The following is a 115,343-nucleotide window of genomic DNA, read 5'->3' as shown; positions in this document are numbered from 1 at the left end:
CTTGGAGTACAAGGTTTGGCAGATACTTTTATCATGCTTCGTTTGCCCTTTACCAGTGATGAGGCAAAAAAATTGAACCAAGAGATTTTCGAAACCCTCTATTTCGCAGCGGTAACCGCCTCTATGGAATTGGCCAAAGCGGAAGGAACCTATTCTTCATACGAGGGATCGCCAATTGCACAAGGCGAGTTTCAGCATAACTTGTGGAACATCAAGGACGAGGAATTATCCGGTCGTTGGGACTGGGCCAAACTTCGTAAGGATGTAAAGAAAAATGGGGTGCGCAATTCATTATTGGTGGCACCTATGCCAACCGCCTCCACTTCACAAATTCTAGGGAACAACGAATGTTTCGAGCCCTACACCTCAAACATCTATACGCGTCGCGTACTGTCTGGTGAGTTTATCGTGGTAAATAAGCACCTATTGGAAGATTTGGTTTCCCTAGGCCTTTGGAACGAGAATATGAAACAGGAATTGATGCGTGCCAACGGATCTATCCAACATATCGAAACCATTCCACATGAAATCAGGGAACTTTATAAAACGGTTTGGGAATTGAGCATGAAAGACATCATCGATATGTCGAGACAAAGGGGATACTTTATCGACCAGAGCCAGTCATTAAACCTTTTCATGGAAAACGCCAACTTCGCCAAATTGACCTCTATGCACTTTTATGCCTGGAAGAGCGGTTTAAAAACCGGGATGTACTACTTACGCACCAAGGCAGCGGTAGACGCCATTAAATTTACGTTGGACAATACGAAGAAAAAAGAAGTTCCTACAAGCGTAGCGGCAGAAGCAGAGGTAGCTGCAGCGACTCCGCCACCGTCCGCGGAAGCCGCAGCCGCCCTTCAGGTACAGACCACACCGGTTGCGCCACAAGCAGAACTGGACATACAGCCCATGACACCAGAGGAAATGAAGGCCATGATCGCCAAGGCCAAGGAAGGTCAGGCCGATGATGATTGCTTGATGTGCGGGTCCTAACCCTTACATTCATTCCTGTTCGAACAGCAACAGGAAAAAAGTTAAAAGCTCTGACAATTTTTGTTGGAGCTTTTTTTTGGAGTCAACCCACGATAAACGTTTAGTGGAGATTATTAAAATGCCCGTCTCGATAGAATTGATTCGATTTAAACGGTGTATTCCTACAAAGTCAGGGGGTATTTAGGCATATGTTCCTAAGATGTTTGAAACACCTTTTGATACGGCGGAGAACGTTTTTGCCCAAATGAAATGAAGTCCTATTTGTTAATGTAGGGTCTCAAAGCCAATGCAAAAGCGAACGCAGCAATATAAATCATCAAAATGACAAGATGCTTGTCCATGTATATGCCCCTTTTGTAAAGTAATCTTTAATAGATACGGATGAAAAGCAAAAAAAGATTATCCGAATAACAATTATATAACGTTAAATCAATCAATTACGTATGATTCCCTTAATAAATTATGCTTTCATTAAGAATTGAAACGATTCTTTGAGGAGAATAGTCGGAAAGAAGGAATTCCGACTCTTTCCAACAGCGAAGCCCAAAAATTATAGTCTATTGTTCGAAAACTTCAAGTGCTTTCGACATCTGTACGCCTTTTTTGATAAAAACGATACGACGCCTTGGAAATGAACAGTAACGCCAAATAGCCAATAAGTAGATAGAAATAGGGAACCATACACAAAGAACGATAAACGTAAGCGATATCTTACATTCGTATTGTGCAGTACATCGAAAAGTGTCAAAAAAATCGATGAATGGTACCTCTACAACAAAATTTTGGACGAATGACCCATTCTATAACCAATAAAAGGCACCTATGTTTATATGCATTGCTTATATTTAAACAGCATGGTGGTTGACACTTCTGCTAAAAAATGATTTATGCGACAACGGAAATTTACCCTTGAAGAAAATGAGATACCGAAAGACTGGTATAATATCGTGGCGGATATGCCCAACAAACCCCTACCGCCTTTACACCCGGGAACCTTACAGCCGATAGGTCCCGAAACCCTGGCACCTTTATTTCCAATGGCACTGATAGAACAAGAGGTCAGCATGTACAAATGGATTGCAATTCCCGAAGAGGTTCGGGACATCTATTCCATTTGGCGACCTACCCCCCTGTACCGCGCCTACGGCTTGGAAAAGACATTGGACACCCCGGCAAAAATCTATTACAAATATGAAGGGGTTAGTCCGTCTGGGTCACATAAACCAAATACCGCCGTTCCACAGGCGTATTATAGCAAACGGGAAGGTGTCAAGAAGATTACGACAGAGACCGGTGCCGGACAGTGGGGTAGCGCCTTGAGCTTTGCATGTCAACACTTCGGTATTGATTGCGACGTGTATATGGTAAAGCTGTCTTACAATCACAAACCTTACCGGAAGTCGATGATGAACTCGTGGGGCGCCAACGTCTTCGCTTCTCCCACCGACTTGACCGAGGCCGGAAGAAAAATATTGGCCAAGGAGCCCAATAGCCCAGGTTCGTTGGGCATCGCGATTTCCGAGGCTGTGGAAATGGCGGCCCAAAGGGAAGATACCAAATATGCCTTGGGCAGTGTGCTGAACCATGTAAAACTACACCAAACGGTCATTGGGCAGGAAGCCATCAAACAAATGGAAAAAGCGGGCGATATGCCCGATATCGTCATCGCCCCCTTTGGAGGCGGTTCCAATTTTGCCGGACTCGCCTTTCCGTTCCTGCGATTGAATTTTGACGAAGGGCGTAACATTAGATGTATCGCCAGTGAACCGACCTCTTGTCCCAAATTGACCAGAGGGGTGTTCCGATACGATTTTGGAGATACCGGGGGAATGACCCCTTTACTGCCGATGTACACCTTGGGACACGACTTCGTTCCCGCTCCTATTCATGCGGGCGGACTCCGGTATCACGGTGCGGGGGTAATTGTGAGTCAATTGCTGAAAGATGAGCTCATCGAAGCGGTAGCCCACAACAATCTTGAGGTTTTTGAAGCCGGAGTGTTGTTCGCCAAGACCGAAGGGATTATCCCGGCTCCCGAAGCGACCCACGGTATTGCCACGGTAATCGACGAAGCCAAAAAATGTAAGGAGGAAGGGGTTTCCAAGACCATATTGTTCAACCTATGCGGACATGGCAATTTCGATATGAAGGCTTATGATGATTACTTCGATGGAAAAATAGTGAAACATGAGCTGTCCCAGGAAGACATCAATGCCTCAATCGCAAAGCTGAATACCCCGGAAATTCCGTTTTAGAAGTACTTTTCGACGAAATAGAAAACCACGGCGATTGACCGTGGTTTTTCTGTTAAAATGCGTCTTTGTCTTGATTATAAAAAACGATCCACTTCCTTGTAGGCATCGATTACCGCTTGTTCCCCTTCCCTATCCGGTCTGGAATTTCCATGTTCCATCCCGAGAATGCCATCATATCCCTTGCCATGGATAAATTTAAAGACATTGCGGTAGTTGATTTCTCCCGTTGTGGGTTCTTTCCTGCCTGGGTTATCCCCGATTTGGATATAGCCGATTTCGTCCCAGCAGGCCTCCATATTAGGTATCAAGTTACCCTCTTGGATTTGTTGGTGGTAGATATCGAATAAAATCTTGCAGGAAGGCGAATCAACGGCCTTACAAATCTCATAGGCCTGGGGCGAACCGGTCAAGAAGAGGCCCGGATGATTGAAAAAATTTAAGGGTTCAAGCACCATCGTTAAATTATGAGGCTCCAAGATAGCCGAAGCCTGTTTGAGCGATTCCACTACATGTGCGGTTTGATAGCCCATGGATTGCCTCAAGTCTACATGTCCGGGTACCACGGTCATCCATCTTGCGTTGACCCGTTTCGCTACATCGACAGCTTTCTTTATATACTCCAAAAACTCGGACCGTTTGTCCTTGTCTCCCGAAGCCAGGTTCGGCTCTTTCCAATAAATCTCATGTGCCACAAAAACACCCATTTCAAGACCGCGATCCTGCATGGTCTTGGCCATCTTTTCCTGTAAGGTAATTTCCCTGGTGCGCATGCCATTATCCTCAAAGGCGGTAAAACCCTGGTCTGCCATAAAGTTGAGTTGGGCAATTGGGTCTTCGCCAGCATGATGTTTGAACATCCCTAAATGGGGGGCATATTTCAAATTGAATTGGTGCTTCGCACTGTTCGTATTTGAATGGGCGTTCGAGAGAACGCCTCCCAGGGAAATGGCTCCGCTGGTCAGGGCCGTTTTTTGTATAAAAATTCTTCGCTTCATCATTGGGCCGTTAGAGTGACCAGGCTTTTCCTCCCGTAAGTTCCTGAAGGTCACCACAACCTATATATTCTCCCGGTACGGGGAGATACTCCATCACTTCCTCCCCCACATACTCGGAGGTCTTATAGCCCCAGATGGTCAGGTCCCTAAGATTGTTTGCAAAAGCGAAGGCCGATACGCCATCGTCCAACATACTATCCGTATCCCCGGAGGCGACCGCTTCATTATACTTTTGAAGTGCCTCCATGTTTTTCACTTGGTCCTCTTTTGTGATTTTGAGCAACGACGCCAGTGCCTTTTCGAGCTGTTCCGAAGTCAAATCGCCCAGCTTTTCCTGACCGGCATCCTTCAGCGCCTTCTCCATGAATTTACCGGTTACCATTTTTACAAACTCCTGTTGCTCAGGCTCCATGGCCTGATCGGCAAAACGATCGATGAACAAATGTACTTGCATTTCCGAAGCTGAGGGCGTATCGGTTTTTGGCAAAATAATATCTACCAATTGAATCAATATCGCGCCTTGTTCCTTTGAAAAGAAATCGGGGGTCCATTCTGCTACGCTTTCGGTCTTGCAACCTTGCATGATACTGATCAAGGTTGGGGCGGCCACGGTGTATCCCATGGCAAGTCCCATATTCTTTAGTGCTTTTCTTCTATCCATTATATAGTTCCTTTTTTAAGTTCATTGGCCGCATGGTTGGCAGCCCTTGCGGTAAATGCCATATATGTCAACGACGGATTTACGCAACTTGCCGAGGTCATAAACGAGCCGTCGGTCACGTATACGTTAGGCACATCATGTAGTGCATTGTTTCCATTCAGGACAGAGGTCTTTCTATTCCTCCCCATTCGAGCGGTACCCATTTCATGGATTCCCAAGCCCAATGCGCCCGGATTGTCAAATGGTTCTACATCCCTCAATCCCGCTTTTTCAAGCATCTCGACCGCCGATTCCTTCATGTCTTTTCTCATATTCCACTCGTTCTCATGAAACTCGGCATCAAACGTTACCGTGGGCAGTCCCCACTGGTCTTTCTTATCATAGTCAAGGGTAAACCGATTGTCTTGATAGGGTAGTACTTCCCCGAAGCCTCCCATACCGAAGGTCCACCCTCCTGGTTTCAGCAAAGCATCCTTTAAATCCTTTCCGTGGGACAATTCGGCAACGGCATCTTCCCAATTGCCTCTTCTGGCTCCCCCCTGGTAACCAAAACCACGTTTGTAATCTTGACGATCACTAGTTCCTCCGAGATTTCTAAACCGGGGAACATAGATTCCGTTGGGTTTTCGCCCCTTGTAGTACCTGTCCTCAAAACCGTCAAATTTTCCGGAGGCACCGACCCCTAGATGATGGTCCATGATATTTCTCCCCAACTGATCGGAATCGTTCCCCATACCGTTCGGAAAACGATCGGACTTGGATTGCATTAAAATGGAGGTCGATGCAATGGCCGAAGCGCATAAGAAAATCACCTTCGCCTTGAACTCAAAGGTTTCTTTGGTAACCCTATCGATTACCTTCACCCCCGCAGCTCTTTTGGTATTCGGGTCGTACATGACTTCATGCACGATTGAATCTGGACGTAAGGTCATATTCCCGGTGCGTTCGGCGGCCGGCAAGGTAGACGATAAGCTGCTGAAATAGGCTCCGAACGGGCATCCTCTAATGCATCGGTTTCGAAACTGGCAGTGGTTTCGACCCTCAAATTCCTTGGTTCCCGTCAAATGTGCCACACGGCCAGCGGTAATTACGCGACCATCAAAATTCTCGGCTACTTTTTCGCGTACGTGCTGCTCCACGCAATTCAGCTCCATCATGGGAAGAAAATTGCTATCGGGCAACTGCGGAAGCCCAAGTGGCTCCCCACTTACACCAATAAAAGTCTCGACCTTATCATACCACGGCGCGATGTCCTTATAACGCACAGGCCAATCAACCGCAATTCCCTCGCGTTGGTTGGCCGTGAAATCAATGTCGCTCCAACGATAACTATGACGACCCCATTGTAAAGACCGACCCCCAACATGATAACCACGCATCCAGTCGAACCGCTTGGTTTCATTATAGGGATGCTCCAAATCGTTGACGAACCACATATGGCTCGCGGCCTTGGTGGTATATCCCGTCCGGGACTGTTTTAATTGTTTTTTCTTTTCCTCATAAGGGAGCTCTCCCCGCAGTGGAAAATCCCAATCGTCCTTATTGGCCGTTTCATAATCCTCAATATGCTTCACCATCCTACCCCGCTCCAAAACCAAGGTTTTAAGTCCGTTCTCGCAAAGTTCCTTTGCAGCCCAGCCACCACTGATTCCGGTTCCTACTACGATAGCGTCATACGATTCTTGTTCTTCATTGTAATAAAATTTGCCCATGTACCTGAATTGTTTAGTTGCTAAATTTATTAAATATTAATTTAATTTTCTACATTTAAAGACTGGTGCTCTTGCCAAAAAACCAAGTTTTGAGGAGATTGCTTTCGGTATTGGAAAATAGGATATCGTTTTATTTCCGTCAGAAAAATCATAAAGTACTGATAAATAAGCATTAGTAATCCCCTTGAGAATATTTTACCTAAACAATAAACAACATACCTTACCAAGATGAAACGACGAAATTTTATTCAAAGTAGTTCTAAGGCAGGCCTAGGGATTTCCATTATGGGCGTTTATGCCTGCAAAGAGCAGAAAAAGACAGGAGGTGAGGCAGAGGAATCTGCCGAAACGGTCGACGATGTATCCGAACCTTTTTTTAAGTTATCCTTGGCACAGTGGAGTATTCATAAAATGATTATGCAAGATGGAGTGGATCCTTACACGTTTGCGGAGAAAGCGAAAGAATGGGGATTTACCGGTCTAGAGTACGTAAGCCAATTGTACAATCCTGAGTTGGAAGAGGCCGGCTATTCCGAAGAGGCTATGGCAGCCTTTGTGGAGAAATCGAATGCCGAGGCAAAGAAGCACGGTTTGGAAAATGTCCTGATTATGATCGATCGCCAAGGTGATTTGGCCGTGAACGACGAGAAGGAAAGGAATGAAACCGTAGAAAAACATAAAAAATGGGTCGATGCGGCCGCTGCTATGGGCTGTCATTCCATTCGAGTGAACCTCAACGGAAGCCCGGTGCCCGAGGAATGGAAGAAGAACTCCGTTGACGGACTCACCAAATTAGCTACCTACGCAAAAGACAAAAACATCAACATTTTGGTCGAAAACCATGGGGGCCTTTCCTCCAATGGGGCCCTATTGGCCGATGTAATGGAAAGTGTAAACATGGATAATTGTGGTACCTTACCCGATTTCGGTAATTTCTGTATAAGACGCAATGATCCGACGGACTGGCGTTCCGGTTGCGCTGAAATGTACGACATCTATAAAGGGGTGCGTGAACTAATGCCCCACGCAAAGGCGGTGAGTGCCAAATCACACAATTTTGATACTGCAGGAAACGAAACCGAAATCGACTACGTAAAAATGCTCAAAATTGTAAAGGACGCTGGCTATACGGGCTATATTGGAGTGGAATATGAAGGAAGCGAAATGAGCGAAAAAGAAGGTATCATCGCTACAAGGGAGCTTTTGCTCAAGGCTGCCAATACATTGAGTTAAACAACATCCCGATATCAACCTATCAATTAGCACCATCAGTGAAAGTCTTTTTTGACCAACTATTCGATTATAATTTTCATTGCAACAAGAAACTGATATCCGCTTGCAGTGATATGAAGGAAGTACCTCAAAAAGTGTTGGAGCGCTTTAGCCATATTCTCAACGCGCACCATATCTGGAATGCAAGGGTGATGCAAAAGGCCCCGGAATATGCAGTTTTTCAAATACACGATATCCAGCATTGGGGCGACCTCCATTATGAAAATCAACGCGCCTCTTTCGAAATCACCTCCAATGCCGATGATTTTGATAAACGCATCGACTATGAGAATACGGAGGGCAGGTTGTTCACCAACACCTTACAGGATATACTTTTTCACATCATCAACCATTCAACACATCACCGGGGACAAATTGCAGTTGATTTTAGGGCCAATGGTTTGGAGCCGCTATCTTTGGACTATATCTTTTACAAACGATAAAACCGCATGAACACCAAGGTACGTACACAGCTATCGGTGATGATGTTCTTGGAGTTTTTTATATGGGGTAGCTGGTATGTGACCATGAGTATTTATCTGGCCAATACCCTCAATAGTAGCGATCCGGAAATCGCCATGGCATATTCCACTCAATCCTGGGGGGCCATCCTGGCTCCTTTTATCATAGGCTTAATCGCGGACCGATACTTCAACGCAGAACGTATTTTAGGGGTATTGCATTTGTTAGGGGCCTTGTTGATGTACCTTTTGTACGCGACCGAAGATTTTGCCTTTTTCTACCCCTATTTATTGGTCTATATGATCCTTTACATGTCTACCCTTGCCTTGGTTAATTCTGTCTCCTTCGGCCAAATGAAAGATCCGGCCAAGGAGTTCTCCTTTGTTCGGGTATTTGGCACTTTGGGCTGGATCGCCGCCGGTTTGTTGATCAGTTTTTTTAACTGGGATTCACAAAATGGCATCTCAGAGGGTGTTTTAAGAAATACCTTTTTGATGTCGGCCATTTCCTCGGTGATATTAGGTATCTTCAGTTTCTCCTTGCCAAAGACCCCTCCAAGGGTCGATCGTTCCAAAAAAGTAACGCTATCCCAAATTTTAGGATTGGAGGCCCTGGGGCTTTTAAGGGACAGAAACTTTTTGATATTTTTTCTGGCGTCGGTTCTAATCTGCATTCCGTTGGCTTTTTATTACCAGCAGGCAGGTCAGTTTTTGGGCGAAGTGGGAATGGCCAATCCTGCCGGGAAGATGACCATCGGCCAGGTCTCCGAGATTTTGTTTATGCTGTTGCTACCCTATTTCTTCAAAAGATTCGGGTTCAAGAATACCATTCTTATCGCCATGTTCGCCTGGGGGCTACGCTATGCGTTGTTCGCCTATGGAAATCCCAATGAACTCGTAATTATGCTGCTAATAGGCATCGCGCTGCACGGAATTTGCTATGATTTCTTTTTTGTATCGGGTCAAATCTATACCGATAGTAAAGCAGGTAATACCTACAAAAGTGCCGCTCAGGGGCTCATTACATTGGCCACCTACGGTATCGGGATGCTCATCGGTTTTTGGTTCGCCGGAAGAATTAGTGACGCCTATCTATTGGGTGACGGCGGACATGATTGGAGGACCATTTGGCACTATCCGGCCGCTTTTGCAATAGTCGTTCTTCTTTTGTTTGCATTCTTTTTCAAAAACGAAAAAATTGCCTATAAGTCTTAGCTATTTTTTATAAATTGAAATTCATAAATTCGGTAAAACACAAAACTTAATATTACATGCCAAAGAAAATCAGATTAGGAATCTTGGGCGGGGGAGGAGACTCGCTAATAGGAGTGCTTCACCGCGTAGCCTCACAGATCAATGATAACTATGAAATCGTCGGAGCGGTCTTCAATCCCGATTTTAAGTCCAATATGGCTTTTGCGAAGGAAATCGATATCCCTACAAACCGGGTCTATCCCGATTTCGACACAATGGTCGAAGAAGAAATGAAACTGCCCGTAAGCAGACGTATTCAGGTATTTTCTGTACTTACACCCAATTTTCTACATTTTCCAATGGCATTAAAGCTGTTGGAAAACGGCTTTCATGTCATTTGCGAAAAACCGATGACCACAAGCTTGGAAGAGGCCAAAATATTACAGAAAGCCCATAAAAAGGCAGGGACGGTTTTCGCTCTTACCCATACGTACACCGGATACCCGATGGTACGGCAAATGCGCGAAATGATCAAGAAAGGAGCGTTGGGAAAAATCCATAAAGTAGATGCGGTTTATTATCAGGGATGGATCAATACGATCATTCACGACAAGAAGAAGCGTTCCTCGGTTTGGCGTTTAGACCCCAAAAAAGCTGGCATCAGTTCCTGTATAGGGGATATTGGGGTACACGCTTTCAACATGGTAGAATATACGACGGGATTAAAAGTGAAGTCGATATTAAGTGACTTCAATTATCTCTATAAGGATAATAAAATGGATATCGATGGCACAGTGCTTATTCGTATGAGTGATACCGTCAAGGGAGTCATCCGCAGTAGCCAAGTGGCCACTGGCGAAGAAAACGGGCTTGCCATTTCGATTTATGGTGAGAAAGCGGCTTTCAAGTGGGAGCAGGAGAACCCCAACTTCCTTTATGTCTTGAGCGACACCAAGCCTACCCAGGTTTACAAACCGGGACATGCATACAATACGAAGCTGTCTTTGGACGGCACCAAACTACCTCCAGGGCATCCAGAGGGTATCTTTGATTCAATGGCCAATATTTATTTGGGAGCGGCTAAAGCGATTCGCGGTAGAAAGTATAACGACGGGGAATTTCCAACCATGACCGACGGCGTTCGCGGCATGAACTTTATCGAAGCCACGGTAGAATCCCATAAGGGTGGAAATATTTGGGTAGATTTGGAAAAATAAATCAGTACCTTCCGCCAAGACTTGAACAGGCCCTAATGTATTTTTGGGCCTTTTTCTTTTGGTTTAGCCTCGGTCAAAAACCTTTTCGAACTCTTGGCACACTACGATCATACTCTCCCGTGGTACTCGTCCGAAGGGCTCCAGCTCTTGGGTATAGTAATCCCAATGGGTGCGCTTCCAATACGCAAGGCTTTTATCACCCTCTCCCTCCAAACGGGCATACTCCTCGTCGATGCTGAAGAAAGGTCTTAATCGAACCCTGGTAGTACGAACGATACATTGCGCTTTCCCTTCCCAGTCGGTTACGACCATAAAGTCTCCAATTCTAGGCAAGCGTTCGTTCCGATATTGGAGACCCAATAACGAAGGGGAAGTAGCCCGTTTGATTCCTTGCTTCACCAAAGCGGCACACTCATTGGCATCAAGTTCATTATTGCAGAAGTGAACCACTTTAGGGGCCTCCTCAAAGGCATGCTCCAGATGTTTGTCCAGATAATCTCCCCACATGTTCCGGGCTGACGCGTTTTCCATAAGTAGCAAACGTTTTGGGTCGGTTTTATATTGTTGGAATGGGTTTCGCTATGAAAACTTTCCGGCCTTGAATTCCTTCACTGCATGGTTTGCGGCCCTCGCGGTAAAAGCCATGTAGGTCAACGACGGGTTCACACAGGCGGAGGAGCTCATAAACGCGCCATCGGTCACATAAACGTTCGGCACCAAGTGCACTTGGTTGTATTTATTGACGATAGAGGTTTTTGCGCTATGCCCCATTCGGGCGCCTCCCATTTCATGAATGCCCAAACCCGGCCCTGTTTCTTCGTCATACGGCTGTATGTCCTTGAATCCTGCCGCCTTGAACATGGCAACGATTTCCTTTTTGATGTCTTCCCGCATACGGTATTCATTTTCTTTGAATTCTACATCAAAGGCAAGCTGTGGCAGGCCCCACTTATCCTTCTCCGTGGGGCTCAGCGTCACCCTGTTATCATCATAGGGTAAGAACTCCCCGAAACCGGTCACGCCGATTTGCCATTGCCCAGGCCGTAAAATGGCATCTTTCAATCCAGTACCGTAACCAAGCTCCGCCACCGAGGCCGACCAGTCCTGTCTACTTGCGGTTCCTTGGTACCCAAAACCTCGAAGATACCCATCCCGTTTCGTTTTTTCGTCAAGGTTCACAAAACGGGGAATATAAAAACCATTGGCCCGTCGCCCTTTGTAATACCTATCCAGATAGCCCTCTACTTTTGCCGTTGCACCCAGCTTGTAATGATGATCCATAATTCCACGGCCGAGGGCATCCGAATCGTTGCCCAAGCCGTTCGGGAATCGATCCGATTTGGACTGTAGCAATATTCCTACCGACGCCATGGCCGAAGCGCATAGGAAGATGACCTTGGCCCTGAATTCCAATTTCTCGTTGGTCTCGGCGTCGATGACCTTTACTCCTATCGCTTTTTTAGTGATATCGTCATATATCACCTCATAAACAATGCTATGGGGTCGCAAGGTCATGTTTCCGGTCCTATCGGCTGCGGGTAGCGTCGACGAATTACTAGAGAAATAACCCCCGAAAGGACATCCTCGCCAGCATCTGTCTCGATTCTGACAGGCCCCACGCCCTTCAAAGGTGGCATCCGGATCGGTGATATGGGCGGTACGACCAATCGTCATTACCCGACCATCTTCAAAGTTCTCCGAAATCGATTTTTGAAGTTCCTGCTCTACACAGTTTAAATCCATAGGAGGTAAAAACTTGCCGTCGGGCAACTGTTTCAGTCCCAAATTTTGTCCACTTACCCCAATATACTCTTCTACCGTATCATACCAAGGGGCGATATCCTTATATCGAACGGGCCAATCGACCCCGATTCCCTCTTTCTTGTTCGCATCGAAATCGATATCACTCCAACGGTAACTCTGTCGTCCCCACGTCAGCGAACGTCCTCCTACCTGATAGCCCCGTATCCAGTCAAAACGTTTGGTCTCGACATACGGATGCTCCAAATCGTTTACGAAAAAGTGTTTTACATCTTCTTTAGGCGCCCAATTCACACGGAGTTGTTTATGGTACTTTTTTTGGTCTTCACTTGAAAGCTCCCCCTTGAGCGGATAATCCCATGGGTCGTCGTTCATGGTGGGATAATCCTGTATGTGTTTCACCATGCGCCCTCTTTCCAACACCAAGGTCTTTAAACCATTTTCGGTAAGCTCTTTGGCGGCCCACCCGCCACTAATTCCGGTGCCGACAACAATGGCATCAAATTCCACTTCCTGATTCATATATATTTCCGATGTTAATTCTGATGGTTTTCCTATATTTATAACTTCCCGAAGAACAAGGTAGTTGAGAGGATTTTTTTAAAAACTAAATATAGCGTTTATTCTTAAAACTGCCTTGCGGTAGACCATATACAAGAATTAATAGATATAATACAATATGAAGACAATCAAAGGACCCGCCGTATTTCTGGCGCAATTCGTAGACAGCAAAGCCCCGTTTAACAGCCTGGATGGTATGTGTAAATGGGCGGCCGATCTTGGATATAAAGGTATTCAAATACCAACTTGGGAACACTTTTTAATCGATTTGGATACCGCGGCCGAAAGTCAGACCTATTGCGATGAGTTAAAAGGAAAAATAAATTCGTACGGTCTTGAGATTACCGAACTCTCGACCCATCTTCAGGGTCAACTGGTAGCAGTACATCCTGCCTATGACCTTATGTTCGATAATTTTGCCCCCGACGCCGTCAAAAACAACCCCAAGGCACGAACCGAATGGGCGGTCGACGTGGTAAAAAAGGCAGCTACTGCGAGCAGACGACTTGGAATCAAGGCACACGCTACGTTTTCGGGAGCCCTGCTTTGGCATACTTGGCACCCCTGGCCGCAACGCCCGGCCGGATTGGTCGAAATGGGCTTTGAGGAACTCGCCAAGAGATGGATGCCCATACTGAACCATTTCGACGAAGAGGGGGTAGACGTCTGCTATGAAATACATCCCGGTGAAGATCTTCACGACGGGGATACCTTTGAACGTTTTCTAGAGGCTACAGGCAACCATAAACGTGTGAACATTTTATACGATCCTAGCCACTTTGTATTACAACAATTGGATTACATTCAATATATAGACCATTACCATGAATTCATTCGATCTTTTCACGTGAAGGATTCGGAATTCAACCCCACCGGAAAAAAAGGTGCTTTTGGGGGTTATAACGACTGGGGAGACCGTGCGGGCCGTTACCGTTCGTTGGGCGATGGCCAAATCGATTTTAAGACCATTTTCTCCAAACTAACACAATACGGTTGCGACGTTTGGGCCGTCATGGAATGGGAATGCTGTATCAAAAGTCCGGAACAAGGTGCTCGGGAAGGGGCTATCTTTATTCAAGACCATATCATAGAAGCCACCGAGAAAACGTTCGATGATTTTGCAGGTGCCGAAGTGGATAAGAAAATGTTGAAAAAGATTTTAGGAACTTAACGAAAGGCTGAATTAAAATAACTACAATGAAAAAAGTGGGAATCATGGTTTTCTGCACCATCCTGAGTTTAGGTTGTAAGGAAAAACCCCAGGAGGCAGCTTCGGAAACCGAATCTGAACCGGTTGCCGAAACGAACGTGGAAATGACCAGTGAAACAGAATGGACGGTATTGTTCGATGGTACGTCCTTCGACGGTTGGAAGGAATATTTAAAAGATGGCGTTTCAGAGCATTGGAAGCTGGAAGATGGTGCCATGGTATTTTATCCTCCTGAAAATCGAGAACAGGGTGAAAGTTATAATTTGGTGACGGATAAGGATTATACCAATTTTATTTTGTCGTTGGACTGGAAAATATCGGAAGGCGGTAACAGCGGTGTTTTTTGGGGGGTGAAGGAAGATGAAAAATACAATCAGCCTTACGAGACCGGTCCGGAAATACAGGTGCTTGACAATGAAAGACATCCCGATGCGAAGGCGGGCCTCACGCATCAAGCGGGTGCATTGTACGACATGGAAGCTCCTTCAGCGGATGTTGCCCGACCGGCCGGGGAATGGAATACGATGGTCATTACCGTAGACCATGAAAGGAAAAGGGGCGAAGTGGTTTTGAATGGAGAAAAAATAGTAGCCTTTCCCGTTGGAAACGAACTTTGGAATGTAATGGTGTCGAAATCCAAATTTGCCGATTGGGAAGGTTTTGGGAAATTTATCACCGGGAAAATAGGGCTGCAAGACCACGGAGATCGGGTAGCCTATCGGAATATTAAGATCAAGGAATTATAAGTAGTATAACAAGAATAACATAAAAACCTTTCAATACATGAAGAGTTCACTAGCTTCTGCCCTATTACTCGCAATTTTAACGGTTTCTTGCCAAGAACGAACAAAGGAGGAACCGGCTACCCAAACATCGGATACTTCCCCGAAAGTCATAGTTCATGAGGAATATACGGGTAACGAACCCACCAAACCAGAGGAAACGGAGTTCTATGAACCAAAAGTTCCTGTGGTAGGTCCGGCTACAAACGGAAGGATTCCCAAGGACGCCATCGTACTTTTTGATGGAAGTAGTCTCGATGGATGGGTGCATTCACAAGATAGCACGGCGGCCAAATGGCATTTGAACGACGACGGAAGCATGACCGTTGCCGACAAGACCGGAAATATCCAGACCAAACAAAACTTCGGCGATGTTCAGCTACACATTGAATGGCGTTCCCCTGCCGAGGTGCAACGCGATGGTCAGAACCGTGGTAATAGTGGGGTGTTCTTGAACGGACTTTATGAAGTGCAGGTGCTGGACAACAATGACAACGATACCTATGTAAACGGTCAGGTCGGCTCTCTTTACAAACAGCACACCCCCTTGGCGATGGCCTCGGTACCTACCGGGGAATGGAATACCTACGACATCATTTACCATGCACCGGAATTCAATGAAGAGGGCGGTAAAATTAAATCCGGAACCATGACCGTCATACATAACGGAGTGCTCATCCAGGACCATGTGGAAATCAAGGGCACCACTCCTTACATTGGTTGGCCAAAAAATCCGCCACATGGCAAGGGACCCTTACTGCTGCAAGACCATGGGGATAATAGTCGGGTGAGCTATCGAAATATCTGGGTTAGGGAGTTATAAGATATAGAGTAAGGTTCTTTCGCTTATTCCCTACCCGTGTGATTGTTTTTGCCAGTAGGGATTTGCCCACAAAGAATTTTTCAAGAAACCCGATCACTTTGGCGTTTGCCGTTTTCATTATACCATAGAACTTCAACAGATGTGAAACCATCCCGATGCCAAACGTCCGTTCGCCATAGGTGAATCGCTTGACTTGTAAACCTATCATTTCCGTGTTGACAAAAAAGAAATGCCCAAAAGGAACCTGTGAAATTTGGTTACCTTTGCCTCAATCCTAAAATTAACCTATGATCCAATCCATGACAGGATTCGGGAAGCACGTGATCCAACTTCCCACAAAAAAAATTACGATAGAATTAAAATCCCTCAACAGTAAAAGTCTGGATTTGAACGCCCGTATGCCTCCCGCCTATCGCGAAAAAGAATTGGAGCTTCGGAAGATTATTGCTAGTTCGCTCAAAAGGGGAAAGGTCGATTTTGGACTGTATGTCGAGCTCACCGGTGATGAGACCAGTGCCCAAGTGAATGAAGCCGTCGTTCGCCAATATATGAACCAGCTAAGATCGATTGCCGAGGGCGATGATTTGAGATTGCTGGAGATGGCATTGCGTATGCCCGATGCTATGAAGACCGAACGGGAGGATATCGATCCCGAAGAATATAAAGACATACAAACCGCTCTAGAGGAAGCCCTTAAAGAAATCAACAGGTTCCGCTCGGAGGAAGGCAAGGTTTTGGAGACCGATTTTTTAAGTCGTTTGGCTACCCTTAAGAAATTACTGAAACAGGTAGCCAAAATAGATCCTGAGCGTTTAGCGACGGTCAGGGAGCGTTTGGAGAAGGCGGTGGCCGACCTAAAGACCGAAGTCGATGCGAATCGATTCGAGCAAGAACTCATTTACTATCTAGAGAAATATGATATCACCGAGGAGAAGGTGCGTTTAGGGAATCATTTAGACTACTTTACGAGCACACTTGGTTCGGATGATTCGAACGGAAAGAAATTGGGCTTCATCACCCAAGAAATTGGGCGCGAAATCAATACGATAGGTTCCAAGGCCAATTATGCGCCAATGCAACAATTGGTGGTACAAATGAAAGACGAGTTGGAAAAGATAAAGGAACAAATGCTGAACGTTTTATAATGGAAGGGGGTAAGTTGATTATATTTTCGGCACCCTCCGGAAGTGGTAAGACTACCATCGTGCGGTACCTTTTGGAACAACCCGAATTAAATCTGGCCTTCTCTGTCTCGGCGACTTCCAGACCCCGGCGTGGAAAGGAAAAGCATGGGGAACACTACTATTTTATGTCAGTTTCGGAATTCAAAAAACATATTAAAAACGATGATTTTTTAGAGTGGGAAGAGGTCTATCGCGATAATTTCTACGGAACCTTGAAAAGCGAGGTAGAGCGCTTATGGGCCGAGGGCAAAAACGTAATTTTTGATATCGATGTGGTAGGTGGTCTCCGAATCAAAAAGAAATTTCCCAAAGAAACGTTGGCCGTATTTGTAAAGCCCCCAAGTGTCGACGAGCTTAAGATCCGGCTCAAAAAGCGGAGTACCGAAAGCGAGGATAAAATAAACATGCGAATTGCCAAGGCCTCCGTAGAACTGGCCACAGCGCCACAATTTGATAAGATTATCAAGAATTATGACTTGGATACGGCCTTGAAAGAGGCCCACGAACTGGTGCGGGAATTTGTAGGGACCCCTCGGTTGGAAAAGGGTGAAGAAAAAGTATCGAAAAAGTGAAACGTATCGGTCTATTCTTTGGAACCTTTAACCCGATCCATGTAGGGCATATGGTCATCGCCAACTATCTGGTCGAATTCTCGGATCTTGATGAGGTATGGTTCGTGGTGACCCCCCGAAGTCCTTTTAAGACCAAACAAACACTATTGGAAGACCATCATCGCTATCAAATGGTTTACGAGGCCACAAAGGACTATCCCAAATTAAAACCAAGCAACATTGAATTCGACTTGCCACAACCCAACTATACCATCAACACGCTAGTGTACTTGGAGGAGAAGTATGGGGAAGAACATCGTTTCTGCCTGATCATGGGCGAGGACAATCTGAAGAGTTTTCACAAATGGAAAAATTACCAGGTGATCCTGGAACGGTACGATCTATATGTATATCCAAGAATTTCGGAGGCCAAGGTGCCTGAACAGTTCAAATCACATTCAAAAATCAACAGGGTCGATGCCCCCATTATGGAAATATCATCGACCTTCATCAGAACACAGCACAAAGCGGGCAAAAATATTCGGCCCATGCTTCCCCATGAAGTTTGGAATTATTTGGATGAGATGAATTTTTACCGTTCTTAAACAGGATTCTTCCGCGGACACCTTGATTCTACATTGCAAGTCGATGCGTACAACAACCCTTGGAAGGATTTCATAGTGTTAACAAGAGCTCGGACACTATCATCTAAGAAGGAAACAGCATTTAACGTGGGGCCTCAAAAAATCAATGCTTTCCTAATCCTTTACAATCAACGATTCTGCCCACTCAATGGCTTTCTCCAAACTATGGAAATTTTTTGCTGGCTTGTTCATGAACGACTGTTCCATTTGGGCGATATCATGATTCATTGGGTCATAAGTAACCACGGCATATCCCTTTAAATTAGGGAACATGGCAGTAGTCTTAAAATGAACCGTAGGGTTAAATGAGTACGAATTGATGCGATTCGTAATATAAACAAACGGAGTGGTATTACCGTAATAGTTTTTCGCCAATGCGAGCATTTCCTGAGCATTTTCAAAGCCAACGGCGACGCCCTCCTTGACTTCGGATATCATGAAATTAGGATAAAAGTAAAAAGATCCGATCTCCAAGTCATGCTTCTTAATAAGTTTTTTATCTGCTTTCGAGTCCATGCCATTCCTCTTTTGACCTATTAAAAGATACGAAATAGATTCAAAGAAACACAGCACCGTGAAATGAAATTGATAATTCTGGATAATTGGGATAATCGCTCTGGAAAGAAGGCACCCCAAGGTCGACGATTAATGGGTACGATATTATTCAGAAATGTGTAGCACTGTGTTTTTCCAACAGTCCTTCAGCCCATAAAAAGGCGCTGTCCAAATCATGAAAAACTCCTATCGGTTTTTTGATGAACAATTTCTCCAAAGATGCCAGCATGCGACGGTACCTGTTTTGGGAAACAATAGCGAAACCAATAAAATTGGGAAACATTTTTACGGTCTTACCATACCCTACGGGGTCCATTGAATAGGAATTCAACCGATGCGAGATATATACGATGGGTTCGGTTGCACCATAAAGCTGTTGGGCTATCCTGATAGGTTCCGAGGCATTTTCATGGGTGACGTGAACACCTTCGTAAAACTCGCCCACTACCATGTTCGAAAAAAACTTGAATTTTCCGATATCCAACGCGTGTTCAATAATGAACTTTTGTTTTGTGCCCCCCGTAATCTGCATGCGTGTGTATTAGTATAACAAGATACAATTTTACTTGAAAGATGATAAGATTTCAGGGAAGAAAATTAGGATTGTAAACTAACGGGATGCGACCCGCCTCTCAAAAATAAAAGTCGAAGACACCTAAAAAATCGTTTACCCGTTGACATCAAAAAGAATCACTTCATATTCAAAGTCTTTCATTGAACCAGAGACCTCTACATTCGTAAGGGTTACCGTATACAACGTATCCTCACTAACATTTGGCTGTATTCCGTTTGGCACCCAGACAATCGTAGGGTCTCCATAAGCGGGATCAAGTTCTTCCAAAGCCAGGGAAATGGGGTTTCCCATAGCATCTTTCATGCCTACCTGCGTATTACTAAAGTCCGCTCCTGCAATCGAAAAAGACCATCTTGCATAGGCAAACTGCCCGGGAGAATAGCCCTGTGGGGGCCATGAAATGAATTCTGGTGCATCTGAAGGGGGGCTCCCTGCATTACCGATAACCCAAATCGCATTGGCCTGGGATGTATTTCCGATTCCAATTTCCTGAAGCCGTGGCCAAAGAAGCCATCTTCGATGTCCTACCGGACCGTTGCTGCTTCCCGCATCACGCATATAGGAATCGATAGACTCGGCGTTTCGAGCGGTAGTCAATAATGATTTGCCCGCTGCCTCCTTTCCCTCAGGAGAGAAGCATTTCCAGGAATTTGGAGGAAAATGATCGAGCTCATTGTTGGCGTGCATCATTAAAGCGGCCGCTTGTGCCTTATCACTTTTGGTAGCATTCTCAGCAACCGTATTGTTGAGTCCTACCGCTTTTCTAAAGTATTCGAGGCGGGCAAAAATCTTATTCTTGGTAGCTTGCGGAACATCACCGGTAGCGCACGAGGGTTCATCACCGGTCCATGCCACGTCACCACTTTCCGTTTTGGAACTGGCATAGTAATCCTCGTACAATTGCTTGGCGGCCAAACGGGCCGTATTTTCCACAGGGTCGCCCGGCGTATTACCCTCCTCGGGAATTTCCTCCTCCTGCGAAATCACTTCTTCATCCACTGCCGTGTCGGATTCACAGGCTACTATGAATAACAAAAGGGTCAAGAATGTCGACTTGAAAAGACTACGTACTATATGTTCGGTTTTCATCGGACTTAATTTGGGCTTTAGTAATAGAACGGAAGTTGCTTTAAAAACTTGTATTTATTCGATGAGTTGCATCCCTATTCATCATATAATTAAGCCCTAGGTTTCCTGAGACCCAATAGAAGATTGCACAAAAAGGTAAGGTGCCCGTCACTGCCGTCAAAGAGGGTCTTCGAAGGGCACCTTACCCGCTGGCAAACCGATTAAAAAAGCTTATTGATAGGTTTGCTTTTCTTCCCTGGAATTAATCAGTTTGATATCCCTGGTGTTCTTCTGTACGGCGACGGCTGCGAAAAGGCTCAGGGTAAACGACATACCGTAGAACCCTTTTTCACTCAGGTCAATATCGGCATTCCACAATCCGATAATCAATAGGACAATCGAAGCCAATGTCGTAAACCAGCTAATTCCATAATACATATCCGTTACCTGAATCCCTTCTTGGCGGTCACGTACGCTTTTTTGTACCGATACCACGGAAAAAAGCCCGAATAGCAGAATAGTAAAGTAGTATCCTTTTTCATTCAACCACATATCGGCATTCCATAGGCCCACACAGTACGAGACCATGCCGATCAACAAAGCGATCCAAGAAGCCGAAACAAAGGCATCGGTTGGTCTAAAATCAAAGTCCTCAACTTTTTTGGGTTCCTTTTTTTCGTTAAGCATTGCATTTTCCATAATACGCTATTTTAAGGTTTCAATTCGGGGACAAAGTTGTTCTACAATCTGGGAACAGCATAATCAAAATAATTCAAAAACTTACGATTTAAAATGGTCATTATTGCTTAAATCTCTATTTTTTAGTAGCTTCAATCAGTAAAATACCCATGATTTAATGAAGGAAACATCGGCTTTAATCGAAATGCTGACCAAGGAAGAACGGAAAGAGTTCATCCTTCATCTAAAAAGAAAAAACCGTAGGAGCGATACCAAGAATATCCTGCTTTTTAAGCTTTTGGCTGCTGGCCAAACGGAAGCGTTGGATGTAAAGGTCTACGATAAACCGGCAAGGAACGCCTACCATGCACTTAGTAAAAGATTGCGTGACTGTTTGATCGATTTTATCGCTGCCAAAAGTTTTTCAAACGAGACATCGGAAGAACAGGAGCTTTTAAAGCTACTTCTGGCTGCTCGTATTCTTTTTGAACGCAAGCAATACAAAATTGCCTTTAAAACTCTTGAAAAGGCCGAGAAAAATGCCCATAGGATAGATGCATACTCCATTCTTAATGAAATCTACCACACCAAAATACAATATGCCCATTTGAACGCGAATTGGAATCTATCGGATGTCATGGCAGCGTCGGAAGCCAATAGTAAACTATTTCAAAAGGACTTTCAGCTGAACATAACCTATGCCAGCATCAAAAGGGATTTGAAGAACGATGAGGACAAGGCTATCAATGAAATTATCAAGGATGCATTTTCGGAATTTCGCATTGAAATCGACGAAACACTTACTTATAAGTCGCTTTTCCAGCTCATGGAAATCACTTCGACCGTCGCCAAACTACAGACTGATTACCACACGATTTCACCCTATATGAAAGAAATGTACCAAATCATCCGAAAGAAAGGTACACTGGGCGATAAACACCGCTACTATCATATCAAGATCCTTAACCTTATGGCGATTGCAAGTTTCAGAAACAAACAATTTGAGGAAGCGAATGATTTCGCCCTACAGATGGAAAAAGAGATGATCAAGGGGCCCCAGACCTATTATAACAGGTTCTTGGAACAACTTACCATCATTCAAGCTTTGAACCTGAACTATACGGAGCAGCCCGATGAGGCCCTCTCCCTGCTCCAAGAATTTCCGGGAGACTCTTTGGATATAAAACTTGTTCAACTCATGTGCCTTTTTCAGCAGGAACGATTTAAGGAAGCTTATACCCAATTTCTTGAACTACATCACAGCGATGATTGGTATGAGAAAAAAAAGGGTTGGCAATGGGTACTGAAAAAAAATTTGATTGAAATTCTACTACTGATCGAAATCGATAAGTTGGACCTTGTGCTTTTGAGAATACAACGATTCAAAAGGCGGTTTCCAAAAAAACTGCGAGACCAAGGGGAGGAACGGGTTTTAATCTTTCTCGATTTCGTTGGGCGCTATTATGAAAATCCAATGATAGTGTCCACCGCTGCTTTTCGAGCAAAGGTCGAGAACGCCTTTGAATGGTTGGCTCCTGAACAAGAGGACATTTTTGTGATGAGTTTTTATGCATGGCTCAAAGCCAAAATGGAAGGGAAAAACCTGTACCGCACTACCCTCGAGCTGGTAAGGCGAACTGTCGATTGAATTTTGAATCAGCTTCAAAGGGAAGTACCCTTAGTGAGTACATCGGTACCCAAATAGGTGTTATCTTTATTGAAATACCATGCTCGTGTCTTGGGCATTTTAATAGTTGAGACTTCCTCGATGCCATCCAATACTATGTATTCCCCGTCGTTTTTTGATTCGTCATGGAAAAATTGATAGCCCTCCATGGCATAGGTCCCAGGGTCGAAATAAAAATACCAGGTGTCTTTCCCAACCTCTTCATCATAGCTTACTTTCAGTACTAGGTATTCTTTATCCTTAAATATTTTGGTCTGTACGTTTGGGTCAATGATGGTTCCAGGATCTTTAAGTTTCATAGGAAGGCCATAGAGATAGGTATAATAGTCTTTCATCATATTCGCCCGTTCACAGGTCAAACGATGTGTTTTTGCATCCTCATCGGAAAATGTGCTACTACCGTTAAGAGCCAACGTGCACTTCCCTTTATCTAAGGTTTGGTCCAATCGCACCCCCTCTTTGATAGCAGTAAGTTTGAAATATTGTTTGGGAAGGTCGATGACGATATCACTGATCCTTTCTTTTTGGTCAGGCGTTTTCATCGTAATTGATAGGATTCCTTGAAACGAAATCCACTCATTGTTCGGGTCGTGATACTGGATGGCCCTCTCCAAAAGTTCAGTACCGGAGATTTGCTGGGCTGATGTCTTAACGAAATAAAGAGCCCATAAGATGATAATTATATATTTCATTATTTGTAATCTATTTTTTCAAAAGATACTCCTTATTGTCTAATTTACTTTAAATTGAACAACTGTTAACACTATTTATAAAGAACGGCCAATCCTAAAATGGAATACGGTTTTACCGACATACTTCGCTTACTTGGTTCTTTAGGGTTATTTCTATTTGGAATGAAGGTGATGAGCGACGCACTTATGAGCCTAGCGGGGAAAAAAATGCGATCCATATTGGCCACCATGACCTCCAACCGATTCCTTGGGGTTACCACCGGATTTTTGATCACCGCTATCATTCAATCTTCTTCGGCCACTACTTTGATGGTCGTGAGTTTTTCAAATGCCTCACTTTTGACACTAACCGAATCGATTAGTGTAATTATGGGAGCCAATATTGGTACTACTATCACGGCATGGTTGATCACTATCCTTGGCTTCAAAGTAAGTATGAGTGCCATCGCGCTGCCCCTTGTTGGTTTTGGTTTCGCCTTTACATTCGCCAAAAAAGAGCACCTTAAAAACTGGGGTGGGTTTATTATCGGATTCGCCATACTCTTTATCGGATTACAGTTCTTGAAGGAAGCGATGCCCAATATCAATGATAATCCGGAAATACTTGAGTTTTTGAGGCGGTATACCGATTTAGGGTTTTGGTCCGTACTCCTTTTTTTATTGATAGGCACCGTTTTAACATTGGTCATTCAATCCTCAAGTGCGACCATGGCATTGACACTGATTATGACCGCTCAAGGGTGGATACCGTTCGAAATGGCTGCCGCCATGGTGTTGGGGGAAAATATTGGCACCACGATTACGGCCAATATTGCGGCACTCGTCGCCAATTACCACGCCAAAAGGACAGCCAGGGCACATCTTGTCTTCAATGTAATCGGCGTACTTTGGATGCTGATTCTTTTTTATCCATTTTTAAGAATGGTCAATTGGTTGGTACTTAGCTTGGGATCGGAATCTCCTTTCACGAATGCAGCCGCTATCCCTGTTGCCATCTCACTTTTCCACACTATTTTTAATGTTTTGAACACTTTTTTATTGCTGTGGTTTATCAAACCAATAGCAAAGCTCGTTGAAAAAATGGTGGCGGTAAAACTGGTTGACCAAAAGCCTGTAGAAGAACCAAAATTTCTGAACGAGAAAATTCTTCGTTATCCTGAGACCGCCATAGCATCACTCCTGAAAGAATCAAAGTATTTGTACGAACACGCGGTTTTTGAAATCGTAACCCATGCATTGAATATTCATAGGGCCGATATCTTGTCCGATATCAAGCCGAAAATGGTGGTCGCAAAATCAAAAGAGCCACTAGAAATAGATGTACGACAACTCTATTTGACCAAGGTAAAAACGATTTATGGCGAAATCATACGTTACGCCTCTACGGCGCAAAGTACGCTCCCAATTAGTAAAGAACAGAATGACCGTATTTTGGAACTAAAGGTCGCCAATCGAAAAATGGTACAAATCATAAAGGATGTGGGGGATTTAAGCCGAAATATTTCCAAATACTTAGCGTCTGACAATAGGCATATCAGCAAGGAATATGATCGCTTTCGCAAGAAGGTGGTTAGAATACTTCGAATAATCCATCTTTTCAGAACTTCGGATGACAGTGAAAAACACTATCAAAAAATAATGGGCATTAAGGAGGATATCGAGAATAAAAAGGTCAGGGGAAACCTGCGCATCGATAAACTGATCAGGGGAAATCTGATTACCGTAGACATGGCTTCTTCCCTAGTAAATGACAATGATCACGTAAACGACATTATTGACAACCTCATCACGGTAGCGGAACTTTTATATCTCAAGAAAGATTTGCTTTTAGAAAGTGAAAACGAAACGAAGACTACCGTTACCACGGCTTAATAATACTATGCCTCGGCATATTCGTTATAGATTTCCAACAGATTCATGATGGCTACCAAAAGATCTTTGGTTTCCAATAACAGGCTAAAATACAGCGCCGTATTTTTTGGGCTCGACTCATCAGATCGGGTACGTTCTACCTGTTTCTGAATTTTCTGCTCTACCTTTCCGAAAAGGTCTTGGTTATCGGTTATCAATTGTGTTAGACGCGAAAAGTCTTTCTCGCCGAAGAGCACTTCGATCTCACCAAAAAATTCCCCTATAAACCCATCGGTCTCTTTGAGGTCTTTTATTTGATTGAATCGAAGTTTTTTATGATTGTTGTTCACGTGCTTATAACTAGCCTTTGAAATATATTCCAAAGACTGCGTCATATCTTGCAAATAACTAAGTGCCTTAATATAGAAGTTACTCGTGCCCACACTGGAATCGTCGAGGTTCTTGATGAAATAGAAAATATTATCGCGAAGTTCTTCGACTTCGTTGTTTAATTTTTGAATGCCTCTTCGACTCTTTTTTAAACGATCTGCATCGTGTTTTGCAAGTCCGTCAATGGTTTGGGTATATATTTTATTGGCTCTTCGAATCGCCATTGAAATGTTGGAGGAGCTTTCCTCCATGACACCGATAATCGAATTGCTCTCCGCCTTCTGCAATCTTTCCTCCAGTTTGGTTTCCTTTACTTTTTTGTTATGGGACAAGTAGTTTTTGCCAATCAGTAGAAAGGCTACCACCAATAAAAGAACGATGGCCACAAAACCACCCAGGTGAATGATGTAGGCAATAACCGCTGCAGCGGTGAATGCACTAAGTGCCGTAAAAAACCATCCGCCAATGACATTCAACACCCCAGCCACTCTGTATACGGCACTTTCAGGACCCCATGCCCTATCGGCTAGGGAGGTTCCCATGGCAACCATAAAAGTGACGTAGGTGGTAGACAAAGGCAACTTCATGCTGGTTGCCAAGGAAATAAGTACGCTAGCTACCATCAAATTTACCGAGGCCCTTACCAAATCGAACGCCGGTAGGTCCTGTACCTGACTTTTAGGAACGTACACATATGGTTTTTCGAACTGTGCATCTATTTTCCGAGCTAGGGATATTGGGATAATTCCTGCCAAATTCTCCGAGGCCTTAATGGTGTATTTTACAATTTGCCGAGACAGAAAATTTGGGCTAAAGCGCTCCTCCCCCTCATCTTGACGGGAAAGATCCACACTAGTTTTGACCACTGCCTTAGCCTTGGAGGAAAACCAAAGGGTTACGACCATAACGACACCGGAAGCCAGCAGAAGGTAGGTAGGGGTCTGTACCGCTTGGGAAAGGCCTTCCATGGTGAAGTCGGCCGCCGATGTGCCAGAGGCATTCCATGAATTAAATGCTTCCAAGGCCGCCAACGGTACCCCGATAAAATTGACCAAATCATTCCCGGCAAATGCCATCGCCAACGCAAAAGTGCCTAATACAATGATTATCTTATATATATTACTATTAAGTAATGTTGTTACGGCCCAAGAGAGTACGGTCCAAACCAGAAAATTACCTGCCAAGAATAGCAGCTGGTTTTGTGCAATAAACTCATTCATCCCTCCAGTTAAAATCAACGCACTTTTCAGACCTTTTACCAAAATGAAATAGATGATCGCCGTAATCGCAAAACCTCCGAATATCGCACCGATCCATTTGGGTTTTTGTTCAAATTTGAAAGAAATCAATACGCGGCTAACATACTGTACCAGCGCACCCACACTAAAGGCCACGACTACCGATAACAATATTCCAAGTATAATCTCGGTCGCTTTTTCGGTATTGATGTATTGGGATAATTCGGTGAAACCTCCTCCCAAATCGAAAATCTTGACAAGCGATATGGCCACCGCGGCACCCAACAACTCGAATACAATCGATACCGTAGTTGAAGTGGGCATTCCGAGGGTATTAAAAAAATCCAGGAGCAGAATATCGGTAATCATAACGGCCATAAAGACAATCATAATCTCTGCAAACACGAATTCACCCGGATTAAAAATACCTTTTCTTGCAACTTCCATCATGCCGCTGGAAGATATTGCCCCAAAAGCGATGCCCACGCTGGCAACTATCATGATTGTTCGAAACGAAATTGCCTTGGAGCCGATTGCGGAGTTGAGAAAGTTGACGGCATCATTACTAACCCCTACCACTAAGTCGGTAATAGCTAAAACCGCCAATGCGACGATCATAAACAAGTAAAGGTTTTCGCCCATTCAAATCCAAATAAGCACAAAAGTGCCATTATAATTTATCAAATATGTTAAGTTAAGGTTATGAAAAGTACATGGGTAAAATGTTTCTTAATTATCCTTCATTGGCCCAAACACCCTGTTTTTCAAAGGTTAGGGATTTCTTTTCCAGCAACTGTACGACGTTTAGTTATGCTAAACGCAATTTTTGGCATCAACGAAGCAAAACCTATCCGTCCAATCTCCGTTTTCTTCGAAAAAATAAGGTTTATGATACAATAAAAATACAATCGGAGCGTTTCTAATGTAAATTTAATGTAAACAAATAGTTTTTTTAGTGTAAATTTTATTATCTTTACACCAGTTAAAAATAATTCCTCATGAAAAATACAGTATTACTTTTGGTCTTTTTATTCGCCACTATCGTAGGCTATGCACAGAAAGAAAAGAAAGCAACCTTGAACAAGGACACCAATTTGATAGAGGTTGTCTATTATCACGACAATGGTGAGGTGAGTCAGGAAGGGACTTTTGATTTAGCAGGAAAACTTCATGGTGAATGGATCAGCTATAATGAGGCAGGGGAGAAAACTTCATTAGGCACCTATTATAAAGGACAGCGAACCGGAAAATGGTTCTTCTGGGCCGATGGAAATATGAAGGAAGTAGAATTTAAGGATAATGCCATTGCCAGCGTAGTAGACACCAAGAATAAGTCGGGAGTGGTAGTCAAGGATTAATGTAAAAAGCATTTATACCTTAAAAAAGGGGGCCATGTCAAGCACGGCCCCCTTTTTTCATTAATTGCGGTTTCGTTACGTAGCTATTCCTCTTTTTCGATACTGGCCACAGCCGTTGTTACTGCTTTTGAATTCTTTTGGGTGAGTTCCACCATACTGAGTGTTTTCGCCGTCATTCCCTTGTCTACCCTTGTAATTTGGTCTTCGGTCACGTTTACAGGTACTTCCAATGTTTCGTAGCCCAAAAAGTTAACCTCTAAAACATATTCCCCTACCTCTATACCACTCAGCTCAAAGTTTCCATTAAAATTAGTTTGTGTAGCCCAATCGGTGTTTTTAATTTGGACATTTGCGAACAACATGGGCTCTCCGTTCGCCTCCAAATCGATAATGTTGCCTTTGATTACTCCTTTATTCTGGGAGTAAAGCGAAAGTGAAAAAACCAGTACTACTAAAAGGAAAATATTTTGCATTCAATGTTCGTTTTCTTTTGCAAAGAAAAATGTCAGAGGTTAAGTTATGGTTACGCCGAGATTAACAGTCGGTATTTTTAAGGTTATTTAATGGTTACTGATCAAGGGCAATACCAAGTGTCAATATCGAAAATAATGTATCTTGCCCCCTTTTAAGAATACTCTATGGACTGGGAACAATTACTTTCCTTAAAACGACATGGCGACTCCCGCAAACGCCTAAGAAAAGAACAGGACGAGACCCGTTTGGGTTTTGAAGTCGATTATGATCGTATCATTTTTTCATCGGCCTTCCGCAGCTTGCAAGACAAGACCCAGGTGATTCCGCTTTCCAAGACCGATTTCGTGCATACCCGATTGACCCACAGCCTTGAGGTTTCCGTAGTAGGCCGCAGTCTCGGCCGTAGTGCAGGAAAAAAACTGCTTGAAAAACACCCCCATCTTAAGGAGGTGCACAGGTATCGATTCAATGATTTCGGAGCCATTGTGGCCGCTGCCGCCCTCGCACATGACATTGGCAACCCACCCTTTGGGCATAGTGGTGAAAAGGCTATCGGAGAATACTTTAAAACAGGTATGGGACAACAATACCAATCGGTCTTATCCCAAAAAGAGTATCAAGATATTATTGATTTTGAGGGGAATGCCAACGGTTTTAAGCTTTTGACAGAATCCCGGGAAGGGGTAGATGGCGGACTTAGATTAAGCTTTGCCACTTTAGGGGCTTTCATGAAATATCCCAAGGAATCACTGCCTAAAAAGCCTACAAAGCAGGTTTCCGAAAAGAAGTTCGGGTTTTTTCAGTCAGAGAAAAAAGCCTTCATAGAAGTGGCCGAAGAATTGGGACTGCGTCAAACCAGAACGGGCAACGACATTTCATTTTCCCGACATCCCCTTACTTTTTTAGTAGAGGCAGCCGACGATATCTGCTATACAATTATCGACTTCGAAGATGGTATCAATCTCGGCCTCATCCCGGAGGATTTTGCGTTGGAATATTTGATTAAACTGGTGAAAGACCGCATCAATACCAAAAAATACAACTCACTTGCCTACAAAGAAGATCGCCTGAGCTATTTACGGGCCTTGGCCATTAATACCTTGATCAACGATGCCATCGAAATCTTCGTTGACAACGAAGAAACGATTCTGAAAGGAACTTTTGATGTTCCGCTATTGGGCCTCAGCAGCTACAAGGCCCAAATAGAGGATATTATTTCGTTAAGTGCAAAAGAAATCTACCAGTCACAGGAGGTCATCGAAAAAGAGATTGCCGGGTATAAAATCATTTCTGATATTTTGGACGTCTATACCGGTGCATTGATCCGCAAAAAGGAGGGTAAGGCCTCGAATTACGACGTACTCCTAATCAAGACCCTCCCCGACTTCTATCAAAGAACCGAGGTCTCAAATTACGTCATCCTCTTAAATACTTGTTGTTATGTTGCTAGTTTATCGGATAGTGCAGCCGTACATATTCACAACAAAATTATGGGGAAACAACTCTAGACTTTCCTCTTGGCTTTTGACTATCTTGATTTTTATCCTATAATCTATACTTGTATTAGAAATTATAGGACACTCCTACCCCTAATAACTGTTTGAACTGTAAGCGCGGTTCTCCGGGATCGATGACAATTCCCTCTTCGTTCTTAACTTCATTGAAAAGAATATCATCGTCATAGATCAAGTGCGTTCCTATCTGGGTGACGATAAATTCATTCACCCGAAGTTCCACGTTCAATTCCCAGTCAATGTCGATATTTCCAAAGCTGCGCAAATAATCGGTGTACAAGTTTAAACGGTGTTTCACTCCCATATTTTTGTACAATTGGGATTCCCAACTATTCGTAATAAGAAAACCAAGCTCCAAAAAAACATTTTCTCCTTCCTGCAATACATTGCCATCGGCGTCCAACACCGCTTTTTGAACACCAAAGGCCCCCCTGTCGGCCAAGTCTTGGTCTAGCACCAAGGTTGCTTTTTGGGTAATGGGAGAAATATACAGATTAAATCTCCTTTCCTTGGAAATATAGCTCGCCCCTGCACCTAGAAAGAAATAGCCGGGTGATAGCGGTCTTGAAATCGGCGTATCCCTGTCGGGGTATTTGAATCCATCGGAAAACTGGGAGTTGAAGTTGGCCTTGGCCGAATAGTACCAATTGCTTATGGTGTCACGGCGGTACCCAAAGGTGGAACTTATACGGATCGCATCATCCGATTTTCGTAGTCTTTGATTGTCCTGTAAGTTGATGCCGTATCGCATCTCTAGAATATTCTCCCATTGAATGTTCCGAAACTTGTAGTTGCGTTCGAAACGGGCATTGGCCAAAGCGGAAATGGAGTTGGTGCCCCCGGCGTTCCAATTTACAAAGGCCGCTTCGCTAAAATTGAGTCCCACTAGGTTGATCTTCTGCCAGAAACTGGGTATTTGAGATCTGCTATAGGTAATATCGGTAGGTTGGGTCTTTTTTAGCGAGATAACCGTTGTATTCAAGGTCACTATATCCTTTTGAAAATTCTTGATACGTTCTTGTTTTCTTCTGATCACCAATGTATCAACGATCATCGTATCAATGGCCATGGTATCGATGATTACCGAATCAACCTTCCGTTTTGGGGGAATAGTGGGAATCACTATCGAGTCGACCTTTTTTTTGGGCGGAATGGTATCCTGCGCAACCGTTGGCACCACAAATACTATCCATAGAAATGCTGAGGCCGCTTGTTTAAGAATGCTTTTTGGCATCGAGTAGATGTGTTAAGAGATTTTTGATCGATCGATCGTCAAGCTTGGCCAATTCGTAGAGTTCGTGGGTACTGCCATGTTCTATAAACACATCATCGACCCCAAACAGCTCTACCTTATTGGAAGCTCCCAATTCATTTGCAAACTCGAGTATTGCACTGCCAAAACCTCCAAGCCTGCATCCGTCCTCTACGGTAACTACGTGTTCGTAGCGTTCAAAGACGTCGTAAAGCCTCTTTTTGTCCAAGGGTTTGACGAAACGCATATCGTAATGTCCTATTTTAGCATTTTCATCGATTTCTGAAATAATTCTTGCCACCCTATTCCCAATATGCCCGATGGTCAGTACCGCTATCCTGGAACCTTTTTTTAATTCTTGGGAAGAACCGATAGGCAGTTTCTCAAACGGGGTCTTCCATGCCCTTTGTACGCCTCTCCCTCTTGGATATCGAATCGCAATAGGATGGTCAAGCCCCAACTGGGCAGTGTACATGATGTTGCGAAGTTCACTTTCATTCATGGGTGCAAAAATCGTTAAGTTGGGAATACAGCGCAAATAGGCCATATCGAACATGCCGTGATGTGTCGCCCCATCCTCACCGACAATTCCAGCCCGGTCGAGGCAAAAAATTACCGGTAGGTCTTGCAACGCTACATCATGAATCACTTGATCATAGGCCCGTTGCAAAAAGGTAGAGTAGATATTACAGAAGGGCACCATCCTCTCGGCGGCCAATCCTGCTGCCATGGTTACTGCATGTTGTTCGGCGATACCTACGTCGAAGGCACGATCGGGAATCTGTTCCATCATGTATTTTAAAGAGCTTCCGGTCGGCATCGCCGGAGTAATCCCTATTATTCGATCGTTCTTACGGGCAAGCTCCACAAGGGTATGTCCAAAAACATCTTGATATTTGGGCGGACCAACCTCCTCGGACTCATTGGGCAAATCACCTGTGAATCTATCGAATTTGCCGGGAGCATGATACCTTACCTGGTACTCTTCGGCCTGTCGAAGTCCCTTTCCCTTCGTGGTGATTACATGCAGTAAACGCGGCCCTTGAAGCGATTTTAACCGCTGTAGTTCAGAAAAAAGCGCACGAAAATCGTGCCCATCAATGGGGCCGGAATAGTCGAAATTAAGACACTCGAAGATGTTCTCGTCTTTGGCGGTGCCCTTCTTTACATTTGTCAGATACTTCTTTAAGGCCCCGACGCTGGGATCGATTCCAATAGCGTTGTCGTTCAAAATGATTAGCGTATTCGCATCGGAGACACCAGCGTGGTTAAGGCCTTCGAAAGCCATTCCGCTAGCAATCGAAGCATCCCCTATCACGGCGATATGCTGTCTTTCGTTCTGCCCCTTTAGTTTAGAAGCAATGGCCATTCCCAACACTGCTGAAATCGAAGTAGAACTATGCCCTGTTCCGAAGGCATCATACTCGCTTTCTGCCCTTTTTGGAAAACCGCTGATACCCCCCAATTGTCGATTGGTATCAAAAACATCTTTTCGCCCGGTCAAGATTTTATGTCCGTACGCTTGGTGGCCCACATCCCAGATCAATCGATCGTTCGGGGTGTCAAAAACGTAATGAAGCGCAATCGTCAGTTCCACAACCCCCAAGCTGGCCCCCAAATGCCCTGCCTTGGTGGCAACCACATCGATGATGAATTCCCGTAGTTCCCTGGCGAGCTCGGGAAGGTCTCCAAACGAAAGTTGGCGAAGATCCTCCGGTGAGTTGATTCGGTTTAGAATACTGGTGGACACATTGGCGTTTTTGGAGGTACAAAGCTACACTTTTTCACAGTTTGATATTGTTTATCACGGTATTCAAGACAATAGGCAATCCTTAAGCCATTATCCTGACCCCTTCGACACCCTGTAGCCAGTTAGGGTCCAGGGATTGCAAACTATTCGGACAGAACAAATTTTTAAGTTTCTAGATGAACCCTCTAGCTAATCAAAGGTTTTTTGTGTCCAAAAATAATATTTGGTACTATTGCTTATCAAAACCAAATGATGGTCTTACCTTTCGACGACTCCTATTTCATGAAAAAGGCCCTGCAAGAGGCAGAGGCCGCTTATGAAAAAGGCGAAGTGCCCATTGGGGCCATTATCGTAATACAAGACCGTATTATTGCGAGGGCGCACAATCTTACCGAACGGCTAAACGATGTCACCGCCCATGCAGAAATGCAAGCGATTACCGCTGCATCCAATTTTTTGGGAGGCAAATACCTAAAAGGCTGTACCCTCTATGTGACCTTGGAACCCTGCCAAATGTGTGCCGGAGCCTTGTATTGGAGCCAGATTTCAAAAATAGTCTATGCGGCCGCAGATGTCGAACGTGGATGTAGGGCCATGGGCACCAAACTACATCCGAAAACCAAAATAGTGGGAGGGGTATTGGAACATGAAGCTGCTGACCTACTGAAACGCTTCTTCATCCAAAAAAGAAACCTGAACTAAGGCCTGTAAGTCTGTATCAGAAGCTACGAAGATATTTTTTAACCCCCAAAGGTCTGCTCCATGCCTTTGAGGGTTGTGTTTTTGTAACACTTCCGTATCAGACGCTTTCCCCTTTTCCAAGGTATCAAAACCAAAAAACCCCGACGCTTCGGTCAGGGTTGGTTCATTCAAGGTTACAATATGGTTATCCGACCACTTGCACTTGTGCGGCAACAATTCCTTTTCTTCCTTCCTCTTCTTCATACTCTACCTTGTCGCCTTCGTTCAACTGAGTGCCGTTCAGTGCGGTCGCGTGAACAAAGATGTCTTTGCCGGTCTCGTCGTTGGTAATGAACCCGTACCCTTTGGATTCATTGAAAAATTTTACTGTTCCAGTCATGGCAATAAAGATTAAATGATAAAAAGTTTGCCTTACTAATTTATGATTTTTTACGATTGCATCCTCAAAATCCGATTACTTTCTATCGAAAATTATTGATTATCAGTATTCTCCCGTTCCTTGTTCTGCATTTTTCGAATATTTTCCTCTGTCAACATATAGTCTTTCATCTTCTTCCCCTTGCTTTCCTTGAATAAAAAAAGGGGCATTGCCACAAGAAAAAGGCCGACGACCCCCCCTCCAATGAATCTATGGGAAAGTGTCTCTTGTGATTCGTCCAACGAATATCCATAAATGATAGCCCCGAAGGAAGCTAATACGATAAGCGTTATGATATACTTCATGCCCACAAAATTAGGCAATAATTTGCCACCGGGATGTAGGGGCCGAGTTGGGATACTTTACGGTATGCAATCGGGGTTAAATTCAAAGCCGTTATAGGTAATCGATAGACTTGGAAGGTTTGACATTCATGGTGCACCATCGGAAACCGGTCGCTATTCCGTCACGTTGATCAACTCCTTGCGATAGGCCGTCAACAGTTTTGATTTTGAAACAAAACCAACATATTCGCCATTTTTCACAACAGGCAAGTTCCACGCTCCGCTTTCCTGGAATTTTTCCATTACCTTTTTCATGTTGTCCTTTCCGTAAAAAATATGTTCGGGGGCATTATGCATCAAGGTTTCTACTTTTGTACTCTCATAAAGGGTCGTATCGAACATAAATTCCCTAATATCATCCAACAAAACGATACCCACCAGGGCTTTTTTCTCGTCGACCACGGGGAAAATGTTTCGGGTAGACTTTGCCACCGCTCCATGAAGCATTTCGCCCAAGCTCATCCCGGGATGCACTATCTTAAAATTATCCTCAATGACATCGTCCAATTGCATTAGGGTAAGTACGGACTGATCTTTATTATGGGTCAATAGGGCATCCCTTTCGGCCAATTCACGTGTATAGATGGTATGGTCCATGGCATTTTTCATGATCAAATAAGAAATAGTGGCCGTAATCATCAAAGGGACAAAAAGAGCGTAGCCTCCTGTAATTTCAGCTATCAAAAATATGGCCGTCAAAGGGGCATGCAATACTCCGGATATTAGGCCTGCCATACCAATCAGCGTGAAATTACTTTCGGATACCGCAAAACCAAGACCCGAATTATTGATTATCTTTGCCACTGCATTACCCAACGCACTCCCCATCACCATTGTTGGTATAAAAGTTCCTCCTGCACCGCCTGAAGCCAAGGTAGTTGTCATCGCCACCGCCTTAAAAATAGTAATACCCACAAGCAAGGCAATCACCACCCAAATATTGTCGGTAAAGTCGTCGAAAGGTGTAATCCCCAAGGCCGCCACATGATTTCCATCCAATAAACTATTGATAAAACCAAAACCTTCCCCGTAGAGCGGGGGAATAAAATAAAGCATCGTTCCAATGGCCAAGCCACCAAACAACAGTCTGTATTTTGGACTTTTCAAAGGTTTGAAAAGACGGATGATGCCAAAATACATCCTTGTAAAATAAATAGAAGCAACACCAGTGCCTACTCCCAAAACAATATAGAACAAGGTGTCTTTTACCTCAAAATTCTCGGTAATCGTAAAATTAAATAGCACTTCGTTGCCCAAGAAAAAGTATGAGGTCAACACGCCGGAAATCGAGGCCAGCAACAGCGGAAGTACCGACAACAATGTTAAATCCATACTAAATACCTCTACGGCAAAAATGATTGCGGCAATAGGCGACTGAAAGATAGAGGAGATGGCACCGGCCGAAGCACAGGCAATTAGCAGGGAGCGGGTCTTGGCGTTGATATGAAATAGTCTTCCTAAGTTGGAACTGATGGCGGAACCCGCCGCAACGGCCGGACCTAATAGCCCTACCGAACCCCCAAAGCCGACCGTTAAAGGCGCTGCGATCAATTGGGTATAAATCTGTTTTGGAGGGATCATTCCTTTTTTCTTCGAAAGTGCGAACAATATCGATGATATAGCATGATCCAGTTTTTCCTTATGTACGAACTTTACATACAAATAAACGAGTGTCAACCCGAGGATAGGAAGGATGAAATAAAGGCCATTGGATATCAGGATGCCCTTTTCCAAGAACGCTTCGATGAAATAGGTAATGTTCTTGAGGGTAACCGATGCCAGGCCTGCCAAAAAACCTACCGCAACGCTTAAAATCTGAGTGAAGGTCTTGTTGGAGATGTTTTTGTATCTCCACTTTAAAAACCGTGTTAAAAGCGTGTGAATTCGGTTTGGCATGTACTTCGCGAATTAAGCGAGGTAAAGGTATTTATTTCTAGTGAAGAATGGCTTGTTTTAGTTTTTCAGGACTCGGGAGGTGAATCTGTCAATACCAGTAGCGTGGTCATAGTTGTTGCCTATCATACACTCTCTAGTTCGGAGGTATATCGAGCTTTAAATGCAATTCCTTCAACTGTTCCCCATCAATAGGAGCCGGAGCATCGATCATGACGTCGCGGCCGCTGTTGTTTTTAGGGAAGGCGATAAAATCCCGAATAGTTTCCTGACCACCCAAAATTGCTACCAGGCGGTCTAACCCAAAGGCAATCCCTCCATGCGGCGGGGCGCCGTATTGAAAGGCATCCATTAGAAACCCGAACTGGGCTTTGGCTTCTTCCGGCGTGAAACCAAGATGCCTGAACATTATGCCTTGCGTTTCTTTGTCATGAATACGGATAGACCCCCCACCAATTTCGTTCCCGTTCAATACCAAATCATAGGCATTGGCACGTACGGCCCCAGGGTCGGTTTCCAACAATTCGAGCTGTCCTGGTTTGGGCGAGGTAAACGGGTGGTGCATCGCATGGTAATGCCCGGTTTCCTCTTCCAATTCCAATAAGGGAAAATCGATGACCCAAAGCGGTGCAAACTCATCAGGCTTTCGAAGGCCCAACCGTTCGGCCAACTCCATCCGAAGGGCACTTAATTGGGTCCTGGTTTTATTGGCTTCCCCTGAAAGCACACAAATAAGGTCTCCTTTATTCGCGCCGGTCGTTTCGGCCCATTTCGCCAAGTCTTCCTGATTGTAAAATTTATCGACCGATGATTTATAGCTACCATCTTCGTTACAACGCACGTATACCATTCCCTTGGCACCTATCTGTGGTCTTCGAACCCAGTCGATCAGTTGGTCGATTTCTTTTCTGGTGTAGGAGTTTGCTCCAGGAACGGCCATCCCGACCACCAACTCCGCCGAGTTAAAAACGTTGAAATCTTTGTGTTGTGCCACTGCGTTCAGTTCTCCAAATTCCATCCCGAATCGGATATCGGGTTTGTCATTCCCATATTTTTCCATGGCCTCGTCGTAGGTCATTCGAGGGAATTTTTCAATCTCGACCCCGTTGATTTCCCGTAAAAGATGTTTGGTCAATCCTTCAAAGGCATCGAGGATATCCTCTTGCTCCACAAAGGCCATCTCACAATCGATTTGGGTAAACTCCGGTTGACGATCGGCTCTTAAATCCTCGTCCCGAAAACATTTGACGATCTGAAAGTATTTGTCCAGGCCACCCACCATTAGCAACTGTTTAAAGGTCTGGGGTGATTGCGGCAAGGCGTAAAACTGTCCTTCGTTCATACGACTCGGTACTACAAAATCCCGTGCGCCTTCTGGAGTCGACTTGATTAAATAGGGGGTCTCTACCTCTATGAAACCTTCACTTGAAAGATACTTACGGACTTCCATCGTAACCTTGCTCCTAAAAATGAGGTTGTTCTTCACGGGGTTTCTACGGATGTCAAGATACCGGTATTTCATTCGAAGGTCCTCCCCACCATCGGTCTCATCTTCTATGGTAAATGGAGGTGTTTTGGATTTGTTCAAAACGGTGAGTTCCTCCACTAAAACCTCGATATTTCCGGTGGGCATCTTGGGATTCTTCGAGGCCCTTTCAATGACCATGCCTTTCACCTGCACTACGAATTCACGCCCCAAATCCCGGGCTTGGGCAATAAGTTTACTCGACGTACGATCTTCGTCAAATACCAGTTGCGTGATCCCGTAACGGTCCCTTAAATCGACCCAGTTGACAAAACCCTTATCCCTGGTTTTTTGCACCCATCCCGATAAAGTAACTTTTTGATCGATATGGGTTTCCCGTAATTCCCCGCAGTTGTGGCTTCTATACATGGTAGGATATTTTTTAGGCCGCAAATTTAAGAAGTATTCAGCAGTAGCTGCCACGGAAAGCCATTGATTTTGTGAAAATCACACAAAAAAACCTAGGCGCGCAACGTGCCCCTAGGAATTCCTTTTTATCAATTACAATCAAGCGGCCTTTTCCAGTAATTTTTCCTCTTCGATAAATTCTTTCTTTACACCTCTTAATCGCGTCTTTATCCTGTAGGTGATATTAAAGAGCACCGGTACGATGATCAGGGTCAAAAAGGTGGCTACGATCAAGCCGAAAATGACCGTCCAGGCCAACGGCCCCCAAAAGATGACGTTATCCCCACCAATATATATCTTGGGATCAAATTGGGTAAAGAGCGAAAAGAAATCGATATTGAGTCCGATTGCCAATGGGATTAATCCCAGTACCGTAGTGATAGCCGTTAAAATTACCGGACGCAACCTGGCTTTCCCCGCTTGGGTAATGATTGTAGTCACCTGTTTCATACTCAAAAGTTCCTTATCATTCATATTAAGCTTTACTTTTTCACGGTCTATCAATATTTGAGTATAGTCGAGCAACACCACCCCGTTGTTCACTACGATACCCGCGAGCGATATAATACCCATCATGGTCATCATGATCACGAAAGGCCATCCCGTCAACATCAGCCCTCCAAAGACACCAATAAAGCTTAAAAAGATGGCAATCATAATAATTAGAGGCTTTGAAATACCACCGAATTGAAAAATCAAAATCAATAGAATCAGACCCAGTCCAGAGAAAAAAGCACCGACCAAAAACTGCATTTGCTTGTTCTGCTCTTCAATCTGACCTGTAAAATCAATTTTTATATCGGCAGGAAGACCCTCATACTCCTCCATTTCCCGTTGAATCTCAGCCACTATTGCCCCGGCATCACTAAAACCAGGTTTTAATTGAGAATAAACGGTAACGACCCTTTTGTTATCCCGATGTTTTATGGCGCTAAAACCAGAGGAATTTCTTTGCGAAGCAACGGCTGACACTGGCACCTCCTTAATCTGCCCAGAGGCTTGATCTCGAAAAATGATATTCTGGTTGAACAGTGCACTCCTGTTGTAGCGAATATCCTCTTCGAAGCGAACGTTGATATCGTAATCCTCCCCATCGACTTTGTAAACACCGGCTTTTTCTCCAAATAAGGACCTTCTTAATTGTTGACCGACCTGGCCGACCGAAACTCCAAGCTCTCCTGCTTTTTCACGGTCGACCACTACTTGCATCGAGGGCTTTCCTTTGTTCACATCGATTTTCAGTTCTTCGATTCCTGCTATGTTCTTTGTGTTGATAAAATTCCGAATGTCTTCTGCGGTGTTTATCAATTCGGTATAGTCGTTCCCTTCCAATTCGATATTGATGGGGTACCCTGCAGGAGGACCGTTGGCCTCTTTTTCAACAGAGATGGCCACCCCTGGATAAATACCGGTAAGTGCCTCTTGGATTTCTCCCCTTAACACTTCGGTATCCAGGCCATTTCTATACTTGTATTCGCGCATCGACAACGTTACTTTACCTCTATGTGGCATCTCAGCTGCGGAACCACCATCGGTCTGAGGGTTTCCGGCGCCTTCACCGACTTGGGATACAGCGGATTCTACGAGATAGTTAAAATCGCCGTTGGTGTATTTATCCTGATTCGCGACCTCGTAGACTCTTTTTTCTATGGCTTTGGTGAGCTCATTGGTTTTTTCAATGGAGGTTCCCTGGGGATATTCAATGTAGGCGTATATTTCGTTGGGTTTATTATCGGGAAAGAATTCAACCTTAGTTCGCCCGCTGCCCAACGACAATCCAAAAAGCATAAAAACCGCGATCAACATGAAAGCAGTGATGCCGAAATACCAATAAACATTGCCACCTCTGAGAGCGTGCTTGATACGTCTTTCGTACCAATTCTCAAAACGCACCATGGCATTGTTTTGGAAATTGACCGCCCACTTTTTAAGTACATATTTATAAAGCCAGAACATGACGGCCGTTAACAACATGACGCTACCCAAGCCTCGCATGGGTCCACCAAAAATAAGTATGAAAAGACCAAAGCCACCTAAAATGCCACTTATTCGTATCAATTGCTTCAGTGATAGTTCCTTTTCACCGATTTCCATAAACTGGGAAACCAACATGGAATTCATAAAGATGGCTACGAAGAGCGATGAACCCAACACCACGGATAGGGTGATTGGGAAATAAATCATGAACTGGCCGAAAATTCCGGGCCAAAGGCCTAAGGGTACAAAAGCGGCCACGGTGGTCACGGTAGAGATGATAATGGGATATGCGATTTCCCCGATTCCTTTTTTTGCCGCTTCCGTTCGGGACATTCCTTCACTCATTAGACGATATACATTTTCCACCACCACGATACCATTATCGACCATCATTCCCAGCCCCATGATCATTCCAAAAAGAATCATGGTATTCAGCGTGTACCCCAAATTGTTCAATATCATAAACGACATAAACATCGACATCGGGATGGCAAATCCGACAAAAAGTGCATTACGGAACCCTAAAAAGAACATTAATACGGTCACCACCAAGATGATTCCGAATATGATATTGTTGACCAGGTCGTCTACTTGGTTTAAGGTTCTTCCGGAAGAATCGTTCGCAATGGTTATGTTCAAATCAGCAGGATAATAATTCTCTTGGGCCTCTTTTACCAGTTCACGTACTTTGGTGGTAGCCTCTATCATATTCTTGCCCGAACGTTTCTTGATATCAAGCATGACCACACTTTCCCCAAATTCACGGGCATAGGTGGTCTTTTCCTCCTCACTGAATGTGACCTCGGCGATATCTTTTAAATATACGGCCCCATTCTCCGATTTTACCACGAAATCGTTTAACTGCTCGGGGTCTGTTATTTCGCCGAGAATTCGGATGGTACGTCGTTGCCCGCCCGATTTAATGTTACCTGCCGACATGGTGGTATTCCCATTACCGATGGAACTAATAATATCTTGAAAACTTACTTTAGCCGCCATCATTTTATATACATCTACGGCCACCTCAACCTCTTTTTCCTGGGCTCCACGAATGTTTACCTCCTTTATCTGCGGCAAGTCTTCCACTTCGTCTTGCATATATTCCGCAAACTCCTTTAATTTTTCTACCGGATAATCTCCTGTAAAATTGACATTCATGATCGGAAATGATTCCGAAAGGTTCAAATCGAAAACATTCGGTTCTACTTTGGCATTATTAAACGTGGGCCAATCTTCACTAGCCTTTTCCCCATCGACTTCGTCCTTTACCTTCTGTTTGGCCTGCTCCACGGTTATATCCTCATCAAATTCGACAGTGATGATGGAATAGTCCTCTTGGGACGTAGAAGTAATTTCGACCACATTACTCATATTTTTTAAACGGTCTTCCAATGGGTCGGTAATTAAGCGCTCTACATCCTCTGCAGTGTTTCCCGGATAAGGAGTACTGATGTACACTTTCGTCTCAACGATCTCGGGAAAGTCTTCCCGCGGCATTGATTGATAACCCTGAAAACCAATCCATAGGAAAATAGCGATCATTACATAGATCACCGACGGGTTATCTATCGCCCAAGAGGATAATCGAAACTCTTTGTCAGCGTTTTTCTTTTGTCTACTCATCGGTTTTCTCATTTAAGATTTCAACAATCTGCCCATCCTTTACACTTCTTGCCCCCTCCTTCACTAGCAGATCACCATTGGAAACACCGGATAGCACCTCTACCATGCTTCCTTGGTTCCTGCCTGTAGTGATAATATGCTTGGTTACCTCGGCTTTGTTTTCATTCTCGGTTTTACCTGCAATGTACACATATTGTTGCCCTTCTGCATTTTCGGAAATAATACTTTGAGGAATTACAATGGCCTTGTTGTTGGTGTAGTCGTTAATACTTACCTTGGCCGTCAGGTTTGGTTTTATATTTCCCTTTTCGTTAGGAATTGGAATTTCAACCGTAAAGGCCCGATTACTAGGATTTATGAAATTCCCCGTTTGCCTGACTTTGGTCATAATGGTATCACCCAATACCGGAAAATAAACCTTGGCCTCTTTTCCTTCTTGGATGTCTCCTAAATAACTCTCGGGAACATCCACTTCGATATACATGTCGGAAAGGTTTACGATTCTGAAGACTTCCGAACCAGGCCCAGGAGCGACCACGGTTCCCTGATCTTTGATAATATCATCGATAATCCCCGAAAAAGGGGCTCTTATAATAGATTTACCCAATTGGCTTTCTGCCTGTTTAACAGCATTCTCATTGGCTTCATAGGTTGTTTTAGCCTGCAAATATTGTATTTCGGAACCTATATTTTGTTCCCACAGACGCTTTTGCCGTTCATAGGTTGTTTTGGCCAGTTCTGCCTGTGTCTTCAATTGCGCCAACTGGCTTCCCATTCCGCCGTCATCTATGGAAGCTAAAATTTGTCCCTTCCCGACTCGTTGACCCTTTTTTACATAGACACGTTGTAGCGTACCCTGCATCTCTGGATAAATCAACACGTTCTGTTTGGTTTTAACATCTCCCTGAAGTTCCAGAAAGTGGTCGAATTTCTGTTCATTGGCGGCAAAAATGGTTACTAGTGGCAGCTTCTCGTTTCCTGCAAAAGTGGCAATCGCCGAGTCCAATTTTTGCAGTTGTTCTTCCAATGATTTTTGCTGATTCGAAATTTCGCTTTTCTTGGCACGGAGAGCTTCCAAATCGCCTTGGTCGATCAAATCGCTTACGGAAGATTCGGGGTTTCCGCCGCAGGAGGAAAGTAGTAGGGCGGTTAAGGTGGTCGCTAGTATTTTATTCATTTCGATCGTTTTATTTTGATATGTTGATGAATTCGTATTAAGGGTTATTGTTCATGACCGTTTCCAATTCGGTCTTTTTATTGATGACATCTACCATGGATTGTAGATACTCTTGCTGGGCATCGTACAACTGGGTCTGTGCTTGGCGGAGTTCAAAACTCGTTGCGACCCCTTCCGAATATTTGATTTGATTCTTTTGTTCAATTCGTTCGGCCAATGCCAGATTTTCCTTTGATGTATCGTACTGTTCGATGGCCAGGGTATAGTCACTTTTTGCGCGTTCTACCTGTAATCGAATCTGGGCTTCCGCCTCCTCAAGCTGGGTCTTGGCCTTTTCGAGGGCGATTTTGGCACGGGCAGTACCAGCGCTCCTCAAACCAGAACTAAAAATAGGGATGCTCAAATCGACACCAAAGGTCGAGAAATCGAACCACCTTTGATCACTATCAAGAAAGCCGGACCGCTCCCCGAAAGCGGAACTTCCATAGTTGATGAATGCATCCAGACTGGGAAGTGCCCTACTCTTGGCTTGTTTCCATTCATAGAAACGCTGTTCGTTCAGGTTAATGGCCAATTTATAGTCAACGTTGTTTTCGATATTGAAGGGATCGTTTACGATGGCAAGGTCTATCTGTTGCCTTGTGAGATCATCCAATTGTTCTTCCAGTTGTGTGGGTGCGTCGATATCGATACCCATCATCAAATTCAACATTTGTAGCGTAATCTCCTCTAAGCGGATGGCGTTGCGCAGTTGGTTCTCCACATTGGCCAGGGTAATCTGTAACTGTTCCACGCTTTCCTCGTCCCCGAGTCCGTTTTCGTAAATCTTGGTGGTTTCAAACAGGTTCTTCTCCAAATTGTCCTTGTTCTTTTCGGAAATCGCCACACTTTCGCGTGCCAGCAGCACATTACCATAAGCTTCCGTGACCGCTTTGCGTACGTCTAGTTTTGTTTTCTCCTTATTGTTGGCGCTATAGCTCAAAAACGACTTGGTGGCCTGGACCCCAACAATATAGGTGCCATCAAACAGCTTTTGCCGTAAGGTCGCCGTGGCGGTAAGGGTTTGAGGCACTCCAAAAACAACCTCTAGGAATTCACCAGGTTCTCCACCAAAGTTCCCTGCCGGAATAAGCGACACAGGTAATTTTAGTTGATTTTGATAGTTGACCGCACCGGAAAGCTGAGGTAATCCAGAGGCAATCACCTCCCATTTCTGTTTTTGCGCATCGATAATATCACGATCGGCGTTTATGGCACTGTAGTTGTTCTCCAAAGCGAAGGCGATGGCCTGCTCCAGAGTGAAGCTGTAGGTCTTTTCTTGGGAAAAGCCGACTGTAGTTGAAACCAAAAGTATTATGAATAAAAAATAACTACGCATTTATTCCTGATTTGAATTGATGATTTTGTTCAATATGCTTCTTCCTTTCGGGGTAACGATTCCCCTAAGATGATACTCCAAAAAATGGTCTTCCAGTTCGGAGGCTTTGAATTTTGTAGCCGGGAACAACTTATGGTCCTTAATGGCAAACGCTCCGGAGTAGTAGATTCGGGACACGAAGTCAATATCCAGATTGTCCCTGTAAATGCCTAAATCCATCCCTCTTTTGATGTTGTCGACCACACAATCGAACATCACCTCGTACTCCTTATTTCGTAGCGTGCCATAAATCTTGGGGTAATACTTTTGCAATTGGTACTGTGGGGATGACTTTTCATCCTTTAGATGCATCATGACGAATTTTTTGATTTCATACAGTTCCTCGATCGGATTTTTTTTCAATGCGATGATATCATCGATTCCTGCCGAAATTTTCCAAAACAGGGTCATGGTGCTTTCATCCACTAGGTGTGTCTTGTTCTCAAAATGGGCGTAGATGGTTTTTTTCGATATCCCCATTTCGTTGGCTATGTCATCCATCGTAACACTCTTGAACCCAAAGTTCAAAAACATATCGGTCGCTTTTTCAAGAATCTTTTCTTTCATAACAGGCGACAAATATATTTTAGGAAACTTTAAAAACATAAAAAGTTTCCGAAGTTTTACATTTATTTAACATTCCCATAAGATTTGGATTTGGCACTGTTTCAATGGAAACTAGTCCGAAAATAGTACCGGGGCCTTGATACGACAAGGCGAAATTCCTGAACTGTGCCCATAAGAGGATGAAGTGTGCCATCCAAAGCTGAACCGTTTTCGAACCAATATTCTTCTAGTTTTCCGTACGCTGCTCATTTTCACTGGTATTTTCCTGTTGCAGTCGATTTACGTATGCGTCGAACGCTTCTTCCCCTTCTTCTTTCCAAAACTGGTCGTATAACTTCCACTTCGAGTAGTCGTCGTTGCACCTGCTTCGTAACCTGCCTTCAAAAGTTTCACCGTTTCTTTTCTTTGGTCCTTTTTTGGATTTTCCCTCGAATCCGCCAAAGATTATTTTTGCCAAGACCAGCAAACCAAGTGCCTGCCAATAGGTAATGATGCCCAGGCCAAAGATTTCGGGTACGAGCCAGTTCCACAGTTTCATAAATACGTAGGCAAACAAGAATATGAATACGATTGCCGCCAAAATGAAGAACAGTATTTTAAACGCCTTTTTAACGAATTTTTCTGTCTTGTTCCTTACCTGATGTTTCACATAATCTTCCATATTTTCCAAAAATTTAAATTATATCTTCGTTTTTTGTGTTTCCAGTTCTTTGAGCAATAACGACAATGCCCTATGCCTTCTTGACATTAAAGTGCCTGCAGGAACTCCTGTTTCTTCCGATAATTCCTTGTAGCTGTAGCCCTCAAAATCGATGGCCACTATGATATCCCGATATACCGGTTTTAGATTTGCGATGGCTCTTTTTAACGCTACTTTCAGGTCTTCGGGGTATGGGTCATCGGTTGTTCCGTAAACCAATTCACTAAAGTCCATTAATCGTTGTTCCATCTCGTCTTCGAAGGGAACGTTTGGCTTCTTTTTTCGCAACAGGTCTATTACCTTGTTTCTTATAGCGTGGTACACATACCCGGTAATGTTATCTATCGGCGATAAACTATCAGCCTTGGAAAACAGTTTGAAAGCCACATCCTGAATCACATCCTCAGCGTCCCGGTGCGCCGCATTGTCGATTCTTGCGTTCACGTACGCCTTTAGGGAATGGTATTCTTCCTTGAAAAAAGAATTCAGTATTTTATGATTTTCGTTTTCCGAAACCATTCGCACTATTTTTATCAGCGTCTTCATTCTTAAAGACGTAAGATTTTAAATCTATTGCATTTTCACCCATAAAAATTTCACAAGCCATGAAAATAGCCCTTGATACGGTGGTATATCAAAATAGGGTGTATTTTTGAAAAAAACGGCTTCAATGCATTCTATTGACCATTACCGGGAAGCATTCATTGCATATCTCCATTCGAAAATCAAAACCAAGGAACCCGTTAACCTCTACGAACCCATCACCTATATATTGGAACTGGGAGGAAAGCGACTAAGACCTGTATTGACTTTGATGGCCGCTGAGGTTTTTGGAACGGACTATCGTAAAGCCCTGGATGCCGCATTGGCTGTTGAGGTATTCCATAATTTTTCCTTGGTACACGATGATATTATGGATGATGCCCCGTTGCGCAGGGGAAAAGCGACGGTACATGAGAAATGGGATGTCAACACAGGTATCCTCTCAGGTGACGCAATGCTCATCAATGCCTATCAACTGTTCGAAAATTACCAAGGGGAATTGTTTCGACGTTTGGCGCAGCTGTTTAGCAAAACCGCCATCGAAGTCTGTGAAGGTCAACAATATGATGTGGATTTTGAAACCCGCGATGATGTGACCATACCGGAGTATCTGAAAATGATCGAATATAAGACGGCGGTACTTGTAGGGGCAGCCCTTAAAATGGGAGCCTTAATTGCCGATGCTTCAGCTACCTGCCAGGAAGGTATTTATCAGTTCGGGCGAAATCTGGGCATCGCGTTTCAATTAAAGGATGATTATCTGGATGCCTTCGGAGATCCCGACACTTTTGGAAAACAAGTTGGAGGAGACATTATTGAAAACAAAAAAACCTATTTATATCTAAGGGCCATGGAGATGGGAACCGACAGTCAACGAAAAGAACTGGAGGCACTATTTTCGATACAACCCAATGACCCATCGGATAAGATTCAGTCAATAAAGGAAATTTTTGAGACCAGCGGCGGCGCCGAAAGTACCCAAACTGCGATAGCCGATTACACCGAAAAAGCCTTCGAAGTGCTGGGTTATCTGGAAATTTCCGAAGATAAAAAGGCCGTATTAAAAGCTTTTGGCAAAAACCTGATGCGCAGAAAAGTCTAGAACAACCTTCCCAACATGGCCTTTATGAAAGGCATACTGGGGGGGGCCGAGATAAACCTAAGATCTCCCACAAGATTGGTCTGTTCATCCAAGAACTTGAATATTAATTGGGGAGAACGGTTTTTGAACAAACTTTCGAAAATTGGTTGGCCTTTACTGTTATCATCGTCTAGGATATCCAATAACAGTAGGTCGTAGTACCAAAATTTATTTTTGAAGCGGAGCTTTCGTAGGTCTTTCCCCGTTTTGATATACTCCAAGAGCTTCGGCACTTTTTTTATGGTACTCATAAAAGTGTACCCTGTACTCGGCTTCGCCCACCCACCAGCCGTTCCGATATATCGCATGTTCTGGGTATGATGCTCCTGAAAATCATAGCATGTCATAGGAATACTCCCCTTTTCCTCCTCCAAGATTTGATAGTCCTCGCAGCCCAAATCTCTTATCAAGTACGTTTCAAGCGCAGTTTCATACTGCTTTAGCGGAAGCAGCTCTTTTGAAAACAGGGTATATTCGACCAGGGCTTCCGTTGGTGACAAAGGCAATACGTACATAAAACGGGTATTTCCCTTTTGCGGAATGGAAAAGTCCATATAAGTGGCCTGCTCCACATCAAAAACTTCTTTTGTGGTTTTCACGAACCATCCCACAAAATGCTGTTGCAATACCGGGTATTTTGTCTGTTGCGTAGCCATTTGATAGGTAAAGATGCTATTAAAACATCGCTGGGCGCTAAAGGTTTCCGATGAAGTGGTTACGGTGACCGAGCTGCCATCATCATGTACGTTCAAGACTTCCCTTTGCAAGAAATCGACATTCGCGTAGTTCTCAATACGCTTCATATGCAAGGTATAGAAGTCGATACCCCGAATCATTTTGTAGTGGTAGGGGGCGATTTCAAACCTTTTGGAGAACTGTTTACCCCCAAAATAAATCGCAGGCCATCTTTTATGGACAATCGATTCGAACGGCCCTTGCTCCTTTTCCCAAAAACACCAAGTTCGATCGTTCGTTCTTTTGGCATCCTTGTCTAAAAGAAGAATTGATTTATTCTTAAAAAAAGAGTCCTTTCCGATGGCATCGGCCAACATCAGTCCAGCTGCCCCCGCCCCTATAATAATATAATCAAATTTCGTCTTGATGCAGGCTGTTATTTAGATTGATAATCCAAGGTAGCACAAAGATACGGATTGGAGATGGTGTTTTCTTTCTAATTCAAGCGATAACGCAATCCAAAAAATCCACGGACCCCTTGATTGGGGCCATACACATAGGATGGATCAAAGGTGAGCCCGAACGGGTTGTCGGGCGTTGCGACTACGTTTCCATTGCCATCAAAGCTGACGTCTTTATCGAAGGGATCTTTCGCCCGGGCAATGATAAACGGGTTGCCTCGATTGGGCGTCCAGTCGAGCAAATTTTTAATGCCCCCGTACACTTCAAAATCCTTTAGGCCCTTGTAGGTAAATTGTACATTTTGGATACTCCATATGGGTGAGAAATCCCGGCGCGGGTCGTTTTCCCCTAAAGTGGGTAACCGCATTGGGCCATAGAGGTTGCCGGTATAGTCTATCAAAAGTTGAAGGTTTCTGAAATGATACGATAGATTCCAGGTCCCGGTAAAGCTTTCCGTGAGTATTTGCTGTGTAGTGATTCCGTTTTCTGTTTGACTCACATCTTGAAAGGTGCCCCCAAGCAAGAACTTGAACCCATTGGGAAAAACAACATCCAAATTAACACTCACACCTTGGGAAACCGACCTACCGTTTAGATTGTCATAAATAATCTGATTGGGATTTGTGTCATAGTCCGGCAAAATGGCATTGCTAAAATGCGTATAAAAAGCCGATACGTCCAGACTGGCGAATACTCCATTATCGGCATAAACCTTTTTAAGATAATTGAGGTTCAGGTTATACGAACGTTCAGGTTTCAATTCCTCCGTGACGATCACATCGCGCGCTCCGGTCAATGCCGCATGTTCTTCGGTAAATAAATTAACTACCCGAAAGCCCGTACCCGCGTTGAATCGTAGGATGTCGTTATCGGATATTTTCCACCGATAGGCGGTTCGTGGGGTAAAAATATGCCCATGTCGGTTGTCATAATCGTACCGTGCTCCCAACAAAAGGGAGTGTTTTTTGGCTAGGGCCATTTCATCCTGTACGAATAAACTGGGAATAACGACCTCATCGGCAAAAGTGGTAGCTGTGGTATTGTCATCATAGTAATTGTAGCGCAGAGCACTACCGATCAGCAAATCGTGCTTGCCAAGGGTCTTGTCCCAAGTCAATTGCCCGAACCCGATGCGCTGATCGGCTAGGTAAGGTACGATGCCATAAACGGAATTTTGACTATGATCGTTATAGGAAAACGAAAGCAGCATCTTTTCGTCAGTAGGTAGTTGATATTTTCCCAATACCTCCCATCGACGGGTATAAATACTCTCACCGTAAATCTCATCGCCACCTCTGAACTTGGGAGTCCATTGCAGTTCACCACCCCACCGATCTTCATAAAAGAAACGACCTGCCAAAGAAAAAATACGGTCGTTTTTCCGTTTAAAATTCCATTTTTGAAAGACGGAGATACGGTCCTGTAGTGTTAGGTCTGTAAAATTGTCGCCATTATTGTCAATGGGTGTATCATAGTTAAAATAATTGATGCCCAGCAACATATCGGTCTTTTTGCCGATACTGATTTTGGCTCCCACATCCAAATTGTATTCCCCCCAACCGGTCGCAAAGGCATCGGCAAAAAAATCAGGTGCTTCCAAAGTGTTCTTGGTAATGATATTGATGAGCCCCCCAACCGCTTCGCTGCCATAAAGGCTGGATGCCGGTCCTTTCACGATTTCGATTTGATCAATCAATGAATTGGGTATTCCAGTAAGCCCGTAAACCGTTCCAAGCCCGCTCACAATGGGCATGCCATCGATCAATACCAGGGTGTAAGGCCCTTCCAAGCCATTAATATGGATATCTCCCGTATTACAAACATTACAGTTAATTTGTGGGCGTACCCCGTTGACGTTTTGCAGGGCCTCAAAAATACTGGCAGTCGGATTTTTTTTCAAAAAGGTAGGACTATAGACTTCCACAGGAACGGGACTTTCCGAACGATTCACCGCTTTCAAGGTACCGGTAACCACCATTTCATTCAACTGTTCCAAAGCCGGCTGCAGTTCGATGGAAACCGATTTAGTCTCGGTCGGACCCAACCGAATTTTCTCCGAATAGGGAAGATACCCGAGTATCGTCACCTTTAGTTCATAGATGTCCGCGGGGATATGCCTCAAATGAAAATCTCCCTTCCTACCCGTAACGGTACCAAGCGATGTGCCTTCTAGGTACACGTTCGCATAGGGTATGGGAATACCCTTTTCGGTAACCTTTCCATGAAGTTCGGCTTTCTGACCAGAAACAGGCAAAGAGGCTACGCAAAAAAGGGTGGTAATCCAAAAGGACCTATTATTTATTCTAAAACTTTTGATTTAAGTGTTTCTTAAATTATATTTTAGACAAATCTAAATATTTGTTTTTAGATATAAAAATGTAAATTCGCATAAATAAAAAAGTCGATGACGCTTTCGGAAGAGGATTATGTCAAGGTAATTTATCATTTGGGCAAAGGCGATAATGCCACGGTGTCGACAAACGCCGTTGCGCGACAGATGCAGACCAAGCCCTCTTCTGTAACCGATATGGTCAAAAAACTTTCGGAAAAAGGTGTCGTGAACTATCGCCCTTACAAGGGGGTAAGCCTTACCGAATACGGAAAGAAAGTGGCCCTTTCCTTGGTTCGTAAACACCGTCTTTGGGAGGTTTTTTTAGTAGATAAGCTCGATTTTTCATGGGATGAAGTACATGAGGTGGCCGAACAGTTGGAACATATTAAAAGTGAAAAATTAGTCGATCAACTCGACAAACATTTGGGCTATCCTACCATTGACCCCCATGGCGACCCCATCCCATCCAAGAACGGGGAGTTTAAGAGGGCCATCAAAAAGACGTTGAACGAGGTGCCTGTGGGAACAAATGGCATCTGCGTAGGGGTCAAGGATTCGTCGGCTCCTTTTCTCAAATTTCTGGACAAGAACAACATCGCCTTGGGAGATACCATCCTTGTAATTGATAAGGAAGAATTTGATGGGTCGTTACACATTCAAATCAAAGGGAACGACCTTCATATCTCTGACCAGATAGCTACCAACCTTTATCTTAAAATAACCGAATAGCCATGCAACAAGTAATCGATTACTTCGAATCTATCAACCCTATTTTGGCGGCCTTTTATGCCACGCTCTTTACGTGGGGACTCACGGCGGCCGGCGCGGCCTTGGTCTTTCTGTTCAAAGGGATGAATCGCGCGTTACTCGATGGCATGCTCGGGTTTACGGGAGGGGTCATGGTGGCAGCCAGTTTTTGGAGTCTTTTGGCTCCCGGTATTGAAATGAGTGAAGGTGAGGGATTCGTTAAGGTTATTCCCGCAGCCGTAGGCTTTCTGCTAGGTGCAGCATTTATCTTCGGATTGGACAAAATCCTACCACACTTGCACATCAATTTTAAGGAAAGTGAGCGTGAGGGCATCAAGACCCCTTGGCACCGTACCACCCTGTTAACCTTGGCGATTACCCTTCATAACATTCCCGAAGGTTTGGCCGTAGGGGTTTTGTTCGGTGGCGTTGCGGCCGGATTCGAGGGCGCGAGTATCGGGGGAGCCGTGGCGTTGGCCTTGGGCATCGGACTCCAAAATTTTCCGGAAGGTTTTGCCGTGGCCATGCCCTTACGCAGGCAGGGCTTAAGTCGATGGAAAAGCTTCCTTTACGGACAGGCTTCGGCCTCGGTAGAACCAATTGCCGCTGTGCTGGGCGCTTGGGCAGTACTTACCTTTGAACCTATCTTGCCGTACGCACTTTCTTTCGCCGCCGGTGCCATGATTTTTGTGGTCGTGGAGGAAGTCATCCCGGAAACCCAACAGGATAAATACACCGATATTGCGACCATGGGCTTTATCGGAGGATTCATTATCATGATGACCTTGGATGTGGGGCTAGGCTAAAATTGAACCTATCAAAGAAAACGACACCCTTATGAAAGGACTGCTAATTTTAATGTCTCTATTCTTTTTACCTCACGCAAGGGCTCAGACGGATGTTACACAAATTCAGCAGGAAATCAACACATCGGTTTGGAAACCGTTTCAAGAAGCATTTGAAACCTTGGACGCCAAAGCGTTAAATGAACTATATGCCAATCAAGTATTGCGGGTAACCCCAAATGGAATCGATACCGAAAATTCGTTTAAAGCTGCCAACGTGAAACGCTTTAACAGCTTCCTGGAGGAAGGTACTTCCATCTTCTTGGATTTTTGGTTCGATAGTAGGCATACCAACGAAACCACTTCCTATGAGGTCGGGTTTTATAGAATACGTGCCGCAAAGGATAACAGTACTACTAATAGCTATGGGCAATTTCATATTGTACTGAAAAGGATAAAAGGCCAGTGGAAAATCACACAAGACTGGGACACCACCACTATTAAAGGAAGTCCTATCAGTGCCGAGGATTTTGCAAAACGACAGCCAATGGCGTTTTAGCTTTTTCACTAACAAGACCTGCTCCATCACTCTCCCAAAATATCAAAAACGCCTTTTGTTAAAAATCGGTCTTCCGTGGAAAATTGGTTGGCATTCAAAATCGGGATAAATCCGTTTGTAGTGCTTCCGGTTTGTACCTGCAGTTGTTCAAAGGTATAGCCCGTATCCGTCTGGTCGGTAACCCGAAACACATACGACCTCCCGCCTTGTTCTGCAACCGCCGTCGAGGGTAACGCCAAGAAAATACCGGTCTCTATTACAATTCCCGCTTCCACGAACATTCCTGTCAAAAAATTATTTTCCGCTGTTTCATGTAAATGCCCATGCACTTTTATAGTTCGGTTTTCGCTTATTGAAGTTCCTATCAGATATACTTCCGCTTCAAAAATTTTCTCGGAAGCCTCAGGGATCGTAAACTGAATGGGCTGCCCCTTCTTCACCTTCATAATGTCTTTTTCGAATACAGAAAGTTCTAAATGAATGTGCGTATTGTCGATGATTTCCAAAATAGGGGATGCAGGCGAAACATAGGTACCCTTGGTGACGTTCATTTTTGTAATACTTCCATTAATGGGAGCATAAATCGACGAGACCGCGCTGATATTCCCTTTCTCAACCTCTGATAACGAAATATGAAGCATCGTCAATTGTTTGCGTAACCCCTGATACTTGGCGTTGGCCATTTTATAATCGCTCTCAGCCTTTAAAAAGCTTTTTTTCGAGCTTATATTCTCGTCCATTAGGATTTTTTGTCGCTCATACTCCGATCGCAAGTATGTGAGCTGTTGTTTGACTTCCAAATATTCCTGTTGGAGCGATACAAATTTCGGGTTTTCTATGGTCACCAAAAGCTGTCCTTTCTTCACCACATCCCCGATGAGCAAAGGCGTCTTTTTAATGTATCCTCCCATGATGGCGCTTACTACGGCCTTATTTTCAGGTGGCACATCGATTATACCATTCGTTTTAATAACTACTGGGAAGCTTTTTTCTTCCAGACCGCCTAAGGCCATGCCGCTATTCCCGAACTGTTCTTGGGTGAGTGTGATGGTTCCGATAGTTGTTTCGGCGACATCCGAGGGAACCTCGTTGGATTTTTTGTCTCCTTTGCCGCAGCCTGTGGTCATTGCCGTCAATAAGGCAATCAAGAGTAGGATGATCAATTTTTGCATGATGATGGATTTTTTATCATTGAGGCGTGGTTATGTTCTCTGTCCAAACCCTTGGAATATGTTATTCCAGGGTTAAATAGTTCAACTGTATGACTGTTTGGTTGTATCGATTCAAATTGTCGAGCCGATCAAGCTGTATTTCGTAGGAGTTCTCCAAGCTCTGTATGTATTGGAAAAAGTCGATTTCCCCGTTTTGAAAGCTACCATTGGCTGTTTTCAGAATTTCCTCCGATAAGGTCATACCTTCTTCCTCGTAGTATTCAAGCGTTTTAGCGTGTTTCTCATAGCGTACCTGAAGTTCCGCATACCGGGCATTCAATCGAAGTTCATACTCCTTTGATTGTTCGATAGCAATTTGTTCGGCAATCCTTGCCGCCTTGATACGCGCGCCATTCCCACCAAATAGTAACGGGATTTTGAGTCCGGCCTGATAGCCGTATAGGTTCCCGTCCACTGCGCTATTGGTTCCTTGGAAATAGTTGAAGCTAATATCGGGGAGCAGTTGTTGGGTCTCGTATTTTCGTTCGGCATTCGCCAAGTCTATGGTGTTCAGATAGTAGGCCATTTCCACGGTTTCGGCGATATTTATGACGTCTAGCGGGATTTTGCCCAAAGGCACCTGTTTGATCCTTGTACCGTCCGGTATCTGAGTTTTCGTCCGAAGTTGGTTGTAGGCAATAACGACATCTTGCCGTGACTGCTCGAAAGCAATCTGTAGTTGTCTTTGTTTGGACGATGCCGTAATTTTCTCCAAATAGTTCGTTTCACCCAATTCAAAACGCCGCTGCGCCCGATAGGCAAAATTTTGGTACAGACTATCGAGCCGTTGATAAATAGCTTCTTTCTCCCTAGTATATAAATAATGATGGTAGGCGGCGCTCACCTCCCGCCGTAACGCTTTCTCCTGGATGTCATAGCCACTGGAAGCAAGCGCATGATTCGCCTTGCCCACTTTTCTTTTTGAAAAATATACCGTAGGAAATAAAAAGTCCTGTTGCACCCCCAAAACATTCAGCGGCAGATTGCCGATGGTCAGATTATTCTGATCATACTCGTAATACAGTTGTGTCTTATCAAAATCAAAGGCATTCCCGATCAGCGCATCAGATCGGTTCACGTTGAGCTTCGCCGCCTTTAGACCGGCATTGTTCTCCAATGCATAGGACATCAACCCATCAAGATTCAATGGTTGTTCCTGCGCATTTCCCGAGGACGAAAAACCGAGTGCCACCAATGCCAAGAGTATAATTACTTTTCCGGGGGAAGGCTTCCAACCCTCTTTTCTATGCGTTTCAAACAGGGCGTACAGCACCGGTAGTACCACCAAAGTCAACAGGGTCGCCGTAATGAGTCCTCCAATGACCACGGTTGCCAGCGGCCGTTGCACTTCGGCGCCCGCGCTGGTCGAAATGGCCATTGGCAGAAATCCCAGGGCCGCCGCGGAGGCGGTCAGCAGTACGGCACGCAAACGATCTTGGGTACCTTTTTTGATCAGTGTTTCCATGTCTTCGAACTGTTGTTTTTTAAGTTCCTTAAAATGTTCTATCAAAACAATACCGTTCAGTACAGCAATCCCAAAAAGTGCGATAAAACCAACACCCGCAGAAATACTAAAGGGCATATCGCGTATCCACAATAATAAAACCCCACCTACTGCGGCCAATGGAATGGCAGAGTAAACAAGCAAGGCTTCCTTAACGGATTTAAATGCGAAGAAGAGCAAAATAAAAATCAGGAGTAGGGCAATAGGAACTGCGACCAACAAGCGTGATTGTGCACTTTGCAGGTTTTCGAACTGCCCTCCGTAGGTAATGCTATAGCCCACAGGAAGTTGAATGTTTTCGTTGATCAATTGTTGTACATCGTCCACTACCGATTGCAGGTCCCGGTTGCGTACATTGATGCCCACGACTATTCTTCGACGGGTATCATCCCGTGAAATCTTCGCCGCACCCTTTTGATAGGTGATGCTGGCCAGTTCGCTTAACGGTATCTTTTCACCGGCGGGCGTGTCAACGTAGAGGTTTTTGAGGTTGTCGATGTCTTTTCGGTTGCTAGCATCCAAACGCACGACCAAATCAAATCGTTTTTCCCCCTCGAAAACACTGCCGACGGTTCGCCCGGCAAATCCCATCGAGACCATGTCATTAAGGTCTTGGATATTGTGCCCGAATCGGGCTATCTTCGCCCGGTCGTATCGGACATTCATTTGTGGAAGTCCCACAATTTTCTCCACCGTAATATCCGCTGCCCCATCTACCTCTTTAATAAGATTTTTGATTTCATTTCCTTTTTTGCTTAAAACATCGAGGTCTTCCCCGAAAATCTTGATCGCGATATCGGCACGAACGCCCGTAATGAGTTCGTTAAATCGCATTTCGATGGGTTGGGTAAACTCCACCTCCATACCGGGGATAATCGCCAAGGCTTCCTTAAACTTGCCGGCCAGTTCATCCTTGCTCTTGGCCGAAACCCATTCGTTTTTGGGCTTAAGTACGATGATGACATCACTTTCTTCCATTGACATGGGGTCGGTAGGCACCTCCGCAGCACCGATACGGGTTACGACTTGTTTGACCTCCGGAAAGCTATCCAATAGGATTTTTTCGATCTGGGTGGTCGTTTCAATGGTCTTTCCTAGCGAAGTTCCGGTCTTTAGTACGGGCTGTACTACAAAATCGCCTTCGTCCAAGGTGGGAACAAACTCCCCGCCCATTCTGGAAAACAGAAAAACGGTGAACAGCAACAGTAGGGTCGCCAAGCCCAAAACCATTTTTTTATGCCGTAGCGCCCAATCGATAGTCGGTTCGTATCGGGTATGTAGCCACCGCATTAATCGTACGGATATGTTCTTGTCCGAGGGTTGTGATGCCCGCAGTATCAAGGAGGCCACCACGGGCACGTATGTAAGGCAAAAGATCATCGCCCCGATCAATGCAAAGCTAAAGGTAAGTGCCATGGGTTTGAACATCTTGCCCTCGACCCCGCTCAAGGAAAGAATAGGGATAAATACGATCAGGATAATCAGCTGTCCAAAAATAGCGGAATTCATCATCTTGGAAGCGCTGTTGAACGTTATGATATCTTTTTCATGCTGTAATTCCGATTTCCCCAATTCTTTAAATTCTGAACTTTTGAACGAAATCTGAAAGGCAACAAATTCTACGATGATTACGGCCCCGTCTATGATAATACCGAAGTCAATGGCCCCCAGGCTCATCAAATTTGCATCTACCCCAAAAACGTACATCATCGAAAGCGCAAACAGCAAACATAGGGGAATCACCGAGGCCACTATAAGTCCGGACCTGAAATTTCCCAATAACAAGACCACTACGAAAATGACTATCAAGCAACCCAAAACAAGGTTCTCCGTAACGGTAAAGGTCGTTTTTGCAATGAGCTCGCTACGATTCAAAAAAGCATTGATATAGACCCCTTCGGGCAACGACTGCGAAATTTCCGCTACCCGTTCGTTGACCGCATCGATGACCTGTTTGGAGTTGGCATTCTTGAGCATCATCACCTGTCCTAAAACCTTTTCACCTTCTCCGTTCCCGGTAATCGCCCCAAAACGTGTGGCGCTGCCGTAGCCTACCTTTGCCACATCCTTTATATAGATTGGAATACCCTCTTTCGTTGTGATGACGATGTTCCTAATATCTTCCAAGTCTTCGACCAGACCCTCCCCCCGAATAAAATATGCTTGGTTTATTTTTTCAATATAACCACTACCGGCGACACTGTTGTTGTTTTCCAAGGCATTAAAAACCTCTTTTGCCGTGATGTCCATGGCATTGAGTTTTTCCGTCTTGATGGCAACTTCATATTGTTTTAAGTACCCTCCCCACGTATTGACTTCCACCACACCTGGAATTCCCGACAGTTGCCTTTTAACAATCCAATCCTGTATCGTCCGCAGCTCCATGGCATCGTAGCGGTCTTCATAACCAGGCTTCACATCCAAAATATATTGATAGATTTCGCCCAAGCCGGTAGTAACCGGACCCATGGTCGGTGTTCCGAAACCCTCCGGGATTTTCTCCGAGGCCGATTTAATTTTTTCGGCTATCAATTGCCTCGGTAGATACGTGCCCAAGTCATCCTCAAATACGATGGTAACCACCGATAATCCAAACTTTGTGACCGAACGGATTTCGATCACACCTGGAAGGTTGGCCATTTCGAGCTCCACGGGATAGGTGATGAACTGCTCCATGTCTTGGGTCGACAGGTTCCGTGAAGTGGTGATTACCTGTACCTGATTGTTGGTTACGTCCGGTACGGCACCAATTGGAATCTGGGTCAACGAATATATCCCGAAACCCATCACAAAAATGGTAAACAAGAGTATAATGAACTTGTTACGTATACTGAAATTGATAATGTGTGAAAGCATAATCCATAAATGAAAATACATCAAACCAATCAAGACTAGTTTGACAAAAAAATAGTACGACAACCTGGATTACGCCTGCTGGGGCGGTTGAAAAAGGCCCTCTTGGGCCAAGAAACGGTAAGAAGCTTGATAAAAATAGTTGGAATCTTCGTCGGACTTGATTTCAAGAGCGGCGGAATACTCCGTTGGCTGATTCAACACAAAAGCGGAAAGCGAAGCTGTTTGGCACTGGTGTTGAAAGGGCAGTTGCTCATGATCCTTCTTCTCCTCTTGATGTTTTTGGCTGTGTTCTGCCTCGAGTTCACCATAGTGTTTGGAGATAAAGACAACGAAATTGTCCCCATATTCCTCGGCGTGAAATTGGGCATGCTCGATTAACTCGTCCAATTCGACAATATCTTTCCAATGGATATTGAAGCTTTGAAAGAGGATGAGCGTGGAAACTACTATGCTAACAAATTTTATCATACGACGACTATCATAAAGATAGCCTTTTTTCAGGGCAAACCCTAGTAGATAAAGAAAAACATCCAACAGGCCCATTTGTAAGAATTGGGTATTCCCGGAAGATTGCGTTGAAGAAACCAAGAAAGGAAACGCCGTTTCATCATACTGTTTTCACTGATTGCACTTGACTCCAAAAGACCTCGTTATTACTTCTCAGGCAACACCTTGTCAAAACCAAGGCTAATGCGTAAGTTTAACTTCTAAATCAACGTGGCATGCATTGTAAAAACTATCTTCTAGTTTTCCTATTTGGAATACTCACCTCGGCCGCTATCTCCCAAAAATCCCATTTTTCCTATCTCGATGTCTTTGATCTGGAATATGTATCGGATCCCCAAATTTCTCCAAACGGTGATTGGGTGGTCTATCGCAGAATGGTATTTGACGTGATGAAAGACGTCACCGTGGGCAATCTCTGGATGATACGGTCCGATGGTTCGCAACATCGAAAGCTGACTTCCAGGGAGGTTTCCGAATCAAGTCCTAGATGGTCCCCGACCGGTGACCGCCTAGCGTTTTTAAGCAATACGGACGAAGGTTCCGAAATCTATATGTACTGGATAGGTTCAGGAAGCATCGCAAAAATCACGCAACTGCCTTTTAGTCCCAGTTCCATTACCTGGTCTCCCGATGGGAGTCAACTTGCCTTTTCGATGAATGTCGAAAAGGCGGCTCCGGTATTGGCCAAAATGCCCAAAAAGCCTAAAGGTGCCAAATGGGCCGATGCCCCTAGGATTACAGACCGGGTCTATCATGAGGCCGATGGGCGAGGGTATATAAAGCCGGGGTTCAATCATATTTTTACGATTCCGGCACTAGGGGGTGCCCCTCGACAGCTTACTTCGGGAGACTATCATCACAGAGGAACTTTATCCTGGTCCAGTGATGGTCGTAAACTCTATTTTTCCGGGAACAGAACACCGGATTGGGAGTATGATTTCAGAAATAGTGAAATCTATTCGGTCGACGTGCGTACGGGAGAAATCGAGTCGCTGACCGATCGAAACGGACCTGACCGGAACCCGATCGTATCGCCCAATGGCCGATATATCGCCTATATCGGTTTTGAAGATAAGGTACAGGCGTATCAAGTTCGAAAACTTCATATCATGAATGCCGACGGAAGCAACAAAAGAGTACTTTCCAGCGATTTGGACCGAAGTGTTTCAAACTTGGTATGGGATGCCAAAAGTGAAGGCCTTTTCTTTTCGTACGACGATAAGGGAAATAGCAAAATCGCGCACATCCCGCTTAACGGGAAGGTCAGGAAATTAGCGGATAATATGGGAGGTACTTCCATCGGGAGACCCTACGCAGGCGGCTCTTTCAGTGTTTCCAATAATGGTACCATCGCCTTCACCCAAACGAGGCCGGAATACCCGTCCGAATTGGCCGTGGTCAATAGCAAGACCAAAAAAGCATCCAAAATAACCACACTCAACCGGGCTTTGTTGGATTTTAGACAGTTGGGAGAGGTGACCGAGGTATGGTACAAATCGAGCGTTGACCAACGTGATATTCAAGGGTGGGTGGTCTTTCCACCGCACTACGATGCCAATAAAAAATATCCTTTTTTGGTAGAAAACCACGGCGGACCCATCTTGAACTATGGAGACCGATTTTCTGCCGAGATGCAGCTGTATGCCGCCGCTGGATATATCGTTTTCTATCCAAATGCCCGAGGCAGTACCAGTTACGGGGAGGAGTTTGGCAACCAGTTGTACAACAACTACCCCGGGGAAGACTATAACGATGTGATGGATGGGGTGGATCATTGTATTGAAAAGGGTTGGGCCCATGAAGATCAACTCTTCGTCACGGGTGGAAGTGCCGGGGGCATCATGTCGGCCTGGATAATCGGCAAGAACAACCGCTTCGAAGCGGCCGTGGTCGCCAAGCCCGTCATGAATTGGATCAGTAAAACCTTGGTGGCCGACAACTATTTTGGCTATGCCAATAGCCGTTATCCCGGCCAACCCTGGGAAAATTTTGAGGGTTATTGGAAATTTTCCCCGCTTTCGCTCGTTGGTACTATAGAAACACCGACCATGGTGATGGTAGGCATGAACGATTTACGCACCCCTCCCAGCGAGGCCAAACAATTGTATCATGCGCTCAAGTTGCGGAAGATTCCCACGGTACTGGTCGAGATTCCGGGAGCAAGCCATGGTATAGCCAACAGGCCCAGTAATTTGATCACAAAAATCGCCCATACCTTGGCCTGGCTCGAAAAATACGGTGGGGCATCACTTGAGCAAGAGGAGTAACCAAGTGGTCACCGACGGACGAAATGCTAGCAATAAAGACGAAACAGCGATTATGAAGAAAAAACGGCTTTGGCTTTGGAACCTTCTCATTGTGCTTACCGTTATCGTATGCCTGTTGGCATTTCTGGCCCACTCGAAGAACTGGACCAAAATCAAACCGGATAAAATGCAGCTACTGTCCGGATTTTATTATAAAGAGCTGCAGTTTTCCGATATTGACAGCGTGCAATGGGTTGAGAAAATACCACCGATGGAACGGCTAACGGGGTTTTCGGCCTTTGATAAGGGAAAAGGCATTTATAGGGAGTTCAAGGATTCCCTTACCGATGAGAAGGTATACGTATACGTGGATAATTTCTCGTCGCAGAAAATTAGGTTGGTCTACAAAGACTCTTTACAACTTTATGTAAACATGAAAGACTCGACCGACACCGAGGCCCTGTTTCAACTGTTACAAAGTAAAATCGCAATGGAAGAACCCAAATAACAGTAGTCAGGTTTTTGTTCTAAAAATTCTAATAACGAGTTCGCTATGGCTAAATCGATTTTTTTATTGGTACTATTCCCGGTACTTGTTTGCTCCCAAAATACGCTTACAGTATCTGTCAAAGGGGTAAAGTCTTCAGAAGGGAATATCAGTATCGGCCTCTATACAGATGCGGAAGGCTTCCTCAAGGCCGATAAAATATATAAAGGCTTGTTCCAAAAAGCACAAGAAGGAACCACCACTGCCGTTATTGAGAATTTGCCCAAAGGCACTTATGCCATAGCAGTGTACCATGATGAGAATGCCAATGAAGAGTTGGACACCAACCTCCTCGGCATTCCCAAGGAACCGCTGGGTTTTTCAAAAGGTAAACTCAAGACGTTCGGCCCTCCCGATTTCGAGGAATGCGCCTTTCGGCTTGATACAGATCAAGAGATTCTTGTTACAATCAAGTAAGTATCCATTAAATTTCAAGATTTTGTTAATTCGTTGTACGGCATATCATTATGTTGTATTTTGAAATACTAATCGATAAAACAAAAATCATGGAAACAAAGGAAATTGCGAGCAAACTGGTAGCATGGTGCAAAAAGGGAGATTTTGAATCGCCCTATCAGGAACTCTATAGCCCCAAAATCGTAAGTATCGAAAACGACGGAAAAGGAGAGGGTGCTTATGTGGAAGGCTTTGAAGGTATTCAAAAGAAAGGGGAATGGTGGCAAGAAAATTTTGAAGTACATAATACAAGTGTTTCCGAACCGATTGTGGCAGATAATTGGTTTTCAGTAAAATTCGAGATGGACACTACCCACAAACCGTCGGGACAACGTTCGACCACATCGGAAATAGCGGTCTATGAGGTAAAGGAAGGTAAAATTGTGAAAGAGCAATTCTTCTATGACGAACAGGGGTAATACCCTAGTTTGTAAAAAGGATAAAATTAAAATAGAGGGTGTCTAAAAAGCAAGCCTGAATGTCATATTGAGCCTGTCGAAATATAGAAGGTTTTGATAATCAAAAATCGGTTTCGACATGCTCAACCTAACAACAAGACCAAATGGATTTTTTAGACACCCTCTTTGTTTTCGTTTCAATGTAATTTGTGCCAAACTAGTGTTAAATCCTTTTCTGAAACGATTGTTTCATTATATTTGTACTATATTTTTTGATAAATGCCAAGAATAGAGGAATTTGATAGGGAATCGGTGCTCAAGAATGCCATGAACGTTTTTTGGGAGAAGGGCTATAATGGCACTTCCATGCAGGATTTGGTCGATGCAACCGGATTGAACCGCTCTAGCCTCTACAATTCCTTTGGTTCCAAGCTGGAACTGTATCAAGACACCTTGAAACATTATCAGAAAGAAACCGGTGGAATGTTCCAAAAAGCATTGGTCAAGGCTAAAAACCCCCTAGAGGCAATTCGTTTAATTTTTGAGAGTTTCCTACCGGAGATTATCTCCGATGAAAAAAGCAAGGGCTGTTACTCGATGAACTGTAAAGCGGAAATGGGCAATCAGGACAAGAATATACGACAGTGGCTCCTGAACACACAGGAACAGTCCTTACAGCTTTTTCAGAATTTGATAAAGAGTGGTCAAGAACAGGGCATCATCAATAAAAGACTCGATTGTAGAACGTATGCATACTATGTGTTCAATACCTTTCAAGGGTTTCGAATGACCGGGATATTGGTAAAGGATAGGACTGTTCTTAAAGGTATTATCGAGCAGACAATCGATTTGTTGAAGTAATTTTTTTATCAATTTTTGAAACGTTCGTTTCATAAAAGCAGTTTTATCAAATAAGTAATATGTATAATCTCCCCGTTTCAGGGGAAGTAAAATCAGTGTAAAATGAGCAATTTTAGTGGAAAAACAGTAGTAATTACCGGAGGAACAAGTGGCATCGGCCTTGCCACCGCCGAAGAATTTGTTAAAAGGGGAGCCCATGTAATCATCACCAGTCGCAAACAAGAAAATATCGACAGCACTTTGTCCAAGCTGGGGGCCAACGCCAAGGGAATCGTAAGCGACGCCGGGAAAACCTCCGATTTGTGGAAACTTCGCGAAGAAGTGGAAAAGCATGTCGACGCCATTGATATTCTTTTCGTCAATGCGGGCTTTGGTAAATTCAATTCCCTGGCAGAAACCAGCGAAGAAGCATTCGACAGTCAATTCAACGCCTTGGTCAAGGGTGGATATTTCACGGTTCAACAACTGGCTCCGATACTTGCGGATGGAGGTTCCATTATTTTCAATACCAGTGTCGTAACCGATATCGCCATGCCCGGAGCCAGTGTTTACGGGGCGGCCAAAAGTGCCGTTCAGTACCTGAACAAAAGTTTCGCCAACGAATTAAAGGAACGGAATATTCGTGTGAATGCCGTGAGCCCCGGACCCATCGGGACCAATTTTTTCAATGAAGCCGGGGTTCCCCAAGAGCAGCAAGAGCAAATGGCGGGGGCCATCCTGTCGCAAGTACCAATGAATCGTTTTGGGGAACCTTCGGAGATTGCAAAAACCGTATTATTTTTAGCTAGCGAAGACGCCAGTTTTATCACAGGTCATGAAATACAGGTAGATGGCGGAATGGTACAGGTATAGCTTTTGCCGAACATATGAAAAACCCACTAAATGTGAAGCATCTGGTGGGTTTTTCCTTTTGATCCCTTTTTAGTCAAATCGTCCTATAGATTGAAAATAGCACTGAGGTTGTACCCATTCCCCATGCAATAGGTATCTTTGGGCCAAACAGTTTTCCATGGTTCTTTTAGCGCAGTTCGTAGGAGCATTATATGGCTTGTTGGCCATCATCTTTGGGGCATTTGGTGCCCATGCCCTGAAAAAATCTTTTTCCTCCGAGCAACTCAAAAGTTTCGAGACCGGGGTCAAGTATCAGATGTACCATGCCATTTTACTGCTGGTGTTAAGTTTTAACCTCAACCTGGAAACCACCTTGGAGCGCAGTATGATCTACTGTTTTGTACTCGGTACTTTTTTGTTTTCCTTTAGCATCTACGCATTGACTTTCAGTGCCTCAAAAGGGAAAAAACTTCGAATAATGGGTCCCGTTACACCCTTGGGAGGGCTTTTTCTCGCATTAGGTTGGGCTCTGTTGCTCTACTATTTTATCGAGGAATTCATATAGTTTTGGACTATTCCTCCGAACACTATGCTTTACCTATGTATACCACACTCCCCTCGCGTCACAGTCTCAAATACATGTTCCCGTTAATGGTATTCAAGCGCAAGCTACTTGTGGCGTTTTCCGTGCTCCCCGCAATTTTTTGTCCTATATGCCGGTTTGAGAATTTGAACGTCAGTTTTTCATCCGCATATATGTTCCCGTGAATGGTTTCCGCAGTAAGGCTCGTATTCACCATTCGTAGATCGATCTCCCCGTTAATGGTCGAAAGGTCCAAGGTACCCGAATACTTGGCGATTTCGATATCACCGTTGATCAGGTCAGCGGTAAATTCGCCTTCAATGATCTCTGATGTTAAATCCCCGTTGATACTGCTCACTTTAAAACGCGCATTTTTTGGAACGTAGAGGGCATAGTTGAATTCGGTCAAATCGCCTGTATTGTAACAGTTTCGTTTCTTGGATGGGTTTTTGGCGAGACAGTCTTTGCGATAGGCCTCAAAAACCGGCTCTGCTTTGGAGGTAATTCGCATTTTTGTCGGGTTTACGTCAAAAATCAACTGATATAGTTCTTGAAATTCAGGGTCTTCGGTGTAAATATCCGCCTTGAGATACACTTGGTTCCTTTCCCAGGTCTTGACCTTGATATCGGAGGCAAACTTTACATCGAGTTCAATATACTGATTGGTATAATCAATGTTCTTTTCAATTATTTTTTGTGCTGAAAGTGCTAGGCTGATGAGGCCTAGGAATAGTGTAATACTAATTCTCATGACTGTTCGTTTTTTCTTTTACTAAATTGTTTTAGTTATTCCCTACTGTTTTCTCAGATAAATATTTCCATTGGTCGACTTTAGCCTGATGGCCACGCCGCCGTTGTTCAGTTGTCCTTTCACCTTTCTCCCGGAAATGGACTTCAGTCCATCTTTCTCGGGCCTGCTCAGGTCAAAATTCGTATAAATATCCCCGTTCCAAGAGCTTAACTCCATATTGGCCGAGGTATTCCCGGGCAAGGTCACATCGATTTCTCCGTTGGTGGTGGTGATGATAATTGGCGAGTCCTGCATAATTTTGTCAAACACCACCTTGATTCCCTGATTTAAGGAATAGGCGGTTATGGGACCTGATACATTCTCCAAAATAAGGCCGCCATTCAAATTCGCATTTGCCTCTACTTCCCCGGTAAAGCCTTCGATACGGATATCCCCATCCCACGTATTGGTGACCGATACGTTTTGGGATTTTGGCAGATAAATCTCCGCTCCCTTTGACTTCATCAGGTTTGTGACGATCATGTTGTTACCCGCCTGTACTACGTTGAAACCTATGTCGGTATTATCGGTACCGCCCGCGCCGACCAATTTGAGTCCTTTTGCCCTCTCCGGAATCGGTTCGCTTTGGGACACCTTAATCAAAAGTTCCTCTTTGTCATGGGTCTTTAATGTAATTTCGGATTTGGTTTCGATTTTTACCCATTCGACTCCGTTCAGCGGTTTGCTGAAATCCGATTGTGCCGAAAGGTTTTGGGAAGCGACTACTATCGCAATGGATACAAGGATTTTTTTCATGATTTTCGTTTTTTGATCGTTATATGATTTCTGGTAATACTTGTTTTATTTCCGCTTTGACAAACGGTTGGGTCCCTTCCTGTTCCAATAATTCCTTAAGGGCGCCTGCTGCCTTCTTTTCCTGGACTTTTACCAAGTTTTGAATCAATGCTATCTGTATACTTGGGTTTTTCTCGGTCGACAACGCTTTTATAAACGCCTCCTTTACAATTTCGGACTTGGTAAATTCGGATAATGCCTCCAATGCGGCCAAGCGAACATTTGCATTTTCATCGTGATGCATGCGATCCACCAAGGCTTCTACAATGGCATCATCGGGATCGGTGAATCCGTTGATATAACCGACTCCTTGGATTCGTTTGCTGGCCGATTGGTTCTCCATCAGCGACAGCATAGCGGTCTGCTTGGCCTCGAGGCCTTCGGTCTTTAGCGCCACAATCTCAATCTCGGATTCCGTTTCTTGCTGATACTTTCCGAACATGAAAGCCCCTACCAATAGAACGATGCTGGCCGCTACCTTCAATATGTTTGCCCATGGGAACCTGGTGGCCTCGTCTTTCGGGGATAAGGCGACTGTTTCACGTTCTTGACGTTTCTCCTGCTCCAAGTGTTCCAGAAAAGTGCTGCGCACCCGCTCTGTCGGCACTAGAGTTTCCTCCTTGGCCATTGCTTCGAAAAGAAGCTTGAACTCTTCCAACTCGGAGGCACAGGCCGAACATTCCCGCAAGTGGGCTTCCACCTGTTGTTTTTGTTCGTTATCCAAGGTTTGGTCCAGGTAATCGGGGAGCAAATCGGTGATATGTTTCTTTTCGGTCATCATACATTTTCAAAATAAATCGTTTTTAATTTTTTTAAGGCCCTGTTCACCTTTGTTTTTACGGCGCCTTCGGTACTTCCTACGATGTGCGCAAGCTCTGCGTATCGAATCCCTTGAAAGCGGTTCATGATCACTAGTTCCCTATCGGAAGCTTCCAACTTTTCCAGTGCCATGTGCAAATGTGAATACGCCTCTTCTTTCTCCTCGGGCATATTCGCCAAACGAAATTCAACGGTATCGATATTCTCATTGTTTTCCTTGTTCCGTCTGAAATGGGTATTCAAACTATTTCTAGCAATTGTAAACATCCAGGAGACAAAGTTGCCGTTATTATACGATTTGCGGTACCTCATCAACTTGTAAAAAACATCCTGCGTTAGGTCTTCGCTCAACATCCTGTCCCTCGACATCTTATACAGAAAGTTGTATACATGCACATGATGGCGTTCAAATAGCACCTTTAGCATATCAAGATTGCCATTTGCAACTTGCTGCATCACTAATTCGTTCGAAGGCTCTTTCAACGGTTTCCTAGTTGGTGTTCATTGGTATATAGTCTGGAAATTACAAAAGGTTACAGCAGGAAGCGAAAAAATTTGGAAAGTGGACCCCTATAAGGGAATCGAACCCTTGGGGCTATCTTTGAGCATCGGTTTAAAATGCCCACCGCGCTCCTTGATTGGCAATCAATGGTCTGTTGATGATCCCAAGACCTTGGTCTTAGTCGCCCAATTCGACTTGTGACGTAAATTCCTTGATGGCCTTGTTCGGCTCGATGATATCGTAGCCCGCCCAGAAAGTAGGGTCATAATTTGGCATGTAGGTAGGCAGTAAGTTATTATTCTCCTTAAACGCCTCATACGTGCCCGAATTAATAGGGTCAAGATCAAAAACCACCAGCTCGTATCGATTGGTGCTTCCAAAAGCGGCGTCAACCTTGAGCGACAGCTCGTTTTGCTTTCGGCGCCCTTTTACATTCTTGTTCTTCTCGATAATCTTTACAGGTCTTTTAAAACCTATACGGTTGCCTTTCTCTATATTGTAATAACGTAGGTGGTACTTTTCATTATCCCCTTTGGAAAAAATAATGCTTCCCCTAGCCAAGTATTCATTAAGGGAAACCCCCAATAATTTGAACTTACGCAGGGGCTCAACATTCTCAAAATCCATTCGGATAACGGCAAAATCATCGGAATTCACAAAAATTCTACCCTGAAATTCCTCGGACCTTTTGGGCTTGAAACCGATAACGTAGACGGCATCATCCCCTACATACGTGAAATTCTCCAGTATCAAGTCGTACCTTCCCGGTTTAAAAAGTACATTGTAATCGGTGTCCTCAAAAATAGGCAGGTTGCCATATAGGTTGCCCAAGGTCTCCCGCTGGTATTTTGAAAAGAATTTCTTCCTATTTTCCTCGTTCTTCTTTTTTTTCTCCAATTCTTTTTGAAGGGCAACGGCATCGGTAGAATCCACTTCCGTGATGCCCAATTCGAGCGAATCGATCTTTGTGCCGAAGATTCCGGATTTTATTTTAAAATAGGAATCGGTCTTCACGTTTGCCTTGATGATCTTGTTGAATTTCTCTTCCAATTTGTCATAATCCAACTCCCTGCTCTTATCGTACAGCTCCGAAGCCTTGATCAGGTCCAGTTTTTGCTCCTCACTATCACTTGCACCGTACAGATCTCCGAGGATTTCGGTATAGAACGTACTGCTTTTGGGTACCGTTCTGATGACACTGTCCAAGAACTTTTTGTTAAAGGCATCGATGGTTGATTTTTTCAGGGTGTAATCTGTCTTTATGATGTTGTTCCGGAATGTTTGTCGTAAAAACAACCGCTTTTTGGAGTACCCTTGATGGTAATTCTTGACGAGATTTTTTTCAACCTCCTCGATAATCTCCTTAGGGGTATACTTTTTATTGGTAACGATGACCGGGTTAAGCTCAATAGCTTTCGCGGGCAGATAAATAACGTTCTCAGTGAATTCGTTAATGGGTTTTCCCAGGGATGCATAACCGATACAGGAAAGAAATAAGGAATCGGTTTCTTTGATGGAACCATCCAAGCGAAATGTAAAACGTCCTTCTTCGTTGGTAATCATCCCTTTGTTGTTCAGGCGAACGGTCACATAGGGAATCGGCTTTTTGGTAGCCGAATCCAGTACTACCGAGCTAAGCTGTTGCGCATAGCCCTGGAAGCCCAGGATCAGCGCCAAGAGGGATAGGTGTTTTATGGTCATCGTTGGCATTATATCTATCGTGAAAACAAAAGAAGGAATACCCTTTTAACTTACCGACCCCTTTTTGATTTCCTTAATACGGATTTATCCTTTTTTTAACGAATCGAAAAACGAACTATAACGAGGAAGACGTGTCTTGGGAAGAATTGTGACAACGCACTCAAGACGGCACCGATAGTTCCTTGAAATCAGTGGCACCCACAATCATCCTGTCCACAACCCTTTTCTTTACGCTTGTGGGCACCTTTCGAAACGAACAGTGATTTGGGCAAAAAGAATTTCCTGACGATAAAGCCCACTGCTATCGCAAGTGTAATGTATACCAATATAGGTTGCAGCATACCCATTTTATTATTTTAATACTTGATAGGCAATCAATGCTACAAGATACGCAAAAGTGCTCATAAAAACCAGTTGCGCCGTGGGCCATTTCCAAGAATTGGTCTCCCTTTTTACTACTGCCAGGGTACTCATGCATTGCATGGCAAAGGCGTAGAAAAGCAACAGGGATATTCCCGAGGCAAGGTTAAATATCGGCTTTTTGGTGGTCGGGTCCACTTCGGCCGCCATTCGCTGGGTAATGGTATCCGTATTTTCCTCATCGCTACCCACACTATAGATGGTCGCCAAGGTGCCTACGAATACTTCCCGGGCGGCAAAAGAAGTCAGTACCGCAATTCCTATCTTCCAATCGTACCCCAAAGGCTTTACAATGGGTTCAATGGCTTTGCCCATATACCCCATATAAGAGTTCTCCAATTTAAAGCTGGATATCTCCTGGTTCTTTGCCGTCTCAAACAGCGCTTCTTTTCGCTGTTGCAACGAGTCTGCAATGGCAGCGGCATCAATCCGGTACACTTCATTTTGAACACTGTCGCGCAAGGCTTCGTTGTAGGCAACTAGACCGGACTCGATGTTGGACCGATTAAAATCCGACAGCCCTTCCGACGCAATACGCTTTTCCACGATTTCCTCGGCATTCTTGAAATTATCGGAAATCCCGTTGGAACCTAGGAACCAAAGAATGATAGCAATCGCCAGGATTATCTTTCCGGCCCCGACCACAAAACTCTTGGTCTTTTCCCAGACCGTAAACACGACGTTTTTAAAAAGGGGCAACTTATAATTGGGCATCTCGACCACAAAGAACGAGCGACTCTTTATTTTCAGAATCCTGTTCAACACCATAGCTGCCAAAATAGCGGCACCAAAGCCAATAAGATAGAGCAGCATCAAGGTGAGGCCTTGATAGTTGAGGCCCAAAAATCGCCCTTTCGGGATGACCAGAGCGATAATAATCAAATACACTGGCAAACGGGCCGAGCAAGTAGTGAACGGGGTCACTAAAATGGTAATCAGACGTTCTTTCCAGTTTTCGATGGTACGGGTCGCCATAACGGCAGGAATAGCGCAGGCCGTTCCCGAAATAAGGGGTACGACACTCTTACCACTGAGGCCAAAGGGACGCATTAATTTGTCCATAAGGAATACCACCCGGCTCATATATCCCGTTTCCTCCAATAGGGAAATAAACAAGAACAAAAAGGCGATTTGGGGCACAAATACCACAATGCCACCGATACCCGACAAGACGCCTTCCGCTATTAAGTTTGTAAATACGCCAGGGGGTAGGGTATTCTTCACCCATTCACTGGCCGAGGCAAAAAACGTTTCGATGATGGCTTGCGGATACCCGCTCCAATCGTAAATAGCCTGGAAAATAGAAAGCAGGATCACAAAAAAAATAAGATACCCAAATATCTTGTGCGTGAGTATCTTATCGAGACTGGCTCGAAATCCTTTGGCTGCAGCAATGTCAATTTTGTAGGTCTCCTTTAGAATTCCGTTGATAAACTGATAGCGCAGAATGGTCTCCTTTTGCTGCAATCGCTTCAGCTCCGACTTGGATTTGGTGGTAAAGGAAGAAGAGTCCTTGATCAGCATTTTTTCAATCGGCATGAAGTTGACATCCTGGGTAATCACCAACCACAACTTGTAGAGATCTTGATTGGGAAAGGTTTCCTTGAGCCGTTCGAAATAGCTGGGTTCGATGACCGTAGTGTCGACATTGGGATTTCTGGAGAGTGTCTTATATTCGGATATCAACTCTTTCAACCGGTCGATACCGGTGCCTTTTCGGGTGCTGACTAGGGCAATCTTGGTATCGAGCTTTTCCTCTAAAAGCGGAATATCCAATGATATCCCCGTACGGGTCATTCTATCGGCCATATTGATCACCAAAATAGCCGGAATCCTGAGGTCTTTGATTTGGGTAAAAAGCAGGAGATTGCGCTTTAAATTCTCCACATCACTGATAACCACCGCCACATCGGGGTGGTCCTTATCGTTTTTGTTCAACAGCAATTCTACCGCGACACTCTCATCCAAAGAGGTCGTATTCAAACTGTAGGTACCGGGAAGATCTAAGATATGGGCCTTGACACCCCGTGGAAGCTTGCAGACACCTTCCTTTTTTTCAACGGTAATCCCGGGATAATTACCCACCTTTTGTTTGAGTCCCGTGAGTTGGTTGAAAACTGAGGTCTTTCCGGTGTTGGGATTGCCGATAAGCGCTACATTGATCTGTTTGCTCATCGCACCGTGTCTTCTTCGATAATCTCCAATTGGATCAAGGCTGCCATCGATCGCCTTATCGCGATGTGGGAGCCGTTGACGTTAATGTAGATCGGGTCTTTCAAGGGCGCTACCTGTACCAATTCTACCTGGTTCCCCGGCAGGCAGCCCAGTTCCAACAACTTGATGGGAAGGATGTCATCGGCAAACTCTTTGATGATTCCTTTCTGTCCACGTTTTAGCTGAGCGACCGTAATCTCCAATTCTTATTTAGATTGATTATAAGTAAGGGCAAATGTAAAAGAAAAAACCCGAAATGTTTGCTAAAACAACAAAAAAGAAAATTTCGAAGTAAACGGATTGGATTGAGCTGCGGAAGGCCCCTTTATTTCGTGTAAGATTCCTGCAACACCTTTAAATCACGCATCAAGCGTTCTATTTCCTCTTTATTGGTCCCATCATAAAATCCCCGCACCTGTCGTTCTTTGTCGACCAGAATAAAGTTCTCGGTATGGATCATGTCGAAGGGTCCTCCGTCGCCATCGGTCTTAACGGCCAAATACGATTTACGCGCCAGTTCGTAAATCTGTTTTTTATCCCCAGTGACCAAATTCCATTTCGCATCGTTCACGCCTTTTTCCCGGGCGTATTTCTTTAGTTGCCCCACTGAATCGATCTCTGGGGTTACCGAATGGGAAAGCAACAACACCTCGGTTTCGTTCTCGATCCGATCCTGAATATCGGCCATATTCTTGGTCATGATCGGGCAGATCGTTGGGCAGGTGGTAAAGAAAAAGTCGGCGATGTAAATCTTGTCTTTATAATCATCTTGGGTAACCGTTTCCCCATTTTGATTGATCAGCGAAAAGTCGGCAATGGTATGGTACTTGCGTTTGTATTGCAACGTACTATCCACCAGTTCCGGGTTGACCATACTGGGCTGGTACACCGGAAGCTTTTTTGGTGGCTGCAACGCATTATAGAAAAGATAAATGATTACCGATGATAGTACCAAAAGTACGATTCCGAAAAATTTATACTTGCCGAAGAACGTCAGCATACTCTTTTTGGCAAAGATACGTTATGCCTTGGGGGCATTCAAGCGATCGGTGGAATCCGGGTACTAAAAGTTTCTTAAATACCGCCGTGGAAAAATGGTTTCTTTTTTTAAGAATGCCTAAAGCCGTACTTTTGTGCGTTTTAAAAGTTAAAAATAGCAAATGACGCTTACGTTACAGATCATACAATTTGTCGTTATCATCTCCATTTTGGTGATTCTTCACGAATTCGGACATTTTCTTCCCGCCCGATGGTTCAAAACCAAAGTAGAGAAGTTTTACCTCTTTTTCGATTGGAAGTTTTCGCTTTTCAAAAAGAAAATCGGGGAGACCGAGTACGGGATCGGCTGGCTACCCTTGGGCGGCTATGTGAAGATTGCCGGTATGATCGATGAAAGTATGGATACCGAGCAAATGCAGCAAGAGCCCCAACCTTGGGAGTTTCGAAGCAAACCGGCCTGGCAACGACTCATCATAATGTTGGGCGGGGTCACCGTCAACTTTTTTCTTGCCTGGATCATTTATTCGATGCTGCTTTTTAGCAATGGGGACACCTACATCCCGGCAGATAGTTTAAAATACGGTATTTTGGTAGATTCGGTCGGGGAACAACTGGGGCTACGCACCGGGGATAAGATACTGGCCGTAGACGGCAAGGAAACCAAAAAATTCAACGATGCCGTACTTCAAATCATATTAGGGGATGAAGTGACCGTGGAGCGCGACGGGCAACAACTAACGGTTCCCCTCTCCGATGAGGGAAAGGCCACCGTATTCCAACAACAGGGGAGAAACTTTCTATCGTACCGCTCAAAACCTATTATCGAGGTAGTCGCCGACAGTTCGGTAGCGAAAGACGCCGGTATTCTACCAGGGGACGAAATCACCATGGTAGGGAATCAAAAAATCGAGTACTGGGACCAGTTTAGGGAGATTATTGGGACGTCGAAGGGGGAAGACATCAATATCAAAGTCTTGCGTGATGGAAGAACCGAAAATCTATCGCTCCGGGTGCCGGACGAAGGAATGATCGGGGTACAGCTCGATTTCAAGGATCTGCGGGTGACCGACGACTACGATTTTCTGGCGTCCATCCCTGCAGGTTTTAATAGAACCATCAAGGTGTTGACCGATCAGGTACGGCAATTTAAGGTGATTTTTAATTCAAAGACCGGGGCCTATAAACAGGTAAAAGGGCCTATCGGTATTGTAGAGATGATGTCCCCGACCTGGGATTGGGACTTCTTTTGGAATTTCCTGGCCATGTTTTCGGTGTGGTTGGCGTTTGTAAACCTGTTGCCTATCCCTGCATTGGATGGGGGTCATGTGATGTTTTTGTTGTATGAAATCGTTTCGGGACGGCCACCCAGCCAGAAGGTGTTGGAAACCGGACAGATCATCGGTTTTGTAATTATCATGGGACTGATGGCCGTGATTTTCGGGAACGATATTTGGAATATCGTCAAGCGGTTTATCGAATAGGCTTGGAAGGAAAGCAGCCAACGATCTAAAACCCTATTTTTTGTTTGGGGTAATTGAAAAAACGATTATATTTGCACCCGCCAAATCGTTATTTGGCGGACGATTATTCCTCCTTAGCTCAGTTGGTTAGAGCATCTGACTGTTAATCAGAGGGTCCTTGGTTCGAGCCCAAGAGGGGGAGCAATATTAACGGGGCTTCAGAGAATTTAATTCTCTGAGGCTTTTTTATTTGCACATAATTTGCACATAAAATCCATTTTTTCTCCCGGATTTCCATTGGTCCTGTTTGACATCATACTACATCAAATAATCAGCTATTTGAACTTTATTTTTTTGTAAAAGACTTCTTTGATTGTGCCATCCTCGAACTAAACCATTCCATATGTCTGTTGTGGTCCTTTAATAATATAATGACTTAGAATACCTCTCTGCCCCGCTACTTTAACCGGCTTGTCAATTCCCATTTTTATTTAGACTTTATCTGTTTGGAAAAATCATCTTCTGTCATTCCAACAGGCATAAGAACGCGAGACCAAATACAGTTCAAATTGTATCTGATTATCCTGACCCATCTTGGGATTTTCCTTTTTTTATAACCTAATTAAATTGTGGCCGGGACATTGCTGTACCGGTTCAAACTATAGCCTTCTACAAAGCTTGAAATTCCAAAAATTTTGTTGCTAGGGAGTCAAAAGTAATCTCCACCCAAAAAATATGATAGCGGATAACGTACGTATTTAACCTTTCCTTCAGAAACTTTACGGAGGAACTGGCCTTCAATAAAGACCTTATCATATTTATCGTGTTCTACCAGCACATTGAATTCCTAGATGCCCATTTATCGTTTATTTGAACTTTCACTAATCAGATAACAAGGTAAGCGGAAATCAAACAGTGTCGAAAAAGGTTGGTTTTACGGGATTATGCTTTTTTTGCCTTCGCCTTAAAAAAAGTATAGCAGAACGTACCGCCACCCTCCGCGGTTCTATATAAATCCTGTATCCCGGCATCCAATTCGTTTTTGTCCACTACTTTTTGTGCCAGGGCTTCCTCGGAAATACCTTTGATCATTGCAGTGAAGGTGTTTTTTATAAAGCCTTCGACCAATTCAGGTTTGGAATCATCGACATATACCTGTCTGGGGGATACCGTTATATCGCAAAATCCGGAATCGTACAATATGGGATATAGTTCCCTCCCAATATTGGCGTTGCCCCCTTTTTTCCTTTGTAAGGTTACTTGGGCCTCTACTAATTTCTTGGCATTCTCACTATCCGGATGAAAATAGGTGGAACCATGATCGCCCTCGATAAGGGTTATAGTCCCTTCGGGTTTTAGCACTCTCTTTAATTCTTTGACAGCATCCATAGGCCGGGAGAGGTGTTCTAGAACGAAACATAGAAAAACATGGTCGAAATGTGCATCCTTAAAGGGCAACTGGAAAATATCGGCCTTTTTAAAGGTTACGTTTTCGATATTGTTTTCTTCGATGGACTCCTTCGCTTTTTTAAGGGATTTGGAGGATAGGTCGATGCTTACAAAACTTGATTCTGGATTCAATGGCGCAATGATCCTGGTTTGTGCCCCGACTCCACATCCTGCTTCCAGAATCAGGGATTCCTTGTCCCATTTGGAATCCCAATGAAGGATTTGTGATATCGATTTGGCTTGGTCGTTCAAACGGGCGGTTTCTTCGTCCGAATATCCGTGTATGTAATCCCGAATATCATCCTTTTTGATTTCTTGAATGGTACCTTCCAAAGCGTGCATCCGTTCGAGAACCTCCTCGCTTGCCTCCCTGATGGCCTTTCCGGCGGGAGTGAAGACCAGTTGGTTGTTTACCCGATGGAATATTCGGATCTCCAATCGCGTCTCAAGTTCCCTAAGTTGATGGCTGAGGGCCGATTGTGTTAGATATAGTTTCTTGGCCGCTCGCTTTAACGTGCCTACCTGATCAATGGTATCTATAAGTTTTAGATGTTTGATTTCTATCGAACCCATATCCCGTATTTTTCGGGAAATTACGATATAGCACCCAAAAATATGGAGGTTGAAATATGAAAAATCCTAATACTAACGATTAGCAATTTTCAATTTCCATGGATAAGGTTTAAATGTGAAGTAATGGATTGGGTATTGTTCTTTATAATGGCCGTTTTAGGAAACAACAAAACCAGCTTGAGCAAGCATCATGTATCAGTTCCATTTTCCGTTCTTTTTAGTAGTATCGTTAATTGACGTTTTACGAAACTAAAATTAGAGCACCTTTTTTAGATGAATGGGAGGAAAAATTTTGTTTAGCAAGAGCTATCCTTAATCCTTTATTTGAACTTTGACCCATAGCCTAAAGGTATATCCAACTCTTGGATACAAGGTTTATTTTCTGCGGTAGAGCTGTAGCCTCTCAAAAAATCTTCATGAACCATTCCCTCTAAATCAGTTACCGTAATAGGCAGACATTCTAATTCCTCACCATTTTGATTCGTCATAAAAATATCTCGGATACGGCCAAACTCCTCAGCAGAAACACAAAGAATGGAAAATGATTCTGAACAGACAGATTCAAAAAAAAACTGCAAAGTTCACTGCTGATGGTTCTTTATCCCCACTGCTACAAGAGAAGAACAAAACAATACTATTGAAAACATTGCGACCCTAGGTGTCATCGTTTATTTGAACTTTAGGCTCTTCGCTATCTTTTGAAAAAGAATACACTGAAAGATTATTCTCTTCTGATTTTGATAGCGTATGCCCTTTTCGGATTTTGCTTTAGTAACACATCGAGATCCACCTGGGTAAAGCCATTCTCTTTGAGCTGTGGGATGAGCTTTGTAAATAAATCTGTGTATCCTCTGTAATTACCACCGTTCTTTTCGCCAACATCATACCAACCCGCATCGTGTGATATAAGGATGTGGTTCAAAATTCCATTGTCCTTAAGCTCCAAAAGCGTTTTTACAAACCAAGAAATACTTCCGGGGCTATCGGGCTTGTTCGTAGGCCGGTCGTTTATATTGTCCAATGAAATCCATGCCCCTTGGTTCGCCGCTTGAAGATACCCTGTCATAGTACCATTCTGGGCATGTGTCCAAACGAATGCCTTGGGGGATACGCCCATATCCTTCAGCACCTTGAGTTGTGCCATGGCAGGACCATCGCCTCCGGTGTGCGAGACTATGGTCATGCCCGTCGCCAAATGGGTGAGTGCTGCAGCCTTAACCAACTTCGTGTGCATTTCGGAGAGGGTCTTCTCATTTTCCACCGATATTTTCATGAATCCCGGTCTTACGCCCGAACCGTCGATACCATCTCTAAACTCCTCTATCCAGATCGCCGCTATATCCTCAGGAGAAGCCTTCATTGCACTTTTTGGAACGTATTTATTGTTCCCAAACCCATAATAGCCAGTATTTGTGAGGATATGTAAACCTGTACGCTTCGCTAAATCCTTCAAAACATAGGGGTCGCGGCCGAGATAGGCCGGGGTACAATCCAAAAACGAAGTGGCACCGTATTTCTTAAGCTCTTCGAGGTATGGTAATGCACGTTCTACAATTTCCTTCTTGTCCCAACGATGGTAGCCCGTGCTATCTGCACCAATCCAATCCACCATGATATGCTCGTGGATAAGCGTTAAACCCATTTCTTCAGGATCTATGGCACCGTTTACGGTCATAACCTGCGCCAGCGTTATAGAAGGAACGATAGTAGTCAGAAAAACCAATAAATAGTTAAAACAATTTTTCATCTCAATTTTTTAACAGCTAAACAAGTAGGCAATTTAGTAACATCATGCCTATCGTTTATTTGAACTATTGTGAACTGCGGACCGACATCGTAATAACCGACCATTTCTAGATTGGTCAATCATTGATTTCTTGTTCAGTATTCAACACCTACAAAATACAGGTCGAAGCCTCCCGCTCCGCCAGGTCTATCCGAGGAAAAGAGCATCATGGCCTGATCAGGGGAAACGCCCTCGTCGACCAGGATGGGCCTGTACTCATCCATCTCGCTATTGATGGTTTCCCCGAAATTGACCGGATCGCCCCATCTCCCGTTTTCGAAATTACTATAATATAAATCATATCCGCCGTATCCACCTGGCCTGTTCGAGGCAAAGACCATTTTTTCCCCAAGGACGAAGGGGCATGTGTCGTCCGAGTTGCTTGATAGGATGCTATCCCTGCTCACCCGATTCGTTGGACTGCCGGTCAGGAGGGACTCGATATCCGTTCCGGTATCGACGGGGACACTATAAATGTCGAAGTGCGCCCCTTTCCTGTTAGAGCAAAAATAGATTACGGAATTTCCACTGCCCAAAGTCGGGTACATGTCGTCGAACTCGGAATTCAGGAACCCGACCGGTTCGGGTTCGGAGAATCCGTCCCTCATCTTATTTGTTACGAAATTTATTTCGGCATTGCCCGTGATGTCGGTTGAGTACAATAGGGTAAAATCGTACCCTTCAATATCGTATTCCACAACCAGATTCGGGCCGAACTCGTTCCCCGGGGTTTTTATCCTGTCCAGCCCGGCTTTAATCACCTCGTAGTCGTCCCTGAACACCTCCCAATTGGTATACCTGTTGGTAACCTTCAGAATCCCTGAATCTCTATTGAAATTGACATTCAACGGCATGTATATGATATCGAACTCCCCTCCCCTACTGTTTCGGTTCGTCGAAAAACACAGCGGAATCAATTCGCCAAGGCTAGGTGCCGTGGAGTTATAGTCGTCGTATTCGGAGTTGAAGTCCGAAAGGTTCACCGGTGTTTTAGGCAGGCTGCCCCGGTCATAGCGGTAACCGCTTGAATCATCGAAAATACAGGAACTCCCGATTAACAAGGATAGTATCGGGGCGAGTATTTTTATAGTGCTTCTTTGGCGATTCATCGTTTATTGAACTTTCATTATAGCTAAATGTTTATTTACATATTTTTTAAGTAAAGCGGTCAATTGTGACACCTGAATCAGCCTTGGCTTTCTTTTTAGCTTTCATGTAATGATACAACCAGATTGAAATTATTAAAAGTGAAATTAATACGACACTAGTTAAGATTGCTGATATTTCCTTGTTTAATTCCATGGTTTTTATCGTTTTATTGAACTTTTTTTTATCCGATTAGTTTTTCCCGATTTACTAGAGTTTTGTAATGGTTCTTAATATATATGATTTTATTCCTATTTGTTTACATATAATGTTGGTTCTATGCTCTCTCTCTATCTGAAGACTTACCCCTTTTCGTACAGCGGTTAAATTAAACAAAATGATGTTTCAAAGGGGTATGCCCCTTAAAATTCTTCCAAATATTCCTTTGGACTACTCCTTCCCAACGATTTATGGAGATGGAACCGATTGTATCCCTGCCTAAAACGTTGGGTCTCCATGTTCACCTCCTCGATGTCCCTGAACAGATGGGCGTCCAGTACATCCTCTCTATAGGTGCGGTCGAACCTTTCGATATATCCGTTCTGGCTCGGCTTGCCCGGTTGAATGTATTTTATCTCAATATCCTCGACCTCACAGTAGTTGACGAACACCCTGGAGAGGAACTCGAGCCCGTTGTCGACCCTTATGGCCAAAGACTTGCCCTGTAAATCCAATAATGGTACTTTTTTGTATTAAAAGGGCGACAACTAAAAAATGTCAAATCAAAAGCTCCGTAGTTCCCTGGTGCATATACTAAATCCCGCAATCCCATCGTTTCTTAAGTACCCAAACCAATGAATGGGTCATCTATGAGACGTTTTGTGCACAGCACCAAAAAACCGTCCAAAGGCCTGAACCGTAACCATGAAGAGCCATATTGCCTTTTTTTTTGTGTTTTTTATCAGTACTGTTTTGCTCGGACAAATGGCGCACGGCTTCGAGATTGGAGCCAATCTTATGAACGCTGATTTCACCATAGATGAAGAAGCCATAGACACTAAAAATGCCGTGGGTCCACGGGCAGGTTATATTGGGGAATTCAATCTCACTCCAAACCTATATATCCGTGGGGCCCTGCTTTTTATGCAAAAAGGCTTCAGGTTTGCAGACGAGACCTGGGCCGTCAATAGTTTTGATGTCCCTATCAACCTTGGGGGATCCGTTGATCTTGCCGGAAATCGTTTGCAATGGTTTCTGGATGGTGGTATCAGCGCGGAATATAACGCCAGGGCCATAACCAGAATTGACGGGGAAGCCATTGAACTGGAAATCGGGTATGGTGAAGGGGAACTAAAATCCTTTTCCACCGGACTTAATCTTGGTACGGGACTACAGTTCGCAAGATTCATAAAACTTAGGGTCAGTTATTATACGGGGCTCACCAATCTAATAAATACAGAGGGTACGGATCAGTGGAAGAACCGCTATCTCGCCTTTTCGTTAAACTTTTTATTCAGAAAATAAGGCTATGAAAACCTATATCGGATTATTTAAAAAGAAGTTTTGCCAATTGGTACTCGCCTTGGGTATCCTATGCTGTGCCCAACCAGTGAAGGCACACACTATGAATGATAATCTGGAGGGAGCCAAAGGGCTTTTTGCAATACAATTTTCCTGGAACAGTGATTCGTACGCCCGCAATGTTAGGGTGGAGGTCGAATACAAAAAAGAAGGATTCCTGAAGAAGACAAAAGTCAGCGGGCAAACAGCCTTCCACGCCCTTAAAAACCAGTTCATAACCCTTGAACTAAACGATGGGGAGTATGAATTGATCGCGGTTAGGTTGATGGGGCCTGAATTTGGGTACAACAAGTTTTTAAAAATTCCCATGGAAGGAAAGTTCACTATAAAATCCGGTCAGATGACCAATGGGGGGTTGATTTACCTGGTCAGGGAAAACAAGGCGTCCGACAACGTTATGGTGTTACGAATTGATAATACGGAGGATGCTAAACGCTATGTAAGAACCTATAAACCAAGTCATGCCGGCGCCGTTGATTACGTCATCCAGGCATGGAAGTTTCTTGAAAATGACCAAGTCGATAAGTTGGTGGCATCCTTTGCCAAGTTATTGGTAGACCGTCACAGCGCCAAATTGGATACAGAGACCACACATTTGTACGCCTCTTTGGGCACCGTAATCAAAATGGAAAAGGACGCCCAGGGAAAAGTAACGGATTACCGACTTATTTCAACCCCTACCTATCAACAGATAAAGAATATGGTCCTTAAAGAAAATCGGACCATCATATGTACCCTTGAGAACGGAAGCTTCCTATATGGAACAGAAGATGGTTTGGATTACATGCCCTTGCCGAAAGGTCTTGAAAAAATCCCCGATCTGGAAGTCGTTAAGAACGATCGCTTCTTGTTGGTCGATGGCAATTTTAATATTTTCTATACGGACGCCTCTTTTGTCTGGACGTCCCAGAACAATTATAGATACGAGCAAAAAAGCTCCGGACTCCTTGGCACCATTACAATTTCCCATCCCAAAATATACAAGGGAAAAAAACATATCTATATTTACTCTCCATATGACGACAAGCATAAGATACTCCTACAAGCTAGTTACGAAGACCTAAACTTCAGGTCCATACCCTTGTCCAAAGACGTAAAGAAGGTACCCATGGTCACCGAAACCCCGACCCACATTATCATAGGCCCCCATTTAAAACTCAGTGCCACTGCCAACCGTCCCGGCTATCTTTATGTAAAGGAACATGATAGCGATACTTGGATGGTCAGGGATTTACCGCGCGGGGATTGCAAGCGATTTTATCCCGGCAAGGACGAATCCATTTGGTATGCCGAATGTTCCAAGAACAACTGGTTTGAGACTGGGGATGCTGGATTGAGCTGGTCCAAGTGGAAGTCAAAATCAAGCAAATAAAAATTACGGAGGCTCAAAAAACCAACATTTTATGGTACTTTAAAAAATTATATTTTATTATTATGTCAGTTGGTTATTTGCAAGAGGTACATAGTTCCAATCGAAGAGTCAACACTTTTTTAATGGCATTGATATATCGATTCTGAAATGAAATTTAGAGCAAAGGTTGATAATCAAATTACAAGGAGTTCAATTCTAACTGATGGGCATCAAGTAAGTTGTTTGGTAGGGACTTAAGGTAAACTTGTGTAGTACTTAATTTATTGCGCCCAAGCATTGTAGATATAGCTTCCAAAGGAACTTTTTTGAGCATGGCAAGGGTTGCAAAACTGTGTCTAGGAACATAGGATGTTAAACGCTCTTCAATCCCACATTCTTTTTCAATCCCTTTCAAACCAATGTTGTAACGTCTCAGTTCCCATTGGGCATCTTTGTATTGCAATTCCGAAATGTTCCGATAGATTATGGGCAATAAAGAACCAGAGGGGTTAGGATTGTCCAGATCGTAATCAATAATGGGTTTGATCTGATCAGTAATCACTATATCGTAGCGTTTTCCTGTTTTGCGTCTTTGGAATTTGACACGACCATCGATGATATTATCCCTTTTCAGAAATGCCATCTCAATAAAGGACATACCCAACATCAGATAGGAACGAATAAAATTATTGCGATAGTGAAAAATGATTGGAACCAGTCTTGGTTTCCATTTCAACTATTTTCTTGATGCTTTCAATCTTAATGGCTCTTTTCTCCGTGGGCTTTGTTTTGATGGTGTAGTATTTAAAAGGATATAGGGATTCATCTACCAGGCCTACCTTGATTCCTTTGTTATGGATGGCCTTTATCGTTCTCATGTAAGATGCAATGCCATTGATGGTATTGCCTGGTTTTGATAAATGGTGGCTTTCAAACCGTTTTAGGAATTCAAGATTAAGTTCATTGAACTTTAAATCTCTGTTGTTGGTAAACACCTTAAGCCTTCCTATGATTCCGGAATAGTTTCTGGCTATACCAATCCGTTTTTCTCCTATAAGCTCTTCAGCTTTTCGAGGACCGAACTCATAGAACGAGTTGAACCCTTTTCTATTTTCGATTTAATCAGCAATATCTTTGGCGGTAAGTCTGTCCAATTGGTCATTATCGGCCAGTCTATTGATTACTTCTTGTGCCTTGAGTTGTTTTTTTAACAATAGAATGTTTATCAAGTGAACTGAATCAACATCTGGAAAATTTCTTTTTACTTTACACCTATGAGGATCCCATTATTCCTCCGGACATGATGACCTGTTTTGATGGAAGTGGTTTTTCTAAAATGGGTCAGCCTCAAAACAACGGGAAAACATCCATTTAGGGTCATTCTGCGAGTGCCCAAACTTAGCTTTATACCCGTGTTCATCAACAGAAGTTATAAAAAAATTTGCACGCCATTTGCACACAGATAGTTGGTTTCAATTGATTTTGTTTGACTTCAAAATCTATTAAAATATTGGTAATCAATAAATAAGAGGATTTTTCAAATTTGCTTATATCCCTTTCGGCGACGCTGTTAATCAGAGGGTCCTTGGTTCGAGCCCTAGAGGGGGAGCTTTAAAACAGAAATGTCACCAAAAGGTGGCATTTTTGCTTTGATACCTTTTGGGCGAGAAGTTTATTACGAGCGAAGTCGAGGTAAGGGGGAGCGGAAACAGCAAGGCTTTAGGGAAATTCACACTCTGGAGCCTTTTTTTATTGGCACGTACAATTTGATTTTTCCCATGAACATTTAGCATGATTCATTTAAGATGGACTTTTGGATTTCAACAGTATGGAAGTTCATCCTCCAACAAAATTTTCAAGATCATCGGGTACTTTTTCTTTTCTTCCCCAAAGAGACCTTATAGTCATCAATGGTTCCACTGATCTTTAAATTGAGAAACTTTGTCTTCCCCTCGGAATCTACCCCTACGATTTCATCGACCTGCCCCGAATCGACCACAGAGTCCTTCTTGCTTCCAAACAGTTTTTGCCAGGTGGCCTTTCTCACCGTTTTCCACGGGATACGCAAATGATAGTCAATGTTTTGATCGCTGTCGTGGGTTCCCGACAATTCCATATGACCAAGAGTCGATTCGATGGTCATAGCCGGAATACTAATTTTTCCTTGGTCGATGGCCAACCTATTTTGTAAAGTATCAAACCGAATGTTTCGCAGGTTTTTATCGCCCATATAATCCGATAGCGCCAACATGGGGTCGTAGTTCTTTAATTTTCCATCCAACACTTTAACATCCATTTCTAGGGAAGACTGATCCAAATCTGGTACCAAATCAGGGTATACCCTGATCTTACCGTTAATTCTAGCGGTGAGTTTTCCCTGTAAATTATCTGAAACAAGGTGGTCTTGCCCAAAATTTTCAAATTTGAACAATACTTTTTCCAAATCAACATTGGTCATCACCAAATCAGGTTGCATATAAATGTGTTTTGGATCGTTACCGTTAAAATAGCCACTTAAACGAATGTCTCCCCCGGCAGCATCCATGGTAAGCGTGTCTATGTAGATATAGTGATCGGGGGTTGTTCTTACATCTGCCTTGATGTTTTGAAGGTCAAGCCGATGATAAAGGAAGTGCGCGATGTCGGCCTTGAAACGCATATCGGTAAATGGCAATTCGTATATATTGAAGGCATCAGCGTGTTCTGAAACATCTTCGGTGGTGGAACCCTCCGCTTCCTTGGATCGGGGAGGCCTTAGATCAAAAGCAAAAAGGGCATCGTAGTCAATATAATCGGCGCGTACCCCAAGGTAATTATCGCGTTTTTTTATGGTCGGATCGTCCCCCAAATAGTAATTCAGATCCACATTAAAATTGGTCAATCCAATTTCGCCGTGAAAGTCATGGACCACGAGATGTTCGTCTTCGTAGTGGATGTTGCCCTTAAAATCGTGAAAACGTTGCGGATGTACTTTCATCTTGGTATCCAGCTTATCAAGGGCAAGATCAAGGGAATGCAGCGCAGCATCCTGGTAATGCAGGCCAGCGGTAAAATGCAATGCCAAATCGTCAAAAATTTCATGTCGGTACTCTTCCGGTACGTAATTTTCTCCCTTGTACGAGAAGACATCTTCCAGTCGTACCTTTTTTGAGGTCAAATTGACATCCAGCGTTACATCGCCATTGCGTTCGGGTTGCATCCAAAAGGCATAATCATGTACCAACCCATCAAAATGAAAATCACTATCGTCGATATAACCCGTGAAATCCACTATTTTGAGGTCTTTTTCATCAATCAACACATCAGCGTGAAAATCATGCAAACGATGCGGATAGTGCTTTAACTCGGCATACAGACTATCGATAAAAAATTCCCCTTTCGGCAAATATTCGGATTCGGTAAAATCCCTGGCCGCGGCCACAAAAGAAAGGCCAAGGCTAAGATGTTCAAGCTGTTCATCAAATCCGGTTTGGGTCGAATCCTGCGCCGAAAATCCTGTTAAGGCCGCAATATCCAGGTAATTGGAGGTGATATCCAAATGGGCTTCCACGGGGGTGTCCGTGTGATGTACAATGGATGGCAGGTCTGACAAAAAACCGCTTATGGATACATCCGAATTGCCCATGAACAGCTCAAATTGTTTGAGGGTGGCCTCTTTGCCATTCATGACCAGATCCACATTGAGGGTGTCTAGGGGAACAGGAAGGTCTTTCGCTTCCAGATGTACGTTCTCTACCTTCAATGCTGCGTAGTATGCCCGGTTTAGTTGCTGCAATGCCATTTCTGGATTATTGATATCAACGATATCGTGAAAATTCATCTTTAAGGTAATATTCCCGGAGGCGTTCTGTACCTGTTTCAGTTCAAGGAAGTCTGCGATGAAATCTAGATTGAAATTGGCATCAATTTGCATTTCAACGTCTGGAGATTCGAAATTCTTGACAAAGAGCGCACCTTGAAACTCACCTTTTTCAAGAGAGGCGGTCATATCGGTCAGCGAAAATTCCATGGTACTGGCATCTCTGTTTGCTCCGTTGGTAAAATGGCCCCTAAAGCCCATATTGTCTATTTTCTTGGCACTGGCCGTATTCTCCAAAAAGGCCTTTCCGGCACCAAATTCGGCATTGATGGCGGGCCGGTTGCCCTTGTTTGCGGGACCCTTGATCGTCGCATTGAAATAGATTTCCCCCGCATTTCTGTATTTCTCCAAGAAGGGAATCGCATCCGATGGGGCAAAGGCAATCAGCATATCAAAATTGGGCTTGGTTCCTTTTATGGCCAAGTCAAGGTTTACATCGTTTTGGGTATCTATGGACCCCTCAAGCTCAAAATCACCATTCTCCATGACAATTCCAGAGGGGGATATGTCCAGTATCCCTGTGGATTCATTGAATACGAGGTCGGTGTGAATTTCGAAATGCTTCTTGCGGATAAAAGTGGTGTCCCCATCTTTGATTACGTTCAGTTCCAATTCGGTGTCGATGTGCCCGGCGATGATACTGTCTTGAACACGAAAGCCCCCTATGGCTTCATAAATGAACTTTTCAACATCGGTATTGGTGGCTTCATCCAGGGTGTGGACATCCAGGTTTTTTAATCGGATCTTGTTTAGGTGAATGTTGGTAGTGGCCGACCCATCCTCAGAAGTGGTGGCCAAGGAATTTTCGATATTGGAGGTATTATCTTGGTGAATGACCATATTAAAAACGCCGTCTTCTACCCTTAAGGAGTGAATGTCGTAGTTTCCGCCGACCATATCCCAAAGATTGAAGCCGACGTAAATGTCCTTAACCTTCATAATAAGGGGTGCACCGACCGCTTTGCTTTCAAAGATTTGAACGTCATATAGTTTTATGGAGAGGTCCGGAAAATTGCCGAATAGCGATAACTGGCTATCGCCTACGGTAATAAGTCCCTTGTGTTCTTGGTTTACTTTGGCGAGCTCTCCTTTGATAATTTCAGATTGATTGCTTTGAACATAAAGCAATAGGCTTCCTATGAATAGGATTGGTATAAAGATGAGTGCCAGTAAAATCCGTTTCCAGCGTTTTTTGAGCTTCAAGGCAGATGCATTTAATAGTTAGAAAGCTATTGCGTTTAAAAAATAACGAATTCGTAGGCCTTCGTATTGTTTGGCCCGGAATTTAGATCTGGGCAGCTGCGCTTTTTAAGTTGCTATTACGTGCAACAATCGGTTATTTGAACTTTAGAGAAAACTGTACCAGGGCTTTTCCTAGGAGGTTTTGTTAGCGTTTGTTGTTTTCGACAGAGTGGAGATTCCGTTAGAGTAGGCCATTTTTTATTGAGATGGGTTGTGTAAATCCCATTCAAGTGGTTGCTTTCTTGAGCTACAATCCACGTCCGGTTTATGGAAAGGATTGTTAAGAAAATCTTCGGCTATCTCAAGGAAACAAGGGTTAGCCAAATCATGACTTTCATCTGGAAAAATGACTCCATGACCATTTTTTAAATACCTTAAAGCTTCGTTGGCATTACTAATGGGAGTTACGGGGTCTAAACTGCCCGAAGCCATCAATGTAGGTATTTCTGAAATCACGGGTTGGTTTTCAAGAACCTCAGCCCTGAATGGATGCCAATCCGACAGGGAGTTAAACCCTTCAAAGGTCATAATGTCGAAACCTAGCTCAGATTTACTCCGAGCATTATTTATTTTAAGACTATCGATAAAGGGCAGTTCTTCATAGGCCATGATCGAATTGTTCATCGGCCAATTAACAAGGTTGTAAATGAATTCAAGGCGTTGCAAGGCGTTGCTGATGGGTTCTAATTCATTTTTCTCCATCGCTTCAATAATTTTGGGAATATATGCTATTGTATAGCGACTGTAAAGAGAGTGATGTAATAATAGTAAGGCATCCCGACGGTTCAGAACAAAGGGTTGTGAATCGTAGTTTAAATGCAAAGGTTCCGACCTTAACTTTTTTAGGAGGGTTAATAAACGATTTTTAAGGTGGGGATAGCGGCTATTACATTTCTCATTTTGTTCACAACGCCTGAGAACTTCAAAAAGGGATTTTTCAAAATCGATAATCGTTTCTCCAGATAATTGGGATTCTGGAGCAAAAACGCCTACAAAGATTGAGCTACGAACACTATTCGGAAAATCGCGCATGATGGTCAACCCCAACCTTGAACCATAGGAAGCTCCAAATAGGTTCCATTGTTCATATCCCAATTCTTTGCGTAAGTCCTCAAAATCAGCAGCATTTTCTTGGCTAGTATATCCAGCCATATCAACTCCTTTTTGATTGACAACCTTCTTACATAGGTTAAAGATTGAGTCCAAAGCCAATAATTCTTCTTTAGGCCCTAAGTCTTGTCTCACGATAGCAAAGATGGCTTTACCCATGTCAATACAGATTGCTTCGGACGCACCTGTACCCCGTTGATCCATCAATACAATATCCCTATCGTTTCGGAGAAGATGATTTTTCCAATACTCCTCCATAAATAAGGTGGGAGCTCCTGGCCCGCCCGCCAAAAATAAAATAGGCGCCTTTAACGAATCGGCTTTTTTTGCCTTAAGAACTTTATATGCCAATTTGAGAGTTCTAGAATCGCGATTTAGTCGGTTTTCAGGGACTTCTAGAATGCCATCCATAACTTCATTCGGAGGAGTCGTATTACACGCATGTAAGAGAACTGCCAAAATTAAAACTGTCCAAGAACGCATACTAATATATTTATTTTAAGGTGACTATTAGAGATTCCGTCAAAACCCAATATATAGGATATTACCAAAAAGCTTTTCTGAATAAACGCTAACAATTGGACATGGTGGTCACTATTTGCTACTCATAAAATAATCGTTTATTTGAACCTTTGCCTATGATGTAGGACCCTTAGGATATAAACCACCTTATTTTGAACAATAAAATGAATGGAATATTTAAAATTATTGAAATGAGCTCTTCTAACATTCCGATAGTAGATTTGGAAAAGAAAAGGATTGGCCCTTAGGTAGGAAATCTGGCTGGTAAAATCGCTATCAAAAGTTTGCTCTAGACCAGATATACGATAGTGACATTTAGCAATTAGGATATCTTTCTCGGCATCTTTTGAAACGTTAATCTGATATGCCATTCCTGTTCATTACTTCTTCAATAGTGGAAAATTCTATTTCATTCTTATCGAACCTGTTCAATAAATCATCCATCATATCGGTATATTCCTTGGACGGTACTTCCAGTTTTTTAGCCTGTTCTATCGCTAAAAACTCCAAGTAATTTTTAAGGCTACGGTTTTGCCTGTTAGCTTCTGCTTCTAAGACTGAAATAATCTTTTCATCCAAATGTAATTCCTTACGTATCATGATACCACCTATTTATACGTACAATATACGTACAAATATCGATATTAAAACGATTTAATCCGTCATTTGAACTTTGGTATCATACGAAAGTCGATAAATTCGGCAGTTCCCGACTTCCTCCGATACAACAATTTACGCAACGCCCGCTTAAAAACAAGAATGTAGTACGGTTAAAAAAATATCGGATAGCAGTAAGCCTCGTGAGGAGCGTTCCCTAGATTATGGCACTAGTAATCTCAAAATATATCAATATGTCCGCACCATGGAAAGATAAAGTAAAAGGCAATTGGAACATTGCAAAAGGGAAAATTAAACAAGAATGGGGAGCGCTTACCGATGACGACCTTGACTATGAGGAGGGCAAGGAAGATGAGTTGGTAGGCCGTATTCAGAAAAAAACGGGAGAAAGCAAGGAGCGTGTGAACGAATTCCTGGACAATATGAAGTACTGAAGCATCCCCTACCTAGTAAGAATCCCGCCTAGGCGGGATTTATTTAGTATAGCTAGCGTCTATTTGGACTTTTACGCTTTACCACACTTCCACACAGCCTAAGAATCCAAATAGGTAAACTAAATTTTCTACGAGGTATATTGAACTTGTAAAATATCGGAGGATGGGTAATCCCTTACTACCTACAGAAAAGCTAGCCTATTTTGTATGGGTACGGTCCGAGAAGGGATAAAATCACTGCTCTTCATTGCATATCATGAATTATTTTCTCTTACGACCAGTATTAATTTTACCGGTAATCAAGAGGCCTACTACCCAAAACACAGCTAACGCCAAGAAAACCCCAAACGTTTCCAACCAACTTGCATTATCGAACATAGTATGATTTTTTATTATTGAATGAATCGAAATCCAGCCCCCAGGCCAAGGCTATACTTTTGCGTAATTCTCTTTGACGTCCGAGCTTCACCAACCTTTTGTACGACTCTTTGTAAATTACTTCAAATAATTTAAAAATCGTTTTATTGAACGTTCGCTATTCGGTAGCGGGTTGGATAATTTCCCGAATGGTGGCCCAGCCGGTCGGACTCTCCTTTGACCGTACATACGTGACCATCGTTCGCCCTTTAAATACAAAGGGTTCACCCCCATCTCTTGGGGTTCCCTGTATCGAAAAACGCGTCTGCTCGATCGCGATACCGTCCCGGATCCATATATTTTCCACATCGTTCTGGACAAAATCGAGCCTAAAGTTTTGTAAGGTCTCGGATATACCCTTTATAACCTCCTCCCTGCCATTTTTGACATCGTTATACCCAAGGGCTTTGACAACCTCGGGGTGATGAAGCAAACGAATACGATGTAGGTCCGAATCGCCGAAGGCTTTTCTGATGCTATCGCCGTGCGCCAGAATTTCCTGGCGAATCGATTCCGCCGCAGGGGCATCCTGTGCCGAAACAGTTTTCGTAAAGGCGTGCGCTATAAAGAAGGTACTTAGGAATAGAAGGGTTTTCGTAATTATTAGAACGTTGATCGTTATTTTCCGTTTTTGATGCGGCAATCCTAGACGAATGTAAGAAGAGGCATCTTATAGTGACACTCGGGACAGTACTTCCCTTCTCTCCTTCTTGTATCTGTAACTTCTCGAACCCATTCAAAATCTTCGTAACCCATACGCTTCCTTTTTTCAAAGCCAAAGTAGGTTGGGTCATAGGAACCAAAATCCACGTCGTAAAAATCACCTAACACTAATTTCAATCCATGGTATACAACACATTCATGAACCCTATGTTCCTCGAAATGGTCCAACTCAAAATCATCAGCTCCACCTTCCCCGCAAGGCGTGCCCCTTTTTAGAAGTAATGTAGTACCATCAAGTGGACAGTTCGTTTCCTTCAATTTGAAAATGGTTTTCTTGAGCTTGCAATCGTTTGGCTATAAGCCAGCACTTCATCTCGCAAACCTTACTGTTGTGAATTATTAAGAACTGAGATAGCAATTATGCGCAAGCATAGAAGGCGTTGTTGGCAAACGTTTCTAATCTATATCAAGTAAGTCCTCAATTATTGCATTCCCATTTATTGAGAATCCCAATATACCGGGCTTGAATTCAAAATATTTTAGTATCTTTTTTACGGAGCCTTTCTTTTTATACTTTTTAAGAAAGTCAAACAAATTTTCCTCTTTACTCGTAATTGTGGCAAGAGTGTCAAATAATTTAGGAATACCATCTGTCTTTTTGTAAAAACCAACAAATTCAATTAGGGCCCACCGATTATTTTCAGGATCAAACGAGGAAAAGTCGTTTTCGATGATGATAATAATTGGGTCCTGTGAACGTTTTAGTTTTTTTTGGATGTCCTTAGGCCAATTCTTTTGCAAAACTTGATCAGCTGTACTATAGGTGGCTTTTTTATAAGCTTTTACAATTAATCCTTTTATACCCAAATGAGCACCAAAGGTATCGGTATGTTTTTCAATTTCTGTTGCTACACGACCCTGATAATCATTCCATTCAACTACGATAAATAAATATTCAAAATTTCCAATTTTAAGCTCTTCAAATGTCGAAACTCGTGATGACATAATATGACATGTTATGGTTGCTAACGGTTTAGATAAGCGTAGTGTGGAGGTACGCCGTCTGCGACAGCAGCACGCGAGTTGGCCCGCTGTCCAGTTTCCGTCTGCGCACAAAGATAAAGCTTATTGTTTTGCTTTTTCTTTTTTATCCAAAGCTAAATCCCAAAGATTTTGCGGACTTCATAAAAATACACAACCCCTGCGACGAAGCCCAAGCCCGTATTGTTTATAGGTTTTGTTGGCACAAGTTATTCATTCCATTTTTTCGAAATAATACTGAATCTCCGATTTTAAACCAGAAATTGAATCAATTGTTTCTGACATTACCTCATCTTTTTTTATCTCACTTAATTCATCAGATAATTTATTTCTTTCCTCATCGTCTCCCTTAAATTCAACCTCCCCGTTATTTAAAGTAAGGTACAGTAAACTTAGTTGTTTCTCCGCCCTTACATAGGCATTCATTTTTATAAGGTTCCCTATTAATATTGCATATTTCGAATTAATACTTTTGGTCAATATATACTGCTTTTGAGTGAAATAGTGGAATGTTTCATTAAATGATTTTCCCCAATTTTCAGCTAATGAGTTAATTCGTTCCGGCGATGCTTTGTCAAATTCAGATTTTATTATGACTGTATTTACCAGTAAATCTGCTAGCACGGGATAAATCTCGCTCAATGCTTCAACTTGTAACTGATTGTATTTTGAGAATTTGATTTCGGATTTTTTCAAATCATTTTTAACCTTCTCAATTTTTTTAGAAACTATATAAGATTGAATTATTTGTAGTAAAGCAATAATTACAGTAAATGAAATCAATATAATTATGTGATACTCTTTAAAATCGGAAAAGTATTCTTCTAAAGCGCTTTTGACTAATTCGTCCATTTATTTGTAAGTATCTTATAATTTGTGCCAATGGTGAGTATATGAAGCGTAGCCTGCCGATAGGCGGCTATGATTTCATAGCATTGTTACCAGCTGGCTTTCTTTTAGTTTATTCGTAACGTTCCAATCATTTCTGGTATATTCCTTATATCATTCCAATATTCTTCTTGTACGTCTTCATCAATATAGATTGGTGAATTCTCATTATACAATCTATCAGTTCCGTCCTTTTTATATCCCGAAATCCAATATTCTTCCCCTGTTTCTTCATCGTAAAAATTCGACTTGTATCCGCTTCCTTTTAGAGAAAGGAACAACTTTCCATTGTAGTGTATGGATTTCATAGTTTTACTAAACTTAACTCGCCCAATTCTTGCGTCACCAGTTAATCGTTCACCTTTTAATTCTATGTACATAATTCGCGTTTTCATTCCGCTATCAATTTTCATTTATTACTTCACTAATTTCTTCAGCAATTTCTTCAATTGTATATGTGGCTGTGTTTCTTGCTACTTTATCCGCCATAGAGGGACTATAGTCAATAACCTCTTGTTTAGTTATTTTGTGCCAAATTGGAAGCATTATTTGTTGTCCATTTATCGACTTCGTCATTATTCCATCCAATTCATAATTAGTCCATCCCTTACGAATAAAGTTCTTTGAAAGCACAACAATTCCGAATCTGCTATTGGCTAATCCTTTGTCTATTTTTTGTCTTAAACTATCGCCAATTCTCAATTCAAATTCGTCATACCAAACTTTCAACCCTGTCGTTTGTAGAGACTTTGCCAAAGGTCGAACCACTTCGTCTTTATCCTCAGAAGCGTGAGAAATAAATACATCGTATTTTCTGACAATTGGGTCTTCACCAAAGTTTCCTGGAATTTCTCTGTCTTGAACTAAAGAAGGAACGGTAGAAAGTCTTGGTTGTCGAGCCGCAGGAATTCTACCAGGAAGTACACGTACTGAAGAACTTACTCTTCCAGAATATCCACCTAAATCTACCGTTACATACCAATTTCCGTTACTTGGAACAGTCACACGATAAGGAGATTTTGTTACGTGTCCTCCATAGTAAGTATGTCTTCGTCCAGCTTTATAACTTGAGAAGTTAGAGCTATTCATCAATTTCACATTGGCAGAGTTCCCCTTTAGAGTGACTTCTACAATTTGCCCTTTTTTTAAATTCCCTAATTTATATGATTGAAATTTCACTTAGTCGTTTGTTTGCTTGTTGGTAACGGTTCGGTTAAGCGTAGTGCGGTGGCAAGGAAACTTTTCGTTTCTGTGTGCGCAATAAGCTAAAGCTTATTGTTTAGTTTTATTTTTTCTTGTCCAAAGCTAAATCCATAAGATTTAGCGGACTCAGTAAATAAAGTCAAGCCTTTAAATATAGCACTTTACGCCCTATTTGCTATAGCCATTATTGTCATCTGGCTATTTTCAAAAGTCTAATCTATGGAAGAAATTATCTATGAATTCCCAGTTCATATTTTCTTTTCCGTTCATTCCCATTTCTCCGTCCTCATCTTTGCAAATCAGGCGAATGACTATTTCTTTCGTTCTAATTTCACCATTCAGGTCATAGTCAATATCGATTGATATTTCTGAAATGGCTGGTGCCTCATCTATGATTGACTTTAATCGGTAAGACTTAAGCTCTTTGTTTTCCAACTCCTTTCTGATTTTCCCAGCCTCGACACCAATATTTATTTCCTTTTCGCCAATTCGATGAATCAACTGCGCTAATTTTCCATAATTTTTCTTTTCCCAGTTTTTAATAATTTCAATTGCAGTCTTTTCTGGACTAAATTCATTAAAATCTGCTATTTGAAGGCTAATTTCTTCTCTTGGTTTCCAATCATCCAATTCTTTCCATTTTTTATCACTCTGAACTTTCCATTCTTGATGGTCGGAAATTACTTTTGTCAATTCTTTCCAACTTTCACTAATGGAAGTTGGTTTTTTTGGTGGAATTGGTGGATTCTCTTTTTCTTCTTTAAGTGCTCTTGCCCAATCATTTATAGCGAATAGGGTGGACCAACATTTACCGACAACGTGTTTGTTATCAAATTTTAAATCCCTACCATGTAAGATTCCGTTTCTATATGGTAAAAATATCTCCTGAACATTCGTTTTTTTTCTTGGAGCATTAAAAATTTCTTTGATTGCTGTCAATCCGCTACTGTGAGAAGCGATACTGTCCCAAGCTTTTAATTCCGTGTTTTCAGAAAAGAAGCCTTTGCTTTTATTTATGTCATTAACTGCACCATCAATAATGGTTAACAACAATGGAACACAGGAATGAAACCTTTTTTCAAGGGTGTCGAAATAGGCTTGTTCTATTAGTTCAAAACGAATTGAAAAAGCTGGTAGAACCCGAAATCTATGTTGAAGCCATTTAATTTCGGTTGATGTAAAGTGGTTGGATAGAACTTCTTCTGCTATTTTCTTTTGTCCACTTTCAGCTAAATTAACAGCTTTTTCCATCAATGTTGAATTCATCGATTCGTGAGCAATCCATCCAATACTTGCAAATTGGGAGTTAAATCTATCAGGTAACGAAATTAAATTTTCGACATCTTTTAAATTTGGGAGTTTAGAAAAAGCTTCATTAAGTCCTTTGTCTTTTATTCCGAAAAAGTTAAAGACTTTGATGATTTTTCCAATCGTATGCGCTCCTTTGAAATTATTATGGGCTTTTTTATACGATGGTAAATCAGCGATTTTTTCCTCCTTGCTCATTGGTATTTTAGCTTGATGACAACAATTGTATATAGAAACTATGAATTATAGTTCTATTGTACCCTTTATTCACTGAAATACTTAAAATACATTTGTTCTAGTCGATTAGGCTTTTTTATTCGGATATTATACGTTTACAAAGCATTCATAAATTGTTCCAGAAATGTTTTGATTTAATAAACTTTTAATTTGATAACCATTTGAAAAGTCCTTCTGTCCCTCCAAAAAAATATGCTAATCCTCCAAAAATTAAAACTAATATGAATGCGATAACATAACTCGTAAAATTGTCATCTTGGTTATCCATTGATATACTTCCTATTGTCGAACTTCCTGGCTATTCGATAAATATCATAAAAGAAGCTGATAATCAAATAGGTAGCGACTTGCTTTTATAAGAAATAATCAACAGATCGATAAAGTGTAGGAATTTATGGGTGAACGCCAAGGCTATTGCCGTTTTTTGGTAAGTAGGTCCTTGAACTCCCCGGTAGGAGCGCTGCAAGATGCCATTTTTAATCGCCCCTAATGCAGCCTTTTAGCGGTTAGTAGTTAGTTACCTTTCCCAAACACACCCTAACGGCCCGCTATTGGGGCTCGCGATGGGCAGCGGGTTCTTAGGGCCACGACAAAACCCCTCCGCCTGTCGGCACCTCCCCTTGAAAATAAGGGGAGGACCTGTAAAATGGCCATGTAGGTAGGTCGATCGATGCATGCGTCGTTAGCGGGTGACCGCTGTAGACTTTTCCGCTGTTTGTTGCAACGCTTTTTGATTTCACCTCTTACGAAAACATTCTTCCCAATCCTCTTGATGTTTGTCGCCACACGACCCTTACCAATGTCCCGTTCCCGGTTCCCCCTTAAAGGGCCCGACCAGATCGGGCGTTATCCATCCTGCATAAAATCCGCCGGGTTGCGGCCGCACCTTTGTCCCGTCGACATAACAGTCAAGATATTGGGGATAGAAGGCCCAATGATCCTTTAGAAGCTCAAACTCGGGGAAAGGATTTGGATACGACCATGCGACCGGCTGGGCGGAAACCTCCCTTAAGGCCCAATAGGTAGCACTGCCCTTCCATTCGCATAAAGAGGTCTTGCCCGGCATTTTCACAAGCATGTCCATGTTGACATCCTGTTCAGGGATATAATAAGTAGGAGGACTGGCGGTCTCGAGCACGGCCAGGGTATTGAGGGAGTCGGCTATGATTTGGCCCTGATGTTCCACCGTGACCCGTTTGGCTACTTTTTCGATCATGGGCGGACGGGGAAAGTCCCAAACGGAGCGTTGTCCCTCTTTGGGCTCCACTGCAAAGGGCGGTCGTATGGTACCATTATAGTTCCAGTGCTCACGGGCCTTTTGCAACCAATTCTTCTTCTTATTCTTCCCCTTTGATTTCATAAATGCCTCTGAGAGCTTTTAGTATGGATCAAAGGTAAGTAACCTAGTTTCGGCAGAGCGTCCAAATTCAATCGTTTTTTTGAACTTGCGCTCTTTGCCTAGTGGCATCACTTCAAAAAATCAATAAGACATTTCAAATCCTGTTCAGGATAATGGAAATTATGGCTGTTAGGCTCATTTCCCCATTCCACACTTGTTGCGAAGCTTATTCCTCGTTACATGGCAGTTACCGCAATCTCAATACTAGAGGAATTCTTCTGGGATATTTCATCCTTTTTCAAACTTTTCAGAAGTCGATCCTTGTCGATAATGGGGCTTTTATCAAAAGATATAATACCCAACACTCAATTGAATTACCGTATTGGTTCCTTTGTCAAAATCAATATTTTGTACCGCCTTGCGAATCCCTTGATAAACATTGACCTCTGCAACGAAATCATGTATTCGCTGTCCTAGCCCTAATTTAATGCCAATGTCCAATGTTGCTATATCACCAGAAGAAAAAGTAGAATTATTTTCTGATACCAAAAAACCAACCTGAGGCCCTACCAATAGATAAGTAGTATCAAAAACTTTGAAATCAAGTGGGATATTTATATAGTTCAATTTTTCAGTCCTTCTACTCCTATAGGTGTCTCTATTACCTTGCTGAGAATACATTATTTTAGGTCTGAACATCAATTTTTCATCCAATTGCAACTCATAAAAAGCTCCTACGTGAAATCCAAATTTGTCAGTTATGGAAATTTCATCCAAAAACCCTTCGGATATTGACGAATTGTTGAGTCCTACTATTGCCCCAAGCTTTTTTTGTGAGCTACACAGAACAGGAATTAGTACTATAATTATCAAAGCTACTTTCTTCATAAAATTTTTAGGGTATTTTATTTATAAGTGGAAAATTCATTCTTATAACGTGTTTAAATGATCGTTTATTTGAACTTCTAGAACTTTTAAAGTCAAAGATACCTATGGACTGTCACTGATTAACGGTAAATGTTGAGACCGACCGAAGGATATCTATAAAATAATGGCCGCCAACTCCCGTCCGTGTTCTCTGACCAGAAAAGCACTTAATCCCCTATGGAAACAATTATTATATTAGGAATCAGCCCGTTAGCACAAAAGTTGTTTTCAATGGTTTACAAACCCCTAAACACGGCTTCTTGCCGAAATGTTGGCACGCTGTGTGCCCTTTCCAAAAAAAGAGACCTTGAATCCGATGCGAATCGACCCCTTCGTTTCTCCCCTTTTTTCACATTCCCTACCTTTGCCAAAAAACAAAACCTCCGCTACTAGGAGGTTTCAAAAGCTGATATGAAAGACCCATTCTACGCCTATATTCTACAACTTCAGGATACCATCACTTCCAAACTGGAGGAAGTGGATGGTACCGCCCAATTCCGTGAGGACCTTTGGGAGCGGCCCGAAGGCGGTGGGGGGCGCAGCCGGGTCATCGAAAACGGGGCCGTTTTTGAAAAGGGTGGCGTCAACATCTCCGCCGTACACGGCGAACTGCCCCAAAGCATGCAGGCCTATTTCGGGGTACAGGACGCCGATTTCTTCGCCTGCGGATTGAGCCTGGTACTCCACCCCAAAAATCCCATGGTGCCCACGGTACACGCCAATTGGCGCTATTTTGAGATGTATGACAAAAACGGAAAAATCGTTGATCAGTGGTTCGGGGGCGGACAAGACCTCACCCCCTACTACCTGTTCGATGAGGATGCCCAACACTTTCACCGTGTTTGCAAAAAAGCCTGTGATGCACATCATACCGACTTCTACCCCACTTATAAAAAGAAATGCGACGACTACTTTTGGAACGCGCACCGAAACGAGGCAAGGGGCGTAGGCGGACTCTTCTTTGACTACTGCAAGGTATCCGAAGAGATGACGATGCAACAGTGGTATGATTTTGTAACCGAGGTGGGCGATAGTTTTTTGGATGCTTATATACCGATTGTGCAAAAACGAAAAGACCTTGCCTACACCCCTGGGCAACGGGATTGGCAAGAAATACGCCGTGGCCGCTATGTGGAGTTCAACCTAGTACACGACAAGGGTACTTTGTTCGGATTAAGGACCAACGGTCGCATCGAGAGCATCTTAATGAGCCTTCCGCCCCGGGTGCAATGGCGGTACGACCATCACCCCGAAAAGGGCAGTGAAGAAGAACGCTTGATCGCCATTCTTCAACATCCGAAGGAATGGGTATAAAAACCTTCGTCGCACTTTCCCTTCTTTGGTATGGCACTTCAATCGCCGCACAGGATGTCGATGACTATATTCGAAAATTTCCTGGTAAGATTACAACCCGTATCGGTGTTCAAAATACTTCGAACAGTTTTACGGTCACAGATAAGGAAACGGGCGAACAATCCGAATTTATTCCCAACGACAAGACCTATCTCGGGCTATCGGTACTTTTTAGATCGGTAGAAGTTGATCTAGGGTATGCACCGAGTTTCTTTTCCGAAAACCAGGACAACCAAGATTCCAAACTGTTTACGCTCAACTTCAGAATGTTTTTGGGACAATGGATGCAAACCTTGGATTTTTACAACCAGAAAGGATTTTTTGAAATCAACGAAGTGGGTACCACAAGCTTTCCCGAGTTTACGACCTTAAAACTAGGAGGGACCACCAGTTACATATTCAACAAGCGCTTTTCTTTTCGGGCGGTAGGGTTTCAGAATGAGTGGCAAAAGAAAAGCGCGGGAAGCTTTATTCCCAGTTTCACGTTCTATTTCACCAGATTTGGGTTGGATGCCTTGCCACAAGGCAATTCCTATTCCTATGATATTGCCATTGGACCGGGATATTACTACAATTGGGTCGTTAAAAACCATCTTATCGTCGGAGCGGGGACCACCTTGGGATTTGGTGCCAATATTACGCGTTCCGATGACGAAACCTTTTCCACGGGTTTGGCCCAGGTGGTACTGCGAACGGCCTTGGGATATAATTCCGAAAAATTCTTTACCGGACTCAATTTCAGTGCACAGGTGTTGGAATACGAACAAGAAGACAATACGGTCTTCGACGATGCCATCACTTTCGTTGAGCTATACATCGGTTATCGATTCAATGCGCCGAAAAAATGGATAAAAAAGGCCGATGACTTTAATCGCAGACTTGGATTGGATTGAGATATATCCTTGGATTTACCGCTTCTTTATTGGTTGAATCTCCATGCAATACGGTCACCTTGAAAGGACAAACAGCCTTGTAATCCCAACACCTGATTGGATATGATTTTTTGTTCGATTATCTTTAGTTGGTTAACAAGGTACGGTATCAACAGCTTCTTTTCCCAACTTGGTTCTATGGATAAAAAGACCTTTTTTAAGAAGTCCTTCCCTCGGCAGTTCAAAGCCCTCTTTTCGATAGGGTTGACGCTCTTCATAGTGCTCTGCTCCTGTAAGCAGGACAAGACCCCCTTGCCGGAAGCGACTATCAGCATTTGGTACGGGGACGAACAACCTTTTGGAACACTGGGGCACCCGCAAAAACAGATCAATATCCTAGGGAACGTTCAGACCAATGATTCGTTGTCTAGGGTATATTATACCTTGAATGATGCCGCGGATAAACAGCCCCTTACCTTAGGGTCCGACTTGCATCGCTTGGCAGCAAAGGGGGACTTCAACATTGAAATTGAGCGCGATCGCCTTCAAAAAGGTGCGAACAGCATCGAAGTATGGGTTGAAAAAGATGATACCCCATTACAATCGAAAAAAATCGTCGTCGACTATACACCCGAAACCCAATGGCCTTTACCCTACGAAGTCATTTGGGATCAGGTCGAGACCCTTCAAGAGGTCGTGCAAGTGGTCGATGGCCATTGGGAACTGACCCCCGAGGGAATCCGTACCAAAGATGTCTATTATGATCGGGTATTGGCCTTTGGGGATGCTTCTTGGCGCAATTACGAAGTAACTACCACCGTGACCTTCCACGGTTACAATCCGCCGAGGGAGGGGCCACCCACCTACAATGTGTCGCATGCCGCCATTGCCTCCCGATGGCCGGGACATGACAAGGATAGCCTCCAGCCCAACCGAAAATGGTTTCCCCTTGGCGCCACTTCCGAATTTCGAATCACCGATGGTTACAAAAATTGCAGATGGCGCATCTTTGATGGGGAGCACTTTTACGAAGAGCAACCGGAATCGCAGTATCGGAATGTAGTGGAGGGCAAAGTGTACGGCATCAAACATCGTGTGGAAGACCTCTCCGATACGGAAACTCAATATTCCGTAAAGCTTTGGGAAGCTGATGCCCCTGAACCCGATACCTGGGACTTAATCGCAATCGAGACTTCCGAAAAACGACAACCCGGGGGTTCCTGCCTATTGCTGGCACACCATACCGATGTTACCTTTGGAAATATTTACGTGAACCCGATCCATGATGCGAAGTAGTAAAGTGCTGTATCGGTTAAAATCGACCTTGATCTTGTTGACGGTGTTCTCTTTCTGCCCGTCATGTGAAATCGACAAAAAGGGCAAAAGCGAAATCGACATTGAATTCACCCAAGATACCATCAACGTGGGCTATACCTACTGGTGGCCCGAATCAGGACCCTTTATCGGTTTATGCGGGGAAGAACTTTCCTTGGTCTTTGCAGGAACCCTTGTCGAGCTGAAAGACACGACCGATGATCCGGGACCCTTGTATACCGCCCAAGAGGGGACCGTTCAAATAGAAAAAGTGTTCAAAATCAAAAAAATGGGGCATCGGACCTATACCGGCCAAGGATTTTTTCGCACCGATTGTTTCTACGAATCCGGTCTGAACGTTGGTGATCAAGTATTGGTGGTCTGCTATGACTATGATGATGATTACAGCATTCCGGGCAGGCAGTCGCTATTACAAATAACCGGGCTGGAAGATCCGTTGGTCACATCCATTAGAACGTACATCGATGCGGACGAGCATCCTGCGGCCATTCGGGACGACATCGGATTGTGGGCCACTCAAAATTTGGGTAGGGCCCTGGAGCGGATCATCGAATGCGAGCAAGAAGCTGGCGCTAGATAGGAAAGTCTTAATTATCACCGATAAAAACATACTGATCGATGGGCTTTACTTCCAAGTAATCGCTTTTTTAGGGACTTCCTTAAACTGATAGACAATGTGGGAAAGCCGCGCCTTAAGCAGTTCCTTTCGACCGCTAACCGTTCTCGTGTAAAAAAGGCTGGAGCTATTCACGTGTTTTCGCCAATGTTTGTGAAATAACTGTGCATCTTGCTTTCTTTTACCAAAAATCGCAGGGACCACATGATACGTACGCATCCCCCATTGGCCAAAAAGCCAGGGGCGATATACCAATAGATAACGGGGATTCTCTATCGGTGCCAATATCTCGGCCAACAAGTTTACAAACAAACTGCTCTCGGCATTGGTGGCTCCCAGAAGGTAACAAACAAAACTACCGGTCGATTGTTGTTCCGTCTTTATCGATACCTGGGTAGTCGGGGTATGTAATAGCTCCTTGGCATACAGTGCGGCCAACAACGCCTTTGCTATTCTTTTGGTTTTCTTATGAGTGTTGCCAAAAATGAAATATAGCTTTAAGGCCTTATAGGTTTTTGGGGCAAAGCCCACGACCATCGCTATCAACAACAGGTAGATAAAACGAAAAACACCTTGGCCCAACAAAGTGCCGATATTTTTTGCCAAAAACTCGGGGAAAAAGAGTCCGATACCCAAAGCCACCTCCAGCAAAAGGTACTTGGAAGCATTGCCCCAACGAAGCTTTTTGGCCTCTTCAAAGGGGATGTTCCCGGTATAGGGCAACTTTACCTCACGCACCAGTACGCTCCCTTTAGAAATGGCATCGAACCAGCGTTCTTTCAGCTGGTCGCGCTCAGCGGCCAATCGCAACATCTGGGCGTTCAACTCCTGTAAATTGGTATCCGCGGAATACCGGATAGGTAGCTGAAGCCGCTCCAGACCATTCTCAATATAAGTGATTCCACTTGCCGAGACACCGGAAAAAGCTTCGAAACGCCGTTCCAACTTTTCCAGATCCTTCCCTCCGTCCGCCACGGTAGGATCTAGACAAGCCAGATGCCAGATATTTCCCGTTTTTCCATTTTTTCTACCATCCACACGAATGGCACGCCCTCTCATTTGGTTCGAGGAAACAAACGACCCTACGTAGGATGCTAAAATTAGGGAATTGATCGCGGGAGCATCCCAACCCTCTCCCAAAAGCGATTTTGTACCAATAAGTATTTTAATGGCACCTGCCTCAAACAAGGCGGTCATGGTTGCTACGATATGGTTCTTGGCGCTACCGAACGAATTGACGATCAGGAATTCCTCGTCGCAAGCCAACGGGGTCAGACTATACTGGGTTCCCTTGATCAGTTTTTCAAAATCCGAAATGGTGCTTTTATGAAGAATAACCAGGGAGCCGGTGAGTATCCCGATAGCGCTTTTAAAATCGGTCGCCGTCCTCAGGTATTGAAAAATGGAAACCACCCCTAACTTGGTCAAAGTTTCGGTATCTGTTCCTGAAAAATCCAAAAATTCCTTACGGATAAAATCGGTCAGCACCACGGCTCTTAGCGCTTCCCTAAGTGCTTTTTGCTCCGCTATCAGAATGGCGCCAATACTTTCCAATTTAGATGGACTGCTGGCCAAGGAACGATACAATTGGTCGTCCCCGATGAAATTTACCCGCTTTTTTGCATAGACCCCGATACGGGCGAGCTCCTTTTGGATTGGTTGTAAAAGACCTTCATAAGAAGCCAGGGAGCTTCTTTGCGCGACCAATAATTGCTGTAGCAAAATTTCAAGCCACTCATAGGAAAGATCGGGGAATTCGATATTTTTTTCTTTAAACCCCAGAAAACGAAGTTTTTTGGGGTCAATTGGATGACCAGCAGCTTTCAGGAAAATTAGAATGGAGGAGAAAAAACTTGGTTGGTCATAGATCGCCTCCAATGATGCCGCCGTATTGGCGTACATGGGATGTTGCAATAGCATGTTTTGAAAATCGGCATTCTCCAAAAGAGCATTTGTAAAAGCCATGATTCGCTCCCGATAGGTAACGATATATTTCATCTGGGATTGGGCCGGTCTTGAAAAATAGACAAAGTCTTGATGGGGGCATAAGTCCCCATTTCCTACCAAATCGGGTACGGCAATTTCATCATCGATCGGTCCGCAGAGGTCAAAATATTTCTTTACCTCCTGCGCAGTGCTGTCGTATGGCGGGGTGGCCGTTAAAGCGATGATCGTTAGATTTTCGATTTGTTTGAGGGTAAAAAGACTCTTCCACCATTCGCTTTTTAAATGATGTGCCTCATCGAGCACAATGGTACGTATCCCATGTTCCTTAAAATAATCAACCAACGTCTTACCCTCCTCTATGAGCGACTTGTCCAAGGCGTGCAAGGACTGATAGGTGGAGAAAGTCAGGAGCCGGGGGGTTTTGATATCAAGGCTATACCTGTCAAAACCGCTATCCTTTATAAAAAAAGTCCGCAACCTGCTTTGCCACTGGTTTCGAATGGTCAAGGTAGGGGCCAACACCAAAGTGGTTTTGTTGACCCTGCTAATCATCTCAAGACCTAAAATGGTCTTGCCTGAACCAGGAGGTGCGACCACATGAAGATGGTCGTCTTCAATATGGTCCTGAAAATAGTCCAGAAATTTTTGCTGATAGCTACGCCAGGTAAATTTAAAAGATAGCTGTTGGGCAAGTTCGGTCAAGTGTTAAGGTATTTTCTATATTTTCAATGGATTATAAGTAACTTTGGTCTTTCACAAACAGGCCGATCACATGTACCCTTTACGAAGAAACCGCAGACTTAGAACTAACGATTCCATCAGGCATTTAGTACGCGAAACCATTTTGACCCCCAGTGATTTTTTAGTGCCCCTATTTGTGGTGGAAGGGAAAGGAGTCAAAGAGGAAATTGCCTCGATGCCCAATTATTACCGTCTGAGCCTCGATAATTTAGAAAAAGAGGTCAAGGAACTTTGGCAGATGGGCCTTTGTGCCGTACTCCTTTTTGTAAAAGTGCCCGATAACCTTAAAGACAACAAAGGGTCGGAAGCCCTGAACGATAACGGCCTGATGCAACTGGCCATCAAAACGGTCAAAAATGCGTGTCCCGATATGCTGGTCATGACCGATGTGGCCTTGGACCCGTATTCTTCCTATGGCCACGATGGCATCGTACAGGACGGACAAATACTCAACGATGAAACGGCCGAGGTATTGGCCGAAATGAGCGTTTCCCATGCACGGGCCGGGTCCGATTTCGTGGCGCCCAGTGATATGATGGACGGCCGTATCCTTACCATCCGGGAAGCCCTGGAGGATGAGGGCTTTACCAATACGGGCATCATGAGTTATAGTGCCAAATATGCCAGCGCCTTTTACGGTCCGTTTCGGGATGCCTTGGATTCCGCCCCGGTGGATATGAAAAATATTCCCAAGGATAAAAAAACCTACCAAATGGATTCCGCCAACCGATTTGAAGCCATCACCGAGACCCAAGCGGATATCGATGAAGGGGCGGATATCGTGATGATCAAGCCCGGTTTGTGCTATTTGGATATTGTTCGTGAAATCAGAAATGAGGTCGACGTGCCGGTAGCCGTATATCAGGTAAGTGGGGAATATGCGATGCTCAAAGCAGCAGCCGAAAAAGGGTGGCTCGACCACGACTCGGTGATGATGGAGCAATTGATATCCATTAAGAGGGCCGGCGCAAATATCATCGCCAGCTACTTTGCCAAGGACGCCGTCAAATTAATGGGCTAATGTAATCGACCGAAGGGCGGTTCGACCGTTTTGGATATTTTCATGAGCGGAGTCGAAAGCCCACCAAAGATGTGGTAAGGTGAAGCTAATTAATCGATTCTTTCGGGATTGCGAATGCCACGTGAAATCTTGTAAGAACCTCTACCACAAAGGTTAATGGTATTTCCGGATGATGGATGATGCCTCGATTTATGAAAAAACGACCTTTCATACTATTCCTGTACTTCATAAGCGCTTCCATTGCGGCGCAGGAGCGGATGAAAGAGGAACTATCCATTCCGCTGGCGGACGAGCTTTCCTACGGCTCACCTTCCGACGTTCACCTCGACTCCACCTTTATCCATACCCAAGTAGATTCGATTATAACGAATGGTATAAAGCAGCAAGCGTTCCCAGGAGCCCAGGTATTGGTCGCCAAGGAAGGAAGGATTATTTTCCATAAGGCCTATGGCTTTCACACGTATGATAGCCTGCAGCCGGTGGCGTTGGACGATTTATACGACTTGGCATCGGTCACGAAGATTGCGGCGGCCTTGCCCGCCTTGATGAAACTGGTCGATGAGGGAAAGCTCGACCTGGACCAACCTTTTAGCACCTATTGGACCCGTTGGAAAGGTAAAAAGGATAAAGAAAACCTCAGCCTTCGGGAAATTTTGGCCCACCAAGCCGGTCTCGTTCCCTACATCGTTTTTCTAAACAAGATTTTCAAGAAAAACGGACGACCCAAAAAAAGGTTTGTTCGCCCCTATCGTACTCGAAAATTCAGCCAACAGGCATACCAAGGAATCTTTATAAACCGTCGTTTTAAGAAAAAAATGTACCGGATAATAGACCGATCCGAGGTTTCAGACAAAAAAAAGTACACCTATTCGGGCCTCACTTTTCTCTTATATCCAGCGTTGATTGAGCAGCTTGCGGGAATCGATTACGAAACCTATCTCAATACCCATTTTTACGGCCCGTTGGGTATGGAAACTACCGGGTTTCAACCCAAAACCAAACAATATCCCAACAAAATCGTGCCCACCGAAAAAGACACCTTGTTCCGTCATGGGCTTACACAGGGTTGGGTACACGATGAGAACGCCTCCCTTCTGGGAGGAGTCTCAGGAAATGCAGGCTTGTTCGCCACTGCTGTCGATTTGGCCAAGCTTATGCAGCTCTATATGCAATTGGGAACCTATGCGGGCAAACGCTATTTTTCGGAAGCCACGGTCAAAGAGTTCATTAAAGGTCAATATCCCGAAAATGACAATCGTCGTGGTCTAGGTTTTGATAAACCATATCCGAACAATTCAGGGCTCCCCCTGAGCGAGGCCTATCCGGCACCAGAGGTAGCACCGGAAAGTTTCGGACACAGTGGCTTTACAGGCACCTTCGTGTGGGCCGACCCAGAAAACCAGTTGGTATATATTTTTCTCTCCAATCGGGTATATCCGAGCAGGAAACATCGAAATTTGTATTCGCTCCACATTCGCGAAGCGGTGCAACAGGTGTTTTATAGAGCGCAGCTGCCGACCGAATAAGGTTCCTAGGGTGTCTATTTTATTGGTATCTTCGTTTAACTAAAATTTGAATATGGGCCTGCTAATTTTCTACGCACTAATTTCCATTTTCTTTTCATTTCTGTGCTCGATCTTGGAAGCTGTGTTGTTGAGTGTGAATCCGACCTTCATCAACGTAAAAAAGAAAGAAGGAAAATCGTATGCACATACTTTGGAACTTTTAAAAAAGGACGTGGACAAACCCCTCATTGCCATTCTGACCCTAAATACCATAGCGCACACCGTGGGCGCTATTCTAGTGGGGGTGCAGGCGAAAGTGGCCTATGCGGAACTTTACGGGACTACCCGACGAAGTTTTTTGGGAATCGAGTTTACCGAAGATCTGATGGTCGGCATCGTCTCTACCATCATGACTATCTTAATCTTGGTCGCCTCCGAAATTATTCCCAAAACCATCGGGGCCACGTATTGGAGAAAGCTTGCCAATTTTACCGCCAAAGCCCTGAAAGCCATGGTGCTTGCCTTAAAATGGACCGGGTTATTATGGGTTCTTCAGCTTTTTACCCGACTGGTGGGGGGAAAAGGCCATCACGGGAGCGTGCTAAGTCGTGAGGATTTTACGGCCATGGCCGATATCGCCCGAGAGGAAGGGGTGTTCGAAAAGTCGGAATCGACCATTATCAAAAACCTCCTGCGGTTCGACGAGGTCTTGGTCAAGGACATCATGACTCCAAGGGCCGTGGTCAAAATTGCCTCTGAAGACAGGAGTATCGAGGATTTTTTTGCCGAGAACCCAAAGATGCGCTTTTCGAGGATTCCGGTATACGGCGGAAAGGTCGATAACATTACGGGCTTTGTGCTAAAGGATACCATTTTGGAGGAAATGGTAAACGAGAACGGAACCATTCCCTTGTCGGAAATCAAAAGGGAGCTGCTGATTACAAAGAGAAATACACCCATACCCCAGCTGTTCGATACCTTCATCAGCAAACGGGAACATATTGCCCTGGTGGTCGATGAGTACGGTTCGGTAAGCGGACTCGTTACGATGGAGGATATCATCGAAACCTTGCTTGGGCTAGAGATCATGGATGAGAGCGATAATATCGCCGATCTCCAGGAATTTGCCAGAAAAAATTGGGAAGTACGGGCCAAAAAAGCGGGGGTCATCGAGAAAATCGAAAAATCCGATCAGTAATGGAAACCGCTTTCATCGAAACCCCATTGGGTATCGCACGTTTGGAAGGCGATGAAGCAGGCTTGGCCTCAATTACCGTATTGGACAAACAAGAAGTACCTACGGCAGTGCTTCCCGAAGTGTTGGAAGATACCGCCTACCAATTACGGGAATATTTCGATGGAAAAAGAAAGGTCTTTGATCTGGAACTGAATCCCCAGGGCACCGACTTTCAAAAAAGGGTTTGGCATGCCCTCCTACAAATTCCCTATGGGAAGACCGTTTCCTACCTGGAACTATCCAAAAAACTGGGCGATATAAAGGCCATTCGTGCCGTTGCCGCCGCCAATGGGAAAAATCCGTTATGGATTGTGGTGCCCTGTCATCGCGTTATCGGAACCGATGGTTCGCTGACGGGTTATGCCGGGGGATTGCATCGAAAAAAGTGGCTGCTGGCCCATGAAAATCCCGTAAAGCAGCAAAGCTTGTTCTAATGGCCCGCTGATGACAGATCGTTTCTTATTATTTTTAGTCTAGTAGGAACACGGCTAGTTACAAGTAATTGCGCTGAATGGTTGCGCATTATCAGTGGCATCGCTCTTAGTATAAGCCTCGTTGAAGAGTACAAATTGGTCAATAGCATGTCCAGAGGAACGTGCCGAAATTTCCATGGTATAGATTCCAGGAGTGCCGAAGGTCACAAAAATATCGTGCGCGTTGTTGTCGAACGTACTCGCTTGCCATTTAAAGTCGAGATCGCTGCCACTTCGGTATATTTTGAACCAACCGTCTTTTGAAGCTCCTTCAGGGTTGGGTGTTTTACCACTGTCCCTTGGATACACGATGCTTTCCCCTTTTTGGGCATAGAAATCGGTCGCGTCGGGAAAACGTAACCAGGTATCATTATGATCGGTACCGCTGTTCCCCATTTTTACGGCAGATTTCCAAATAAAACGATATGATCCGGTAGTCACGATCTGTAGTTTAAATACGGCTTTCCCCGACCCCGGATTGCTCAGCGACTGCTCCCCGGTCCATAGCATATAACCCTTTCCGGAAAACGCGTCACCATCATCGTTCAACTGCCACAATTCGTCAAAAACTGTTTCCTCGAATTGTACTTTTACCAGGCCGTCTTTCTCCGAAAAGACGTAGTCGGCCACATTCGAACATTCTGGAACGGGAGTATCGCTTGGTTCCTCTTGGTCCGGTTGTTCCTCTTGAACCAATTCCTCTTGAAACGCGGTCTCGGAACTTTCCTTGGAACAGGCGGTCGATAGGATACCGATCGATAGCAAGACCACAAACGGCAGTCGATCAATATAGTGTTGGAAAGTGTTGACAGCTTTCATACGCATGCGGATTTAAAACATCCCTCTTAAAACGTATCGTTCACCCTGAAAATTGAGTAGGTAGCCCTTATTTCGATGAACTACCGGCGATTGCCCTTACAATAGTTCAGAATTATCCCCGTTTTCAGGGTACCCTTGAAAACCGCTTCTTGGTAGTTTTATTGTTTGAAACTGTAATCCACATCGATATGGGCCTTTTATCCTTCACCGAAATCACCGATAAAGCACAAAACACCTTTAAACGATTTCCTGTGACGCTGCTATGGTCGATTTTCGGCACGTTGTTCTGTATAGTCGTCACCAACAACGCTGCCAATGACCTTTTTGATGACTATCTGGAAGTACTGCTCACCCTCATTTTGGGCGTCAGCTGGTTGATAGGAACCCAATTTTTTATCGAGCAACAAACGAATCCAAAAAGATGGTGGCCGATGAAATTATTGGTATTACTCGCGCTATTTCTTTTTTGGTATTTCTTTCCAAGCAACGAATACGACCGTTCTCCCGAACAGTTTATCCGCTTTTTTCTGTTTTTGATTGCCGGGCATCTGTTCGTTTTCTTCGCTCCGTTTATTAAGGAGTGGAACAAAGCGGCCTATTGGAACTATCTAAAGGCCATTGGCACAGCCATAGTCCGCAGTGGCTTTTTTGCGGGGGTGCTCTATATTGGATTGGTCATTGCCCTGGTCGCCATAGACGCGCTTTTTGATACCTATATTCAGGACCGACGCTATCTGCAATTGTTCTTTTTGTGTCTAGGCACGGTGAATACATGGATATACCTGTCCGATTTTCCAAGGAAAATCCGGAACACGACCGAGGTTCGTTTTCAAAAAGCCTTGGAGGTCTTTGTAAAATATATCTTGATCCCCCTAGTGTTGCTGTATCTACTTATCCTGTACGCCTACAGCTTTAAAATCTTAATCCAGTGGGAGCTTCCAAAAGGATGGGTTTCCTATCTAGTGACTATTCTGGCGCTTTTAGGTTTCATTGTACAAATCATCATCGATCCGATACAAAAAAAGATCAAGGCATGGACCATCAATCGATTTTTCCCTTGGTTCTATTACTTGATGTTGCCGTTACTGGTTTTGCTATATATCGCTATTTTTCGACGCATCCTTGATTACGGTGTTACCGAGAACCGGTATTTCGTGTTATTGACGGCCTTTTGGATAACCTCGATGATAGGCTATTTGCTGTTTGCCCGAAACCGAAAATTAATCGTACTTCCAAGCTCGTTTTTTATGCTGGTAATTTTATCGTCTTTTGGGTTTTGGAGTGCTTTTCAGGTCTCAAAGGAGAGTCAAATACGACGATTTAAAAAAGTGTATGAAAATGTTTTATCCAACAAGAAGGTGGCCAGCTCCAACCAAATAAATCAGCTTAAGTCGATTCTCAACTATCTCGATGACAGGAAAATGCTTTCAGAACTAGACCCTGTTACCGGTATCGCAATGGTACCTGCCTTTAAAGATACTATCAATGATGACGAGTCATATCGGTACAATTATCGTTGGCTCGATACACAAAAGGTCATCGACTCGATGGGAATCACCCTGAATCCGGATGAATTGGGGGACAATCCGTTCTTATACGGCGAGTCCTACAACTACTACGGCAACCATTTCTACAATGGCAAGTCCCTTTCCATTGAAAACTATGATTATTTTTCTGCCATTCAGCTGATTCGCTATGATGAAAAACAAAACGAAATAGGGGATTTTTATGTATCGTACCAAAATAATTCCGTCTCCTTATGTTTTGTTTCCAAAACAGACAGTACCGAGCAATATCAGGTATCGCTAAGGGAAAAGCTATTGCATCTGAAACAGTATAATTCTTCGCTTCCCGAAAATCGCTTGGGCGAAATGGTGCTCGATTTTAAAAAGGATCGTATTTTAGGGAAATTGATTTTTACAGATTTAAGCTATCAAGTGCGTAAGAATGATAGTATCTTCTTGAACCACTCCAGTGGGTATCTGTTTTTAAGGCAATAATGTATGTTACAAAAAATTAATCTGGAACACATTCTATTTCTCGATATCGAAACCGTTCCCGAAAAACGCAGTTTTGATGAGCTCGACGACGAAAAGAAGGCGTTGTGGGAACAGAAATCAAAATACCAACGGAAAGATGAATACACCCCCGAGGAATTTTATGAGCGGGCCGGTATCTGGGCAGAATTCGGAAAGATTATCTGTATCTCGGTCGGTTATTTCAATATCAAGGGCGATGTTCGAACCTTTCGAACTACTACTTTTCACGGAGAGGAAATCAAATTGCTCAAGGAGTTTAAAAACTTGTTGATTGGCCATTTTAGCAGCACAAAACACCTTTTATGTGGTCACAATGCCAAGGAGTTCGATTTCCCCTATATCGCCCGACGGATGATCGTTCACGGCATCGAACTGCCCTATAAACTGAATCTCTTTGGAAAAAAACCATGGGAAATTCCACATCTGGATACCATGGAACTCTGGAAATTTGGCGACTATAAGCACTTTACCTCCTTAAAACTACTTACCAACATTCTGGGCATTCCCTCTCCCAAACAGGACATCGACGGCAGTATGGTATGCCAGGTGTATTATGAAGAAAACGACTTAGACCGGATTATTACCTATTGTGAATTGGATGTGGTGGCGACGGCACAGGTTTTTCTGCGATTGCGCAATGACGATTTGTTGGAGGACACCGAAGTACAACGAGTGTAAATACCAGGTGCCTCCTCCTTAACAATATTCCTATTTATTGTATTTCAATTGAATGTACACGGGAAAGTGGTCGCTGTACCCGCCGATATACTTGCGGCCCGCAAAGGTACGATAGGGCGTACCCCGGTATTTGCCTTTGAACTCCGTTAAGAAAGCCTCGTCAAAAATGTTGGCGTGTGCAAAACTATGGGTACCTTTTTCGTAATTTAGGAAGTTATGGGAAAAGATGATCTGATCGAACATACTCCATTGCCGTTTGTAATTGGCGGTTCCCCTGTATTGGGTGACCAGTTTTTCCGAGGGATTGTACAGATTCTGAAGCTGCATCAAGGTCTGTATGCTCTTAGAGTCGGGACCGTCGTTAAAATCCCCCATGATAATGTAGTTCGAATCGGGTAGTTCTTCTTCGATGTCCTTTATAAAGCCGACCAGGGTCTCTGCCGCCTTGATTCTTTTGTAATCGGTCTCCACTTCACCATCACGTCTCGAGGGCCAGTGGTTTACAAACACGTGTAAGGGTTCCCCGTTCAAAACTCCGTGTACGTATAAAATATCCCGGGTGGTATCACGTTGACCATCGGGATTGTTTACATATAGGGTAATGGGTTCGGAATAGAGCACCTTAAAATTTTTCTTGCGGTAGATCAAGGCTGCATCAATACCACGTTCATCGGGAGAATCATAGTGGACATACCCGTAATCGATGTCGCGTAACGGTTCCGCACCTATGAGATCCTGTACGGTTCGTTCGTTTTCTACCTCGGCAACCCCGACCAACACGGGTACATCGTGCGTAGTATTGGCCCCTATTTCGGAAATCGTCTTGGCCAGTTTGTACAACTTTCTTTTATAGCGTTTCCGAGACCACCTCTTCTCCCCCTCCGGTGTAAACTCGTCATCGAGCGTATCGGGATCGTCAATCGTATCGAAAAGATTCTCGAGATTGTAAAAGGCAATACTGAAAAGTGTTCCCTTTGGTTTTTTCTTTAGGAATGACAAAGGCATGAATTGGTATTTTGGGGAATTAAATTTACAAAAATAGCTTGGGAAGTATTGCGTAGATTTGCACTTTAAATACGTGTATGCTAGAAAAGAAGTCGATAGAATATGAAAAGACCGTGCTGATCGGGGTCATCAACCAGCAACAGAACGAAGAAAAAGTGACGGAATATCTCGATGAGCTTGAATTTCTTACCTATACCGCGGGTGGGGAGGTATGTAAACGTTTCGTACAACGAATGAACGTTCCTAACCCCAAAACCTTGATCGGTAGCGGAAAAATGAAGGAAGTCGAAGCCTACGTCGATGAGCATAAAATTGGTTCGGTAATTTTCGACGATGAGCTCACCCCTGCCCAACAGCGCAATATTGAAAAACAGCTTCGGTGCAAGATATTGGATCGTACCGGACTTATTCTCGATATTTTCGCCCAACGTGCTCAAACCAGTTACTCCCGCACGCAGGTAGAGCTGGCCCAATATGAATACTTATTACCAAGGCTCACAGGGCTATGGACCCACTTGGAACGTCAAAAGGGGGGTATCGGTATGCGCGGACCAGGGGAGACCGAGATCGAGACCGATAGGCGTATCGTACGGGACCGCATTACCCTGTTAAAGAAGAAGCTACAGAAAATAGATCGTCAGATGGAAACCCAAAGAAGCAACCGCGGTGCCTTGGTGCGGGTCGCCTTGGTCGGTTATACCAACGTGGGCAAGTCTACCTTGATGAACGTCATTAGTAAAAGTGACGTTTTCGCCGAGAACAAGCTATTTGCCACCCTGGATACTACCGTTCGCAAAGTGGTCATCGGCAACCTGCCGTTCCTGTTGAGCGATACAGTGGGTTTTTTACGAAAGCTTCCCACCCAATTGGTCGAAAGTTTTAAAAGCACGTTGGATGAGGTGCGCGAAGCCGACCTGCTGCTACACGTGGTCGATATCTCGCATCCCCAGTTCGAGGAACATATCGGATCGGTCAACAAGATACTCGGTGAAATTGGCAGTGCGGATAAAAATACG

Annotated in this window: 102 protein-coding genes and 1 tRNA gene (2 of these 103 cut by a window edge); 44 read left to right on the top strand and 59 right to left on the bottom strand. The window is 43.8% G+C overall.

The genetic code is table 11. From position 1 onward, the window contains the following. Positions 1-993, top strand: partial view of a ribonucleoside-diphosphate reductase subunit alpha gene (locus FK220_RS13890; RefSeq protein WP_152574948.1) — the 3' portion only. The gene continues 1,500 nt to the left of window position 1, outside the view; the window shows 993 of its 2,493 coding nt (coding positions 1,501-2,493); its start codon lies off the left edge, out of view; its stop codon occupies positions 991-993. 887 nt (positions 994-1,880) lie between these two features. Beyond that, a complete protein-coding gene (locus FK220_RS13885; RefSeq protein ID WP_152574947.1) occupies positions 1,881-3,248 on the top strand; it encodes a TrpB-like pyridoxal phosphate-dependent enzyme in 1,368 nt (455 codons plus the stop codon). Positions 3,249-3,322: 74 nt separating this feature from the next. Here FK220_RS13885 and FK220_RS13880 read toward each other — a convergent pair whose 3' ends face one another. Genes FK220_RS13880 through FK220_RS13870 form a run of 3 tightly spaced genes read right to left on the bottom strand, consistent with a single transcriptional unit; the run spans position 3,323 to position 6,616 of the window. Then, positions 3,323-4,243 (bottom strand): hydroxypyruvate isomerase family protein, encoded by a 921-nt coding sequence (locus FK220_RS13880; RefSeq protein WP_152575211.1) that lies wholly within the window; start codon positions 4,241-4,243, stop codon positions 3,323-3,325. A 10-nt stretch (positions 4,244-4,253) separates the two neighbouring features. Further along, positions 4,254-4,904, bottom strand: a complete 651-nt coding sequence (locus FK220_RS13875; protein ID WP_152574946.1) for a gluconate 2-dehydrogenase subunit 3 family protein — start codon at positions 4,902-4,904, stop codon at positions 4,254-4,256. Beyond that, positions 4,904-6,616, bottom strand: coding sequence for a GMC oxidoreductase (locus FK220_RS13870; RefSeq protein ID WP_152574945.1), 1,713 nt, complete (start codon positions 6,614-6,616; stop codon positions 4,904-4,906). Before FK220_RS13870 ends, FK220_RS13875 begins: the two co-directional genes overlap by 1 nt. 228 nt (positions 6,617-6,844) lie before the next feature. On the opposite strand from FK220_RS13870, the gene FK220_RS13865 reads away from it, so the two are divergent. The 4 genes from FK220_RS13865 to FK220_RS13850 are packed head-to-tail and all read left to right on the top strand — an operon-like array spanning position 6,845 to position 10,760. Further along, positions 6,845-7,849 carry a sugar phosphate isomerase/epimerase family protein gene (locus tag FK220_RS13865; protein ID WP_152574944.1) on the top strand — a complete coding sequence of 335 codons (1,005 nt, stop codon included), beginning with the start codon at positions 6,845-6,847 and terminating at the stop codon, positions 7,847-7,849. Positions 7,850-7,887: 38 nt separating this feature from the next. Beyond that, positions 7,888-8,331 (top strand): DinB family protein, encoded by a 444-nt coding sequence (locus FK220_RS13860; protein WP_152574943.1) that lies wholly within the window; start codon positions 7,888-7,890, stop codon positions 8,329-8,331. Positions 8,332-8,337: 6 nt separating this feature from the next. Beyond that, on the top strand, positions 8,338-9,564 hold the full coding sequence (locus FK220_RS13855; protein ID WP_152574942.1) for a nucleoside permease: 1,227 nt from the start codon (positions 8,338-8,340) through the stop codon (positions 9,562-9,564). 56 nt (positions 9,565-9,620) lie between these two features. Then, the gene (locus FK220_RS13850) at positions 9,621-10,760 is read left to right on the top strand and encodes a Gfo/Idh/MocA family protein (RefSeq protein ID WP_152574941.1); all 1,140 of its coding nucleotides are present in this window, start codon (positions 9,621-9,623) and stop codon (positions 10,758-10,760) included. A 63-nt stretch (positions 10,761-10,823) separates the two neighbouring features. Here the strand turns inward: FK220_RS13850 and FK220_RS13845 are convergent, their stop codons facing one another. After that, positions 10,824-11,291: an ASCH domain-containing protein gene (locus FK220_RS13845; protein WP_152574940.1), complete on the bottom strand. Its 468-nt coding sequence runs from the start codon at positions 11,289-11,291 to the stop codon at positions 10,824-10,826. Positions 11,292-11,339: 48 nt separating this feature from the next. After that, on the bottom strand, positions 11,340-13,043 hold the full coding sequence (locus FK220_RS13840; protein ID WP_152574939.1) for a GMC oxidoreductase: 1,704 nt from the start codon (positions 13,041-13,043) through the stop codon (positions 11,340-11,342). A gap of 157 nt (positions 13,044-13,200) precedes the next feature. Here FK220_RS13840 and FK220_RS13835 point away from each other — a divergent pair, with 157 nt between their 5' ends. From FK220_RS13835 to nadD, 6 genes are all read left to right on the top strand, one after another. Then, positions 13,201-14,253 (top strand): sugar phosphate isomerase/epimerase family protein, encoded by a 1,053-nt coding sequence (locus tag FK220_RS13835; RefSeq protein ID WP_152574938.1) that lies wholly within the window; start codon positions 13,201-13,203, stop codon positions 14,251-14,253. 26 nt (positions 14,254-14,279) lie between these two features. Continuing rightward, entirely contained in the window at positions 14,280-15,038 is a 759-nt protein-coding gene (locus FK220_RS13830) for a 3-keto-disaccharide hydrolase (RefSeq protein ID WP_152574937.1), read from the top strand. Between the two features lie 37 nt (positions 15,039-15,075). Then, entirely contained in the window at positions 15,076-15,897 is an 822-nt protein-coding gene (locus FK220_RS13825; RefSeq protein WP_152574936.1) for a 3-keto-disaccharide hydrolase, read from the top strand. Positions 15,898-16,184: 287 nt separating this feature from the next. Next, a complete protein-coding gene (locus FK220_RS13820) occupies positions 16,185-17,042 on the top strand; it encodes a YicC/YloC family endoribonuclease (RefSeq protein WP_152574935.1) in 858 nt (285 codons plus the stop codon). Continuing rightward, positions 17,042-17,653 carry a guanylate kinase gene (gene gmk / locus FK220_RS13815; protein ID WP_152574934.1) on the top strand — a complete coding sequence of 204 codons (612 nt, stop codon included), beginning with the start codon at positions 17,042-17,044 and terminating at the stop codon, positions 17,651-17,653. Before FK220_RS13820 ends, gmk begins: the two co-directional genes overlap by 1 nt. Further along, on the top strand, positions 17,650-18,237 hold the full coding sequence (gene nadD / locus FK220_RS13810; RefSeq protein ID WP_152574933.1) for a nicotinate (nicotinamide) nucleotide adenylyltransferase: 588 nt from the start codon (positions 17,650-17,652) through the stop codon (positions 18,235-18,237). Before gmk ends, nadD begins: the two co-directional genes overlap by 4 nt. 153 nt (positions 18,238-18,390) lie before the next feature. On the opposite strand, the gene FK220_RS13805 is transcribed toward nadD, so the two are convergent. The 4 genes from FK220_RS13805 to yiaA all read right to left on the bottom strand — a co-directional run bounded on the left by FK220_RS13805 (position 18,391) and on the right by yiaA (position 21,172). Next, entirely contained in the window at positions 18,391-18,792 is a 402-nt protein-coding gene (locus tag FK220_RS13805; RefSeq protein WP_152574932.1) for a hypothetical protein, read from the bottom strand. Positions 18,793-18,940: 148 nt separating this feature from the next. Continuing rightward, positions 18,941-19,363, bottom strand: a complete 423-nt coding sequence (locus tag FK220_RS13800) for a hypothetical protein (RefSeq protein ID WP_152574931.1) — start codon at positions 19,361-19,363, stop codon at positions 18,941-18,943. 135 nt (positions 19,364-19,498) lie between these two features. Next, entirely contained in the window at positions 19,499-20,494 is a 996-nt protein-coding gene (locus FK220_RS13795) for a CAP domain-containing protein (RefSeq protein WP_152574930.1), read from the bottom strand. A gap of 210 nt (positions 20,495-20,704) precedes the next feature. After that, a complete protein-coding gene (gene yiaA / locus FK220_RS13790) occupies positions 20,705-21,172 on the bottom strand; it encodes an inner membrane protein YiaA (protein ID WP_152574929.1) in 468 nt (155 codons plus the stop codon). Between the two features lie 157 nt (positions 21,173-21,329). On the opposite strand from yiaA, the gene FK220_RS13785 reads away from it, so the two are divergent. After that, positions 21,330-22,799 (top strand): hypothetical protein, encoded by a 1,470-nt coding sequence (locus FK220_RS13785; protein WP_152574928.1) that lies wholly within the window; start codon positions 21,330-21,332, stop codon positions 22,797-22,799. Positions 22,800-22,813: 14 nt separating this feature from the next. On the opposite strand, the gene FK220_RS13780 is transcribed toward FK220_RS13785, so the two are convergent. Continuing rightward, complete coding sequence (locus FK220_RS13780) at positions 22,814-23,530, bottom strand: DUF6503 family protein (RefSeq protein ID WP_152574927.1); 717 nt, start codon at positions 23,528-23,530, stop codon at positions 22,814-22,816. 171 nt (positions 23,531-23,701) lie between these two features. Between FK220_RS13780 and FK220_RS13775 the strand changes: the two genes are divergently transcribed. Next, positions 23,702-25,402 carry a Na/Pi cotransporter family protein gene (locus FK220_RS13775; RefSeq protein WP_238719027.1) on the top strand — a complete coding sequence of 567 codons (1,701 nt, stop codon included), beginning with the start codon at positions 23,702-23,704 and terminating at the stop codon, positions 25,400-25,402. Positions 25,403-25,407: 5 nt separating this feature from the next. Here FK220_RS13775 and FK220_RS13770 read toward each other — a convergent pair whose 3' ends face one another. After that, complete coding sequence (locus FK220_RS13770; RefSeq protein WP_152574925.1) at positions 25,408-27,651, bottom strand: inorganic phosphate transporter; 2,244 nt, start codon at positions 27,649-27,651, stop codon at positions 25,408-25,410. 356 nt (positions 27,652-28,007) lie between these two features. Between FK220_RS13770 and FK220_RS13765 the strand changes: the two genes are divergently transcribed. Next, positions 28,008-28,367 (top strand): toxin-antitoxin system YwqK family antitoxin, encoded by a 360-nt coding sequence (locus tag FK220_RS13765; protein WP_152574924.1) that lies wholly within the window; start codon positions 28,008-28,010, stop codon positions 28,365-28,367. An 83-nt stretch (positions 28,368-28,450) separates the two neighbouring features. Here FK220_RS13765 and FK220_RS13760 read toward each other — a convergent pair whose 3' ends face one another. Further along, positions 28,451-28,840 (bottom strand): carboxypeptidase-like regulatory domain-containing protein, encoded by a 390-nt coding sequence (locus FK220_RS13760; RefSeq protein WP_152574923.1) that lies wholly within the window; start codon positions 28,838-28,840, stop codon positions 28,451-28,453. 165 nt (positions 28,841-29,005) lie between these two features. On the opposite strand from FK220_RS13760, the gene dgt reads away from it, so the two are divergent. Beyond that, on the top strand, positions 29,006-30,349 hold the full coding sequence (dgt, locus tag FK220_RS13755; protein WP_152574922.1) for a dGTP triphosphohydrolase: 1,344 nt from the start codon (positions 29,006-29,008) through the stop codon (positions 30,347-30,349). Positions 30,350-30,404: 55 nt separating this feature from the next. On the opposite strand, the gene FK220_RS13750 is transcribed toward dgt, so the two are convergent. Together FK220_RS13750 and FK220_RS13745 are read right to left on the bottom strand one after the other, a co-directional pair. Further along, positions 30,405-31,589: a DUF3078 domain-containing protein gene (locus FK220_RS13750; protein ID WP_152574921.1), complete on the bottom strand. Its 1,185-nt coding sequence runs from the start codon at positions 31,587-31,589 to the stop codon at positions 30,405-30,407. After that, positions 31,570-33,357, bottom strand: coding sequence for a 1-deoxy-D-xylulose-5-phosphate synthase (locus FK220_RS13745; protein WP_152574920.1), 1,788 nt, complete (start codon positions 33,355-33,357; stop codon positions 31,570-31,572). The genes FK220_RS13750 and FK220_RS13745 overlap by 20 nt, the downstream gene beginning before the upstream one ends. A 252-nt stretch (positions 33,358-33,609) precedes the next feature. On the opposite strand from FK220_RS13745, the gene FK220_RS13740 reads away from it, so the two are divergent. After that, entirely contained in the window at positions 33,610-34,059 is a 450-nt protein-coding gene (locus tag FK220_RS13740) for a nucleoside deaminase (RefSeq protein ID WP_152575210.1), read from the top strand. 184 nt (positions 34,060-34,243) lie between these two features. On the opposite strand, the gene FK220_RS13735 is transcribed toward FK220_RS13740, so the two are convergent. The 10 genes from FK220_RS13735 to FK220_RS13690 all read right to left on the bottom strand — a co-directional run bounded on the left by FK220_RS13735 (position 34,244) and on the right by FK220_RS13690 (position 46,654). Beyond that, complete coding sequence (locus tag FK220_RS13735; protein ID WP_152574919.1) at positions 34,244-34,438, bottom strand: cold-shock protein; 195 nt, start codon at positions 34,436-34,438, stop codon at positions 34,244-34,246. Positions 34,439-34,530: 92 nt separating this feature from the next. Next, on the bottom strand, positions 34,531-34,782 hold the full coding sequence (locus FK220_RS13730; RefSeq protein ID WP_152574918.1) for a hypothetical protein: 252 nt from the start codon (positions 34,780-34,782) through the stop codon (positions 34,531-34,533). A 153-nt stretch (positions 34,783-34,935) separates the two neighbouring features. Then, positions 34,936-36,717: a chloride channel protein gene (locus FK220_RS13725; protein ID WP_152574917.1), complete on the bottom strand. Its 1,782-nt coding sequence runs from the start codon at positions 36,715-36,717 to the stop codon at positions 34,936-34,938. Between the two features lie 133 nt (positions 36,718-36,850). After that, complete coding sequence (aspS, locus tag FK220_RS13720) at positions 36,851-38,608, bottom strand: aspartate--tRNA ligase (protein ID WP_152574916.1); 1,758 nt, start codon at positions 38,606-38,608, stop codon at positions 36,851-36,853. A gap of 138 nt (positions 38,609-38,746) precedes the next feature. Continuing rightward, on the bottom strand, positions 38,747-42,247 hold the full coding sequence (locus tag FK220_RS13715; RefSeq protein ID WP_152574915.1) for an efflux RND transporter permease subunit: 3,501 nt from the start codon (positions 42,245-42,247) through the stop codon (positions 38,747-38,749). Further along, positions 42,240-43,424: an efflux RND transporter periplasmic adaptor subunit gene (locus FK220_RS13710; RefSeq protein WP_152574914.1), complete on the bottom strand. Its 1,185-nt coding sequence runs from the start codon at positions 43,422-43,424 to the stop codon at positions 42,240-42,242. Before FK220_RS13710 ends, FK220_RS13715 begins: the two co-directional genes overlap by 8 nt. A gap of 37 nt (positions 43,425-43,461) precedes the next feature. Next, positions 43,462-44,802: a TolC family protein gene (locus tag FK220_RS13705; protein ID WP_152574913.1), complete on the bottom strand. Its 1,341-nt coding sequence runs from the start codon at positions 44,800-44,802 to the stop codon at positions 43,462-43,464. Then, on the bottom strand, positions 44,803-45,408 hold the full coding sequence (locus FK220_RS13700) for a TetR/AcrR family transcriptional regulator (protein WP_152574912.1): 606 nt from the start codon (positions 45,406-45,408) through the stop codon (positions 44,803-44,805). A 226-nt stretch (positions 45,409-45,634) separates the two neighbouring features. Beyond that, positions 45,635-46,069, bottom strand: coding sequence for a hypothetical protein (locus tag FK220_RS13695; RefSeq protein WP_152574911.1), 435 nt, complete (start codon positions 46,067-46,069; stop codon positions 45,635-45,637). Between the two features lie 18 nt (positions 46,070-46,087). After that, positions 46,088-46,654 (bottom strand): RNA polymerase sigma factor, encoded by a 567-nt coding sequence (locus tag FK220_RS13690; RefSeq protein ID WP_238719026.1) that lies wholly within the window; start codon positions 46,652-46,654, stop codon positions 46,088-46,090. 124 nt (positions 46,655-46,778) lie between these two features. On the opposite strand from FK220_RS13690, the gene FK220_RS13685 reads away from it, so the two are divergent. Beyond that, on the top strand, positions 46,779-47,753 hold the full coding sequence (locus FK220_RS13685) for a polyprenyl synthetase family protein (protein WP_152574910.1): 975 nt from the start codon (positions 46,779-46,781) through the stop codon (positions 47,751-47,753). On the opposite strand, the gene FK220_RS13680 is transcribed toward FK220_RS13685, so the two are convergent. Beyond that, positions 47,750-48,868 (bottom strand): lycopene cyclase family protein, encoded by a 1,119-nt coding sequence (locus tag FK220_RS13680; protein WP_317168340.1) that lies wholly within the window; start codon positions 48,866-48,868, stop codon positions 47,750-47,752. The genes FK220_RS13685 and FK220_RS13680 overlap by 4 nt on opposite strands. A 95-nt stretch (positions 48,869-48,963) precedes the next feature. Continuing rightward, the gene (locus FK220_RS13675; RefSeq protein ID WP_238719025.1) at positions 48,964-51,183 is read right to left on the bottom strand and encodes a TonB-dependent receptor; all 2,220 of its coding nucleotides are present in this window, start codon (positions 51,181-51,183) and stop codon (positions 48,964-48,966) included. 150 nt (positions 51,184-51,333) lie between these two features. Here FK220_RS13675 and FK220_RS13670 point away from each other — a divergent pair, with 150 nt between their 5' ends. Genes FK220_RS13670 through FK220_RS13660 form a run of 3 tightly spaced genes read left to right on the top strand, consistent with a single transcriptional unit; the run spans position 51,334 to position 53,352 of the window. After that, complete coding sequence (locus FK220_RS13670) at positions 51,334-51,990, top strand: metal-dependent transcriptional regulator (protein ID WP_152574907.1); 657 nt, start codon at positions 51,334-51,336, stop codon at positions 51,988-51,990. A gap of 2 nt (positions 51,991-51,992) precedes the next feature. After that, positions 51,993-52,814, top strand: a complete 822-nt coding sequence (locus tag FK220_RS13665) for a ZIP family metal transporter (RefSeq protein ID WP_152574906.1) — start codon at positions 51,993-51,995, stop codon at positions 52,812-52,814. Between the two features lie 31 nt (positions 52,815-52,845). Further along, positions 52,846-53,352: a DUF4440 domain-containing protein gene (locus FK220_RS13660; protein WP_152574905.1), complete on the top strand. Its 507-nt coding sequence runs from the start codon at positions 52,846-52,848 to the stop codon at positions 53,350-53,352. Between the two features lie 26 nt (positions 53,353-53,378). Here the strand turns inward: FK220_RS13660 and FK220_RS13655 are convergent, their stop codons facing one another. The 3 genes from FK220_RS13655 to FK220_RS13645 form a co-directional block, all read right to left on the bottom strand. After that, complete coding sequence (locus FK220_RS13655; RefSeq protein ID WP_152574904.1) at positions 53,379-54,524, bottom strand: efflux RND transporter periplasmic adaptor subunit; 1,146 nt, start codon at positions 54,522-54,524, stop codon at positions 53,379-53,381. Positions 54,525-54,585: 61 nt separating this feature from the next. Continuing rightward, the gene (locus FK220_RS13650) at positions 54,586-58,923 is read right to left on the bottom strand and encodes a CusA/CzcA family heavy metal efflux RND transporter (protein WP_152574903.1); all 4,338 of its coding nucleotides are present in this window, start codon (positions 58,921-58,923) and stop codon (positions 54,586-54,588) included. 69 nt (positions 58,924-58,992) lie between these two features. Continuing rightward, positions 58,993-59,391 (bottom strand): hypothetical protein, encoded by a 399-nt coding sequence (locus tag FK220_RS13645; protein WP_152574902.1) that lies wholly within the window; start codon positions 59,389-59,391, stop codon positions 58,993-58,995. A gap of 254 nt (positions 59,392-59,645) precedes the next feature. Between FK220_RS13645 and FK220_RS13640 the strand changes: the two genes are divergently transcribed. The 7 genes from FK220_RS13640 to FK220_RS13610 all read left to right on the top strand — a co-directional run bounded on the left by FK220_RS13640 (position 59,646) and on the right by FK220_RS13610 (position 65,334). Then, positions 59,646-61,697, top strand: a complete 2,052-nt coding sequence (locus FK220_RS13640) for a S9 family peptidase (protein ID WP_152574901.1) — start codon at positions 59,646-59,648, stop codon at positions 61,695-61,697. A 52-nt stretch (positions 61,698-61,749) separates the two neighbouring features. After that, positions 61,750-62,184, top strand: coding sequence for a hypothetical protein (locus FK220_RS13635; protein ID WP_152574900.1), 435 nt, complete (start codon positions 61,750-61,752; stop codon positions 62,182-62,184). A 45-nt stretch (positions 62,185-62,229) separates the two neighbouring features. Further along, entirely contained in the window at positions 62,230-62,640 is a 411-nt protein-coding gene (locus FK220_RS13630) for a DUF2141 domain-containing protein (RefSeq protein WP_152574899.1), read from the top strand. A gap of 89 nt (positions 62,641-62,729) precedes the next feature. After that, positions 62,730-63,098 (top strand): nuclear transport factor 2 family protein, encoded by a 369-nt coding sequence (locus tag FK220_RS13625; RefSeq protein ID WP_152574898.1) that lies wholly within the window; start codon positions 62,730-62,732, stop codon positions 63,096-63,098. A 258-nt stretch (positions 63,099-63,356) separates the two neighbouring features. Next, positions 63,357-63,938, top strand: a complete 582-nt coding sequence (locus FK220_RS13620; RefSeq protein WP_152574897.1) for a TetR/AcrR family transcriptional regulator — start codon at positions 63,357-63,359, stop codon at positions 63,936-63,938. A 102-nt stretch (positions 63,939-64,040) separates the two neighbouring features. After that, positions 64,041-64,790 carry an SDR family oxidoreductase gene (locus FK220_RS13615; protein ID WP_152574896.1) on the top strand — a complete coding sequence of 250 codons (750 nt, stop codon included), beginning with the start codon at positions 64,041-64,043 and terminating at the stop codon, positions 64,788-64,790. Positions 64,791-64,947: 157 nt separating this feature from the next. Beyond that, positions 64,948-65,334: a DUF423 domain-containing protein gene (locus FK220_RS13610; RefSeq protein WP_152574895.1), complete on the top strand. Its 387-nt coding sequence runs from the start codon at positions 64,948-64,950 to the stop codon at positions 65,332-65,334. Between the two features lie 58 nt (positions 65,335-65,392). Here FK220_RS13610 and FK220_RS13605 read toward each other — a convergent pair whose 3' ends face one another. The 8 genes from FK220_RS13605 to FK220_RS13570 form a co-directional block, all read right to left on the bottom strand. Further along, entirely contained in the window at positions 65,393-66,103 is a 711-nt protein-coding gene (locus FK220_RS13605; RefSeq protein ID WP_152574894.1) for a DUF4097 family beta strand repeat-containing protein, read from the bottom strand. Between the two features lie 42 nt (positions 66,104-66,145). Further along, the gene (locus FK220_RS13600) at positions 66,146-66,898 is read right to left on the bottom strand and encodes a DUF4097 family beta strand repeat-containing protein (RefSeq protein ID WP_152574893.1); all 753 of its coding nucleotides are present in this window, start codon (positions 66,896-66,898) and stop codon (positions 66,146-66,148) included. A gap of 19 nt (positions 66,899-66,917) precedes the next feature. After that, positions 66,918-67,718 carry a zf-HC2 domain-containing protein gene (locus tag FK220_RS13595; protein ID WP_152575208.1) on the bottom strand — a complete coding sequence of 267 codons (801 nt, stop codon included), beginning with the start codon at positions 67,716-67,718 and terminating at the stop codon, positions 66,918-66,920. Then, positions 67,715-68,212, bottom strand: a complete 498-nt coding sequence (locus tag FK220_RS13590) for an RNA polymerase sigma factor (protein ID WP_152574892.1) — start codon at positions 68,210-68,212, stop codon at positions 67,715-67,717. The genes FK220_RS13595 and FK220_RS13590 overlap by 4 nt, the downstream gene beginning before the upstream one ends. Before the next feature lie 223 nt (positions 68,213-68,435). Beyond that, complete coding sequence (locus FK220_RS13585; protein WP_152574891.1) at positions 68,436-69,959, bottom strand: carboxypeptidase-like regulatory domain-containing protein; 1,524 nt, start codon at positions 69,957-69,959, stop codon at positions 68,436-68,438. A gap of 351 nt (positions 69,960-70,310) precedes the next feature. Then, positions 70,311-72,554, bottom strand: coding sequence for a ferrous iron transport protein B (gene feoB, locus FK220_RS13580; protein ID WP_152574890.1), 2,244 nt, complete (start codon positions 72,552-72,554; stop codon positions 70,311-70,313). Then, positions 72,551-72,796 carry a FeoA family protein gene (locus FK220_RS13575; RefSeq protein ID WP_152574889.1) on the bottom strand — a complete coding sequence of 82 codons (246 nt, stop codon included), beginning with the start codon at positions 72,794-72,796 and terminating at the stop codon, positions 72,551-72,553. Before FK220_RS13575 ends, feoB begins: the two co-directional genes overlap by 4 nt. A gap of 122 nt (positions 72,797-72,918) precedes the next feature. After that, positions 72,919-73,593 (bottom strand): SCO family protein, encoded by a 675-nt coding sequence (locus FK220_RS13570; RefSeq protein ID WP_152574888.1) that lies wholly within the window; start codon positions 73,591-73,593, stop codon positions 72,919-72,921. Positions 73,594-73,753: 160 nt separating this feature from the next. Here FK220_RS13570 and rseP point away from each other — a divergent pair, with 160 nt between their 5' ends. Together rseP and FK220_RS13560 are read left to right on the top strand one after the other, a co-directional pair. Then, complete coding sequence (gene rseP / locus FK220_RS13565) at positions 73,754-75,073, top strand: RIP metalloprotease RseP (protein WP_152574887.1); 1,320 nt, start codon at positions 73,754-73,756, stop codon at positions 75,071-75,073. Between the two features lie 107 nt (positions 75,074-75,180). Next, positions 75,181-75,254: transfer RNA gene (locus tag FK220_RS13560), tRNA-Asn, on the top strand. 740 nt (positions 75,255-75,994) lie between these two features. On the opposite strand, the gene FK220_RS13555 is transcribed toward FK220_RS13560, so the two are convergent. The 4 genes from FK220_RS13555 to FK220_RS13540 all read right to left on the bottom strand — a co-directional run bounded on the left by FK220_RS13555 (position 75,995) and on the right by FK220_RS13540 (position 80,680). Continuing rightward, on the bottom strand, positions 75,995-77,074 hold the full coding sequence (locus FK220_RS13555) for a methyltransferase domain-containing protein (protein ID WP_152574886.1): 1,080 nt from the start codon (positions 77,072-77,074) through the stop codon (positions 75,995-75,997). A 721-nt stretch (positions 77,075-77,795) separates the two neighbouring features. Then, complete coding sequence (locus FK220_RS13550; RefSeq protein WP_238719024.1) at positions 77,796-78,821, bottom strand: phosphotriesterase family protein; 1,026 nt, start codon at positions 78,819-78,821, stop codon at positions 77,796-77,798. Positions 78,822-78,955: 134 nt separating this feature from the next. After that, positions 78,956-79,969, bottom strand: coding sequence for a TolB-like translocation protein (locus FK220_RS13545; RefSeq protein WP_152574885.1), 1,014 nt, complete (start codon positions 79,967-79,969; stop codon positions 78,956-78,958). A gap of 399 nt (positions 79,970-80,368) precedes the next feature. After that, positions 80,369-80,680 (bottom strand): integrase core domain-containing protein, encoded by a 312-nt coding sequence (locus tag FK220_RS13540; RefSeq protein ID WP_152574884.1) that lies wholly within the window; start codon positions 80,678-80,680, stop codon positions 80,369-80,371. 190 nt (positions 80,681-80,870) lie between these two features. Between FK220_RS13540 and FK220_RS13535 the strand changes: the two genes are divergently transcribed. Next, positions 80,871-81,470 carry an outer membrane beta-barrel protein gene (locus FK220_RS13535; protein ID WP_152574883.1) on the top strand — a complete coding sequence of 200 codons (600 nt, stop codon included), beginning with the start codon at positions 80,871-80,873 and terminating at the stop codon, positions 81,468-81,470. A gap of 4 nt (positions 81,471-81,474) precedes the next feature. After that, positions 81,475-82,899, top strand: coding sequence for a hypothetical protein (locus FK220_RS13530; protein WP_152574882.1), 1,425 nt, complete (start codon positions 81,475-81,477; stop codon positions 82,897-82,899). Between the two features lie 178 nt (positions 82,900-83,077). Here the strand turns inward: FK220_RS13530 and FK220_RS13525 are convergent, their stop codons facing one another. From FK220_RS13525 to FK220_RS13500, 6 genes are all read right to left on the bottom strand, one after another. Then, positions 83,078-83,536 (bottom strand): tyrosine-type recombinase/integrase, encoded by a 459-nt coding sequence (locus FK220_RS13525; RefSeq protein WP_166204916.1) that lies wholly within the window; start codon positions 83,534-83,536, stop codon positions 83,078-83,080. Positions 83,537-83,564: 28 nt separating this feature from the next. Continuing rightward, positions 83,565-83,996 (bottom strand): phage integrase SAM-like domain-containing protein, encoded by a 432-nt coding sequence (locus tag FK220_RS13520; RefSeq protein ID WP_152575206.1) that lies wholly within the window; start codon positions 83,994-83,996, stop codon positions 83,565-83,567. Between the two features lie 743 nt (positions 83,997-84,739). After that, positions 84,740-87,940: an AsmA family protein gene (locus tag FK220_RS13515; RefSeq protein ID WP_152574880.1), complete on the bottom strand. Its 3,201-nt coding sequence runs from the start codon at positions 87,938-87,940 to the stop codon at positions 84,740-84,742. Between the two features lie 237 nt (positions 87,941-88,177). Further along, positions 88,178-89,572: an alpha/beta fold hydrolase gene (locus FK220_RS13510; RefSeq protein ID WP_152574879.1), complete on the bottom strand. Its 1,395-nt coding sequence runs from the start codon at positions 89,570-89,572 to the stop codon at positions 88,178-88,180. A gap of 137 nt (positions 89,573-89,709) precedes the next feature. Next, positions 89,710-89,982, bottom strand: a complete 273-nt coding sequence (locus FK220_RS20295; protein WP_152574878.1) for a type II toxin-antitoxin system RelE/ParE family toxin — start codon at positions 89,980-89,982, stop codon at positions 89,710-89,712. Then, the gene (locus FK220_RS13500; protein ID WP_152574877.1) at positions 89,966-90,211 is read right to left on the bottom strand and encodes a hypothetical protein; all 246 of its coding nucleotides are present in this window, start codon (positions 90,209-90,211) and stop codon (positions 89,966-89,968) included. The genes FK220_RS20295 and FK220_RS13500 overlap by 17 nt, the downstream gene beginning before the upstream one ends. 251 nt (positions 90,212-90,462) lie before the next feature. Between FK220_RS13500 and FK220_RS13495 the strand changes: the two genes are divergently transcribed. After that, on the top strand, positions 90,463-90,663 hold the full coding sequence (locus tag FK220_RS13495; protein ID WP_152574876.1) for a CsbD family protein: 201 nt from the start codon (positions 90,463-90,465) through the stop codon (positions 90,661-90,663). Between the two features lie 535 nt (positions 90,664-91,198). Here the strand turns inward: FK220_RS13495 and FK220_RS13490 are convergent. From FK220_RS13490 to FK220_RS13450, 9 genes are all read right to left on the bottom strand, one after another. Then, positions 91,199-91,723: a Cif family virulence factor gene (locus FK220_RS13490; RefSeq protein WP_152574875.1), complete on the bottom strand. Its 525-nt coding sequence runs from the start codon at positions 91,721-91,723 to the stop codon at positions 91,199-91,201. Positions 91,724-91,725: 2 nt separating this feature from the next. Then, positions 91,726-92,061, bottom strand: coding sequence for an FHA domain-containing protein (locus FK220_RS13485; RefSeq protein ID WP_152574874.1), 336 nt, complete (start codon positions 92,059-92,061; stop codon positions 91,726-91,728). Positions 92,062-92,199: 138 nt separating this feature from the next. Continuing rightward, on the bottom strand, positions 92,200-92,748 hold the full coding sequence (locus FK220_RS13480) for a hypothetical protein (RefSeq protein WP_152574873.1): 549 nt from the start codon (positions 92,746-92,748) through the stop codon (positions 92,200-92,202). A gap of 249 nt (positions 92,749-92,997) precedes the next feature. After that, positions 92,998-93,636, bottom strand: coding sequence for a hypothetical protein (locus tag FK220_RS13475; RefSeq protein ID WP_152574872.1), 639 nt, complete (start codon positions 93,634-93,636; stop codon positions 92,998-93,000). 104 nt (positions 93,637-93,740) lie between these two features. Then, positions 93,741-94,052 (bottom strand): hypothetical protein, encoded by a 312-nt coding sequence (locus tag FK220_RS13470; protein ID WP_238719023.1) that lies wholly within the window; start codon positions 94,050-94,052, stop codon positions 93,741-93,743. Positions 94,053-94,074: 22 nt separating this feature from the next. Beyond that, positions 94,075-94,851: a DUF1883 domain-containing protein gene (locus FK220_RS20210; protein WP_152574870.1), complete on the bottom strand. Its 777-nt coding sequence runs from the start codon at positions 94,849-94,851 to the stop codon at positions 94,075-94,077. A gap of 228 nt (positions 94,852-95,079) precedes the next feature. Beyond that, positions 95,080-96,381: a hypothetical protein gene (locus tag FK220_RS13460; RefSeq protein ID WP_152574869.1), complete on the bottom strand. Its 1,302-nt coding sequence runs from the start codon at positions 96,379-96,381 to the stop codon at positions 95,080-95,082. Between the two features lie 832 nt (positions 96,382-97,213). Further along, complete coding sequence (locus FK220_RS13455; protein ID WP_152574868.1) at positions 97,214-97,780, bottom strand: DUF427 domain-containing protein; 567 nt, start codon at positions 97,778-97,780, stop codon at positions 97,214-97,216. A 321-nt stretch (positions 97,781-98,101) separates the two neighbouring features. Then, positions 98,102-98,647, bottom strand: coding sequence for an outer membrane beta-barrel protein (locus FK220_RS13450; RefSeq protein WP_152574867.1), 546 nt, complete (start codon positions 98,645-98,647; stop codon positions 98,102-98,104). Between the two features lie 450 nt (positions 98,648-99,097). On the opposite strand from FK220_RS13450, the gene hemF reads away from it, so the two are divergent. From hemF to FK220_RS13430, 4 genes are all read left to right on the top strand, one after another. After that, positions 99,098-100,000 carry an oxygen-dependent coproporphyrinogen oxidase gene (hemF, locus tag FK220_RS13445; RefSeq protein WP_152574866.1) on the top strand — a complete coding sequence of 301 codons (903 nt, stop codon included), beginning with the start codon at positions 99,098-99,100 and terminating at the stop codon, positions 99,998-100,000. After that, positions 99,991-100,932, top strand: a complete 942-nt coding sequence (locus FK220_RS13440; protein ID WP_152574865.1) for a DUF4421 family protein — start codon at positions 99,991-99,993, stop codon at positions 100,930-100,932. Before hemF ends, FK220_RS13440 begins: the two co-directional genes overlap by 10 nt. A 177-nt stretch (positions 100,933-101,109) precedes the next feature. Next, positions 101,110-102,207, top strand: coding sequence for a hypothetical protein (locus tag FK220_RS13435; protein ID WP_152574864.1), 1,098 nt, complete (start codon positions 101,110-101,112; stop codon positions 102,205-102,207). Beyond that, the gene (locus FK220_RS13430) at positions 102,194-102,826 is read left to right on the top strand and encodes a hypothetical protein (protein ID WP_152574863.1); all 633 of its coding nucleotides are present in this window, start codon (positions 102,194-102,196) and stop codon (positions 102,824-102,826) included. Before FK220_RS13435 ends, FK220_RS13430 begins: the two co-directional genes overlap by 14 nt. Positions 102,827-102,871: 45 nt before the next feature. Here FK220_RS13430 and FK220_RS13425 read toward each other — a convergent pair whose 3' ends face one another. Continuing rightward, on the bottom strand, positions 102,872-105,511 hold the full coding sequence (locus FK220_RS13425) for a DEAD/DEAH box helicase family protein (protein ID WP_152574862.1): 2,640 nt from the start codon (positions 105,509-105,511) through the stop codon (positions 102,872-102,874). Positions 105,512-105,581: 70 nt separating this feature from the next. On the opposite strand from FK220_RS13425, the gene hemB reads away from it, so the two are divergent. From hemB to FK220_RS13405, 4 genes are all read left to right on the top strand, one after another. Further along, positions 105,582-106,571: a porphobilinogen synthase gene (gene hemB / locus FK220_RS13420; RefSeq protein WP_152574861.1), complete on the top strand. Its 990-nt coding sequence runs from the start codon at positions 105,582-105,584 to the stop codon at positions 106,569-106,571. Positions 106,572-106,762: 191 nt separating this feature from the next. Continuing rightward, positions 106,763-108,097, top strand: coding sequence for a serine hydrolase domain-containing protein (locus FK220_RS13415; protein ID WP_152574860.1), 1,335 nt, complete (start codon positions 106,763-106,765; stop codon positions 108,095-108,097). Between the two features lie 52 nt (positions 108,098-108,149). Beyond that, a complete protein-coding gene (locus FK220_RS13410) occupies positions 108,150-109,274 on the top strand; it encodes a CNNM domain-containing protein (protein WP_152574859.1) in 1,125 nt (374 codons plus the stop codon). Then, positions 109,274-109,747, top strand: a complete 474-nt coding sequence (locus tag FK220_RS13405) for a methylated-DNA--[protein]-cysteine S-methyltransferase (protein WP_152574858.1) — start codon at positions 109,274-109,276, stop codon at positions 109,745-109,747. The genes FK220_RS13410 and FK220_RS13405 overlap by 1 nt, the downstream gene beginning before the upstream one ends. Positions 109,748-109,801: 54 nt before the next feature. Here FK220_RS13405 and FK220_RS13400 read toward each other — a convergent pair whose 3' ends face one another. Beyond that, positions 109,802-110,605 carry a hypothetical protein gene (locus FK220_RS13400; RefSeq protein ID WP_152574857.1) on the bottom strand — a complete coding sequence of 268 codons (804 nt, stop codon included), beginning with the start codon at positions 110,603-110,605 and terminating at the stop codon, positions 109,802-109,804. 188 nt (positions 110,606-110,793) lie between these two features. Here FK220_RS13400 and FK220_RS13395 point away from each other — a divergent pair, with 188 nt between their 5' ends. After that, the gene (locus FK220_RS13395; protein ID WP_152574856.1) at positions 110,794-112,605 is read left to right on the top strand and encodes a DUF4153 domain-containing protein; all 1,812 of its coding nucleotides are present in this window, start codon (positions 110,794-110,796) and stop codon (positions 112,603-112,605) included. A gap of 3 nt (positions 112,606-112,608) precedes the next feature. Next, a complete protein-coding gene (locus tag FK220_RS13390; protein WP_152574855.1) occupies positions 112,609-113,322 on the top strand; it encodes a 3'-5' exonuclease in 714 nt (237 codons plus the stop codon). Positions 113,323-113,352: 30 nt separating this feature from the next. Here the strand turns inward: FK220_RS13390 and FK220_RS13385 are convergent, their stop codons facing one another. Continuing rightward, a complete protein-coding gene (locus FK220_RS13385; protein ID WP_152574854.1) occupies positions 113,353-114,327 on the bottom strand; it encodes an endonuclease/exonuclease/phosphatase family protein in 975 nt (324 codons plus the stop codon). A 77-nt stretch (positions 114,328-114,404) separates the two neighbouring features. Between FK220_RS13385 and hflX the strand changes: the two genes are divergently transcribed. Next, on the top strand, positions 114,405-115,343 hold the 5' portion of the coding sequence (hflX, locus tag FK220_RS13380) for a GTPase HflX (RefSeq protein ID WP_152574853.1). It continues 273 nt past the right edge of the window; 939 of the gene's 1,212 nt are visible here — the first part of the coding sequence; the start codon lies at positions 114,405-114,407; its stop codon lies beyond the right edge, outside the window.

The sequence above is a fragment of the Pelagihabitans pacificus genome, assembly GCF_009371985.2.
Taxonomy (GTDB): Bacteria; Bacteroidota; Bacteroidia; order Flavobacteriales; family Flavobacteriaceae; genus Pelagihabitans; species Pelagihabitans pacificus.
This window is presented reverse-complemented; position numbering and strand designations above follow the sequence as displayed.

Excerpts from the sequence above, each read along its gene's own strand:
- FK220_RS13820 (WP_152574935.1), top strand. The coding sequence starts at position 16,185 with ATGATCCAATCCATGACAGGATTCGGGAAGCACGTGATCCAACTTCCC.
- FK220_RS13850 (WP_152574941.1), top strand. The coding sequence starts at position 9,621 with ATGCCAAAGAAAATCAGATTAGGAATCTTGGGCGGGGGAGGAGACTCG.
- FK220_RS13825 (WP_152574936.1), top strand. The coding sequence starts at position 15,076 with ATGAAGAGTTCACTAGCTTCTGCCCTATTACTCGCAATTTTAACGGTT.
- FK220_RS13590 (WP_152574892.1), bottom strand. The coding sequence starts at position 68,212 with ATGCAGCAAGTTGCAAATGGCAATCTTGATATGCTAAAGGTGCTATTT.
- FK220_RS13740 (WP_152575210.1), top strand. The coding sequence starts at position 33,610 with ATGGTCTTACCTTTCGACGACTCCTATTTCATGAAAAAGGCCCTGCAA.
- FK220_RS13690 (WP_238719026.1), bottom strand. The coding sequence starts at position 46,654 with ATGAAGACGCTGATAAAAATAGTGCGAATGGTTTCGGAAAACGAAAAT.
- FK220_RS13495 (WP_152574876.1), top strand. The coding sequence starts at position 90,463 with ATGTCCGCACCATGGAAAGATAAAGTAAAAGGCAATTGGAACATTGCA.
- FK220_RS13830 (WP_152574937.1), top strand. The coding sequence starts at position 14,280 with ATGAAAAAAGTGGGAATCATGGTTTTCTGCACCATCCTGAGTTTAGGT.
- FK220_RS13450 (WP_152574867.1), bottom strand. The coding sequence starts at position 98,647 with ATGAAGAAAGTAGCTTTGATAATTATAGTACTAATTCCTGTTCTGTGT.
- FK220_RS13500 (WP_152574877.1), bottom strand. The coding sequence starts at position 90,211 with ATGATACGTAAGGAATTACATTTGGATGAAAAGATTATTTCAGTCTTA.
- FK220_RS13475 (WP_152574872.1), bottom strand. The coding sequence starts at position 93,636 with ATGGACGAATTAGTCAAAAGCGCTTTAGAAGAATACTTTTCCGATTTT.
- FK220_RS13525 (WP_166204916.1), bottom strand. The coding sequence starts at position 83,536 with ATGTCCTTTATTGAGATGGCATTTCTGAAAAGGGATAATATCATCGAT.
- FK220_RS13710 (WP_152574914.1), bottom strand. The coding sequence starts at position 43,424 with ATGAATAAAATACTAGCGACCACCTTAACCGCCCTACTACTTTCCTCC.
- FK220_RS13625 (WP_152574898.1), top strand. The coding sequence starts at position 62,730 with ATGGAAACAAAGGAAATTGCGAGCAAACTGGTAGCATGGTGCAAAAAG.
- FK220_RS13695 (WP_152574911.1), bottom strand. The coding sequence starts at position 46,069 with ATGGAAGATTATGTGAAACATCAGGTAAGGAACAAGACAGAAAAATTC.
- FK220_RS13600 (WP_152574893.1), bottom strand. The coding sequence starts at position 66,898 with ATGAAAAAAATCCTTGTATCCATTGCGATAGTAGTCGCTTCCCAAAAC.
- FK220_RS13845 (WP_152574940.1), bottom strand. The coding sequence starts at position 11,291 with ATGGAAAACGCGTCAGCCCGGAACATGTGGGGAGATTATCTGGACAAA.
- FK220_RS13705 (WP_152574913.1), bottom strand. The coding sequence starts at position 44,802 with ATGCGTAGTTATTTTTTATTCATAATACTTTTGGTTTCAACTACAGTC.
- FK220_RS13510 (WP_152574879.1), bottom strand. The coding sequence starts at position 89,572 with ATGCGTTCTTGGACAGTTTTAATTTTGGCAGTTCTCTTACATGCGTGT.
- FK220_RS13585 (WP_152574891.1), bottom strand. The coding sequence starts at position 69,959 with ATGACCATAAAACACCTATCCCTCTTGGCGCTGATCCTGGGCTTCCAG.
- FK220_RS13390 (WP_152574855.1), top strand. The coding sequence starts at position 112,609 with ATGTTACAAAAAATTAATCTGGAACACATTCTATTTCTCGATATCGAA.
- FK220_RS13660 (WP_152574905.1), top strand. The coding sequence starts at position 52,846 with ATGAAAGGACTGCTAATTTTAATGTCTCTATTCTTTTTACCTCACGCA.
- FK220_RS13795 (WP_152574930.1), bottom strand. The coding sequence starts at position 20,494 with ATGAAAACCGAACATATAGTACGTAGTCTTTTCAAGTCGACATTCTTG.
- FK220_RS13840 (WP_152574939.1), bottom strand. The coding sequence starts at position 13,043 with ATGAATCAGGAAGTGGAATTTGATGCCATTGTTGTCGGCACCGGAATT.
- rseP (WP_152574887.1), top strand. The coding sequence starts at position 73,754 with ATGACGCTTACGTTACAGATCATACAATTTGTCGTTATCATCTCCATT.
- FK220_RS13630 (WP_152574899.1), top strand. The coding sequence starts at position 62,230 with ATGGCTAAATCGATTTTTTTATTGGTACTATTCCCGGTACTTGTTTGC.
- FK220_RS13735 (WP_152574919.1), bottom strand. The coding sequence starts at position 34,438 with ATGACTGGAACAGTAAAATTTTTCAATGAATCCAAAGGGTACGGGTTC.
- FK220_RS13650 (WP_152574903.1), bottom strand. The coding sequence starts at position 58,923 with ATGCTTTCACACATTATCAATTTCAGTATACGTAACAAGTTCATTATA.
- hemB (WP_152574861.1), top strand. The coding sequence starts at position 105,582 with ATGTACCCTTTACGAAGAAACCGCAGACTTAGAACTAACGATTCCATC.
- FK220_RS13800 (WP_152574931.1), bottom strand. The coding sequence starts at position 19,363 with ATGCAGATTACGGGGGGCACAAAACAAAAGTTCATTATTGAACACGCG.
- FK220_RS13760 (WP_152574923.1), bottom strand. The coding sequence starts at position 28,840 with ATGCAAAATATTTTCCTTTTAGTAGTACTGGTTTTTTCACTTTCGCTT.
- FK220_RS13635 (WP_152574900.1), top strand. The coding sequence starts at position 61,750 with ATGAAGAAAAAACGGCTTTGGCTTTGGAACCTTCTCATTGTGCTTACC.
- FK220_RS13405 (WP_152574858.1), top strand. The coding sequence starts at position 109,274 with ATGGAAACCGCTTTCATCGAAACCCCATTGGGTATCGCACGTTTGGAA.
- FK220_RS13855 (WP_152574942.1), top strand. The coding sequence starts at position 8,338 with ATGAACACCAAGGTACGTACACAGCTATCGGTGATGATGTTCTTGGAG.
- FK220_RS13715 (WP_152574915.1), bottom strand. The coding sequence starts at position 42,247 with ATGAGTAGACAAAAGAAAAACGCTGACAAAGAGTTTCGATTATCCTCT.
- FK220_RS13725 (WP_152574917.1), bottom strand. The coding sequence starts at position 36,717 with ATGCCAAACCGAATTCACACGCTTTTAACACGGTTTTTAAAGTGGAGA.
- FK220_RS13620 (WP_152574897.1), top strand. The coding sequence starts at position 63,357 with ATGCCAAGAATAGAGGAATTTGATAGGGAATCGGTGCTCAAGAATGCC.
- FK220_RS13385 (WP_152574854.1), bottom strand. The coding sequence starts at position 114,327 with ATGCCTTTGTCATTCCTAAAGAAAAAACCAAAGGGAACACTTTTCAGT.
- FK220_RS13455 (WP_152574868.1), bottom strand. The coding sequence starts at position 97,780 with ATGAAATCAAAGGGGAAGAATAAGAAGAAGAATTGGTTGCAAAAGGCC.
- FK220_RS13700 (WP_152574912.1), bottom strand. The coding sequence starts at position 45,408 with ATGAAAGAAAAGATTCTTGAAAAAGCGACCGATATGTTTTTGAACTTT.
- FK220_RS13435 (WP_152574864.1), top strand. The coding sequence starts at position 101,110 with ATGGATAAAAAGACCTTTTTTAAGAAGTCCTTCCCTCGGCAGTTCAAA.
- FK220_RS13535 (WP_152574883.1), top strand. The coding sequence starts at position 80,871 with ATGAAGAGCCATATTGCCTTTTTTTTTGTGTTTTTTATCAGTACTGTT.
- FK220_RS13410 (WP_152574859.1), top strand. The coding sequence starts at position 108,150 with ATGGGCCTGCTAATTTTCTACGCACTAATTTCCATTTTCTTTTCATTT.
- gmk (WP_152574934.1), top strand. The coding sequence starts at position 17,042 with ATGGAAGGGGGTAAGTTGATTATATTTTCGGCACCCTCCGGAAGTGGT.
- FK220_RS13555 (WP_152574886.1), bottom strand. The coding sequence starts at position 77,074 with ATGGGTTCGATAGAAATCAAACATCTAAAACTTATAGATACCATTGAT.
- FK220_RS13870 (WP_152574945.1), bottom strand. The coding sequence starts at position 6,616 with ATGGGCAAATTTTATTACAATGAAGAACAAGAATCGTATGACGCTATC.
- FK220_RS13545 (WP_152574885.1), bottom strand. The coding sequence starts at position 79,969 with ATGAATCGCCAAAGAAGCACTATAAAAATACTCGCCCCGATACTATCC.
- FK220_RS13530 (WP_152574882.1), top strand. The coding sequence starts at position 81,475 with ATGAAAACCTATATCGGATTATTTAAAAAGAAGTTTTGCCAATTGGTA.
- aspS (WP_152574916.1), bottom strand. The coding sequence starts at position 38,608 with ATGTATAGAAGCCACAACTGCGGGGAATTACGGGAAACCCATATCGAT.
- FK220_RS13550 (WP_238719024.1), bottom strand. The coding sequence starts at position 78,821 with ATGAAAAATTGTTTTAACTATTTATTGGTTTTTCTGACTACTATCGTT.
- FK220_RS13480 (WP_152574873.1), bottom strand. The coding sequence starts at position 92,748 with ATGTCATCACGAGTTTCGACATTTGAAGAGCTTAAAATTGGAAATTTT.
- FK220_RS13400 (WP_152574857.1), bottom strand. The coding sequence starts at position 110,605 with ATGAAAGCTGTCAACACTTTCCAACACTATATTGATCGACTGCCGTTT.
- FK220_RS13595 (WP_152575208.1), bottom strand. The coding sequence starts at position 67,718 with ATGATGACCGAAAAGAAACATATCACCGATTTGCTCCCCGATTACCTG.
- FK220_RS13440 (WP_152574865.1), top strand. The coding sequence starts at position 99,991 with ATGGGTATAAAAACCTTCGTCGCACTTTCCCTTCTTTGGTATGGCACT.
- FK220_RS13875 (WP_152574946.1), bottom strand. The coding sequence starts at position 4,904 with ATGGATAGAAGAAAAGCACTAAAGAATATGGGACTTGCCATGGGATAC.
- FK220_RS13805 (WP_152574932.1), bottom strand. The coding sequence starts at position 18,792 with ATGGACTCGAAAGCAGATAAAAAACTTATTAAGAAGCATGACTTGGAG.
- FK220_RS13775 (WP_238719027.1), top strand. The coding sequence starts at position 23,702 with ATGAGCGACGCACTTATGAGCCTAGCGGGGAAAAAAATGCGATCCATA.
- FK220_RS13885 (WP_152574947.1), top strand. The coding sequence starts at position 1,881 with ATGCGACAACGGAAATTTACCCTTGAAGAAAATGAGATACCGAAAGAC.
- FK220_RS13665 (WP_152574906.1), top strand. The coding sequence starts at position 51,993 with ATGCAACAAGTAATCGATTACTTCGAATCTATCAACCCTATTTTGGCG.
- FK220_RS13770 (WP_152574925.1), bottom strand. The coding sequence starts at position 27,651 with ATGGGCGAAAACCTTTACTTGTTTATGATCGTCGCATTGGCGGTTTTA.
- FK220_RS13395 (WP_152574856.1), top strand. The coding sequence starts at position 110,794 with ATGGGCCTTTTATCCTTCACCGAAATCACCGATAAAGCACAAAACACC.
- FK220_RS13780 (WP_152574927.1), bottom strand. The coding sequence starts at position 23,530 with ATGAAATATATAATTATCATCTTATGGGCTCTTTATTTCGTTAAGACA.
- FK220_RS13730 (WP_152574918.1), bottom strand. The coding sequence starts at position 34,782 with ATGAAGTATATCATAACGCTTATCGTATTAGCTTCCTTCGGGGCTATC.
- FK220_RS20295 (WP_152574878.1), bottom strand. The coding sequence starts at position 89,982 with ATGGCATATCAGATTAACGTTTCAAAAGATGCCGAGAAAGATATCCTA.
- FK220_RS13610 (WP_152574895.1), top strand. The coding sequence starts at position 64,948 with ATGGTTCTTTTAGCGCAGTTCGTAGGAGCATTATATGGCTTGTTGGCC.
- feoB (WP_152574890.1), bottom strand. The coding sequence starts at position 72,554 with ATGAGCAAACAGATCAATGTAGCGCTTATCGGCAATCCCAACACCGGA.
- FK220_RS13470 (WP_238719023.1), bottom strand. The coding sequence starts at position 94,052 with ATGTACATAGAATTAAAAGGTGAACGATTAACTGGTGACGCAAGAATT.
- FK220_RS13570 (WP_152574888.1), bottom strand. The coding sequence starts at position 73,593 with ATGCTGACGTTCTTCGGCAAGTATAAATTTTTCGGAATCGTACTTTTG.
- FK220_RS13670 (WP_152574907.1), top strand. The coding sequence starts at position 51,334 with ATGACGCTTTCGGAAGAGGATTATGTCAAGGTAATTTATCATTTGGGC.
- dgt (WP_152574922.1), top strand. The coding sequence starts at position 29,006 with ATGGACTGGGAACAATTACTTTCCTTAAAACGACATGGCGACTCCCGC.
- FK220_RS13605 (WP_152574894.1), bottom strand. The coding sequence starts at position 66,103 with ATGAGAATTAGTATTACACTATTCCTAGGCCTCATCAGCCTAGCACTT.
- FK220_RS13750 (WP_152574921.1), bottom strand. The coding sequence starts at position 31,589 with ATGCCAAAAAGCATTCTTAAACAAGCGGCCTCAGCATTTCTATGGATA.
- FK220_RS13645 (WP_152574902.1), bottom strand. The coding sequence starts at position 59,391 with ATGATAAAATTTGTTAGCATAGTAGTTTCCACGCTCATCCTCTTTCAA.
- FK220_RS13765 (WP_152574924.1), top strand. The coding sequence starts at position 28,008 with ATGAAAAATACAGTATTACTTTTGGTCTTTTTATTCGCCACTATCGTA.
- FK220_RS13640 (WP_152574901.1), top strand. The coding sequence starts at position 59,646 with ATGCATTGTAAAAACTATCTTCTAGTTTTCCTATTTGGAATACTCACC.
- FK220_RS13460 (WP_152574869.1), bottom strand. The coding sequence starts at position 96,381 with ATGAGCAAGGAGGAAAAAATCGCTGATTTACCATCGTATAAAAAAGCC.
- FK220_RS13430 (WP_152574863.1), top strand. The coding sequence starts at position 102,194 with ATGATGCGAAGTAGTAAAGTGCTGTATCGGTTAAAATCGACCTTGATC.
- FK220_RS13785 (WP_152574928.1), top strand. The coding sequence starts at position 21,330 with ATGAAGGAAACATCGGCTTTAATCGAAATGCTGACCAAGGAAGAACGG.
- FK220_RS13415 (WP_152574860.1), top strand. The coding sequence starts at position 106,763 with ATGAAAAAACGACCTTTCATACTATTCCTGTACTTCATAAGCGCTTCC.
- FK220_RS13835 (WP_152574938.1), top strand. The coding sequence starts at position 13,201 with ATGAAGACAATCAAAGGACCCGCCGTATTTCTGGCGCAATTCGTAGAC.
- hemF (WP_152574866.1), top strand. The coding sequence starts at position 99,098 with ATGAAAGACCCATTCTACGCCTATATTCTACAACTTCAGGATACCATC.
- FK220_RS13865 (WP_152574944.1), top strand. The coding sequence starts at position 6,845 with ATGAAACGACGAAATTTTATTCAAAGTAGTTCTAAGGCAGGCCTAGGG.
- yiaA (WP_152574929.1), bottom strand. The coding sequence starts at position 21,172 with ATGGAAAATGCAATGCTTAACGAAAAAAAGGAACCCAAAAAAGTTGAG.
- FK220_RS13655 (WP_152574904.1), bottom strand. The coding sequence starts at position 54,524 with ATGCAAAAATTGATCATCCTACTCTTGATTGCCTTATTGACGGCAATG.
- FK220_RS13685 (WP_152574910.1), top strand. The coding sequence starts at position 46,779 with ATGCATTCTATTGACCATTACCGGGAAGCATTCATTGCATATCTCCAT.
- FK220_RS13880 (WP_152575211.1), bottom strand. The coding sequence starts at position 4,243 with ATGAAGCGAAGAATTTTTATACAAAAAACGGCCCTGACCAGCGGAGCC.
- FK220_RS13615 (WP_152574896.1), top strand. The coding sequence starts at position 64,041 with ATGAGCAATTTTAGTGGAAAAACAGTAGTAATTACCGGAGGAACAAGT.